This window comes from Amycolatopsis sp. CA-211722, from assembly GCF_056828465.1.
In genome coordinates this window covers 3,650,829-3,766,171 of sequence record NZ_CP184752.1, presented here as the reverse complement: position 1 = coordinate 3,766,171, position 115,343 = coordinate 3,650,829, and the positions used below count along the sequence as shown (strand labels likewise).

Annotated in this window: 97 protein-coding genes (2 of these 97 cut by a window edge); 40 read left to right on the top strand and 57 right to left on the bottom strand. The window is 68.7% G+C overall.

From position 1 onward, the window contains the following. From ACOCEP_RS18460 to ACOCEP_RS18450, 3 genes are all read right to left on the bottom strand, one after another. On the bottom strand, window positions 1–129 hold the 5' end (the start) of the coding sequence (locus ACOCEP_RS18460) for a VMAP-C domain-containing protein (protein WP_482338722.1). It extends 1,686 nt beyond the left edge of the window; only the first 129 of its 1,815 coding nucleotides appear in the window; its start codon is at window positions 127–129; its stop codon lies off the left edge, out of view. A gap of 169 nt (window positions 130–298) precedes the next feature. Then, window positions 299–1,015: a S1 family peptidase gene (locus ACOCEP_RS18455; RefSeq protein WP_482338720.1), complete on the bottom strand. Its 717-nt coding sequence runs from the start codon at window positions 1,013–1,015 to the stop codon at window positions 299–301. Between the two features lie 172 nt (window positions 1,016–1,187). After that, complete coding sequence (locus ACOCEP_RS18450) at window positions 1,188–2,222, bottom strand: PucR family transcriptional regulator (RefSeq protein ID WP_482338718.1); 1,035 nt, start codon at window positions 2,220–2,222, stop codon at window positions 1,188–1,190. A 96-nt stretch (window positions 2,223–2,318) separates the two neighbouring features. Between ACOCEP_RS18450 and ACOCEP_RS18445 the strand changes: the two genes are divergently transcribed. The 5 genes from ACOCEP_RS18445 (at window position 2,319) to ACOCEP_RS18425 (ending at window position 9,254) form a co-directional block, all read left to right on the top strand. Next, on the top strand, window positions 2,319–3,221 hold the full coding sequence (locus tag ACOCEP_RS18445; RefSeq protein WP_482338717.1) for an alpha/beta hydrolase: 903 nt from the start codon (window positions 2,319–2,321) through the stop codon (window positions 3,219–3,221). Further along, a complete protein-coding gene (locus tag ACOCEP_RS18440; RefSeq protein WP_482338715.1) occupies window positions 3,218–4,960 on the top strand; it encodes an ABC transporter ATP-binding protein in 1,743 nt (580 codons plus the stop codon). Before ACOCEP_RS18445 ends, ACOCEP_RS18440 begins: the two co-directional genes overlap by 4 nt. After that, window positions 4,957–6,657 (top strand): ABC transporter ATP-binding protein, encoded by a 1,701-nt coding sequence (locus tag ACOCEP_RS18435; RefSeq protein WP_482338713.1) that lies wholly within the window; start codon window positions 4,957–4,959, stop codon window positions 6,655–6,657. The genes ACOCEP_RS18440 and ACOCEP_RS18435 overlap by 4 nt, the downstream gene beginning before the upstream one ends. Window positions 6,658–6,688: 31 nt before the next feature. Then, window positions 6,689–7,873 (top strand): GNAT family N-acetyltransferase, encoded by a 1,185-nt coding sequence (locus ACOCEP_RS18430; RefSeq protein WP_482338711.1) that lies wholly within the window; start codon window positions 6,689–6,691, stop codon window positions 7,871–7,873. Window positions 7,874–8,048: 175 nt separating this feature from the next. Continuing rightward, window positions 8,049–9,254, top strand: a complete 1,206-nt coding sequence (locus ACOCEP_RS18425) for an acyl-CoA dehydrogenase family protein (protein WP_482338709.1) — start codon at window positions 8,049–8,051, stop codon at window positions 9,252–9,254. An 11-nt stretch (window positions 9,255–9,265) separates the two neighbouring features. On the opposite strand, the gene ACOCEP_RS18420 is transcribed toward ACOCEP_RS18425, so the two are convergent. Beyond that, window positions 9,266–9,802: a dihydrofolate reductase family protein gene (locus ACOCEP_RS18420; protein ID WP_482338707.1), complete on the bottom strand. Its 537-nt coding sequence runs from the start codon at window positions 9,800–9,802 to the stop codon at window positions 9,266–9,268. 90 nt (window positions 9,803–9,892) lie between these two features. Between ACOCEP_RS18420 and ACOCEP_RS18415 the strand changes: the two genes are divergently transcribed. Next, window positions 9,893–10,480: a TetR/AcrR family transcriptional regulator gene (locus ACOCEP_RS18415; RefSeq protein WP_482338706.1), complete on the top strand. Its 588-nt coding sequence runs from the start codon at window positions 9,893–9,895 to the stop codon at window positions 10,478–10,480. A gap of 39 nt (window positions 10,481–10,519) precedes the next feature. Here ACOCEP_RS18415 and ACOCEP_RS18410 read toward each other — a convergent pair whose 3' ends face one another. From ACOCEP_RS18410 to ACOCEP_RS18395, 4 genes are all read right to left on the bottom strand, one after another. Then, complete coding sequence (locus ACOCEP_RS18410) at window positions 10,520–11,494, bottom strand: sporulation protein (RefSeq protein ID WP_482338704.1); 975 nt, start codon at window positions 11,492–11,494, stop codon at window positions 10,520–10,522. A 121-nt stretch (window positions 11,495–11,615) separates the two neighbouring features. Beyond that, window positions 11,616–12,959 carry an erythromycin esterase family protein gene (locus ACOCEP_RS18405; RefSeq protein ID WP_482338702.1) on the bottom strand — a complete coding sequence of 448 codons (1,344 nt, stop codon included), beginning with the start codon at window positions 12,957–12,959 and terminating at the stop codon, window positions 11,616–11,618. Between the two features lie 193 nt (window positions 12,960–13,152). Further along, the gene (locus ACOCEP_RS18400; RefSeq protein ID WP_482338701.1) at window positions 13,153–13,995 is read right to left on the bottom strand and encodes a dioxygenase family protein; all 843 of its coding nucleotides are present in this window, start codon (window positions 13,993–13,995) and stop codon (window positions 13,153–13,155) included. Window positions 13,996–14,073: 78 nt separating this feature from the next. Next, window positions 14,074–14,979, bottom strand: a complete 906-nt coding sequence (locus ACOCEP_RS18395) for a helix-turn-helix transcriptional regulator (RefSeq protein WP_482338699.1) — start codon at window positions 14,977–14,979, stop codon at window positions 14,074–14,076. Between the two features lie 135 nt (window positions 14,980–15,114). Between ACOCEP_RS18395 and ACOCEP_RS18390 the strand changes: the two genes are divergently transcribed. The 3 genes from ACOCEP_RS18390 to ACOCEP_RS18380 all read left to right on the top strand — a co-directional run bounded on the left by ACOCEP_RS18390 (window position 15,115) and on the right by ACOCEP_RS18380 (window position 18,574). Further along, a complete protein-coding gene (locus ACOCEP_RS18390; protein ID WP_482338697.1) occupies window positions 15,115–16,305 on the top strand; it encodes a glycosyltransferase 87 family protein in 1,191 nt (396 codons plus the stop codon). Then, window positions 16,293–17,042: an SDR family NAD(P)-dependent oxidoreductase gene (locus ACOCEP_RS18385; protein WP_482338695.1), complete on the top strand. Its 750-nt coding sequence runs from the start codon at window positions 16,293–16,295 to the stop codon at window positions 17,040–17,042. The genes ACOCEP_RS18390 and ACOCEP_RS18385 overlap by 13 nt, the downstream gene beginning before the upstream one ends. Window positions 17,043–17,317: 275 nt before the next feature. Next, window positions 17,318–18,574 (top strand): HNH endonuclease signature motif containing protein, encoded by a 1,257-nt coding sequence (locus ACOCEP_RS18380; RefSeq protein ID WP_482338694.1) that lies wholly within the window; start codon window positions 17,318–17,320, stop codon window positions 18,572–18,574. A gap of 43 nt (window positions 18,575–18,617) precedes the next feature. Here the strand turns inward: ACOCEP_RS18380 and ACOCEP_RS18375 are convergent, their stop codons facing one another. Together ACOCEP_RS18375 and ACOCEP_RS18370 are read right to left on the bottom strand one after the other, a co-directional pair. Continuing rightward, window positions 18,618–19,814, bottom strand: coding sequence for an FAD-dependent monooxygenase (locus ACOCEP_RS18375; RefSeq protein WP_482338693.1), 1,197 nt, complete (start codon window positions 19,812–19,814; stop codon window positions 18,618–18,620). Between the two features lie 19 nt (window positions 19,815–19,833). Beyond that, window positions 19,834–20,394: a TetR/AcrR family transcriptional regulator gene (locus tag ACOCEP_RS18370; protein ID WP_482338692.1), complete on the bottom strand. Its 561-nt coding sequence runs from the start codon at window positions 20,392–20,394 to the stop codon at window positions 19,834–19,836. 205 nt (window positions 20,395–20,599) lie between these two features. Between ACOCEP_RS18370 and ACOCEP_RS18365 the strand changes: the two genes are divergently transcribed. Both ACOCEP_RS18365 and ACOCEP_RS18360 read left to right on the top strand, forming a co-directional pair. Continuing rightward, window positions 20,600–20,758, top strand: a complete 159-nt coding sequence (locus tag ACOCEP_RS18365) for a hypothetical protein (RefSeq protein WP_482338690.1) — start codon at window positions 20,600–20,602, stop codon at window positions 20,756–20,758. A 62-nt stretch (window positions 20,759–20,820) separates the two neighbouring features. Then, a complete protein-coding gene (locus tag ACOCEP_RS18360; protein ID WP_482338688.1) occupies window positions 20,821–21,009 on the top strand; it encodes a hypothetical protein in 189 nt (62 codons plus the stop codon). On the opposite strand, the gene ACOCEP_RS18355 is transcribed toward ACOCEP_RS18360, so the two are convergent. After that, window positions 21,006–21,425 carry a hypothetical protein gene (locus ACOCEP_RS18355; protein ID WP_482338687.1) on the bottom strand — a complete coding sequence of 140 codons (420 nt, stop codon included), beginning with the start codon at window positions 21,423–21,425 and terminating at the stop codon, window positions 21,006–21,008. The genes ACOCEP_RS18360 and ACOCEP_RS18355 overlap by 4 nt on opposite strands. 95 nt (window positions 21,426–21,520) lie before the next feature. Beyond that, on the bottom strand, window positions 21,521–22,477 hold the full coding sequence (locus ACOCEP_RS18350) for a GlxA family transcriptional regulator (protein WP_482338685.1): 957 nt from the start codon (window positions 22,475–22,477) through the stop codon (window positions 21,521–21,523). A gap of 87 nt (window positions 22,478–22,564) precedes the next feature. Between ACOCEP_RS18350 and ACOCEP_RS18345 the strand changes: the two genes are divergently transcribed. Beyond that, a complete protein-coding gene (locus tag ACOCEP_RS18345) occupies window positions 22,565–22,708 on the top strand; it encodes a hypothetical protein (RefSeq protein WP_482338683.1) in 144 nt (47 codons plus the stop codon). 218 nt (window positions 22,709–22,926) lie between these two features. After that, entirely contained in the window at window positions 22,927–24,672 is a 1,746-nt protein-coding gene (locus tag ACOCEP_RS18340) for a BCCT family transporter (RefSeq protein ID WP_482338682.1), read from the top strand. Window positions 24,673–24,738: 66 nt separating this feature from the next. On the opposite strand, the gene ACOCEP_RS18335 is transcribed toward ACOCEP_RS18340, so the two are convergent. The 22 genes from ACOCEP_RS18335 to ACOCEP_RS18230 form a co-directional block, all read right to left on the bottom strand. After that, window positions 24,739–25,104, bottom strand: coding sequence for a DoxX family protein (locus ACOCEP_RS18335; RefSeq protein WP_016331796.1), 366 nt, complete (start codon window positions 25,102–25,104; stop codon window positions 24,739–24,741). Next, entirely contained in the window at window positions 25,104–25,580 is a 477-nt protein-coding gene (locus tag ACOCEP_RS18330) for a carboxymuconolactone decarboxylase family protein (protein WP_482338681.1), read from the bottom strand. The genes ACOCEP_RS18335 and ACOCEP_RS18330 overlap by 1 nt, the downstream gene beginning before the upstream one ends. A gap of 28 nt (window positions 25,581–25,608) precedes the next feature. Next, on the bottom strand, window positions 25,609–26,472 hold the full coding sequence (locus ACOCEP_RS18325) for a sigma-70 family RNA polymerase sigma factor (protein ID WP_482338679.1): 864 nt from the start codon (window positions 26,470–26,472) through the stop codon (window positions 25,609–25,611). A 301-nt stretch (window positions 26,473–26,773) separates the two neighbouring features. Then, entirely contained in the window at window positions 26,774–28,666 is a 1,893-nt protein-coding gene (locus ACOCEP_RS18320) for an OmpL47-type beta-barrel domain-containing protein (RefSeq protein WP_482338678.1), read from the bottom strand. A gap of 70 nt (window positions 28,667–28,736) precedes the next feature. After that, window positions 28,737–32,702, bottom strand: coding sequence for a ThuA domain-containing protein (locus ACOCEP_RS18315; protein WP_482338676.1), 3,966 nt, complete (start codon window positions 32,700–32,702; stop codon window positions 28,737–28,739). 19 nt (window positions 32,703–32,721) lie between these two features. Then, window positions 32,722–33,735, bottom strand: coding sequence for a multicopper oxidase domain-containing protein (locus ACOCEP_RS18310; RefSeq protein ID WP_482338674.1), 1,014 nt, complete (start codon window positions 33,733–33,735; stop codon window positions 32,722–32,724). A gap of 14 nt (window positions 33,736–33,749) precedes the next feature. Beyond that, the gene (locus ACOCEP_RS18305) at window positions 33,750–34,637 is read right to left on the bottom strand and encodes a sugar phosphate isomerase/epimerase family protein (RefSeq protein WP_482338673.1); all 888 of its coding nucleotides are present in this window, start codon (window positions 34,635–34,637) and stop codon (window positions 33,750–33,752) included. A gap of 10 nt (window positions 34,638–34,647) precedes the next feature. After that, window positions 34,648–35,652, bottom strand: a complete 1,005-nt coding sequence (locus tag ACOCEP_RS18300; RefSeq protein ID WP_038518461.1) for a sugar phosphate isomerase/epimerase family protein — start codon at window positions 35,650–35,652, stop codon at window positions 34,648–34,650. Continuing rightward, window positions 35,649–38,741 carry a ThuA domain-containing protein gene (locus ACOCEP_RS18295; RefSeq protein ID WP_482338671.1) on the bottom strand — a complete coding sequence of 1,031 codons (3,093 nt, stop codon included), beginning with the start codon at window positions 38,739–38,741 and terminating at the stop codon, window positions 35,649–35,651. The genes ACOCEP_RS18300 and ACOCEP_RS18295 overlap by 4 nt, the downstream gene beginning before the upstream one ends. Before the next feature lie 312 nt (window positions 38,742–39,053). Further along, complete coding sequence (locus ACOCEP_RS18290; protein ID WP_482338670.1) at window positions 39,054–40,427, bottom strand: alkaline phosphatase family protein; 1,374 nt, start codon at window positions 40,425–40,427, stop codon at window positions 39,054–39,056. After that, a complete protein-coding gene (eboE, locus tag ACOCEP_RS18285) occupies window positions 40,424–41,494 on the bottom strand; it encodes a metabolite traffic protein EboE (RefSeq protein ID WP_482338668.1) in 1,071 nt (356 codons plus the stop codon). The genes ACOCEP_RS18290 and eboE overlap by 4 nt, the downstream gene beginning before the upstream one ends. After that, a complete protein-coding gene (locus tag ACOCEP_RS18280) occupies window positions 41,491–42,354 on the bottom strand; it encodes a TatD family hydrolase (protein ID WP_482338667.1) in 864 nt (287 codons plus the stop codon). The genes eboE and ACOCEP_RS18280 overlap by 4 nt, the downstream gene beginning before the upstream one ends. A gap of 4 nt (window positions 42,355–42,358) precedes the next feature. Then, window positions 42,359–43,771 carry an EboA domain-containing protein gene (locus tag ACOCEP_RS18275; RefSeq protein WP_482338666.1) on the bottom strand — a complete coding sequence of 471 codons (1,413 nt, stop codon included), beginning with the start codon at window positions 43,769–43,771 and terminating at the stop codon, window positions 42,359–42,361. Next, window positions 43,768–44,616 (bottom strand): SCO3242 family prenyltransferase, encoded by an 849-nt coding sequence (locus tag ACOCEP_RS18270; RefSeq protein WP_482338665.1) that lies wholly within the window; start codon window positions 44,614–44,616, stop codon window positions 43,768–43,770. Before ACOCEP_RS18270 ends, ACOCEP_RS18275 begins: the two co-directional genes overlap by 4 nt. Further along, window positions 44,613–45,770 carry an inositol-3-phosphate synthase gene (locus ACOCEP_RS18265; protein ID WP_482338663.1) on the bottom strand — a complete coding sequence of 386 codons (1,158 nt, stop codon included), beginning with the start codon at window positions 45,768–45,770 and terminating at the stop codon, window positions 44,613–44,615. Before ACOCEP_RS18265 ends, ACOCEP_RS18270 begins: the two co-directional genes overlap by 4 nt. Window positions 45,771–45,879: 109 nt before the next feature. Next, complete coding sequence (locus tag ACOCEP_RS18260) at window positions 45,880–47,049, bottom strand: Gfo/Idh/MocA family protein (RefSeq protein ID WP_482338661.1); 1,170 nt, start codon at window positions 47,047–47,049, stop codon at window positions 45,880–45,882. Between the two features lie 42 nt (window positions 47,050–47,091). Then, window positions 47,092–48,144, bottom strand: a complete 1,053-nt coding sequence (locus ACOCEP_RS18255) for a substrate-binding domain-containing protein (protein ID WP_482338659.1) — start codon at window positions 48,142–48,144, stop codon at window positions 47,092–47,094. Between the two features lie 22 nt (window positions 48,145–48,166). Continuing rightward, on the bottom strand, window positions 48,167–49,141 hold the full coding sequence (locus tag ACOCEP_RS18250; RefSeq protein ID WP_482339760.1) for an ABC transporter permease: 975 nt from the start codon (window positions 49,139–49,141) through the stop codon (window positions 48,167–48,169). 35 nt (window positions 49,142–49,176) lie between these two features. Next, complete coding sequence (locus tag ACOCEP_RS18245; RefSeq protein WP_482338657.1) at window positions 49,177–50,679, bottom strand: sugar ABC transporter ATP-binding protein; 1,503 nt, start codon at window positions 50,677–50,679, stop codon at window positions 49,177–49,179. Then, window positions 50,676–51,938, bottom strand: a complete 1,263-nt coding sequence (locus tag ACOCEP_RS18240) for an ROK family protein (RefSeq protein ID WP_482338656.1) — start codon at window positions 51,936–51,938, stop codon at window positions 50,676–50,678. Before ACOCEP_RS18240 ends, ACOCEP_RS18245 begins: the two co-directional genes overlap by 4 nt. Window positions 51,939–52,285: 347 nt before the next feature. Then, entirely contained in the window at window positions 52,286–53,488 is a 1,203-nt protein-coding gene (locus ACOCEP_RS18235) for an ROK family transcriptional regulator (RefSeq protein WP_007034224.1), read from the bottom strand. Between the two features lie 92 nt (window positions 53,489–53,580). Further along, on the bottom strand, window positions 53,581–54,948 hold the full coding sequence (locus ACOCEP_RS18230; RefSeq protein ID WP_482338654.1) for a DHA2 family efflux MFS transporter permease subunit: 1,368 nt from the start codon (window positions 54,946–54,948) through the stop codon (window positions 53,581–53,583). Window positions 54,949–55,040: 92 nt separating this feature from the next. On the opposite strand from ACOCEP_RS18230, the gene ACOCEP_RS18225 reads away from it, so the two are divergent. Then, window positions 55,041–55,607, top strand: a complete 567-nt coding sequence (locus ACOCEP_RS18225; protein ID WP_482338653.1) for a TetR/AcrR family transcriptional regulator C-terminal domain-containing protein — start codon at window positions 55,041–55,043, stop codon at window positions 55,605–55,607. A gap of 16 nt (window positions 55,608–55,623) precedes the next feature. Then, on the top strand, window positions 55,624–56,409 hold the full coding sequence (locus tag ACOCEP_RS18220) for an isocitrate lyase/PEP mutase family protein (RefSeq protein WP_482338651.1): 786 nt from the start codon (window positions 55,624–55,626) through the stop codon (window positions 56,407–56,409). Between the two features lie 151 nt (window positions 56,410–56,560). On the opposite strand, the gene ACOCEP_RS18215 is transcribed toward ACOCEP_RS18220, so the two are convergent. Continuing rightward, on the bottom strand, window positions 56,561–57,223 hold the full coding sequence (locus ACOCEP_RS18215; RefSeq protein ID WP_482338650.1) for a response regulator: 663 nt from the start codon (window positions 57,221–57,223) through the stop codon (window positions 56,561–56,563). After that, complete coding sequence (locus tag ACOCEP_RS18210) at window positions 57,220–58,752, bottom strand: sensor histidine kinase (RefSeq protein WP_482338649.1); 1,533 nt, start codon at window positions 58,750–58,752, stop codon at window positions 57,220–57,222. Before ACOCEP_RS18210 ends, ACOCEP_RS18215 begins: the two co-directional genes overlap by 4 nt. A gap of 132 nt (window positions 58,753–58,884) precedes the next feature. Between ACOCEP_RS18210 and ACOCEP_RS18205 the strand changes: the two genes are divergently transcribed. The 5 genes from ACOCEP_RS18205 to ACOCEP_RS18185 all read left to right on the top strand — a co-directional run bounded on the left by ACOCEP_RS18205 (window position 58,885) and on the right by ACOCEP_RS18185 (window position 64,142). Further along, entirely contained in the window at window positions 58,885–59,853 is a 969-nt protein-coding gene (locus ACOCEP_RS18205; protein ID WP_482339759.1) for a Bug family tripartite tricarboxylate transporter substrate binding protein, read from the top strand. Beyond that, window positions 59,850–60,347: a tripartite tricarboxylate transporter TctB family protein gene (locus ACOCEP_RS18200; RefSeq protein ID WP_125680643.1), complete on the top strand. Its 498-nt coding sequence runs from the start codon at window positions 59,850–59,852 to the stop codon at window positions 60,345–60,347. The genes ACOCEP_RS18205 and ACOCEP_RS18200 overlap by 4 nt, the downstream gene beginning before the upstream one ends. Continuing rightward, window positions 60,347–61,864, top strand: coding sequence for a tripartite tricarboxylate transporter permease (locus ACOCEP_RS18195; RefSeq protein WP_482338647.1), 1,518 nt, complete (start codon window positions 60,347–60,349; stop codon window positions 61,862–61,864). Before ACOCEP_RS18200 ends, ACOCEP_RS18195 begins: the two co-directional genes overlap by 1 nt. Before the next feature lie 69 nt (window positions 61,865–61,933). Then, on the top strand, window positions 61,934–62,527 hold the full coding sequence (locus ACOCEP_RS18190) for a hypothetical protein (protein ID WP_482338645.1): 594 nt from the start codon (window positions 61,934–61,936) through the stop codon (window positions 62,525–62,527). 178 nt (window positions 62,528–62,705) lie between these two features. After that, window positions 62,706–64,142 carry a DUF1996 domain-containing protein gene (locus tag ACOCEP_RS18185; protein ID WP_482339758.1) on the top strand — a complete coding sequence of 479 codons (1,437 nt, stop codon included), beginning with the start codon at window positions 62,706–62,708 and terminating at the stop codon, window positions 64,140–64,142. A 201-nt stretch (window positions 64,143–64,343) separates the two neighbouring features. Here ACOCEP_RS18185 and ACOCEP_RS18180 read toward each other — a convergent pair whose 3' ends face one another. The 6 genes from ACOCEP_RS18180 to ACOCEP_RS18155 all read right to left on the bottom strand — a co-directional run bounded on the left by ACOCEP_RS18180 (window position 64,344) and on the right by ACOCEP_RS18155 (window position 71,225). Continuing rightward, on the bottom strand, window positions 64,344–65,033 hold the full coding sequence (locus ACOCEP_RS18180; RefSeq protein WP_034317906.1) for a hypothetical protein: 690 nt from the start codon (window positions 65,031–65,033) through the stop codon (window positions 64,344–64,346). Between the two features lie 121 nt (window positions 65,034–65,154). After that, window positions 65,155–65,856 (bottom strand): Crp/Fnr family transcriptional regulator, encoded by a 702-nt coding sequence (locus ACOCEP_RS18175; protein ID WP_482338643.1) that lies wholly within the window; start codon window positions 65,854–65,856, stop codon window positions 65,155–65,157. Window positions 65,857–65,885: 29 nt separating this feature from the next. Beyond that, window positions 65,886–66,251: a hypothetical protein gene (locus ACOCEP_RS18170; RefSeq protein WP_007034234.1), complete on the bottom strand. Its 366-nt coding sequence runs from the start codon at window positions 66,249–66,251 to the stop codon at window positions 65,886–65,888. A gap of 50 nt (window positions 66,252–66,301) precedes the next feature. After that, the gene (locus tag ACOCEP_RS18165; protein WP_482338641.1) at window positions 66,302–66,811 is read right to left on the bottom strand and encodes a hypothetical protein; all 510 of its coding nucleotides are present in this window, start codon (window positions 66,809–66,811) and stop codon (window positions 66,302–66,304) included. Between the two features lies 1 nt (window position 66,812). Beyond that, window positions 66,813–68,567: a substrate-binding domain-containing protein gene (locus tag ACOCEP_RS18160; RefSeq protein ID WP_482338639.1), complete on the bottom strand. Its 1,755-nt coding sequence runs from the start codon at window positions 68,565–68,567 to the stop codon at window positions 66,813–66,815. Between the two features lie 36 nt (window positions 68,568–68,603). Then, entirely contained in the window at window positions 68,604–71,225 is a 2,622-nt protein-coding gene (locus ACOCEP_RS18155) for a P-loop NTPase fold protein (protein WP_482338638.1), read from the bottom strand. A gap of 136 nt (window positions 71,226–71,361) precedes the next feature. Between ACOCEP_RS18155 and ACOCEP_RS18150 the strand changes: the two genes are divergently transcribed. Beyond that, window positions 71,362–71,913: a snapalysin family zinc-dependent metalloprotease gene (locus tag ACOCEP_RS18150; RefSeq protein ID WP_482338636.1), complete on the top strand. Its 552-nt coding sequence runs from the start codon at window positions 71,362–71,364 to the stop codon at window positions 71,911–71,913. Between the two features lie 46 nt (window positions 71,914–71,959). On the opposite strand, the gene ACOCEP_RS18145 is transcribed toward ACOCEP_RS18150, so the two are convergent. Continuing rightward, on the bottom strand, window positions 71,960–72,154 hold the full coding sequence (locus ACOCEP_RS18145; RefSeq protein WP_482338634.1) for a ferredoxin: 195 nt from the start codon (window positions 72,152–72,154) through the stop codon (window positions 71,960–71,962). Next, entirely contained in the window at window positions 72,145–73,347 is a 1,203-nt protein-coding gene (locus ACOCEP_RS18140; protein ID WP_482338632.1) for a cytochrome P450, read from the bottom strand. Before ACOCEP_RS18140 ends, ACOCEP_RS18145 begins: the two co-directional genes overlap by 10 nt. Window positions 73,348–73,529: 182 nt before the next feature. Here ACOCEP_RS18140 and ACOCEP_RS18135 point away from each other — a divergent pair, with 182 nt between their 5' ends. Next, window positions 73,530–74,450 carry a GbsR/MarR family transcriptional regulator gene (locus ACOCEP_RS18135; RefSeq protein ID WP_482338631.1) on the top strand — a complete coding sequence of 307 codons (921 nt, stop codon included), beginning with the start codon at window positions 73,530–73,532 and terminating at the stop codon, window positions 74,448–74,450. A gap of 352 nt (window positions 74,451–74,802) precedes the next feature. Here the strand turns inward: ACOCEP_RS18135 and ACOCEP_RS18130 are convergent, their stop codons facing one another. The 4 genes from ACOCEP_RS18130 to ACOCEP_RS18115 form a co-directional block, all read right to left on the bottom strand. Beyond that, window positions 74,803–76,035 carry an HNH endonuclease signature motif containing protein gene (locus ACOCEP_RS18130; protein WP_482339757.1) on the bottom strand — a complete coding sequence of 411 codons (1,233 nt, stop codon included), beginning with the start codon at window positions 76,033–76,035 and terminating at the stop codon, window positions 74,803–74,805. A 442-nt stretch (window positions 76,036–76,477) separates the two neighbouring features. Continuing rightward, window positions 76,478–81,361, bottom strand: a complete 4,884-nt coding sequence (locus ACOCEP_RS18125) for a DNA repair ATPase (protein WP_482338629.1) — start codon at window positions 81,359–81,361, stop codon at window positions 76,478–76,480. Further along, complete coding sequence (locus ACOCEP_RS18120) at window positions 81,358–83,367, bottom strand: flotillin family protein (RefSeq protein ID WP_482338628.1); 2,010 nt, start codon at window positions 83,365–83,367, stop codon at window positions 81,358–81,360. The genes ACOCEP_RS18125 and ACOCEP_RS18120 overlap by 4 nt, the downstream gene beginning before the upstream one ends. 17 nt (window positions 83,368–83,384) lie before the next feature. Then, window positions 83,385–83,969 (bottom strand): hypothetical protein, encoded by a 585-nt coding sequence (locus tag ACOCEP_RS18115; protein WP_482338627.1) that lies wholly within the window; start codon window positions 83,967–83,969, stop codon window positions 83,385–83,387. Window positions 83,970–84,362: 393 nt separating this feature from the next. Between ACOCEP_RS18115 and ACOCEP_RS18110 the strand changes: the two genes are divergently transcribed. From ACOCEP_RS18110 to ACOCEP_RS18075, 8 genes are all read left to right on the top strand, one after another. Beyond that, the gene (locus tag ACOCEP_RS18110) at window positions 84,363–84,800 is read left to right on the top strand and encodes a hypothetical protein (RefSeq protein ID WP_482338625.1); all 438 of its coding nucleotides are present in this window, start codon (window positions 84,363–84,365) and stop codon (window positions 84,798–84,800) included. A 23-nt stretch (window positions 84,801–84,823) separates the two neighbouring features. Beyond that, window positions 84,824–86,917, top strand: coding sequence for a (Fe-S)-binding protein (locus tag ACOCEP_RS18105; RefSeq protein ID WP_482338624.1), 2,094 nt, complete (start codon window positions 84,824–84,826; stop codon window positions 86,915–86,917). A 48-nt stretch (window positions 86,918–86,965) separates the two neighbouring features. Further along, entirely contained in the window at window positions 86,966–87,880 is a 915-nt protein-coding gene (locus ACOCEP_RS18100) for a metal ABC transporter substrate-binding protein (RefSeq protein ID WP_482338622.1), read from the top strand. Further along, window positions 87,877–88,620: a metal ABC transporter ATP-binding protein gene (locus ACOCEP_RS18095; RefSeq protein ID WP_482338620.1), complete on the top strand. Its 744-nt coding sequence runs from the start codon at window positions 87,877–87,879 to the stop codon at window positions 88,618–88,620. Before ACOCEP_RS18100 ends, ACOCEP_RS18095 begins: the two co-directional genes overlap by 4 nt. Beyond that, entirely contained in the window at window positions 88,617–89,483 is an 867-nt protein-coding gene (locus ACOCEP_RS18090; RefSeq protein WP_482338619.1) for a metal ABC transporter permease, read from the top strand. The genes ACOCEP_RS18095 and ACOCEP_RS18090 overlap by 4 nt, the downstream gene beginning before the upstream one ends. A gap of 154 nt (window positions 89,484–89,637) precedes the next feature. Beyond that, window positions 89,638–90,453, top strand: coding sequence for an ABC transporter ATP-binding protein (locus tag ACOCEP_RS18085; RefSeq protein WP_482338617.1), 816 nt, complete (start codon window positions 89,638–89,640; stop codon window positions 90,451–90,453). Between the two features lie 17 nt (window positions 90,454–90,470). Beyond that, entirely contained in the window at window positions 90,471–91,448 is a 978-nt protein-coding gene (locus ACOCEP_RS18080; protein ID WP_482338615.1) for an ABC transporter substrate-binding protein, read from the top strand. Further along, window positions 91,448–93,463 carry an iron ABC transporter permease gene (locus tag ACOCEP_RS18075; RefSeq protein ID WP_482338614.1) on the top strand — a complete coding sequence of 672 codons (2,016 nt, stop codon included), beginning with the start codon at window positions 91,448–91,450 and terminating at the stop codon, window positions 93,461–93,463. Before ACOCEP_RS18080 ends, ACOCEP_RS18075 begins: the two co-directional genes overlap by 1 nt. Before the next feature lie 64 nt (window positions 93,464–93,527). Here ACOCEP_RS18075 and htpG read toward each other — a convergent pair whose 3' ends face one another. Genes htpG through ACOCEP_RS18055 form a run of 4 tightly spaced genes read right to left on the bottom strand, consistent with a single transcriptional unit; the run spans window position 93,528 to window position 98,893 of the window. Next, window positions 93,528–95,393 carry a molecular chaperone HtpG gene (gene htpG, locus ACOCEP_RS18070; RefSeq protein ID WP_482338613.1) on the bottom strand — a complete coding sequence of 622 codons (1,866 nt, stop codon included), beginning with the start codon at window positions 95,391–95,393 and terminating at the stop codon, window positions 93,528–93,530. Between the two features lie 29 nt (window positions 95,394–95,422). Beyond that, window positions 95,423–97,009, bottom strand: coding sequence for an alkaline phosphatase D family protein (locus ACOCEP_RS18065; RefSeq protein ID WP_482338611.1), 1,587 nt, complete (start codon window positions 97,007–97,009; stop codon window positions 95,423–95,425). A gap of 49 nt (window positions 97,010–97,058) precedes the next feature. Further along, window positions 97,059–97,673 carry a hypothetical protein gene (locus tag ACOCEP_RS18060; protein ID WP_482338610.1) on the bottom strand — a complete coding sequence of 205 codons (615 nt, stop codon included), beginning with the start codon at window positions 97,671–97,673 and terminating at the stop codon, window positions 97,059–97,061. After that, window positions 97,670–98,893, bottom strand: coding sequence for a YncE family protein (locus tag ACOCEP_RS18055; RefSeq protein WP_482338608.1), 1,224 nt, complete (start codon window positions 98,891–98,893; stop codon window positions 97,670–97,672). Before ACOCEP_RS18055 ends, ACOCEP_RS18060 begins: the two co-directional genes overlap by 4 nt. 144 nt (window positions 98,894–99,037) lie before the next feature. On the opposite strand from ACOCEP_RS18055, the gene ACOCEP_RS18050 reads away from it, so the two are divergent. Continuing rightward, complete coding sequence (locus ACOCEP_RS18050) at window positions 99,038–100,159, top strand: PucR family transcriptional regulator (RefSeq protein ID WP_482338607.1); 1,122 nt, start codon at window positions 99,038–99,040, stop codon at window positions 100,157–100,159. A 62-nt stretch (window positions 100,160–100,221) separates the two neighbouring features. Further along, window positions 100,222–101,880, top strand: a complete 1,659-nt coding sequence (locus ACOCEP_RS18045; protein WP_482338605.1) for a sulfatase-like hydrolase/transferase — start codon at window positions 100,222–100,224, stop codon at window positions 101,878–101,880. Window positions 101,881–101,930: 50 nt separating this feature from the next. On the opposite strand, the gene ACOCEP_RS18040 is transcribed toward ACOCEP_RS18045, so the two are convergent. After that, a complete protein-coding gene (locus ACOCEP_RS18040) occupies window positions 101,931–102,890 on the bottom strand; it encodes a helix-turn-helix transcriptional regulator (protein ID WP_482338603.1) in 960 nt (319 codons plus the stop codon). Window positions 102,891–102,951: 61 nt separating this feature from the next. On the opposite strand from ACOCEP_RS18040, the gene ACOCEP_RS18035 reads away from it, so the two are divergent. Beyond that, window positions 102,952–104,109, top strand: a complete 1,158-nt coding sequence (locus ACOCEP_RS18035; RefSeq protein ID WP_482338602.1) for an epoxide hydrolase family protein — start codon at window positions 102,952–102,954, stop codon at window positions 104,107–104,109. 475 nt (window positions 104,110–104,584) lie between these two features. On the opposite strand, the gene ACOCEP_RS18030 is transcribed toward ACOCEP_RS18035, so the two are convergent. Further along, entirely contained in the window at window positions 104,585–105,127 is a 543-nt protein-coding gene (locus tag ACOCEP_RS18030; RefSeq protein WP_482338601.1) for an ArsR/SmtB family transcription factor, read from the bottom strand. A gap of 75 nt (window positions 105,128–105,202) precedes the next feature. Between ACOCEP_RS18030 and ACOCEP_RS18025 the strand changes: the two genes are divergently transcribed. Next, window positions 105,203–106,438 (top strand): MFS transporter, encoded by a 1,236-nt coding sequence (locus ACOCEP_RS18025; RefSeq protein ID WP_482338599.1) that lies wholly within the window; start codon window positions 105,203–105,205, stop codon window positions 106,436–106,438. Here ACOCEP_RS18025 and ACOCEP_RS18020 read toward each other — a convergent pair. Then, complete coding sequence (locus ACOCEP_RS18020; RefSeq protein ID WP_482338597.1) at window positions 106,365–106,727, bottom strand: arsenate reductase family protein; 363 nt, start codon at window positions 106,725–106,727, stop codon at window positions 106,365–106,367. The genes ACOCEP_RS18025 and ACOCEP_RS18020 overlap by 74 nt on opposite strands. A 90-nt stretch (window positions 106,728–106,817) precedes the next feature. Between ACOCEP_RS18020 and ACOCEP_RS18015 the strand changes: the two genes are divergently transcribed. Continuing rightward, complete coding sequence (locus ACOCEP_RS18015) at window positions 106,818–107,387, top strand: YdeI/OmpD-associated family protein (protein WP_482338595.1); 570 nt, start codon at window positions 106,818–106,820, stop codon at window positions 107,385–107,387. 1 nt (window position 107,388) lies between these two features. Here ACOCEP_RS18015 and ACOCEP_RS18010 read toward each other — a convergent pair whose 3' ends face one another. Continuing rightward, window positions 107,389–108,594 (bottom strand): PP2C family protein-serine/threonine phosphatase, encoded by a 1,206-nt coding sequence (locus tag ACOCEP_RS18010; protein ID WP_482338593.1) that lies wholly within the window; start codon window positions 108,592–108,594, stop codon window positions 107,389–107,391. A gap of 9 nt (window positions 108,595–108,603) precedes the next feature. Continuing rightward, a complete protein-coding gene (locus tag ACOCEP_RS18005) occupies window positions 108,604–109,299 on the bottom strand; it encodes a TetR/AcrR family transcriptional regulator (protein ID WP_482338591.1) in 696 nt (231 codons plus the stop codon). 59 nt (window positions 109,300–109,358) lie between these two features. Here ACOCEP_RS18005 and ACOCEP_RS18000 point away from each other — a divergent pair, with 59 nt between their 5' ends. The 5 genes from ACOCEP_RS18000 to ACOCEP_RS17980 all read left to right on the top strand — a co-directional run. Next, window positions 109,359–110,156 carry a thioesterase family protein gene (locus ACOCEP_RS18000; RefSeq protein WP_482338590.1) on the top strand — a complete coding sequence of 266 codons (798 nt, stop codon included), beginning with the start codon at window positions 109,359–109,361 and terminating at the stop codon, window positions 110,154–110,156. A gap of 78 nt (window positions 110,157–110,234) precedes the next feature. After that, window positions 110,235–112,286, top strand: coding sequence for a hypothetical protein (locus ACOCEP_RS17995; RefSeq protein ID WP_482338588.1), 2,052 nt, complete (start codon window positions 110,235–110,237; stop codon window positions 112,284–112,286). A gap of 91 nt (window positions 112,287–112,377) precedes the next feature. Beyond that, window positions 112,378–112,800 carry a DoxX family protein gene (locus ACOCEP_RS17990; protein WP_482338587.1) on the top strand — a complete coding sequence of 141 codons (423 nt, stop codon included), beginning with the start codon at window positions 112,378–112,380 and terminating at the stop codon, window positions 112,798–112,800. A 350-nt stretch (window positions 112,801–113,150) separates the two neighbouring features. Beyond that, on the top strand, window positions 113,151–114,443 hold the full coding sequence (locus ACOCEP_RS17985) for an extracellular solute-binding protein (RefSeq protein WP_482338585.1): 1,293 nt from the start codon (window positions 113,151–113,153) through the stop codon (window positions 114,441–114,443). Further along, window positions 114,440–115,343: the 5' portion of a carbohydrate ABC transporter permease gene (locus ACOCEP_RS17980; RefSeq protein WP_482338583.1), read on the top strand. 83 nt of this gene lie beyond the right edge of the window; only the first 904 of its 987 coding nucleotides appear in the window; the start codon lies at window positions 114,440–114,442; its stop codon lies off the right edge, out of view. Before ACOCEP_RS17985 ends, ACOCEP_RS17980 begins: the two co-directional genes overlap by 4 nt.

The following is a 115,343-nucleotide window of genomic DNA, read 5'->3' as shown; positions in this document are numbered from 1 at the left end:
CGTCTTCAGCACTTCGTACATGCCTTGATGGACGGCGAGCCTGTCGAGCGGGTTGCGATCCGGCGCGGTGAACCCCACGACGTCCACCACGACGATCGTGCGGTCGAGAGCCCGCGTCGGTCGCGCCACTGGCCCCCTCCCAAGGTCCATGGCGCCGACCAACCGGCGCCGACCGCCACATTATCGCGTCGATCGGCCTAGAGGGTGATTGTCATTTGACAAATAGGGGGCGGCGGGAGCGTGCTAGGTCTCGTGAGTGGTAAGGACGGTTAGAACCGTCCTTACCACTCACGAGCGGTCAGACGCCGGCGATCTGCTGGATCCAGCTGCGGTAACGGGTGATGTTGGTGTAGGCGGTGTTGTTCGACCGGTCACTGGTCGAAGCGACGCCGACCTGGCGGCCGCCGGAGAACATCGGGCCGCCCGAGTCACCGCCCGCGGTGATACCGTCGACACGGTTCGCACAGACCGCGACACCGCCGTTGTAGTCACTGCAGTTGACCGAGTTGACCCGGACGGTGGCGACCTTCAGGTAACGGGACTGGCAGTTGATCTCCGAACCGCACTGGCTGGTCGCGCCCCAGCCGTAGACCTGGACGTTCTGGCCGACCGCGACGTTGCTCGTGGTGCCGAGCGGCGCATAGGTGGCGTTGACCGAGCTGGTCAGCCGGACGATGGCGAGGTCCGCGCCCGAGTGGCGGGTGATGCTCGCCGCGGTGGCCATGGTGCCGCCGCTCTGCTGGTCGAGGCTGCCGATCCGGAACGTGTAGCTGCCGCTGCCGGCGACACAGTGCTTGGCGGTCAGGATGTACTGCGGCGCGATGATCGTCGCGCTGCAGTTCTGCTGGCCGTTCACGAACAGCCGGGCCGCCCACGGACCGCTCTGCGCGTACTGGCCACCGATGATCATCGGCTGCGCGCCCGAGGGCTCGGCGGCGGTCGCGGCGGGGGCGGTCGAGCCGAGCAACGCCATGAAGGCGGTGCCGGCGAGCAGGACAAGAGAGCGCAGTCGCATGTTCCGACTCATTTCTGCGGCGGGGATCCGGCCGCTTCAGTGGGGACGAACGCGCTGATTCTGTGTCGTGCCAAGGGAACCCGGAAACCGACGAAAGTTCGCGCGGGCTACCTATTTATTTCCGTGACGGACGGCGGCGATCTTTGAGTACCCGGCGAAGATCATTAGGTAGTCACTCGCCGAGCAGCCGCCACGCGGTGAGGGCGAGCCTCGCCCTGGTCAGCCCGAGCGGATCGGTGAGATCGACGGCCAGGCTCTTGCCGATCTGGGTCAGCCGTCGCGCGACGCTGCTGTGGTGCAGGTGCAGGGAATCGGCGGCCTGGCGCACCGAACCCGTGGCGCAGTAGGCGTCCAGCGTCCGCAGGTCCTCGGGATCCGCCGCCAGCTTCGAGATCGCGACGACGTCGGCGTTGGCCCGCGTGTCCTCCTCCGGGATCCGGGCGAGCAACGCCAGCGCCCCGAGTTCGCCGTAGTGGATCACCGGGCGGCGCGCGGTCGTGAACCGCAAGGCCGTCCTGGCGTCCTGCCAGGACCTGTGCGGGCATTCGGTCTCACCGATCCCCGCCCGGACGTCCTCGGGAAAGCGGTCCGCGTCCACCGCGGTGGCGAGGATGATGCCGACGTCGGTGAGGGACGCGGCCTTCACCGGGCGGCCGGGGCAGATCCGGCTCCCGATCTTCTCGAGCGGGAGCTCCGACCGGACGGCGACCACCCTGATCGGCGCGTCGGCGGGGAAACCCAGCAGCCGCAACGCCCTGCTCCTCGCGGCGTCGTCGCCGGCGGAGCTGATCACGAGTTCCACCAGCGCCGGATCGGCCATGGTGGTCCGCGCGGGCCCGTATCGTTCGACGACCGTCGCCACGGCGATCGCGAGCCGGTCCAGCACCGCTTCGTCGAGGTCGACGGGTGCTCCCTCGCGTTCCAGCCACACCGTGCCGATCTCCTCGTCGTCGAGGGTGATCGCCATCGTGATGGACGCCGGTGCGGAAGCGGGAGCGGCTTCGCGGCCGTCGGGAGCCATGCGGAGGGTGCGTCCCGTGCTGTGGAGCCGGATCCCCGCCACGCATGCCGCCAGCCCCGCGGTGGCGCGCGCGAGGGCGGGGAGGTCGACCCGCCGCCGCATCAGGGTGTCGTAGAACATCACGACCCGGATCGCGCCCTCGACGTCGGGATCGAGATGCGACAACCGTGCGGCCAGTGCCTCCATACCCGCGAGCGTACGCGGCGATCGTCGCGCGAAGGGCCGGTTACCCGCGACGGATGGCGGCCGCCCTCCGGCCAAGGAGCCGGAAGGATCGTGGTCATGGATCCCGAACTCGAAGCCTTCATCGCCCTCTTCCCGAAGGCGAAACTCGACGACCCGGTCGCGGACCGCGAGAGCTTCGCGAAGCTGGCCACGTCCGTGCCGCAGCCCGACACGTCGGAGATGGAGGTCGAAGACCGGACGGTGCCCGGTGATCCCGGCGTCCCGATCCGGATCTACCGGCCGCGTGAGGCACAGGGCGCCATCATCTGGCTGCACGGCGGCGGCTGGGTCATGGGCAATCTGGCGACCGAACATCCTTGGGCGGCACGGCTCGCCGAGGCCTCCGAAGCGACGGTGATCTCCGTCGAGTACCGGCTGGCACCGGAAAACCCGTTCCCCGCCGCGTTCGACGACGTCTACGCCGTGCTGAACTGGACGGCCGAGCACGCGGCCGAACTCGGCGTCGACCCCGGCCGGATCGCGGTCGGCGGGCACAGCGCGGGCGGCGGCCTCGCGGCGGCGACGGCACTGCGGGCCCGCGACGAAGGCGGCCCGCGGATCTGCTTCCAGCTGCTCAACCAGCCGGGGCTCGACGACCGGCAGGAGTCGTGGTCGGCGCGGAACTTCACCGACACACCGTGGATGAACCGCGCCAAGATCACCGCCGCGTGGGGGCATTACCTGGACGGAAAGCCCGCGCCTTCACCGTATGCCGCCCCGTCGCGGGCCACCGACCTCTCCGGGCTGCCGCCCGCGTACGTGGCCTCCGCCGAGTTCTGTCCCAATCGCGACGAGAACATCGAGTACGCCCTCCGGCTGCTGCGGGCGGGGGTTTCGGTCGAGCTGCACCAGTGGGCGGGCACGTTCCACGGGTCGCAGGCCATCCTGTCCGCCGAGGTCTCCCGCCGTCAGATCGACGAACTCGGCTGCGTCCTGCGGCGCGCGCTGGCCTCGTCATGACGGCCCCCACGGCGGTCCGGTTGCTGCGCCCGTTCGCCGGGAGTTTCACCGCGGTGGTCGTCCTTCAGGTCATCGGCGCCATCTCGGGGTTGGCGCCGCTGCTCGCGGTCGTCGAACTGGGCAGGGCGCTGCTGACGCCCGGACCCGTCGACGAAAGCCGGGTCTGGACCGCGGTCTTCCTGGGCGCGGCCGGGATGTTCGTCCGGCTGGTGCTCACGGCCGCGTCGTCCGGGATCGGGCATCTGCTCGACGGCCGGGTCCAGCTCACCTTCCGCCGCCTGCTGGCCGAACGCCTGGGCCGAGTGCCGATCGGCTGGTTCTCGAGCCGCCGCACCGGTGAACTGGCCAAGGTCGTCGGCGAGGACGTCGGGGCCGTCCACCCGTTCATCGCCCACACCCCCGGCGAGCTCGTGTCGGCCTTCGTCGCCCCGCTGGTGTCGCTGGTCTACCTGCTCACCATCGACTGGCGGCTCACCCTGATCACGCTGATCCCGGTGGTGCTGGCGGTGGCCATGGTCCCGCTGATGATGACGCCCTCCCGGCTGCGCGAGCAGGAGGAGTTCGACCGGGGCATGGCGGGGATCTCGGATTCGGTCGTCGAATTCGTCCAGGGCATCGCCGTGGTCAAGGCGTTCGGCGGCACGGGCCGCGCCCATCGCAGGTTCCGCACCGCGGCGGACGCCTTCGTCGCCACGTTCACCCGGTGGGTGCACGGCATGGCCGGGCCGGCCGCGGGGATGCAGCTGGCCCTGTCACCGCCGTTCGTCCTGCTGGTGGTCCTGGTCGGCGGCACGCTCCTGATCACCGGCGGCGGCCTCGCCCCCGTCGATCTCCTGCCGTTCCTGGTGCTCGGCCTTGGCTTGACCGCACCCGTCGCCGCGCTCGGCCACGGCTTCGACGAACTCCAGGCCGCCCGTCGCGCGACCGGCCGGATCCGTGAAGTGCTCGGGGTGCCGTCACTGCCGGAGCCGTCGGATCCCGTTTCGCCGCGAGGCCATCGGGTGGAGCTGCGCGGCGTCCGGTTCGGCTACGAGGCCGGCCGCGAGGTCCTGCGCGGGATCGATCTGGTGCTCGAACCCGGCACGGTCACCGCGCTCGTCGGACCGTCCGGCGGCGGGAAGTCCACTTTGGTCACTCTGCTGCCGCGGTTCTTCGACCCGACGGACGGTTCGGTGCTGCTGGGCGGCGTCGATCTGCGTGAGATCGGCAGCCGGGAGCTGTACCGCAAGGTCTCCTTCGTGTTCCAGGACGTCCGCCTGCTGCGCGCGTCGGTCGCGGACAACATCGCGCTCGCCGTGCCGCACGCCGATCGCGAAGACGTCGTACGTGCCGCCCGGCTCGCGCAGATCCACGACCGCATCATGGAGCTGCCGCGAGGCTACGAAACGGTGCTGCACGAGGAAACCGGGCTGTCGGGTGGCGAAGCGCAGCGGATCTCGCTGGCCCGTGCGTTGCTCGCCGACACTCCGGTGCTGGTGCTCGACGAGGCCACCGCGTTCGCCGATCCGCGGACCGAGCTGGCCGTGCGGCGGGCACTGACCACGGCGCGCGCCGACCGGACGGTCCTGGTCATCGCCCATCGCTTGGAGACGGTCGTCGACGCCGACACCGTCGTACTGCTGGAGAACGGCGTCGTCACCGAACGCGGGAAACCCGCGGATCTGCTGGCGCGGAACGGGAGGTTCGCCGCCTTCTGGCGTTCCCACCGTTCCGCCGAACCACTGGGGGAACCTCGATGATCCGGATGTTGCTGAGCGTCCTCGGCCCCGACCACGCTCCGCCGGTGCGGCGCACCGTGACACTGATGACGGCGACCGCGATCGTCGAAGGCCTGTCCTACGCGTTGCTGGTCCCGTTGCTGCGCGCGCTGCTCGGGAGCACGCCGGGTGACGCCGTCCCATGGCTGATCGCGTTCGGCGCGGCCTTCGCGGTGTTCGCGATCCTGCGGTACCGCGCCGATCTTGCCGGCTTCCGCGCCGGGACGACGTTGCTGCGCGGCATGTACCACCGGCTCGGCGATCATCTCGCCCGGCTGCCGATGGGCTGGTACGGCGGGAAACGGGTCGGAGAGGTGTCGTCGCTGGCCGGACCGGGTGTGCTGCAGGCGATGGGGGTGATCGCGCATCTGCTGGCGCCGTTCGTCGCCGCGTGTGTCACCCCGCTGACGATCGTGTTCGTGATCCTCCTCTTCGACTGGCGGCTGGGGCTGGCCGCGCTGATCGCGGTTCCGGTCGTGGCTGCCATCCAGGTCCGGACCGGCCGTTCGATGGCCGCGGCCGACGAGGAGGCCGCGGAACGCGGGAACGAGGCCACCGGGCGGGTCATCGAGTATCTGCAAGCGCAGCCGGTGCTGCGCGCGGGTGGGCGGACCGCGGAGCGATTCCGGTCGCTCGACGACTCCCTGCGGGACCTTCAGCGGGCGAACCGCCGGTCCACGCTGTCGGCGCTGCCCGGTGTCGTGGGGCTGACGTTCACGGTGCAGGCGATGTTCACCGGCTTGCTGGTGCTGGCCGCGTTCCTCGCGCTCGGCGGGGGCATCGGGGCGCCCGAGGTGGTGGCGATCCTCGTCCTGGCCGCGCGCTGCGCGGATCCGCTGCTCTCCCTGACCGACATCGGCGGCAAGCTCCGCGGCGCGCGTTCGGTGCTGGCGAGGCTGGACGCGCTGCTGCGGACCGAACCGCTGCCGGAACCGCCGGAGCCCGTCCGGCCGGACCGGCACGACCTCGAGTTCGAGTCCGTCGTCTTCGCCCGCGGCGGCCGAACGGTGCTCGACGGTCTCTCGCTGACCGTCCACGAAGGACAGACGCTCGCCGTCGTCGGCCCTTCGGGAGCCGGGAAGAGCACGGTGCTGCAACTGCTCGCCCGGTTCCACGACGTCGATTCGGGAGCGGTGCGCGTCGGCGGGGTCGACGTCCGCGCGATGGGCACCGAGGACCTGATGTCGCGGATCGCCATCGTCTTCCAGGACGTCCACCTCTTCGACGGCACGATCGAGGAGAACATCCGGCTCGGCCGTCCGGACGCCGGCGACGCCGAGGTGCGCACCGCCGCGACGGCGGCCCGGCTGGACGAGGTGATCGAACGGCTGCCCGGCGGCTGGTCCGCGAACGTCGGCGAGGGCGGGGCGCTGTTGTCCGGCGGGGAACGCCAGCGGGTCTCGATCGCGCGTGCGCTGCTGAAGGACACGCCGATCGTGGTACTCGACGAGGTGACGTCGGCGCTGGATCCGGTCAACGAAACGGCTGTCCACGAAGGGATAGAACGGCTCATGGCCGGCCGGACCGTGGTGATGGTGGCGCATCGGCTGCGGACCGTCGAGCGAGCCGATCACGTGGTGTTCCTGGACGACGGCCGGGTCGTGGAGGAGGGTGGCCACGACGAACTGGTCCGGCTCGGTGGCCGGTACGCCGGCTTCCTCGACCTGCAAATCGCTTGACGCGACGCGGGAACGGCAATGCACTGTGGCGATGAAGATCCGTTCCACGACCGCCGACGACCGCGACGTCTTCGTCGATACCATGTTCACCGCGTTCGCCCGCTTCCCGGACAGCGCGGGCGAGACCTGGTCCGCGCTCGAACTGGACCGCGGCCTGCTCGCGCTGACCGAGGACGGGCGGCCCGTCGGCACGGCCGCCGCGTACTCCTTCGAGCTCACGCTGCCCGGTGACGTGGTCGTCCCGGTCGCCGGGGTGACCGCCGTCGGTGTGCTGCCCTCGCACCGGCGGCGAGGTGTGCTCAGCGCGATGATGCGGCATCAGCTCGCCGAGTTCCGCGAGCGGGGCGAGTTCCTCTCCGTCCTGCTGGCGTCGGAGGCGCTGATCTACCGGCGGTTCGGCTACGGCCCGGCGACCTACACCCGGCGTCTGACGGTGCCGCGCCATCGGGCCGCGTTCGCCGGTGGAACGGCCGGTGGCTCGATCGAGGTGCTGCGCCGGGCCGAGTGCGGCGAACTCCTGGAGGAGATCTACGACCGGTATCGCCGCGCCCGGCCCGGCGCGCTGTCGCGTCCGCGCCGCTGGTGGTCTCTGGGCGCCGGGCAGCCGCCCATCTCCCGGGCCTCGCGCCACATCGCCGTGCACCGCGATGCCGACGGCGTCCCGGACGGCTACGCCTCGTACTCACTCACCGAGCCCAGCACCTTGACGGTCGACGAGACCATCGCCGTCGAGGACGAGGTGTCCACGGCGTTGGCCCGTTTCCTGCTCGAACACGACCTGATCACCGAAGTCGTGTTCAAGCACTGCCCGCCCGACCACCCGCTTCGGTGGCAGCTCGAAGACTTCCGAGCCGGCGAGGTCGGCGGCGACACGGACTGGCTCTGGGTGCGGCTCCTGGACGTGCCCCGCGCGCTCACCGCACGCGGCTGGTCCACCGACGGCGAGCTCGTCCTCGACGTCGACGACCCGGCGCTCGGCGAGCGCGGCCGGTACCTGCTCACCATCCGGGGCGGCGAGGCGGACTGCGTCCCGACGGAGCGGGAACCCGACCTGTCCCTGGACGTGAGCGACCTGGGCTCGATCTATCTCGGCGGTACCACACCAGGCCTGCTCGTGCGGGCCGGGCGCGTCCGGGCCCATCACCCTGGTGCGGCCCCGCTCGCGGACGCTCTGTTCCGTACCGAACGTTCACCGCACTGCCTGCACTGGTTCTGAGCGCGCGAGGGCCCGGTCCCAGAGCGCGGACGTTCGTTGACACCCCGTAGTGCCACTGCTCTACTCGGACGCATGCTCTGTACGGCCTGAATCCTTTCGGAAACCACCCGGGAATTCCGGGCGCCGCGCCCTGCCCGGAAAACCCGTTCACCCTCGCACAGAACGGAATTCACGGATGACCACGACCGAGCACCGGGTCCGCTCCACCGCCGAATGGCTCGCCACCGCGAAAGAGGTCGCCACCGAACTCGCGGCGGACGCCGCCGAACGCGACCGGAAGAACGAAACGCCCTACGCGGAAGTACGACTGCTCAAGGATTCCGGCCTGGTGACCCTGCTCGGCCCGGCCGGGCACGGGGGCGGCGGCCAGAGCTGGGAGACCGCCTACCGCGTGATCCGCGAGGTCGCGCGCGGCGACGGCTCGATCGGACAGCTGCTCGGCTACCACTACCTCTGGGCATGGGCCGCGCGCCTGGTGGCGACCGACGACCAGATCGCCGCGGTCGAAGAACTGTACACGCGGAACAACCTCCTGTTCGGCGGCGCGGTCAACCCCCGCGACTCCGATCTGACCATCACCGAAGACGGCGACGAGATCGTCTACAACGGACACAAGTCGTTCTCCACCGGCAGCAAGGTCTCCGACCTGACCGTGCTCGAAGGAATCCTCGAAGGCACGGACGAGCACGTTTTCGCCATCGTTCCGTCCGAACAGGACGGTATCGTCTTCCACGACGACTGGGACAACATCGGCCAGCGGCTCACCGAATCGGGCAGTGTGACCATCACCGACGTGCGCGTCCCGTGGGCGAGCGCGGCGGGCTACGTCGACAAGAAGTTCCGCCCCTTGACCTACAACACGCTGAACGTCCCGGCGATCCAGCTGGTGTTCACCAATTTCTACCTCGGAATCGCGCAAGGAGCGCTGGAAACCGCGCTGGAGTACACACGTGAGCACACCCGCGCGTGGCCGTACGGCGGCGACGACAAGTCGTCCGCCGTCGAAGAGTGGTACATCCTCGACGGGTACGGCGATCTCCAGTCGAAGCTGTGGGCGGCGGAGGCGCTGGCGGACAAGGCCGGAGCCGCGATTTCGGCCGTGCTGCACGCGCCGCGCGAGGAACTGACGCCCGAGGCCCGCGGAGAGGTCGCGGTCCTCGTCGCGGCCGCCAAACAGCGCGCGATCGATACCGGCCTCGAAATCGGCTCGAAGATCTTCGAGCTGACCGGCGCCCGCGCGAGCGCCACGAAATACGGCCTGGACCGTTTCTGGCGGAACCTGCGCACGCATTCACTGCACGATCCGGTGGCCTACAAGCGCCGCGAAGTCGGTGCGTACGCGCTGCTGAACGAACTCCCGGAGCCGACCTGGTACACCTGATCCCGCCTGTCTCAGCGCGCGACGGCATAGGTGAGCACTAGCGCTCCCGAAGCGAACTTTCGGTCGTCGACGAGCGTGAGGGCGGTCTTCGCGTACTCGCCATCGAACAGCCGCGTCCCGCCGCCGAGGAGCACCGGGTTCACCACGAGCCGCACCTCGTCGAGCAGCCCGAGCCTGGCGGCGGACGTCGCGGCCCCTCCCCCGGCGAAGAGCGCGATGTCGCCTTCGAGATCGACGAGCGACGAGGCCTCCTCGACGACGTGGGTGTTGTGCCAGCTCGTGGCTCGGAGCGTGCGAGAGAGGACGTACTTCGGCAGCTCGTGCATCCGGCGCCGCTGCGTGGCCGAGACCTCGTCCCCCGCGGTCGGCCAATAGCCGGCGAGTTCCTCGTAGGCCTTGCGGCCGAAGACCATGCCGTCGATCGATTCCAGCAGTTGGTCGATATGCCCTTGGAACTCGTCGTCGGCGAACTGCCAGTCGATGTCGCCCGCGGCGTCGGCGATGTAGCCGTCGAGCGAAACGTTGATGTGCAGGAACATCCGTCCCATGTGAACTCCTCGTACGACTTCTTGAATGCCTGAACAAGAAGTCACCGTACACTTCTTGAATGCACTGTCAAGAAGTCGTACGATGGTGCCATGCCACGCACGGGAAGGCCGCGGTCCTTCGACGAGGATCAGGTGATCAGCGGAGCGCTCGACGTCTTCTGGCGGCGGGGTTACGCGGCCACGTCGATGCGCGACCTGAAGGAGGAACTCGGCGTTCTGCCGGGAAGCCTGTACGCCGCGTATGGGGACAAGCACGCACTTTTCCTGCTTGCGCTGGAACGCTACGCGGGCGGCGCCGCGGGCCAGGCGGACACTCTCGCCGAAGGACCGGTCCTCGCGCATCTGCGCGAGCTTCTGCTCAGCGTCCTGGAGGCGGCGCGGGAGGCCCCGGGGCGCGGATGCCTGCTGGGCAACACCGCCGCCGAACTGCTGCCCACCGACGAAGCCGCCGGGAAGTTCGTCCACAGTGGATTCGAAGCGCTGGAAACCGGTATCGCGCGGGGGCTCGAAGCCGCGCAGCGGTCCGGCGAGGTCCGCGCGGACGTCGACTGCGAGGCGCAGGCGCGGCTTCTGCTCGTCGTCATGCAGGGCCTGCACGTGGTGGCCAGGGCGGAGACGGATCCGCACCGGCTCACCGACGCGGTCGACGCCGCTTTGGCACCCTTGACCGCGAAGTGACCCCTGGGCACACCGTCGCCGGCGTGCCCAGGAGCCGGATCACTCCTCGAAGCCTTCATCACCACCGTCGAAGGCGTCCTCCATGACCTCGCCGAGGATCATGCCGCCGACCACACCCGCCGCGGCACCGGCGACCACGCCGCCCATCCCCGGACCACGCCTGCCGTGGTGACCGTGGTGACCGTGGTGGTCGTAGTCGTGGCCGTAGTGCTCCTGGTGCCCGCCGAACATGGCGTGCCCGCCGCCGGACTCGGCGACCTTGGCCAGCCAGCCGTCGATGGCCGCCGCCCAGTCGGTGCGCAGGGCCTCTTCATGCGAAACGTGGAAGCGGCCGAAGGAGTCCCCGCCGGAGCGGAACATGCCGCCGCGCCTGTCCGCCTCCAGCACCACCACGAGGTCGTCCGGGCTCGCGACGAAGGTCAGCTCCACCTGGCTGACGCGGCCCGCGTAGCGCGAGGGCGGGAAGAACTCGATCTCCTGGAAGAACCCGAGCTCCTGCCGGACGCCGTGCAGGCGCCCGGCTTCGACGTCGGCGCTGCGGAACGAGAAGCCCAGCTCGCCGAACGCCTCCAGCACCCGGTCCTGCGATTCCAGCGGCCCCACCAGCACCGGGTCGAGGTCACCCTTGTCCGGCGCGCCGGCGATGACGAGTTCGGTCCGCACACCGACGACCATTCCCGGCAGTTCACGTCCGCCGACCGCGCTGATCGGCGTCTCCCACGGCAGGGCGATCTGAAACGGCACCGTGGTCAGCTGCCCCGCCGTCACCTTCACCTTGCGGCCCGCGCTGACCCGCAGGAACTCCGCGGTCCCGGCGCGCTCGTGATCGCCACGCTCGACCTCGACCCGGGTGACCAGCGAAAGCAGGATCTCCTCGATCTGGGCGTCGCTCGAACCGCCCTGGATGCGTACCTGGCCGGTGATCACCTCGCCGGGAACGGCGTGCGGCGAGTCGAGCACGGTGTCGACGGACGGACCGCCGACCCCGAAGGCGCTGAGCATCCGTTTGAACATCAGGGATTTCCTCCGCTGGGTACTGGGACAAGGGGGTATCGGAACACTTCGACTACTACCGAGATCCGTCGCGGCACGCCAGGAAAACCGGGTTAAAAACCCCTAAACGGGCGCGACGTCACTACCTTCTCAGATCGGCCTGCCGGACGTCGTGCAGGTGGATGACGACGTCGTAGGAGCGTCCGAGCGAGATGGCGGCGGGGTCGACGGGGAACAGCGTGCCGATGGTTCGGGTGGGCCGGGCCGTGTCCAGCCAGGCGCGGGCGGCGGGCGGCGCGGTGCGGAGGTCCAGGTAGAAGTCGTCGAACCGGACCTGGTCGAGGGTGTCCTCGTTCGTCCCGGACGGCGCGGCCGGGACGGAGAACCGCTTCCACTCCCCGCCCACCGCGGTGTCCTTGGACAGGAAGGAGCCTTCGTCGAAGCTGAACCCGATCGGCAGATACCCGCGGCCCAGCGTCTCGCGCAGGAAGGCGCCTTGGGTCTTCGGGTAGATCGACGGCATGTCGGGGATGTACGCGACGTGGGCGTTGTGCGCGGAGAGCAGGATCTTGTGCCCGGTCCGCCGCTGCCACCAGGCGACGTTCTGCGCCATCGCCTGGTCGCGCAGGATCTGGGCCGCGGGCAGGCTCTTGGGATCCGTGAGGTCGACGGCGAGGAAGCGGGCGGTCTGCGCGACGAACCGGGCGTGCTGCTCGGTCCAGCCGTAGGCGTCCGCGCCGGTCAGGCCCTTGACCAGCTCAAAGGCCTGCTCCGCCTGCGTGGCGAGCCGCTGTCGCTCGTCGACGGGTTTGCGCAAGTACGCGAACGCGTCGTCGATCGGGCGCAGCCCGGTGTACAGCTCGTTGAGCCGGGGCAGCGCCTCCGGGTGATGCCGGCCGAGGTAGTCGGTGATCCGCGCGAAGAACCCGTCGTTCACCGATGGCGCGCCGAGATCGTCACCGACGAAGTGCACCGTGCGATCGGGATGCGCGCGGTTGTGATCGCGCATCCACCGGATCAGGCTGACGAATTCCTCGCGGTCCCACGGGGAGCCTGCCAGCGTGCGCTTCGCGATCTCACGGGCGTCTCCGCGCCCGGTCTGGACGTACTCGTCGATCTCCAGGCCGGCCGACCAGCTGAGCTCCAGCGCGAAGGCACGGAACCCCTTTTCCTCGACGAGATAGCGGAACACCCGCTCCTTCATGGTGAAGAACTCGTGTGAGCCGTGCGTCGCCTCGCCGAGGCCCACCACCTTCGCGCCGCCGATCATCCCGCCCAGCGCCCGTAGATCGGCGGTGTTCCGGCCGGGCTCGGTCGAACGCAACGGATGTGCCGCCCGGTCCAGCGACCGCACCGGATCCCGCCAGGCGGAGGCCGTCTCCGCCGCGAGAGCCGGACTCGCCACGGGAGCGAGCACCGCCCCCGTCATCACCACCGCCGCGGCCACCAGTCCGCGTCTTCCCCACCGTTTCCGGCTGTCCTTCATTCCGTCCACCCCTTCGCTCCGATGTCGAAGACGATCATCGTCCGCGGACCGGGGGCGGCGCAGTGAAGCAAAGCTCCTACTTGGGGTGAGGAAAACCCCACCCCACGAGGAAGCGGGTGGACCCCGCCGCCGGGGTGTGGGACCCGGCGACGGGAGTCCACCCGCGTTTATCTCCCTCCGCAGCGGCTGTCCGTCACTCCGCGCGCCACAACGCGGGTGTGGACGGCGGCTCCCAGCCGGGCTGGGCGGTGTGCGCCTGCAAGCACACGTAACCGCGACCGCTGTAGGTGACCCGGGCGCCCGCGGAATAGCCGGTTCCCGCCGCCCAGGTCGTCCCGCCGGGCGGGTTGGAGGTCGAAGTCGACGTCGTCGGCGTCGTACTGGTCGGCCGCGAGGTCGACGTCGGCGTCTGCGGCACGTTCAGCACGAAGTCGAACGCGGCCTGTTTGCCGGGAGGCTGATCGCGGACGGTCATCAGCAGCCGCGGGTCGAAGATCGAGTCGGTGTTGTTGCGCGGCTCGTTGGGGAAGTAGAGCTGCGTGGTCAGCACCGGCCTGCCGGGCGCCTGGACCTTCACGTGGATGTGCCGCGTGCGGCCGGGGTACAGACCCGGCACGATCGTGCTCAGCGAGAACGCGCCCTGGTCGTTGGTGAACTGGTGACCGCGGAAGGTGTACCCCACGTTGTCGTAGGCGCCGTTGACGTCCGCCTGCCAGAAGTCCAGCAGCACGCGGGCGATCGGAAGACATCCGAGGCCGAAGACGTAGCCGGACACGGTGAGCCTCGTGCCCTGCGTGCTCGGCGTGACGAGCGACGTCCGCTGCGGCGAATTCGGCTTGAAGTAAGGACCTTCGGTCTGCGGCGGAGTCGGGTCGTCACCGTCGTCACAGGCGGGGGTCAGCTCGGGTGCCTGGCCGTTCGCGACGGTGGTGCGCGCGAGGGCGGGGCCTCCGATCAACGCGACCGGAGCCGCCACACCCGCCGCGATCGCGGCCTTCAGCACGGTCTTCCGGCTGAGTTTGCTTTCTTCGTCCATACCTGCTCCTCGTGGGGGCTTCGGGAATCACCCTCGACGGTATGGAGAAGATCAGCTGCGGACGATGGACTGGGGTGGTCAGTCGTGGTGAATCTCCGGGGGCGCGTCACCGGTCCGGCGGTAATCGCCGGGGCTCAACCCCGTTTCCCGCCGGAAGAACCGGCAGAAATAGGCGGGATCCGCGAATCCGACCCGGCTGGCGACCTGACGCACGGTCAGATCCGTACCGCGCAGGAATCGTTTCGCCTCCCTTGTCCGCGCCTCACGCATCAGTTGCGCCGCCGTCCGGCCGGTCGCCGTTTTCACCGCGTCGGTGAGATATCCCGGCGTGACCCCGATCCGTTCCGCGAGCGCGCCGACCGACCAGAGCCCCAGATCGGGCCTGCCGAGCAGCCGGGCGAATTCGGTGCCCACCGCCTGCGCCCTGGCAGGCGGGCGCGGGTCCGCCAAGCCCGGAAGGCGTCCCGCCCGCACGATCAGCACGTGCATCAGGGCCCGGAGCACCGAATCGGTACCCTGGCCGCCACAACGGAATTCCTCGTCCAGTTCGGCGACCATCCGGGAGGTCTCCTCGGCGGCGCGTTCGTCGAGCCGCCAAGGCTGCTGACTGAGCCTTCGCAGGGTTTCGCGATCCGACGGATGTTCGAGCAGGAAATCGTCGGTGAACAACACGACGAATCCGCTGAGCTCGCGGGCATCCCAATGATGCACCTGCCCCGGTGTTATGACCGCGAGTTGCGGCGGCGCCAATTCCCAGCGGGTGAAATCGATGACGTGGTCACCGGTACCGCCGGTGACATGGACGATTTCGTAGAACGTGTGCCGATGCGGGAACGCCGCCCGCGACATCGGCCCGATCGTGTCGAATGTGCCGACCGTGAACGGCAGGGCGTCCGGCGCGCGGACCTCCAGCCGATGCAGTGGCAATTCCCCCGCCTTCGGTTCGAGGCAGGGCGTCCTCGGCAACACCGTCGTTCCGCGCATGGACCGGTCCCTTTCACCACACTGGGAATAAAAAGTCTAGACCAATGCCGGGTGCGCTGACTGCCGACGGAAGTCGCTTGTCGCCGCCGGGGTACAGTCGAGATCATCGACGCACGTCCGAAGGGTCACCACGCGATGTCTCCCACCAAGTCGCGCGGTCGGACCTGGTGGCCGGTCGGTGCGTTCGCCGCGCTGGCGCTGGCGTGCGCCGTGGCCTGGGCGACGACGGGCGCTTCCCACAGCGACCTCGAGATCTACCGCTTCGGCGTCGACACCCTGTGGAACGGCGGCGACCTCTACGGCGCGTTGCCGCTCTCCGACGCGGGAATCCCCCTGCTGTTCATCTACCCACCGTTCGCCGCACTGGTGCTCACCCCGCTGGCGCTGGTGCCGTGGACCGGCGCGGTGCTGCTGTTGTTCGCGCTCAGCCTGGCCGCGCTGGGGATCACCTTCTACGGGATCGCCCGCACGCTGTGGCCCTCCGGCGACCGGCGAAAGGCGCTGCTCGTCGCGTCGCTGGCGATCACGCCGGCGCTCTTCCTCGAACCGGTGCGCCAGACACTCGGTTTCGGCCAGATCAACCTGGTGCTGATGGGCCTCGTCGCGGCCGACTGCCTGCTGGCGAGGGGCCGCTATCGGGGTATCGGTGTCGGTCTCGCGGCCGCGATCAAGCTGACCCCCATGGCATTCCTGCTGTTCTTCCTGGTACGCAAGGATTTTCGTGGCGCGCTGACCGCGATGGGCACGTTCTTGGCCGCCTCCGCCGTCGCGTTCGCGGTCGCGCCGGAGGCTTCGGCGCGGTATTGGTTCGGCGGGTTCGCCGGGGCGTCCGGGATCAGCGGCACCTCGTTCCACACCAACCAGACCTTGCAGGCCGTACTGGCCCGGTTCGGCGTCGAGGGTGTCGCGAAGCCGCTCTGGATCGTCCTCACCGGCGTTCTGCTGATCCTGGTGGCACTGACCATGTACCGGTCGGCCGCGGTGCCGGCGCTGCTGCTGAACGCGACGTTCGCGCTGCTCGTCTCGCCGACGTCGTGGTCACACCATTGGGTGTGGGTCGCCCCGGCTCTGTTCACCGCCGCCGCCTGCGTGGTGCTCCATCGCCGAGATCGCCGCCGAGCCGTCGTCTGGCTCGCTGTCTCCGGGGTCGTCGCCACGATCTTCGTCGCGGCACCTTTCCGGTACTTCCCCGCCTTCGACCGGCCAGGCCAGACGTGGACGACCGCCCAGCAGTGGCTCGGGAACTGCTACGTCGTCGCAGGTCTGGTCTTCCTCGTCGTCGCGGCCGTTGTCACGCTACGGAAAGGACCTCGATGCTCGACCTGAGCGGCACCACGACCCTCGTCACCGGGGCCAGCGGCGGTATCGGCCACGGAATCGCCCTCCGCTTCGCCGAAGCGGGCAGCGCCGTCGCCGTGCACTACCACCGCGATGAAGCCTCCGCGCTCGCCGTCGTCAAGCGGATCCAGGAGGCGGGCGGCTCGGCCAAGACGTTCTCCGCCGACCTCACCGACGACGGCGAATGCCGACGACTCGTGGCCGCCGCCGCGGACTGGACCGGGCGGCTGGACACGCTGGTCAACAACGCCGGCGTACAGCCGCTGGAACCCTTGCCGGAGATGTCGGCGGAAAGCTGGCGCGCCGTCCTCGACGCGAACCTCACCAGCGCGTTCTCGTGCACCCAGGCCGCCGCCGAGGTGATGGACGGCGGCAGCGTCGTCCACGTCGCCTCGATCGAAGCGGCCAACCCCGCGCCGGGGCACGCGCACTACAGCAGCGCAAAGGCCGCTCTGGTCATGCACGCCCGCGCCGCCGCGCTCGAATACGGACCGCGGGGCCTGCGCGTCAACGCCGTCTCTCCCGGCCTGATCGGCCGCCCCGGCCTCGGCGACAGCTGGCCGGAGGGCGTACGCCGCTGGGAACAGGCCGCACCCCTCGGCAGGCTCGGCACCCCTGGAGACGTCGCGAACGCCTGCCTCTTCCTCGCCTCGCCGCTCGCGGCGTGGATCACCGGGCACAACCTGACCGTGGACGGCGGCGTCTCGGCGCGTCCGACCTGGTGATCACGGGTTCGGGCTCTTTGGCGGTTATCGGAGTGGCAGTGGCCCAACGATGGGCTCCACTTCAGGACTGCTGCGTGGGGGCGCTCGCCTTCAACGCATTCTCGCGCTTTATAGCTCCTTCGCGCACTTAAGCGCTTCGCGTTGTTAAGCTGCTTCGCGCCTTAAGAAGGCTTCGCGCCCTTAAGACTCCTTTCGCTGTTGCCATTTTTCGGCAATTTCTCGTATTGGGCCGTTTGGGCTAGCGCAGGTGTTCGATACGGAGTAGCTTCGGTGTCGTGGCCAGCAACAACGCACCCCCAGAGACGACCGCCGAGTGGTGGCGCGTCGACACCGCGACGCTGCATGCCCGCAAACAGGAACTCGAAGTCTTGAAACGCCGGGCAGATGCGGAACAGAACGCGATCCTCGCGGAAATCAATGCCCGCGGCATCCGCGGGTGTTCGGGTCATTCGACGTTGTCGGCGTTGATCTTCGAGGACTTCCTGGTCACCGACAAGGAAGCCGAGGCCCGCGCCGACCGCGTCCTCGCCCTGCATCCCGGCCCCGCTATCGGCGGCGACCCCGAACCGCCCCTGGCGCCGTTGACCGCTGTAGCGGCCGCCGAAGGCGCGATCGGGGGCGCGCAGATCGACGCGATCATCCGCACCCTGGCCCGTATCCCGTCTTCTGTTCCTGAGGAGGACGTGCGGACCGGAGAGAAGATCCTGGTGGAGCTGGCTCGCCGGGCGGGGCCGCGGCAGATCGCCCGTGCCGGGCGCCGCCTGCTGGACACACTCGACCCCGACGGCAAAGAACCTCGCAGCGAAGACCCGAAAGACACCCGCCCGGAGCTACGGTTCGTCAAACACCGCGACGGCACCCTCGGCTTGAAGGCCCGGCTTGATCTGGAAACCTACGCCCGCCTGAAATCCGACCTGGATCCGATGGCAAAGCCTCATAAAGCGGTGGACGGGGTGCGGGACTCCCGCAGCCAGGACGAACGCTACGGGGATGCTTTCACCGACTACGTCCGACTCAAGACCACCAGCCGGAACCTTCCCGGCCAAGCAGGCGAAGCCACCCACATCCTGGTCACCATGTCGTATGAAGACCTGATCAACGACCTCGGTGAAGCACATCTGGACCTGGTCGGACCGATCAGCGCCACCGACGCGAGGATTCTCGCCTGCGACGCCCGCATCCGCCCGGGTGTCCTCGGCACCGCAGGGGAACCCCTCGACATCGGCCGGTCGAAACGGACCGTCTCCCTCGCCCAAAAGTATGCGTTGACGATCCGGGACGGTGGCTGCGCCTTCCCCGGCTGTGACATGCCCGTGCCCCGCTGCACCGCCCACCACATCGTCTTCTGGCGCCATCACGGCGAAACAAAGATCGACAACCTCGTGCTCCTGTGCACCAAGCATCACCGGTTGATCCACCACAGCGAATGGAAAGTCCAGATCGCCCAAGACGGACTCCCCGAATTCACCCCGCCCGCCTACCTCGACCCCACCGGAACCCCGAGACGGAACACCATGCACCTCAGAACATAGGCCGAACCCCGAAATATCCGATGAACCCGGCGACGCCGCACCATCACCGGCTCCGAATCTCGGCCCCACGCTTCAAATTCGTCACGAGCGCCGTCGATTTTCCGGTGACCGCGGCCGCGAGTGGCCGTTCCAGGCCGGGAAGACGTGCCACGTGAAGGAAGAACCGGCGCGCCCGGAGCAGGAATCGGTTGGCGGGCAAGAACCATCGCGCGCCGCGGCGGGCGACGTGCTGTTTCTCGGTCACCACCGGGCGGACCAGTTTTTCGTACTCCGCGAACGCGGCCTCGATCGAGGATGCCCGGATGAGCTGCTCGGCCAGCACGAACGCGCCCGCGATCCCCAGCGAAGCGCCCTGCCCGGCGAGAAGGGAGACGGCATAACAGGAATCGCCGACGAGCACGACCCGGCCGCGGCTCCATGACGGCATCTCGATCTGCGCGACCTGGTCGTAATACACCTCACCGGCAGGCGGGCACAGAGTGAGCGCTCGGGGCACCGCCCAGCCCAGCGAACCGTAGATCGCGCGCAAGGCCGCTCGCGCGTCGTCCGGCAGGGTCGGATCCGTGGCGCGGTGCACGGCGAACGCCGCGAGCTTGCCGTCGCGGAGACCGTAGAAACCCATCTGCATCCCGATCGTGTCGGTCAGGCAGAACCGCTCCCCCACCCGCGCACGAATCTCCTCGTCCTCGAAAACGAAGGCAGCGGTATGAAATCCGAGATGACGCAAGAACCGGCTCTCCTCACCGAAGACCAGCCGGCGCACGGTCGAATGAATCCCGTCGGCCCCGACCAGCAGATCGGCTTCGAACGTCTCGCCGTCCGCCGACGTGACCCGCACCCGGTCACCGAGGTCCTCGACTCCGGTGACACCGGCACCGAATCGGACGTCCACTGTGGACGGGAGCGCGGTACGCAGGACGCGTTCCAGGTCGGGCCGCATGATGCTGCAGAGCCTGCCGCCCACCGATCTGGCGAACTGGACGTAATCGATGGAGGCACGGCGGCGGCCGCGCCCGTCCAGCAAACTCGCCTCGTCCACCTGGTACGCCACGTCTTCGACCTGAGGCAGCAGGCCCATCTCCTCGACGGCGTCGAAGCCGGGGCCGAAGAAGTCGATCATGTAGCCCTGCTCCCGCGGCCCCGCGGCCCGCTCCAGCACCACGACCTCGACGTCCAGCGCCGCGAGCCGGTGCGCCAGCGCCAGCCCGGTGATCCCGGCACCGCAGATCGCCACCTTCATGGGGTCCCTCCTTTTCGGTTCAGTCGACCAGCCTGCGCAGGACGGCCGGAGAGACCTCGCCCGATTCCGGCCCGAGCGCCCGATGCAGCAGAAGCCCGTCCACCGCCGCGAAAAGAACCGCGGCCGTGCTCTCGGCGTCGGACACTCCACGCTGTGCCAGCCAGCCGCCGAACCGAGCGCGGAGGTCGTCGAGCAGCTCGCGGAGGCCTTGGCGCAGGGTGTCGTCGCGGGTCGCGGCGAGGTAGGACTCGGCGAACAGCAACGACATCGGGTCGGTTCCGGAGTAGCCGCCGACCGACGCCAGCAGCGCGTCCACCGCGGCCGCGGGCGTATCGACGGTTTCCAGCGCCGGTTCGAAGGCGAGGGCGACCTCGCGCATGGCCCCCAGTACGGCTTCGATCAACAACGCCTGCAGCGAAGGGAAGTGATAGTGCACAACGCTCGGTGTGACACCCGCGCGTTCGGCCAGGATCCGGGTGCTGACCGCGGACCAGCCGAGCTCCGGCACCAGGGCGACGGCCGCTTCGAGCAACCGCCGCCGAACGAGCTGGCCGCGCGCCGCGGCCGGGGATCCTGCCACCGTGCATCTCCTAGGGCGTTCGTCCTGTACGACTGCCCTGATCGTATGCCCGGATCCGACCACGGCGCAAACCCGGTGGTCAGACCGCCTTGAGAAGGTCCACCAAGCGCGCCGCGGTCACGATGGCCGTTCCCGACCTGCGCGCGATCCTGGCCGTCGTCGCGGGCGCCGGGGTGAGCGTGCTGCCGCGCTCGAAGCGGACTCGGTGTCGATCGTGCACACGCCGGTGGTGCCGCCACTGAACACGATCTATCTCGCGCACCGGTCCGGGACGGCGCGGCCTGTGGTGACCCTCATCCGCGACAGGCTGCTGGAACGCGCCCGCGTCTGGGTTCACTCTGAATCCCCGGTGCGGCAAAAATGACCTCATTCCGCGGCGGGATCGTCGCGAGGCTTGCTCCTCCGAACCCGTTTCCTGGAGGACACATGGTCTCGAAACCCCGGCTCGCACTGGGAATGCTCGTTCTGGCCGTCTTGGCGGCCGGGCTGCTCGCGTTGCTCATCTCGCTCGACGTCGGTGCCTTCTGGGCCAAGACGCTGCCGCTCGTCCTCCTGGCCGGCGGGGCCACGTTCGCTCATTCCCTCGGCCTGTTCACCAAGGCACCGAAGGACTAGGGACCGGCGCCGCCAGCGTCCCGCCCGTGACCGAACTGGGTGCTTACGTCGAACGCTTCGAGACGGAATTGCCGCAGGCGTGCGCTCCGGGGTATGGCCGCGATCGTGATCGGCACGCCGATCGTGGTCCTCGGTGTCGTCGTGTTCGTGCTGGGGCGGGAGGCCGGGGTCTCCGGCGCCGAGCTCGTCATCGGCTGCGGGCTGGGGCTGACGCTGATGGGTGCTTGGGGCTGCTGGCACGCCATCGGCAAGCGGGGCGAGCTCTTCACCTTGTACGAGCGAGGATTCGTGCACACCTGGCGGGAATCGACCACCGTCGTGCCGTGGAGCAAGGTCGAGGTGGCTGTCGACCAGGCGAAGAAGAACGCTCTCGCCAAGACGTTCGGCGGCGATGTCGGCTGCCTCGTCAAGCTCACCGACGGCCGGAAGATCCTCATCAACGGGTTCACCGAAGGCGGCCGCTTTGCCGGCTCACAACATCTGGCCGTCGGTCGGCTGAGCCGCCGCCGGATCAGACGCGCTGCGGCGCGAAAGTCCGCCGATAGTCCTGCGGGGACACACCGACGACCTTGTGGAAATGGTGCCGCAGCAAGGCTCCCGAGCCGAAGCCGCAGCGGCGCGCGACCTCGTCGATGCTCATCGTCGTCTCCTCCAGCAGTGACCGCGCGTGCAGGACACGTTGCGTCGAAAGCCATCGGTGCGGCGTGGTGCCCGTCTCCGCGACGAACTTGCGCGCGAAGGTGCGCTCGGACATGCGGGCCCGGCGGGCGAGATCGGCGACCGGATGTTCGTGGGCGATGGTGTCGAGCATCCAGGTGAGCACCGGCTGGAGGCTGTCCCCGGTGCACTCCGGAATCGGCACCTCGACGAACTGGCGCTGCCCGCCTTCCCGTTGCGGCGGCACCACCATGCGCCGGGCGATCGCGGTGGCCGCGGCGGATCCGAGCTCGCGCCGGACCAGATGCAGGCACGCGTCGATGCCGGCGGCCGTGCCCGCGCTGGTGATGATGTCGCCGTCGTCGATGAAAAGGACGTCGGGATCCAGCCGGGCCTCCGGGAACCGCTCCCGGAACCGCGCACTCTGGCGCCAGTGGTTGGTGCATCGCCGTCCGTCGAGCAGGCCGGCGGCGCCCAGCACGAAAGCGCCCGTGCAGACCGAAAGCAGCGTGGCGCCGCGCTCCGAAGCCTTTCGGAGCGCGTCGAGTACCGCGGCCGGATATTCGTCGCGCACGTCGCATGCGGGGACCACGACGAGATCCGCGTCCTCCGTCGCTTCGAGACCGTATTGCGGCGTCACTTTGACGCCGTGGCCGAGGCTGAGCGGTTCTCCCGCCCGCTCCCCGCACACACGGAAGTCGAGCAGTGGCACTCCGTCATCGGTGCGGTCGTAGCCGAACACCTCGCAGACGACGCCGAACTCGAAGGCGGCGAAATCGTCCAGCAGCACCACGGCGACGCTCTTCAGCATGCCCCGAAGCATAGCTGGCAGGATTTTGTCGCACAACGACAGAACTGCCACTTCTGGCAGGATGTCGAGTGGCGCAAACTTACTGCCATGACCGCAATCCTCGTCACCCTCGCCCTGATCGCCCTCGTCGCCTACCTCCTGGAGCGCAACCACGCGCGCCAAGGCCGCCCGGACGCCGCCGGCGGAGACCCGCTCGGCAGCCCCTTCTGGAGAGGCGGTGCCACGATCTGAGTTCACCGGGCCGCGAGGCCCGGTGTCACGAGCGCCACGTTCCCGCCCGAAATCCGCTCCCGGCCCGGCATCTGCCGAGGTCAAGCCCGTAATCACAGCTTTAAACCACTTCGCCCGTATTTTCTGCCGGTTACCAGTTTTCTGGTTAGGGTGCAGTGGTGCAAACGGGTTGACATCGGGCGGAAGGAGAGCGCGCCACAGGCGGCGCGTCACTGAACATGAGTTCGCAGGACGGTAAACAAGCGGAAGAAGAGGTCGTCGCGGAGACCGCGACCGACCTCGCCCACGCACCGGACACGACGGGTCCGGGCCACCCGCCCGATGAGCACGTCCCCCTCGACCTCGCCGCCGAACGACCCGCCGAGACCGACCGGACCGTTTTCGGTGTGGCGGCGGTACTCGCGCTCGCGATCATCGTCTGGGGCGTGCTGGCCCCGGAAAATCTCGCGAGCGTCGCGTCGACCCTGTTGAACGACGCCGTGATCCCTTACGGCGGTTGGGCTTTCGTGCTGACCGCGAGCGGTTTCGTACTCTTCGCGGTCTGTCTGGCCATAAGCCGCTACGGCCGGATCCCGCTCGGCGGGGACAAGGAACTGCCCGAATTCCGGACGTCGTCGTGGATCGCGATGATGTTCAGCGCCGGGATGGGCATCGGCCTGATGTTCTTCGGGGTGTACGAACCGGTCTCCCACCTCGCGAGCCCGCCCCCGGGCACCGCGGCCCCGAACTCCGACGAAGCCGTCCACACCGCGATGGCGACGACGTTGTTCCACTGGACCGTGCACCCGTGGGCGATCTACGCCGTCGTCGGTCTCGCGATCGCCTACAGCACCTTCCGCAAGGGCCGCAGCCAGCTGATCAGTTCGGTGTTCGCGCCGCTGCTCGGCAAGCGGCGCACCGAAGGCCCGCTGGGCAAGGCGATCGACATCATGGCGATCTTCGCCACGCTGTTCGGTTCCGCCGCTTCCCTCGGCCTCGGAGCGCTCCAGGTCGGCGGTGGCATGGGCGCCGTCGGCTGGATCGACGATCCCGGCAAGGGGCTGCTGGTCGCGATCATCGCGATCCTCACCATCGCGTTCATCGCTTCGGCGGTTTCCGGGGTGGCCAAGGGCATCCAGTGGCTGTCCAACATCAACATGGTGCTCGCCGCAGTACTCGCGGTGTTCGTGCTGGTGGTCGGGCCGACCGTGCTGATCCTCAACATCGTGCCGGGCGCCATCGGCGACTACTTCCGCGAGCTGGCCGAGATGTCCGGCCGCACCGGGATGACCGGCGGCGAGGAGATGCAGACCTGGCTCGGCGGCTGGACGGTCTTCTACTGGGCGTGGTGGATCTCGTGGACGCCCTTCGTCGGCATGTTCATCGCGCGGATCTCCCGCGGCCGCACCATCCGGCAGTTCATCTTCGGTGTCATCGCGATCCCGAGCGTCGTGAGCCTGATCTGGTTCGCGATCTTCGGCGGCGCGGCGATCAGCAGGCAACGGGCCGGGACGGACATCGCGGGCGCGGGCAGCGCCCAGTCGGCGACGTTCGAACTGCTCGAGACGCTGCCGTGGTTCATCCCGATCGCGATCCTGGTGATGATCCTGGTGTCCATCTTCTTCGTCTCCGGTGCGGACGCGGCGTCGGTGGTCATGGGCACCCTGTCCCAGCGCGGAAGCGTGCATCCGAAGAAGAGCGTCGTGATCTTCTGGGGTGTGCTGATGGGCGCCGTCGCGGCGGTGATGCTGCTCGTCGGCGGGGACAAGGCGCTGACCGGGTTGCAGAACCTCACCATCCTGATCGCGGTGCCGTTCGTGTTCGTGATGGTCGGGTTGTGCGTGTCGGTCTGGAAGGACCTGCGCAACGACCCGCTGATGAAGCAGGAAGACGCGATGATGTTGTCGCTGAAGGAACTCCACGAGGAACGCACGAACGGCCACGGCCGCCGTCGCCTCCTCGGGCGGTCGAAGCAGCGCACCTGAGGCGGTAAAAGTACGTGAAGGCCCCCTTCATTGCGTCTAGCGCAGTGAAGGGGGCCTTCACGTACTTCAGGCGCGTCCGATGGCGACGAAAGCGCACAACGCGAGATAACCCAGGTCCAGCAACGCGATCAGGGGCTCGCGGCGACGCAGCCGCACGACCAGCGCGCCCGCCATGACCAGCGCCAGTCCGAGGGCCGCCAGTGGCACCAGCACCGGGGCGATGTCGAGCAGCGCGGGAACGACCAGGCCGACCGCGCCCAGGATCTCGACCACCCCGATGAACTTCACCGTGCCGGGGCTGAAATCCAGCACCCAGCCCGCCCCCGACGCCACCCCGGCGATCGTTTCCCTGCGCAGGAACAGTTTCCCGACGCCGGAGACGAGATACATCACGGCCAGCAGACCGGCGACGATCCACAGCGCGGTCTCCATCAGTGCGCCGCGAACTGGCCGGGCGTGTAGTCCCCGGCGGGCTGCCGGGTGATGACGTTCAGCCGGTTGAAGGCGTTGATGAGCGCGATCTGGGCCACCAGCGCCACGAGCTGGTCGTCGCCGTAGTGCTTGGCGGCGGCCTCCCACGCCTCGTCGGTGACACCGCTGCCGTCGGCGAGACGGCAGCCCTGCTCGGTGAGTTCCAGCGCGGCGCGTTCGGCCTCGCTGAAGACCGTGGCCTCACGCCAGCAGGCGACCAGGTTCAGCCGGGTCGTGGTCTCCCCCGCGTGTGCCGCGTCCTTGGTGTGCATGTCGAGGCAGCCCGAGCAGCCGTTGATCTGGCTGGCCCGGATGTTCACCAGTTCCCTTGTCGCCAAAGGAAGTTCACTGCCGTCGAGGACCTTCGCGGCGGAGACGAAATGCTTCACCAGCTTCGGCGCGAGAGCGGTCTTGAGGTAGTCGAGCCTTGCCTGCATGGGATTTCTCCTTCTCGTCGGTGTTCACTTACTTCGACGAGGAGGACTCCCGAGAGGTAACACCCATGGCCGCGAGGCGACGCGGGTCACTCACGGAATCGATTTCGACGATGCGGCCGTCGACGATGGTGCAGGACATCACGCCCAGCAGCTTGCCGGTCCGGCTCCACGACACGATTCCCGGTTTGCCGTCGACCAACGCGGGACGGGTCATTCCGGCGGCGCGCGCCCCGCGCTGGACCCGCGTGGCCACCTCGGCCGCGCCGAGCCGCACGACCTCGCCGTGCCGGCCCCGCGAACGCCACGTCACGTCGGGGTCGAGCATCTCCAGCAACCCCTCGAAGTCCCCTTCGCGCGCGGCCGCGAGAAACGCTTCGACGACGGCGCGTTGCCGCGGCTCGTCGGCCGGACGCTGTCCCCGCACCTTCCGGCGGGCCCGGCTGGCGAGCATCTTGGCCGCGTCCGCGGATTTGCCGAGGATCTCACCGATCTCGGCGAACGAGACCGCGAACAGGTCGTGCAGCACGAACGCGAGCCGCTCGGCCGGGCCGAGGGTGTCGAGCACCACGACCAGGGCCACCCCGACCGATTCGGCGAGGAGCGTGTCCTCCTCCGGGGAATCCTCCAGCACCAGCAGCTCGGGCGGCTCGTCGTAGGAATCCTCGGGACGGGTCTTGCGGGAACGCAGGACGTCGATGCAGACGCGGCCGACGACGGTGGTCAGCCAGCCGGAGAGGTTGCCGATCGTCTCGGCGTCCTGGCGGGCCAGGCGCAGCCAGGCCTCCTGGACGGCGTCCTCGGCGTCCGCGCGCGAGCCGAGCATCCGCTGCGCCACGGCCACCAGACGGCCACGCTGCTCCTCGAACGCGCTGGCCAGGGCTTCGCCGGTCATGTCGATACCTTTCTCGCGCCGAACCCGTCATGGACATGACGAGCGCGACGCGAGAAAGGTAACCGACTCCGTGACTCGTGTGCTTGAGGACGTGACTCACGTGTTTGGGGGCGGAACTCACGTGTTTGGGGGCGGAACTCACGTGATTGGGGGCGGAACTCACGTGTCTGGACGCCGCACTCGGGTGTTCGGTCTCCCGTCACCCAGGCCGACGCGAAGGGGCCTTTCCCCGCTTCGTATGCGAGGAAAGGCCCCTTCACCACATTCGGCGCAGCCCCTGCGGCGCAGAGCCGGGTACCGCTCAGACGTCCCGGATCGGCGTCTTCACGGTCTTCTTCATGCCGGGGTTCTTCGTCTCCGGCTTCTTCTTTCCGGGCTCCGGTTCCGGCTCGGTGGCCGAGCCACCGATACCGGAATCGATCGCCGCCGTGACGATCAGGTTCCGCTCGTCGGACGAGATGACCTCGCCATCGAGGAGTTCCTGCGTCACGGCCCGCACGTAGGTCACGAACTGCTCGTTCGACGAGTACTCCGACTCGTCGTCGATCACGTCGTTGATCGTGCAGCCGTTCCCGGTGTCGCGGTTCTCGACCTGGCTGTCCGCCGTGCCGAGGATCACCGTGTCCCGGACGTCGGAGTCCGGGCAGGCGTCCGGGCCCGGCGGCGCGGCGACGATGGTGAACGCGCCGCCCTGTTCCGCCGAGACGTTGCCCGCCTTGTCCGACGCGCGGTAGACCAGCGTGTGCGTGCCGAGCGCGGTCACCTTCACCGGCGCGGTGTAGACCGTCCAGGCCCCACCGTCCAATTTGTACTCGATCTTGTCCACACCGGACCCGGTGTCCGTCGCGGTCAGGTTGATGGTCGCGTCTTCGATGTAGGACCAGCTTCCGTCCAGGTCACCGCTCACCACCACCGAAACCGAGGGCGCGGTGCTGTCGTCGCCCTCGACGATGGTGAACGTCGCCGTGCCTTCCGCCGACACGTTGCCCGCCTTGTCGGTCGCCTTGTACTTCACCGTGTGGGCGCCGACGACGGTGAGCGCGAGCGGCGCCGAGTACGTCAGCCACGGGCCGCCGTCCAGCTGGTACTCGACCTTGCCGACCCCCGAGCCGGCGTCGGTGGCCGTGAGGGTCACAGTCGCCTTGCCGACGTAGTTCCCGGCGGTGTCCTTGGTCCCGGTCACCTCGGAGGTCACCGTCGGCGCGGTGGTGTCACCGCTGACGATCGTGAAGTGCGCCATGCCTTCCGGTGAGACGTTGCCCGCCTTGTCCGAAGCACGGTAGGAGACCATGTGCATCCCGGGCGCGGTGACCGCGACCGGAGCGGTGTACGCGGTCCACGCGCCTTCGTCCACTTTGTACTCGACCTTGTCGACGCCGGAGCCGGCGTCGGTCGCGGTGAGCTTCACCGTGGCGGAGTCGAGGTAGTTGCCCGCGGTGTCCTTGGTGCCCGTCACCTCCGCCGTCACCGTCGGCGGCGTTTTGTCGCCCGGGTCGCCCGTGACGACGGTGAACGACGACATCCCTTCCGGCGAAACGTTGCCCGCCTTGTCGGTAGCGCGGTAGTGGACCATGTGCGCACCGGCGGCGGAGACCGCCACGGGTGCGGTGTACGCGGTCCACGCGCCGCCGTCGAGCTGGTACTCGACCTTGTCCACACCGGACTGACTGTCCGACGCGGACAGGTTCACCGTCGCGGAACCGACGTAGTTCCCGGCGGTGTCCTTGGTGCCGGTCACGTTCGCGGTCACCGTCGGCGGCGTGGTGTCCGGGGTCGGCTCGCCGGTGACGACGAACTCGCCCATCATCTTGGTGTGGCCCTGGATCGTGCAGTAGTACCGGTACTTTCCCGGGGTCAGCGTGACCGTGGCTTCGTGCACACCGTTCTTGTCGTCGTAGGGGTTGGCGAGGATGTTGAGGTTGACGTCGTGGTTGTAGCCCGGCGTCGACGTGTCGAACGTCAGCGTGTGCGACATCGTCGAACCGAGCTCTTCGGTGTTCTTGAAGACGATCGTGGTCTCACCGGCCACCGCGGTCGACGGCGCGCTGAGGTAGTGGTCGGTGCTGTCGCCCGCGGTCCATTCCAGGGTCTGGACGGGGGCGGCGGAGGCGGGAGCGGACGAGCCGGGTAACACCAGGCCGGCCAGCGCGAGCGTCGCGGCCACCAGGGCCACGACGAGGGTTCTTGGGGACATCGCAGGGAAACCTTCCGTACAAGGGAGCCCGGCCGGGCACGCGGATCCGCGCGCCCGGCCGGTTTTCGCGCTACAGCTGCCGCACCCGGATGTTGCGGAACTCCATCAGGTCGTTGTCACCGTGGTTCTGCAGACCGATGAACCCGCTGACGAACTGCCGGAAGTCGGTGGACGGGTCGCCCGCCCTCGACGACTGGATCCCCGGCGCGTTCTCGAACTCGTTGATCACGACGCCGTTGCGGATGATCGTGTACTTCTGCCCGACGACCTTGATCTCGTACTCGTTCCAGGTCCCCTTCGGCTTCACGCCCGCCTGGTCCAGCGTCCGCGGGTCGAAGTTGTAGATCGACCCGGTCTTCTGCGGCTCACCGGTGGCCCCGTCGTACAGCTGGACCTCGTGACCGCAGTAGATCGCGACCCAGGCCTGCGACGTCCGAGCCGAACCGACCGTGCCGCAGCTGCCCGGCGGACGCTGCTCCAGCGGGGTGCGCGGATCCGGGAACCGGACGAACACACCGCTGTTGGCACTGCCGGTCGGCGCGATGTCCTTGAACTGCAGCTTCACCGAGAAGTTGCCGAACTGCCGTGCCGAGTACCACAGCATGCCCAGCCCGCCCGACGGGCGCAGTGACCCGTCCGGCTGGATGGCGAACTGCCCGGACGGCGCCTGCGACCAGTTGCGGAACGACTCCGGCGTGCCGTCGTAGATCGCGTCGTAGCCGGTGACGCCCTTGTTGCCGATGGGCGACGCGGCGGCCGCGGCGTTGATCTTGTCCGACTCGGCCGCGTTCAGCACGCCGAGGTCACCGAGCCGGTCCACGGCCTGGGTGACGTGGTTGACGAAACCGGCGTGGGAGGTCCACGTGGAGTCGTCGTCGATCATGTCGTCGACCGTGCAGCCGCCACCGGCGTTGCGGTTGGTCACCCCGGTGTCGGTGTCGCCGATGGTCACCGTGGCGCTGGGATCCGCCACGAGACACCCGACGTTCACCGAGTTCCGCGTGGTCACCGTCTCGCCGTTCGCGTAGGTCACGGTCAGCTTGGCGGTGTACAGCCCGGTGCGCGGGTAGGCGTGCCGCGGGTCGGGCTGCGTCGAGATCGTGCCGTCGCCGAACTCCCACTTGTAGGAGACGCCGCCGGACTTCGACCCGGTGAAGGCCGCGGTCAGCGGCTTGTTCTGCACCATCGTCGAAGACGCCGCCGCGGACGGGGTGGCCTCGCCACCGATGTAGCTGATCTTCAGCAGCTTCTGGTTGTTGGTCAGGGTGAAGAAACCGCCGCCGTAGTCGAGCGCGTACAGCGCGCCGTCCGGCCCGAACTTGGCGTCCATCCACTGGTTCAGCTTGGTGTCGCCACCACCGGTCGGGATGATCTGCCGCACGGTCTCGGCGAACACCGGCGGATCCTGCTTCGCGACGCCGTTCGGGTCGAGGGTGACCGCGATCCGGTTCTGCCCGTTGCTCTGGTCACCGATGAACCACTTGTCGTTCCAGTAGGCCGGCCACGCGACGCCGCTGTTGGTGTTGACCAGTTCGCGGTGGTACGTCGGCCCGGTCATGACCGCCTGGCCGCCGCCCTTGAGGTAGGGCTGCGTGTAGGTGGCCTCGGCCGCGTTGTACGTCGGGACGGAGCTGTTGGGACGGTTGGGGAACACCGGCCCGCCGCCGTCCGGCGCGTACCAGATCATGTTCTTCTTGATCGGCGGCAGGTTCACCAGGCCGGTGTTGCGCGGCGAGGTGTTGACCGGGTTGTCGCAGTCGTACCAGCCGGTGAGGACCGCGGCGTCGGTGCTGCTGCGGTCGCGGTACGGCTGCTTGTTGCCCATGCAGTACGGCCAGCCGTGGTTGCCCGCCTCGGTGATCACCGTGGCGGTCTCGTACTTGGCCGGGCCGAGTTCCGGGCTCGGCGAGGACGCGTCCGGCCCGACCCACGCGGCGGTCAGCCAGTTGGTCTTCTTGTCGACTTGCAGACGCGAGATGTTCCGCACGCCCATCACGTAGATCTCGGGCCTGGTCTTGTTCCCGGGGTCGTTGGCCTCGGGGAACAGGTTGCCCGCCGGGTTGGTGTAGGTACCGTCCGGCTCCGGGTGGATCCGCAGGATCTTGCCGTTGAGGTCGTTGGTGTTACCGGCGGTGCGGCGCGCGTCCTGGAACGAGACGCCCTTGTAGTCCTGGGTCCAGTTGTTGCCGGAGTACCCGTTGGAGCCCTGCGACGAGTTGCTGTCACCGGAACCGATGTAGAGGTTCCCGTCCTTGTCGAAGTCCATGCCGCCGCCGGCGTGGCAGCAGCTGTGGACCTGGACGTCCCACGACAGCAGGTCCTTGCGGGTCGCCTGGTCCAGCGTCTGGTTCTTCAGGTCGTAGGTGAACCGCGAGACCGTGCGCTTGCCGATCCGCTTGTCGATGTCGACCGACTCGTGCGGCATCCAGTAGGCGTACAGGAAGCCGTTCTCGCTGAACTTCGGGTCCAGCACGAGCCCGAGGAGGCCTTCCTCGTTCTTGACCAGTTCGTCGCCGCTGCCGCGGTTGCCCATCACCTTCAGCGTGGTGAGCAGCTTCGGCTTCTTGGTGACCGGGTCCCACTGGTGGATCGTGCCGCAGCCGGCGCCGATCTGGGGGTTGGTCCAGTCGTTCGGCGCGGGCACCGTGTTGCCGGCGCAGGCGGCGCGGCCGATGTAGAAGACCCGGCCGTTCGGCGCGATGGTGAGCCCGTGCGGCTCGCCCATCTGGTCGAGCTGGCCGGGCTGGTTGATCCCGGTCAGCCGTTCGACCTTGTAGTTGGCCGCGATCCCCGCCTTGCAGTCACCGCGCACCATGCCGGTGGTCCACTTCAGCGCGCCCAGGATGTGGCTGCGGAACTGGGCTTCGCCGTAGCTCGCCTCGGTCCGGCCCATGCCGGTGTAGAAGGAGCGGCCGCCGTCGTAGTCGCGGCACCACGAGATCGGGTGGAAGGCGCCGTTCGCGCCGACACCCGGCTTGTAGGTCGACTCCTCGACCTGCGCGACCGTGTGCACGGTGCCGACCGGGTTGACCTCCCAGTTGAGCCACCGGTCGGTGCGGACCCACTTCTGCGGCAGACCGGCGGTGGCCGGGTTCGCCTTGTCGAGGACGTCGACCGTGGCCTCGGCCGGCGGGGCCTCCGGCGGCGGCGGGGTGGTCGAGTTGTCCTTGTACAGCTTCCAGTCGGCAAGCTGGATGAGCGGTTCACCGGCGTTGGCGGTGATGTTCAGCCGGTAGTTCGCGTACGCCGTGGTGTTGGTGAAGGTGAACTTGCGGCTCACGAACCGGTCGGCGAACGTCTCGTTGGTGCGAGTGTCCAGGTCGGTCCACGTGGTCCCGTCGTTGGAGCCCTGCAGGGTCCAGCTCTTGGGGTCACGGCCGGGGAAGTCGTTCGCCGAGACGAGGTCGTAGCTGCTGACCGCGACCGGGGCCGCCATCTTGTAGGCGACCCAGCCGGTCGGCTGGAAGGCCAGCCACTTGGTGTTCTCGTTGTTGTCGGCGAGCTTTTCCTTGCTCTCGTTGGGCGCGTTCTCCGCGCTCGCGGTGACCGACGCGACCGCCTCCGGCGTGGGACGCGCCCCCACCGGACGGGCACCGATCAGCCCCGAGAACCACTGCGAACCGTCCTGCGCCCGCGCGGCGTCGGACAGGCCGAGGAAGCCGCCACCCGCCTTCATGTAGTTCTGCAGCGAGGTTTCCTGGTCGCGGTTGAGCGTGATTCCCTGCGCGGACAGGAAGACGACGCCGCGGTACTTCGCGAGATTGGCCTGCGTGAACACCGCGGGGTCCGAAGAGGACGAAACGGAGATCCCGTTCGCCTGGCCCAGGCTCGCGATCGCGTCCGTGGCGCGCAAGACGGGGTCCTTCTGGTCCGCGGCGGTGCCGTGGAAGACCAGGACGTTGATCGGGACGTTCGTCGCGGCTTCGGCGGTCACCGGTGCGATGGCCAGCGGAAGCCCGGAGGTGACGACGGCCCCGACCGCGAGCGCGGCCAGCGACCGTCTGCGGAGCCGGCGTTGCGAAAATACTCGTCTCAAGTTCTCGCTCCTTTCAGGACTAGTGGTGGTGGGCCGAGGCGCCGGTGGCGTTCGGCGTGGCCGTGGTGTGCTGGTGCCCCTTGAAGCGGTCGATCGCCTCCTGGGCGCCCGCGGGCATCCCGCCGTCGGCGTTGCGGACCAGGAACACCCCGGACATGCCGTCGTCGGAGTGCTGCTGGACGTGGCAGTGGTACATCCACGCGCCCGGCCCGACACCGTCACCGGCGATCACCTGGAAGCCGAAGGAGTTGCCGGGGTCCAGGGTCTTGTTGTCGACGATCGGGGCGTTGTCGGTCGCGCTGGTGAGCATGCCGGTGCGGGTGTCCGCCCAGCGGTGCGCGTGCAGGTGGAAGGTGTGCATCAGGTTGCCGTGCCCGATGCAGATGAACTCGACGCGTTCGCCGAGGTTCGCCTCGAAGATCGGCGTGTTCGGGGCGACCTGGTGGTTGACCCACATTTCGGTGAACACCACGGTGAACTGCTTGCTGGGCAGCAGATCCCCGCGTTTGCGCACGATCAGGCCGCCGTAGAGGCCCTTCATCAGGCCCGCGGTGCCGTGGTCGCCGCCGAACGCGTGGTCGTGGTAGTGCCAGTACCCCGCGCTGCCGGGCATCCAGAAACCGTTGGCCGTCTGGTAGGCCGTCCGGGTCTTCCAGGTGTAGGTCTTGGTCTCGTACGGTTTGTTGAAGGAGTCGTTGAACGGCGAGCCGTCCGACTTGGTGTCGTAGTTGACGCCGTGCGGGTGGATCGACAGCCGCTGGTCGGTGTTGTTGACCAGCTCGATCACCAGCGTGTCACCCTCGTAGCATTCCAGGAGCGGCCCGGGGATCGTCGGTTTCCCGGGCTCCAGCCCGTAACCGACCCGGGTCGAACCGGGAACGTAGTCGGCGTAGACGGTGATGTTGCGGGTCATCCCGGCCGCGGCGGCCGGTGCCGATCCCGCGCTGGCCGACACCACGACCGGGGCGATGACCCCGGCCGCGGTGCCCGCCAGCATCGATCTGCGGGACAGCCCGCGTTTCATCTTGTCCATTGTGGATTCCCCAGCTAGAAGCGGACGTTGCGGAGATAGGTGAATCCGGTCTGGGCGGTGCTCAGGGGATCCGTGGGGTTGTCGTGCTCGACGATGTATTCGGCGAGGTGGGGACGGGTGTGGCGGAAGATGCGGGGGAAATCGATGACGCCCTTGCCGGGGTCGACCATCTCGCCCGCCGCGGTCCGGTCCTTGACGTGGTACTGCACCACGCGCGGACAGTGCTGCCGGTACAGGGAAACCGGGTCCATCCCGCCTTCCACCGCCCAGAACAGGTCGATCTCCAGGTGCACGTACCGCGGGTTCGTGTTCCTGGTGAGCACGTCGTACGGGCGCACGCCGCCGATGGGCGCGAACTCGTGCGCGTGGTTGTGGTAACCGAGCGGGATACCGGCCTGACGGAACTTCCGTGCCGCCGTGTCCATCCGGCCGGCGAACTGCTTCCAGCCGTCGATGGTGTCGAAGTTCGCCCACGGCACGTTGGCGCGGGTGTTCCCGAGGATCTTCGCGTCCGCGATGGTCTTGTCGAGGTCGCCGTCGATGCCGACGTGGGTGGACGTCGCCTTGATGTGGTTCTTGTCCAGCAGCCCGCGGAACTCCTGCGCCGTTCGGCCGTAGGTGCCCGCCAGTTCGACCTTCCGGTAGCCGATGTCCGCCAGCGCGGACAGGGTTCCCGGCAGGTCGGCCTGCAGCGCGGTGCGCAGGGAGTAGAGCTGGATGCTGATCTTCTCCACCGGGACCCGGCCCCGTCCGTGGTGGCCGGCTCCCTGGGTCTCCGCCTCGGTGGCGGCACCGGCCACGCTCGGCAGGGCTACCGCCGCGCCGACCGCGACCGCCGCCGTCGCCGCGCCGCGCAGGAGCGCCCGCCGGGAGTGGAACTGCTCAGCTTCTTCACCGCACATGAAACCGCCCTCACTTCTGGTTGCTGAAAGCCGCGTCGAAGGCCGCCGACGGCTTGTCGAACAGGAGCCCCCGCAGAAAGGTCACGGCCTCCGCCGCGCCCCGGAGCCGGTCCATGCCGGCGTCCTCCCACTCCACCGAGATCGGACCGGCGTAGCCGATCGAATTCAGTGCGCGGAAACAGTCCTCCCAGGGCACGTCACCGTGCCCGGTCGAAACGAAGTCCCAGCCGCGTCGGGGATCTCCCCAGGGGAGATGCGAGCCGAGCCGTCCGTTCCGTCCGTCGAACCGCTTCCTGGTGTCCTTGCAGTCCACGTGGTAGATCCGGTCGGCGAAGTCGAGGATGAAGCCGACCGGGTCGAGGTCCTGCCAGATGAAATGCGAAGGATCCCAATTCAGCCCGAATGCCGGACGGTCGCCGACAGCTTCGAGCGCACGTTTCGTGGTCCAGTAGTCGTAAGCGATCTCCGACGGGTGGACCTCGTGGGCGAACCGCACGCCCACCTCGTCGAAGACGTCGAGGATCGGGTTCCACCGGTCCGCGAAGTCCTGGTAGCCGTCGTCGATGACCGCCTGCGAGACCGGCGGGAACATCGCGACGTACTTCCAGGTCTTGGAGCCGGTGAAGCCGATCACCGTGTCCACGCCGAGTTTCGCCGCCGCACGGGCGGTGTCGGCCATCTCCTTCGCCGCCCGCTGCCGGACGCCTTCGGGCTCACCATCGCCCCATACCCGGGCGGGGATGATGGCCTGATGGCGTTCGTCGATCGGGTCGTCACAGATGGCCTGGCCGACGAGGTGGTTGGAGATCGCCCACACCTTGAGACCGTGCTCGGCGAGCAGCTTGAGCCGTCCGGGCACGTAGTCCTCTTCGGACAGTGCGCGGTCGACCTCGAAGTGGTCGCCGGAACACGCGATCTCGAGGCCGTCGTAGCCCCATTCACTGGCCAGCCTGCACACCTCGGTGAACGGGAGATCCGCCCACTGGCCGGTGAACAGGGTGATCGGACGGCTCATGCTTGCTCCTCGAAGGTGATCGCGTCGACGTCGAACAAGCCGCCGGAACCGCCCTTGAACACGAGGAACAACGGGCCGGTGCCGCCGGGGTCGGTGATGGCGGAAGCCGGGATGTCGGCGTAGGTGTCCCAGCCGCCGGTGTTGGCGACGGTGACCGTCTGGACCAGCGGTCCGTCCACCGCGCCCGAGTGGACCTCGATCGTGCCGCCCGCGCCGCCGGACGAGACCCGGTAGCCGATACCGCTGACACCCACGAGGTTCACCGGGTCGAATTTGATCCAGTCACCGGATTCGATGTGGCCGACGCGTTTGCCGCCACTGGCTCCGGCGTGCGCGACGACCTCGATGCCGCTGGACTGGGTGTAGAACTCGGCCTGCTTGAGCTTGGGCTGAAGGATGGACTCCGCCTCGCCGGTGAGCGCGGGCACGCCGTTTCCACCGTTGTCGGTGTAGCTGGCGTTGATGACGCCGAAGACGTTGGCGTCCGCGCCGTGTCCTTCGTCGGCGGGCGTGGCGATGGTGCCTTCACAACCGGTCGCGCGGCTCAGCGGATGCCCGTGGCCCTCGTGGCCGAGGATGTATTCGACGGTCACCTTGGAGCAGTCGATCGGGTTGTCCTCGGCGTCGGTCACCTCGACCTTGAACGGGACCATGTCGCCGAAACTGAACACGCTGCCGTCGACCGGTGTCTTGAGCGTGACCACCGGCGCGGTGTTGCCGACGGTGACCACCACGCTCGCCGAACCGGTCAGCCCGGTCGAGTCGGTGACCGACAGCTTCGCGGTGTACTGACCGTTCGCGGCGTAGGTGTGGGAAACCGGGGTGGCCTCGGTGGAATCGGTCGTGCCGTTCCCGTCGAAGTCCCAGGCGTAGGTGAGCGCGCCGCCGTCGGGGTCGTTCGTCCCGGCCGGGTCGAACTTGACGGTCAGCGGGGCTTGGCCGGACGTCTTGTCCGCGGCCACCTGGGCGACCGGGGTGCGGCGGCCCTTGGTGTAGTCGATGCGATAGACGGCGGATTCCTTGGAACCGCCGAAGTAGCCGGTGCCGTAGTCGAGGACGTAGAGCGCGCCGTCCGGGCCGAACTCGAGGTTCATCGGGCGGACGAGGTCCATCGAGTCGAAGAACGGCTTGATGGCGCCGCGTTCACCGTTCGGGCCGACGGTGATCTCCTTGATCCAGCCGCGTTCCCATTCGTAGGCGAAGGTCTTGCCGTTGAAGTACTCGGGGAACTTCGTCTGCGACGGGTTCTTCGCGTCGAACTGGTAGACCGGGCCGCCCATCGGCGACTCGGGGCCGGTGCCGAACTCGGGCACCGAACCACCGTCGTAGGGGATCCACGCCTTTTCGACCGGCGGCAGCTCGGTCAGTCCGGTGTTGCGCGGGCTGGTGTTCTTCGGCTTGGCGCAGTCGAAGGCCGCGCCGGACTCCTTGGTGGCGAAGTCGTAGTCGATGAACGGCTGGTTGTCGCCGACGCAGTACGGCCAGCCGAAGTTGCCGGGCTTCTTGATCAAGTTGAACTCGACCGTGCCGCCGGGACCGCGCTTCGGATCCGCAGCGCCGGCGTCAGGACCGTAGTCGGCGAGGTGGATCCAGCCGGTCTTGCGGTCGACGGCGAACCGGAACGGGTTGCGGAAGCCCATCGCGTAGATCTCGGGCTTGGTCTTGGCCTTGCCCTTGGGGAACAGGTTGCCCTTGGGGATCGTGTACTTGCCTCCCGCGCCGACCTTGATCCGCAGCACCTTGCCGCGCAGATCGTTGGTGTTGGCCGAGGTGCGCTGCGCGTCGTACACCGGGTTGCGGTCGGCGCGCTCGTCGATCGGGGTGAAACCGTCGGAGGCGAACGGGTTGGAATCGTCCCCTGTGGACAGATAGAGGTTGCCCTTGGCGTCGAAGTCGATCTCGCCACCGGCGTGGCAGCAGATGCCGCGTTCGGCCGGGACCTGGAGGATCTTCTGCTCGCTCGCGAGGTCGAGCTTGTTGTCGGTGCCCAGCTTGAACCGCGAGAGCTGGTTGTAACCCTTGAACGGCTCGAAGTCGGCGGGGGTACCGTTCTCCGGCGCGTCACCGGCCGGGGTGTTCAGCTTGGGCGCGTAGTACAGGTAGACCCAGCGGTTCTTGGCGAAATCCGGATCGATGGCGACGCCCTGGAGGCCGTCCTCGTCGTGGTTGTAGACGGGGATCTGCCCGGCCAGCGACGTCGTCGCCGAGGAGCTGGTGTACCAGACGCGGCCATCGCGCGAGGTGTGGAGGACGTCGCGATTGGGCAGCACCGAAAGCGCGATCGGCTCGCCGGTCTTCTCCTCGCCCTTGGCCAGGGTGATCTGGTCGAAGTCCGCGTCGACCGGGTCTTCCTGGGTCTTGGCGCAGCCCGCCTCGCTCAGCTTGGTGGCGTACTTGATGCCACCCGCCAGATGCTTGAGGAAGGCAGGCTCGGCGTAGGAGGCCTTGGTGTGCCCGCCGCCGGTGTACCAGGAGCGGCCACCGGAATTCTCGTGGCACCAGGCGATCGGGTGATCGCCCATCGCGCCGTCCCCGGGCTGGTAGCTCTTCTCGTCCAGGCTCGCGAGCACGTGGACGTTGCTTCGCGGGTTCTCGCGGTAGTTGTACCACTCGTCGGTGCGCGGCCAGGTCCCCGGAAGATCCACAGTGGACACATGGTCGTGGTCTTCGACCTTGACGTTCGCCTGCTGGATCTGCGGGTGGGACTTGAAGTACGCCCCGACCAGCTCGCCGTACCAGGGCCAGTCGTACTCGGTGTCGGAGGCGGCGTGCACGCCGACGTACCCGCCGCCTCCCTTCACGTACCGCTCGAACGCGGCCTGCTGGTCCGCGTTCAGCACGTCACCGGTGGTGGAAAGCCAGACCACCGCGTTGAAACGCTTGAGGTTCGCGTCGGTGAAGGCGGCCGCGTCCTCGGTGTCCTCCACCGCGAAGTGGTTCTGTGCCCCCAAATCCTTGATCGCCTTGATCCCGTCGGGGATCGAATCGTGCCGGAAGCCCGCGGTCTTGGAGAACACGAGCACCGTGGCCGCTTCGTGCGCCGATGCGGTCTGCATCGGTAGCGCGACGCCTGTCAGAGCCGTGACCATGGATGTGACGAGCACACCCAGTCGTCGTTTCAAAGACATAGCTGTGGCGATCCTTTCGATGAGCGGCGGCGATCAAGGAAGGACTTGCGGGTGGGGCTTTCCTTTCTGGCGGTGGTTCAGCTCGCCGGCCCGGAGCCGAGTCGAGGTGTTGCGAAAGCCACTTTCGCAACGTTGAAGGTTGCGAAAGTGGCTTTCGCAACGTCGGTGGCGGCGGGAGCGGGCGACCATGTCCCGAAAGCCACTTTCGGGACATCAGACGTCGCGAAAGTGGCTTTCGCGACACGCACCGACCACACCACCCCGCCACCTCCTCTACTTCAGGCCTTGCAGCGACAACAACAGCGGATGTACGTCGGTCGCCCCCACACGGCCGGACGGTTCGAACGCCGGATCCGAGCAGAGCAGCACGGGACCGTCCTCGCCTGCATCCGGCAGCCGCCCGTGCGAGCCGCGCACCCAGCGCGGATCGGTCGGGACGACGTCCATCGCGTACCGGAGCCCGGCGAACTTCTTCGCCAGGTTGAGCCCGGCCCGCGCCTTGGCGAACTTGTCCTCCGGGTCGAAGAACAGCTCGGCCGGGTCGTAGCCCGGTTTGCGGTGGATCTCGACGCCGCGCGCGAAGTCGGGCTTCCGCGCGTCGTCGAGCCAGTAGTAGTAGGTGAACCAGGAGTCCGGCTCGGCGACCGCGACGAGTTCGCCCGCGCGTTCGTGGTCGATCCCGTAGCGAGCCTGCGCCTCGCGGTCGAGCACCTCGTCGACGCCGGCCAGCTCACCGACGATCGAACGCACCCGCTCCAGATCAGCGGAGTCGCGGACGTAGACGTGCGCGACCTGGTGGTCGGCGACGGCGAACGCACGCGATGCCCACGGGTCGAGGTACTCCATGCCCGCCTGGGTGTAGACCTCCAGCAGACCCTCGCGCCGCAGTGCCCGGTTGATGTCGACCGGCCGGTGCACGTTGGTGATCCCGTACTCGCTGAGCGCCACCACGGTCGCCCCGGCGTTGCGGGCGTCGTCGAGCAACGGCGCCAGCGCGTTGTCCAGTTCCCGCGCGGCCTGCCGTGCCTGCGGCGCGTCGGGTCCGAAGCGCTGCAGGTCGTAATCCAAGTGGGGCACGTAGGTCAGCAGCAGATCCGGCCGCTTCTCCCGCAGGATCTGCCGCGACGCCCCGATCACCCACTTGCTCGACTTGAGCGATGCCGTCGGGCCCCAGTACTGGAAGAGCGGGAACTCCCCCAGCGCGCCGGTCAGCTGATCGTGCAGTTCCGGCGGGCGCACGTAGGCGTCCGGCGACTTGCGGCCGTCGGCGTGGTAGATCGGCCGCGGGGTCACCGTGACGTCGGTGCTCATCCCCATCGCGTACCACCAGCAGACGTTCGCCGACGTGTAGCCGGGGTGTGCCGCCCTCGCGGTCTCCCACAGCTTCTCGCCGCCGACGAGCCGGTTGTGCTGGCGCCACAGGAAGATCTCGCCGAGCTCGCGGAAGTACCAGCCGTTGCCGACGATCCCGTGCTGCGCGGGCATGAGCCCGGTGAGGAACGTCGACTGCGCGCTGCAGGTGACCGCGGGCAGCACGGTGCCCAGTTCGGCCTGCCAGCCGTCGCGGGCGACGGCGGACAGTTTCGGCATGTCCCGCAACGCCTTCGGGGTCAGCCCGACGACGTCGATGACGACCAAGGGTTTCACGCGGACGCCCCTTCCTTGACGAGGTTCGCCTGTGCCCACTCGAGTTCCGCGGCGATCCCGCCGACGAGGTCGTCCGCGCCCGGGAGCACGCTCCAGGTGTAGGTCTCGACCTCGATATGCGGTTCGCCGGGCAGCCCGGCGGCGACGGCGCGCAGGACGTCGGTCGTGGTGGACAGCGGCGCGGCCGGCGCCTGGTGCAGCGGCATGTGGAAATGCACGCGCCACGGCCCCTCCCCCGGCAGGTCGGTCCACGCCTCGGGAAGGTCGTCGGCCTTGCGCACGACACCGCCCGAAAACTCGCGGACCTGGTGCAGGTACCGCGGTTCGGTGAAGGCCGCGAGCGCATCATGGGCTTCGGCGGGATCTTCGACGTGCAACGCGGCGGAAGCCTGCACCTTCACGATGTCCACATCGGACTCGGCGATCGCCTTGAGCGTCTCCGCCGGGTCGGCGAACGACACCGCGAGGTGGCAGGTGTCCAGGCACAGCCCGACGTACTCCGGGTCGACGCGGCCGGAAAGCCAGCCCAGCGCGTCGGCCACGGTGTCGAGCACGCAGCCGGGTTCGGGTTCGACGGCCAGTTTGATCGGCCGGTCACCGATCGCCCGCACGACTTCACCGAAGGCTTCGGCCGCGCGGCGGTCGTCCGATTCGGTCCACGGTTCACGCCAAGCCAACGGCAGCGTCGATATGCTGCCGTAAGAAGCATCCTCGGCGAGGAGATCGGAGAGCACGTTCACACAGTCGATCGTGTACGCGACCCGGTCCGGATGTGTCCACTCAGGACGGTAAACCGCGTGCTTGACGACGTCGTCGTGGAAGCCGCCGTACGGGAAGGCGTTGAGCGTGTACACCGACAGCCCGCGGGCGTCGAGTTCGGCACGGAAACGCTTGCGCGCCTCGGCGTCTTCGGCGAGCCCGCGCGCGACCGGCGCGGAAAGCCACAGCCCGACGCCGAGCCGATCGGCGCCCAGTCGCTCACGCACGGGGAGCGCGTACCGCTCCAGCTGCGTGACGATGCCGTCGACGTCTTCGGCCGGGTGGACGTTCGTACAGTAGGAGATCATTTGCGGGCACCTCGCAGCACCGAGTTGCCCTCGAACGTCACGGCCTCGCCGGTGAACCCGGGCAACGGGTCGAGCGTGAGCCTGCCGCTGAGCCCGTAGAAGTCGACCGGGTTCTGCCACAGCACCTTGTCGACGTCGGCCTCGGTGAACCCGCCGTCGAGCATCGCCTGCCCGGTCTTGGCGGTCTTCAGCGGATCGGACCGGCCCCAGTCGGCGGCCGAGTTGACGATCATCTGGTCCAGCCCGTATTGGCGCAGGATCTCGACCATCCGGTGCTCGTCCATCTTGGTGTCCGGGTAGATGGAGAAACCCATCCAGGCACCGGAATCCTTGACCAGTTTGACGGTGACCTCGTTGAGGTGGTCGACGACCACGCGTTCCGGGGCGACGCCGGCCTCGCGCACGACGTCGAGTGTGCGCTTGGTGCCTTCCAGCTTGTCGCGGTGCGGGGTGTGCACCAGGACGGGGAGGTCGTGTTCCAGCGCCATCGCCAACTGCCGGGAGAAGACCTCGTCCTCCTCCTTGGTCATCGAGTCGTAGCCGACCTCGCCGACCGCGACCACACCGTCCTTCGCCAGGTACCGCGGGAGCACGTCGAGCACCTCGCGGCAGCGGGGGTCGTTGGCCTCCTTGGGGTTCAGCGCGATCGTGCAGTGGTGCCGGATGCCGAACTGCGCGGCACGGAACCGTTCCCAGCCGATGAGCGCGTCGAAGTAGTCGGTGTAGGAGCCGACGCTGGTACGCGGCTGCCCCAGCCAGAACGCGGGTTCGACCAGCGCGCGGACACCGGCCGCGTACATGGCTTCGTAGTCGTCGGTGGTCCGGGAGGACATGTGGATGTGGGGATCGAAGATACGCATTGGCTCAGTTCTCCTTGAGCAATGAGAGGGCGTCGGCGGGTACGTCACGTCCGGCCGCCCTGCGTTCGTCGGCGAAATCGGCGAGCATTCTTCGTAGCTCGTCGTCCGCGCGGGAAGTGAGGTCCGCGACGGCGGCCAGCGGCACCCCGACGAAGACGCATTTGAGGACGCCGTGGCGCCACGTGTGGTCGTCCAGGAACCGGGCGAAGGCGCCCATGGCGGCGGCGACCAGCCTGATGTCGTTGGCGCGCAAGGCGTCCTCGACCAGTTTGATCCCGGCATCGGTGACTTCGGCCCCCGGCGACTCCAGGCCGTTGAGTGCCCGCAGGACCCCGCGCCGCTCGGCGTCGTCGCCGTAGCGGTAGAGATCGCGCAGTTCCGCGGCCAGCGCCGCGTCGTCGAGGACGTCGGCCAGCACCGACACGAGCCGGATCCGCGCCCGGTCGTCGACCGTGCCGTGGACCAGCCCGCGCGGATCGGTGTCCGGGCGCAACGCCTCACGCCCGACCTCGCGGCCGACGGCCGGGAAGATCGAGCCGATCACCGACGGCTTCTCCCGGATCCGGCGTTCCGCCTTGGCCTGCCACGTCTGCGGCATCGCCGCGGTGAGCGCCTCGAAGGCCCGGCGCGCGGTGTCCGGCGCGGCATGGCTGTGCCGGGGCAGTTCGACCGCGGCCAGCCCGGTGTAGCCGATCTCCGCCAGCGCGGCGAGCGTCCCCGGCAGATCCAGATGCCCGTCCCCGAACTCCAGATGCTCGTGGACCCGCGGCAGCATGTCGTCCAGCTGCACGTTCCACAGCAGCGGACCGGCGAGGCGGACGCATTCGGCCGCGTTCACCGGCTCGACGGCGACACAGTGCCCGACGTCGAGCGTGACCCCGAAGAGGTCCGGCTCGCCGAGTTCCTTGCGCAGGTCCAGGACCTGGCCCAGATGCTGCACGAGGTGGCCGGGCTCGGGTTCCATCGCCAGCCGCACGTTCAGCCGCGCGGCGTGCTCCAGGACCGCCGCGACCCCTTCACGCAACCGCGACCAAGCCAGGTCGTTGTCCACAGTGGACACGCCGGACCAGAACGACACACAGTCCGCGCCGAGGTCCCCGGCGATTTGCAAAGCCCGTGCCAAGAAGTCGATCCGCAACGCGGGATCGTCCGAAAGCAGCGTCGGCGAGTGCTTGCGCCACGGGTCGAGCAGGTACCGCGCGCCGGTCTCGATGACGACCCGGTTCAGGCCGAGCGACGAAAGCCGGGAGGCCACGTGGTCGACCTGCCGCGCCAGATCGTCGGCGAACGGGTCGAGGTGATCGTGGTCCAGAGTCAGCGCCACCCCGGTGTAGCCGAGGTCGGCGATGATCGCGAGCGCGTCGTCGAGGCGGTGGTTGGAGAAGCCGTTGGTGCCGTATCCCAGAGAAAACGTCATGTGGGGCTCACCTTCCTCGACAGCTTGCGGGCGATCGGCAGCGCGGCCGCGACCAGCGCCGCCCCCAGTACCGAGCCCTTCGCCGTGACCGCCGCCTGCAGCGGGACCATGCCGTGGATGCCGGATTTCGTCGCCGAGCGAACGGACTTCGCCGACGGGTCGCGGACGGCGTCCGCCTGCGCCCGGCCGACCAGGCCCGCGTAGCCCGAACCGGCCGCCATCGAGGCCGCGCGATGCCACCCGCCCCTCGCTGGTCCGGTCAATGCCAACGTTGTCGCCGCGCAGCTGGTGGCCAGCGCCGCCCGGGCGGTCGCCGGGTTCGCGCCGTGCACTTCCCCGGTGGACAACGCCGTGACACCGAGCGTGTGCACACCCACCGCCGCCGCGGCCGTGGCCGCCTTCTCCGGCGAATCACCGGCACCCAGCAGGACGTCGAGCGTGCGGCAGGCCGCCATCGCCACCGGTCCGGCCGGGGTCGGCTTGAGCACGGTGTCGTAGGCCCACACCGCGCCCGCGAGCGGGACCGCGACGCGCATCGCCCGGCGGCCGCCGCCGAGCGCCGCCAGGCCGAGTCCGGCGGCGGTCAGCGCGGCCCCGGTGGTGAGCGCCGCGCCCGCGCTCACCCGCCCGGACGGGATCGGGCGCTCGGGCCGCTCCACGGCGTCGAGCTTCCGGTCCGCCCAGTCGTTGAGGGCCATACCGGCCCAGTAGAAGGCGACCGACGACAGCGGCAACAGCAGCCGTCGGCCGGTCATCTTGAGCCCCGCGGCGGCGGATCCGGCGACCGTGTCGCCGAGCACCGTCAGCGCCGCGGGCGCCCGGACTAGTTCCACATAGGCCTTCACAGGTCGGCCGCCCAGGTGACGAGGCGGGCGGTCTGCTCGGCGAAGCGGTGTTCGTCGCTGCCCAGCGGATCCTTGAAGAAGAACCCGAGTTCGGTCAGCGCACCACTCTGGCCGTCGGCGTGCGCCGCGGTCACCAGGCGAGCGAGGTCGAGGATCAGCGGTGCCGCGAGCGCGGAGTCGTAGCCGGTCCAGGTGAACTGCAGGCTCATGCGCGCGCCGAGGAAACCCTCGAACGACACGTGGTCCCACGCGGTCTTGATCTCACCGAGGTCGGGCACGTTGTCGATGTGCAGCGGCGCGGTGACGTCCTCGCCGAGCAGCGCCGCGAGCCCGCGCGCCTTGGATTCCAGCTTGCTGTTCGCGGTCACCGGGTCGGCGAGGGTCTCGCCGTCGCCGCCGCCCAGCAGGTTGGTGCCCGCCCAGGAGCGGACCTTCAACGCCCGCGCGCTGAACATCGGCGCGAGGACCGTGCGCAGCAGCGTCTCGCCGGTCTTGCCGTCGCAACCCGCGTACGGCAGGCCTTCCCGCTCGGCGAGCTCACGCAACGCGGGCAGGGTGATCCCCGCGGACGGCGTGAACTCGACGTACGGGCTTCCTGCCTTCAGCGCCGCGTAAGCCGACAGGGAACTCGACGGCAACACCGCCCGCGCCGGGTCGGCGAGCGCCGCTTCCAGTGCGTCGAGGTCGTCGTGTTCGGGCAGGTGGGGACACGGGGCCTCGGTGGAGGAAACGTTGACCACGACGACCCGCGCCAGGTCGTGCCGGTCGGCGAAAGCTCGGATGTCCGCCGTCAGCCGCGCGGCCGCGTCCGCCTGGGCGCCGGTATGTGCCGCCGGGTGGTATCCGTCGCGGATCTCGGCGTCCACCTCGGCCAGCCCGGACCGGACCGCGGCGAACACCGCGTGCCCGAACACGCCGGCGTGCGCCAGCTGCTCGGCCCGCTTCTCCAGCGGCGTATGCGCGATGTCGTGCCCGCCGAGGACCAGATCGTCCCAGCCCGGCAACGGAACCCCGGCGAACGCGGGCAGCTCGGTGACGCAGCCGCCACCGCCCGTCACCCCCGCGCGCAGCGCGAGGAGCCCTACCGCGGCGGTAGTGGCGACAGACCCCCTCGCCCCGATCAACCAGATGCCCGTACGCTCGTGAGCAGGCATTTCCTCCACCTTTCCCAGCCCGAGAACACCAACCTCCGATGGTCGGATGTTTCGGATCGAACCAAGTCGCAGTGACAGTCGTCATGCGACTTTCGGCTGGATCTCTCGCTCAGTTACGCCCTTTCGTGGTGACGCGGGGCACAGCGGTCCAGCGCGCTTCGTCGGACGCGCTGTGCTCGACCGCGGCCAGGACCTGCTGAACCCGCAACCCGTCCTCGAAGGACGGTTCGGGATCCGTGCCGTCGCCGATCGCGGTGAGCAGATCGGCGACCTCGTTGGTGAAGGTGTGCTCGTAGCCGAGAAGATGCCCCGGCGGCCACCAGACCCCGACGTACGGATGCTCGGGTTCGGTGACCAGGATCCGGCGGAACCCCGCCTCGGTGGCGGGCTGGCCGCCGTCGAAAAAGGACAGTTCGTTCATCGACTCGAAGTCGAACGCGAGGCTCGCCTTCGACCCGTTGATCTCCAGCCGCATCGCGTTCTTGCGGCCCAGTGCGAACCGGGTCGCCTCGAAACTCGCCACCGCGCCACCGGTGAACCGGCCGAGGAACAGCGCGGTGTCGTCGACCGTGACCTGCCCGGTACCGCCGTCACCGTCCGGCCGCTCCTTGACGAAGGTGTTGGTCAGCGCGGAAACCCCGGTGATCGTGTCGCCGGTGACGAACTGGGCGGCGTCGACGATGTGCGCGCCGAGGTCACCCAGCGCGCCGGAGCCCGCCTTGTCCTTGTGCAGCCGCCAGGTCATCGGCGCCCGCGCGTCGGACAGCCAGTCCTGCAGGTAGACCGACCGCACGTGGCGGATCTCGCCGAGTGCCCCGCTCGCGACCAGTTTCCTGGCGTGCGCGAGCGCGGGCACCCGGCGGTAGTTGAACGCCACCATCGACCGGACGCCGTTGGCCCGCGCCTTCGCCGCCGCCTCGGCCATCGCTTCGGCCTCGGCGAGGGTGTTGGCCAGCGGCTTCTCGCACAGCACGTGCTTGCCCGCTTCGAGCGCGGCGATCGCGATCTCGGCGTGGCTGTCGCCCGGCGTGCAGATGTCGACCAGGTCGACGTCGTCGCGGGCGATCAGCGCGCGCCAGTCCGTCTCGACGTCTTCCCAGCCGAACCGTTCCGCCGCGGCCTTCGTCCGCACCTCGTCACGGCCGCCGAGCACGGCGAGTCGCGGGATCAGCGGTGGCGTAAAGAACCGGTGCACGCTGCGCCACGCGTGCGAATGCACCGCACCCATGAACGCGTGGCCCACCATGCCGATCCCGATCGTTTCCTTTGCCGTGCTCATGCCCCTCCTATGTCTCCGCTTGCGTGTGTCGGGTACGCGGGTTTACGAGTCGAAGCCGACGTCCATGTACTTGTCGACGTTCTCCTTGGTGACCACCGCGGAGTACGTGGTGATCTCGGCGGGGATCTCGTGCTCGGCGAAGTCGCCGGCTCCCTTGCCCTGGCCGAGAAGCCGTGCGAGCGAGATCGCCGAAGACGCCATCGACGGGCTGTAGAGCACGGTCGCCTTCAGCGGCTCGGCGTCGGACTTGATCAGGTTCATCGCGTTCTTCGATCCCGCGCCGCCGACCATCAGGAAGTCCTTGCGGTTGGCGTTGTTGATCGCCGCGATGACGCCGACGCCCTGGTCGTCGTCGTGGTTCCACAGAGCGTCCAATTTGGACGCCGACTGCAGCAGGTTCGACGTCTGCTGCTCGCCCGACTCCGGGGTGAACTGCGCCGACACGCGCGGACCGACCGTGAAACCCTGACGGGTCAAGGCGTCCTTGAAACCCTTGCTGCGTTCCTGGGTCAGCGGCAGCGAGTCGATCCCCGCGACCTCGCCGATGACCGGGCTGGCGATGTTCTTCGCCTTCATCTGCTGGGCGATGTAGTTACCGGCGTTGACACCCATGCGGTAGTTGTCGCCGCCGATCCAGGTGCGGTACGCCAGCGGGGTGTCGAAGACGCGGTCCAGGTTGATCACCTGGATACCGGCGTCCATCGCCTGCTGGCCGACCGCGGTCAGCGCCTTGCCGTCGAACGGCAGGATCACCAGGACGTTGACCTTGGCGTTGATCAAGGTCTCCACCTGGGAGATCTGCTGGTTGACGTCGTTGGTGCCCTCGGTCGCGTTGAGCGTGACCTCACTGAACTTCTGCGCCTGCGCGCGGGCGTTCTTGGTGATGGCCGCCATCCAGCCGTGGTCCGCGGCGGGCGCTGAAAACCCGATTGTCACTGGACTTCCGGGCTGCGAGTTCGCCCCGGCGTTGGCCACGTTGGCCGCGTTGTTCTGCGCCGGTGCCTCGTTCGAGGTGCACGCGGTCAGCAGCGCGCCCGCTCCGACGGCCGCGCCTCCCAGCAGGAAACGGCGGCGGTGCAGGGATTGTTCGGTCATGACGATTCTCCATCCACGATGATCAAGTGCTCGTCTTCGTCTTTTTCACGGAGCGGAACTGCAGTAGCGCGGCCAGGACGATGATCACGCCCTTGGCGATGTTCTGGATGTCGGTGTCCAGGTTGTTGAGCGTGAAGATGTTGGACAGCACGGTGAAGATCAGCACGCCGATCAGGGTGCCGATGAGCGAACCGCGGCCACCGGTGAGCAGCGTGCCGCCGATGACGACCGCCGCGATGGCGTCGAGCTCGTAGAGCATGCCGTTGGTCGAAGCGCCCGCGGTCGTGCGGGCGACGACCATCAGCGCCGCGATACCGCAGCACAGACCCGCGACGCCGTAGACGAGCGCGGTGTGCCGCTTGACGTTGATCCCCGCCAGCCGCGAAGCCTCGGCGTTGCCGCCGACGGCGAAGGTGCGGCGGCCGAACGTGGTGCGGTTCAGCACCACCCAGCCGATCGCGAACACCAGCGCGAACATCCAGATCAGCACCGGGATGCCGAGCAGGTCACCGCGGAAGAAGTCGAGGAACCCCGCTTCCGACACCACCTGCGTGCGGCGGCCACTGATGCGTTCCGCGAGACCGCGGGCGGAGACGTACATCGCCAGTGTCGCGATGAACGGCACGATCTTCCCGTAGGAGACCAGGATCCCGTTGATCAGCCCGCAACCGAGGCCGACCAGAAGTCCGCAAAGGACCATCACGAACGGTCCGTAGGCCTGGGTGGCCAGTGTGGTCAGCCAGACACTGGAGAGCGCCACGATCGACCCGACCGAAAGGTCGATACCGCCGGCGATGATCACGAACGTCATCCCGACGCTGACCACCCCGATCGCCGCGGCGAGCCGCAGGATCGTGGAGATGTTGCCGTCGGTGAAGAACTGGTCGGGCCGGGTCACCTGGCCGACGATGCACAGGATCACCAGCACCCCGGTCAGCCCCAGCAGCCGGGGGTCGGCCGTGAACTTTCGCTTTTCCTTGGGTCGTACAGGTTCCACGGCGGGTCCCGTACGCACCGATTCGGCTTGGTCGGTCACGCCGCACTCCCCTCGAGAATCACGTCGAGCACATCCGCCTCTGTCAGCTCCGCAGACGGCTTTTCAGCCAGGACACGTCCTTCACGCAGCACCAGCACCCGGTCGGACAGTCCGAGTACCTCGGGGATCTCGCTGCTGACGAGCACGATCGCGACCCCGGTCGCGGCCAGCTCCTCGATCAGCCGGTACAGCTCCGCCCGCGCGCCGACGTCGACCCCGCGCGTCGGTTCGTCCAGCAGCAGGACCCGGCAGCCGCGGACCAGCCAGCGGGCCAGCACCGCCTTCTGCTGGTTGCCGCCGGACAGCGTGCGGATGACGCGGTGCGGGTCGGCGGGCCGGAGATCGAGGCGCCGCAGGCTTTCCCCGGCGTCGTCGAGTTCCCTGCCCCGCTCGGTGAACCCGAACGTCGCGTACTTGCTCAAGCTCGCCAGGGTCACGTTGTGCACGACCGGCAGGTCCAGCAGCAGCCCCTGGCTCTTGCGTTCCTCGGGCGCCAGGCCGATCCCGGCCTTGACCGCCGCGGACACGCTGCCCGGCCGGACCGGTTCGCCGTCGACCGACACCGTGCCGGTGTCCTGCTTGCGCGCGCCGAAGATCGTCTCCAGCAGTTCGCTGCGTCCCGAGCCGACGAGTCCCGCGATCCCGACGACCTCCCCGGCGTGCACGGTGAAGTTCACGTTCTCGAACTCGCCGACGGTGGTCAGGTTCTCCACCTTGAGGACCTCGTTGTCCGGGTCCACGTGCTCCTGGTGGCGCGGGCCGAACACGGTTTCGACCTTGCGGCCGGCCATCAGCGCGACGAGGTCGGAGGTCGGCGTCTCCTTGGCGTCAAGGCCGGTGGAGACGGTCTTGCCGTCCTTGAGCACTGTGACGCGGTGGCCGATCCGGCGCAGTTCTTCGAGCCGGTGGGAGATGTAGACGATCGCGACACCTTCGGCGGTCAGCTCGCCGACGATGCGGAACAGGTTGTCGACCTCTTCGCCCGCCAGCGCGGCGGTGGGCTCGTCCATCACCAGCAGCTTCGCGTCGTAGGCGAGCGCCCGCGCCATCGAGACGAGTTGCTGGCCAGCGGCCGAGAGCTTGCCGACCTCGGTCGACGGCGCGATCTCGGGGTGACCGAGCCGCGCCATCAATTTCGCGGCCTTGTTCCGGGACTCGCTGATCCGCGTGAACCCGAACGTCGCGCGCTCGCGGCCGAGGAAGATGTTGTCCGCCACGGAAAGCCCGGGCACCAGATCGAGTTCCTGGTACATGGTCGCGATACCGATCTTCAGCGCGGCGACCGGCGAGGGCAGCGTGACCGGCTGGCCCTGCCAGAAGATCTCGCCGCCGTCGGGGCGGTGCGCGCCGGCGAGCGTCTTGATCAGCGTGGACTTGCCCGCGCCGTTCTGGCCGAGGAGACAGTGCACCTCGCCGGGTTCGACCTCGAAGTCGACGCCGTCGAGCGCACGCACCCCCGGGAAGGTCTTCACGATCCCCCGGACGGAGAGCAGGGTCATGCCGGAGCCTCCTCGGTCTCGAAAGGAACTAATGTCGGGTCGGCGAAAAGCCGTTCGGTGGCGAGATGCGCGGCACCGCGCAGCGGGGCGGTGGTCCCCAGCGGGGACGGCTCGACGCGACAGGTGGGCTCGTGACCGAGCGGACGCGCGGACAGTTCGCGGCGCACCGGCTCGACCAGCCACTCGCCCAGTTCGGCGAAATAGCCACCGAGCACGACGACGTCCGGGTCGAGCACGTCGACCACAGTGGACACCGCGATGCCGAGCGCGACCCCGAGCTCCGAGACCGCCGCGACCGCGCGCTGGTCACCGCGCTGGACGCGGTGCTTGAGCAGCCCGACGCGGCCGTCGACGCCCAGGGCGGGATCGTGCAGCGGGTCGCCGGGTGAAGCCGCGCCACGCAGGACCGCGTTGAGCCCGGCCTTGGTCTCCAGGCAACCGACCCGGCCGCACTGGCACTGTTCGCCGGACGGATCGACGGCGATGTGCCCGACCTCGCCCGCGAAACCCCTGGCGCCACGCAGGATCGCGCCGCCGGACACGAGCCCGCCACCGACGCCCGTGCCACCGCTGAGGTAGAAGAGCTCCCGTACGCCCTGGCCTGCTCCGGCGACGGCCTCGCCGATCGCGCCGAGGTTGGCCTCGTTGTCGACCGCGATGGCGTCGGCCGGCAGACCGAGCCGGGCGGCGAGGAGGTCGGCGATCTCGGCGTCACGCCAGCGCAAGGTCGGCGCGAACCGCAGCACGGCGGCGGCCGAATCGACCAGACCGGGCACCGAGACGGTGACCCCGACCGGCTGGTCGTCGAGCAGCACGGTCCGGGCGAGGAAGGCGAGTTCGTCCATGCTCCGGTGCAGGCCGAGCGCGGCGACGTCGGCGGTCTCGGCGCGTTCGGCGACCACGCGGCCGTCGAGGTTGGTGACCACGGCGGCGAAGCGATCGGCCTCGACACTGAGCGCGAGCCCGCGGGCGCTCGCGCCGTTCAGCTCGACCAGCTGGCTGGGCCTGCCGTTGCCGCCACCCTGGAGACCGGCGGAGCGGACGAGACCGCGTTCGGCCAGCTCGGTGATCAACCCGGAGACGGCCGCCTTGGTGAGTCCGCAGCGCGCCGCGAGCTGGGTGCGCGAGAGCGGCCCCGCGCGCAGCGCCCGCAGGAGCGCGGCGAGGTTCGAGGTGCGCTTCCCCGCCGAGAACCCATCGGCACCGTTCGCGGTGCGTGGGCTGACCGGGTCGAGCTGCCCGGGTTCAGTCGCGGCCACACTGCCTCATCAGACGACGCCTCACTTACGAATCGGCCGTAACAAACTTTGTTACTTAGCCAGCGAAAGTAGAGTGGCGCCTGTCACCCGTCAAGGTGACAACAGGACAGAAATGTCGACTAAAGCCCTCCGTCACCCGATTAGCCGTCTCGATTCGCGCAGACTTTCGTACGTTTCGAGCGAAAGTATGTACGATCTTGACGTTACTAATCGGAATCAGGTGGATGCCCAACGTGCCGCCGGATGCTCCCTCAGCGCTCCCCCACACCCGCTCCCGCGCGCTATGAACGGTCCGTTCCTTGCAAATTTCGCAAGGAACGGACCGTTCATAGCGCGATGGGCTTCGGTCAGCTACTCAGCGTGAAGGCCCGGTCCGTGGCGGACCAAGCGGCCCCGATGACACCCGCGGTGTCCCCCAGCTCGGACAGCACGATCGGCAGGTTCCCGGTCGCGAGCGGCAGCGACCGCCGGTACACCGAGCTGCGGATCTCGGCGAGCAGCTGATGCCCGAGCTGCGCCACGCCGCCGCCGATCACGACCATGCCCGGGTTCACGAAACTCACCAGTGAGGCGACCACCTGCCCGAGCCGTCGCCCGCCGTCGCGGATCAGGTTGACCGCGCCGAAGTCGCCCGACGCCGCCGCGCGGCCGACGTCCTGCGCGGTGATCGCGCCACGGGCCGCGACGACGTCGGCGAGATAGGTCGAGCGGCCGCTGCGCGCGAGCGTCAGTCCGTCGCGGGCCAGCGCGGCGCCGCCGAAGTACGCTTCGAGACAGCCTGTCTCCCCGCAGGCGCAGGTCGGGCCGTAGTCGTCGAGTCGGATGTGCCCGATGTCGCCCGCGGTGCCGGCGACGCCGCGGTACACCTTGCCGCCGAGCACGATCCCGCAGCCGATCCCGGTACCGATCTTGACGAACACCAGGTCGTCGATGGAGCGCGCGACCCCGGCGTGCCGTTCCCCCAGCGCCATCGAGTTCACGTCGTTGTCGACGGTGACCGGGCAGCGCAGCAGCCCGCCGAGATGGTCGCGCACGGAGAACCGGTCCCAGCCGGGCATTATCGGCGGCGCGACCGCCATGCCCTCGGCGAAACTCACCGGCCCCGGGAGGCCGATCCCGGCGGCGATCAGCTTGCCCGGCGCTTCTTCGCGGATCTTCTCCGCCAGCGCGACGACGCGTTTGAGCACGGCGTGCGGCCCCTGCCGGACGTCGCAGTCTTCGACGGTGTGCACCAGCACCTCACACGAAGCGTCGGTGAGCGCGACCCCGACCGACGTCGCGCCCACATCGACCGACAGCACCCGCAGGTCTCCCGCGAGCCGCACCAGCGTGGACCGCCTGCCGCCGCGGCTCGCCGAAGGACCCGCGGTCTCGACGAGGCCGACCTCGGCCAGCCGCGCGACCTCGGCCCCCACCCGGGCACGCGGCAGCTCCAGCCGCTCGCCCAGTTCGACCCGGGACATCGGTCCCTCGTCCCGCAACAGGGTCAGCAGCTGGGTCTGGTGCCGGGTTTCGACCATCGGATGCTCCGAGGTGGATGCCGTGCTCATTCACCTGAGCCTACGGCGTTGTCCACCCGCTGTCCCGGATGACACTGGAAACCTTCACGCCCTCCGGACGGGAACAAACCCACCGGCCCTGATCAGTCCTTTGTGGACATTTCGGCGCGGACGAGGAACCACGACGGGATCAGCACGATCGCCGTGATCCCGGCGATCCACCCGTGCGCGCCCGCGACGGCCGCCGCGGACCCGGGAGCGGCGGCGAGCCGCGCGGCGACGACCGCGGTCAGGACCGACGTGCCGAAGGATCCGCCGATCCGTTGCAGCATGGCGAAGAGCGGCATGGCGTGGGAAATTCGCTCTTTGGGCACCGACACCAGGCCGGTGGCGAGCGCCGGCGTCGTGGTCAATCCGATCCCGCAGCCGCGGACGACCTGCACGGCCGAAAGCCACCAGTAGCTCTCCGATCCGGTGAGCAGCGCCAACGGCACCGTCCCGGTGATCGTGACGATCAGCCCGGCGAAGATCACCCGCGCGCCGCCGATCCGGTCGGTCAGCCTGCCCGCGAGCGGAAGGGCCAGCACCGTGCCGAGTGCCAGCGGCGCCGTCAGGAACCCGGTGGCGACGAGGCTTTCGTGCCGGACGTCGAGGTAGTACAGCGGCAGGACGATCATCGCGCCGAACAGGGCGATCCCCATCCCGAAGATGACGGCGGCGGCCGAGGAGAACGTCCGGTCACGGAACAGCCGCAGGTCGAGCAGCGGCGCGGGCGACCTCAGCGCGGTGACCACGAAGACGGCGAGCAGGGTCGCACCGGCACCCGACGCGATCGGGGCCGCTTCGGCGAAGCCGTAGACGAGCAACGGCAACCCGGTCACGGTGAGCGCCAAGCCACGCCAATCCAGCGGACGGGTGTCGACGGGCCCTTCCCTCGGCAACCGTTTCCGGCCCAGCAGCAGGCAGAGCAGCGCGAGCGGCACGTTCACGAGGAACAGCCACGGCACGCCGAACCGCTCGGCGAGCACACTCCCGGCCAGGGTGCCGAGCACGGGAGCGAGGTAGATCGGGATGCTCAGCACGGCCATCATCCGGCCGAGCCGTTTCGGCCCCACCATCGTCGCGAACAGGATCTGCCCCGCCGGGACCAGCAGCCCGCCCGCGGCGCCTTGCAGGACACGGAAGGCGATCAGCGCCTCGACCGAGGGCGCCGCCGCGCAGAGTGCGGAAAAGAGCGCGAACAGACCGACGCACACCAGCCACACCCGCGTCGTCCCGAAGCGACGGCAGGCCCAGCCGCTCACCGGCACCATCGCGGCGAGCGCGAGCAGATAACCGGTCGCGATCCACTGGGCGGTACCGAGCGATGCACGGAATCCGGCCGCGATCGTGCCGAGCGCGACGGTGACGACGGTCGACGTGAACATCGACAGGAATCCGCCGGCGGTCAGGATCGCGGCCGTCCTCCACAACGCCGGGGTCAACCGGTCCTCATCGGGACTTCCGATCATCCTACCTGCCTTTCTTATCACTGTTAAGTTCTTAACAGTGATAAGATACCGTCGAGTTGTCAACTTCGATACGGACCGGCGAAGGTGTGCGCATGGTCGTGAGACGGGATGGCTACGTTCGAGCCGCGCTGGAACTCCTCGACGAGGTCGGGCTCGACGGACTGAGCCTGCGCAAGCTCGGGGAGAAGCTCGGCGTGCGCGGTCCCGCGCTCTACACGCATTTCAAGAGCAAGCAGGCGTTGCTCGACCAGATGGCCGAAACGATGCTGGACGACCGGCTCGCCCCGCTCGACGATCCCGCGGCGATGAACGACTGGGCCGAGTGGCTGGCGCGGCGCGCTCGCACCATCCGCTGCACGCTGCTGTCCTACCGGGACGGCGCCCGCCTGCACGCCGGCTCCCGCCCGACCGGCCGGTCGGCGATGACACCGCTGATCAAACCGTTGCTGCGGGCCGGTTTCACCGAAGAGGACGCGACGCACGCGATCCTCGCGATCAGCCGGTACACCCTCGGCTGCGCGATCGACGAACAGCAGCACGTCGAGGGCAACCACGACGAGGATCCAGCCGCTTCCTTCGAATACGGGCTCGCGCGGCTGATCGCCGGGCTCCGCGCCGACGTCGATGTCGCGAATCCGCCAGACCAGGATGTCGCATAGCTGCTGGACTGACGCCATGACAAGCGCGACCGCCCGGCTGTTCCGTTCCCTGCACGTCCCGTCGAATCCGCTGGTGCTGGCCAACGCGTGGGACGTCGCGAGCGCGCGGATCGTCGAAGACGCGGGCGCGGCCGCGATCGCCACCACCAGCGCCGGGGTGGCGTGGAGCCTCGGCGCACCCGACGGCGATCTGCTCGGCCGCGAGCTCGCGGTGGCCCTGATCGCCAGGATCGCCCGTGTGACAACGGTTCCGGTGACCGCGGACATCGAAGGCGGCTACGCGGATTCACCCGGCGGCGTCACCGAAACCGTCGCCGCGGTGGTCGCGGCGGGCGCGGTCGGCATCAACATCGAGGACGGCCCGCGACCGCCCGAAGAGGTCGTCCCGCGGATCGCGGCGGCCCGCGCGGCGAGCGACGAGGTCTTCGTCAACGCCCGGATCGACACCTTCCTCCGCGGCCTCGGCGGGATCCCGGAGACGCTGGACCGCGCGGCCGCGTACCTGGCGGCGGGCGCGGACGGGATCTTCGTCCCCGGCGCCACCGACCCCGCCGTGATCGCCGCGCTCGTCGAAGGTATCGACGCGCCGGTGAACGTGATGGCCCACCCCGGCGCGCCCAGCGTAAAGGAACTGGCCGGGCTCGGGGTCGCACGGGTGAGCGTCGGCTCCGGCATCAGCCAGGCCGCGTACGCCATCGTGCGGGAAAGCGCCCGGGAGCTCTTCTCGGCGGGCACGTACTCCCGCCTGGAGGATTCCGTCGACTACGGCACCCTGAACGACCTCCTCATCTCCCGCATTTAGAGGACGAAACGCGAGTGGGGCGGTGCGGTGAGTCGTGACCGGCGCACAGACGAGCCCGCCGCCCGGGGGAAGCGTCGCGAAAGCCACTTTCGCGACGTCTGATGTCCCGAAAGTGGCTTTCGGGACACATCAGCGCCGGGCGAGGCTGGGGTCACGACCAGAGATAGCGGCGTTCGGGCCGACCGGTCCCGCCGTACTTCAGGGTGACCTCCGCCTTCCCGGTCGCCACGAAATGCTCCAGGTACCGGCGCGCGCTCACCCGCGCGACGCCGGTCGCCTCGGCGCATTCGCTCGCCGACAGCCCGCCGGACGCGCCCCGCAGCGCGGTCTCCACCAACCGCGCGGTCTGGACGGTGAGTCCCTTGGGCAGCGCCGGTTTCGCGCTCGGCCGCGCGCCGAAGACCTGGTCGACGTCCGCTTGACCGGCCTCGTCCAGCCGGTCCAGCCGACGGTGCAGCGACGCGAAATGGGTGAGCTGATCGCGCAGGGACGCGTACTCGAACGGCTTGATCAGATAATGCAGGACACCGCCCCGCATCGCCTGCCGCACGGTTTCCACGTCGGTCGCGGCGGTGATGAGGATGACGTCGACGTCCTCGGTCGCGCGCAGTTCCCGCAGCACCGAAAGCCCGTCGAGATCGGGCAGGTAGACGTCCAGCAGCACCAGGTCCGGTTTCAGTTCCCGCGCCAGGCGGAGCGCGTCGGCGCCGGTGTGCGCGACCCCGACCACGGCGAACCCCTCCGTGCGCGTGACGTATCCACTGTGGACCTTCGCGACCATGAAATCGTCGTCGACGACGAGCACCTTGATCATCGCGGCAACCTCGCCGTGAACACCGCGCCGCCGGAGTTGTGCACCTCGACCGAACCGCCCCGCCGCACGCACGCCTGCCGGATCAGCGCGAGCCCGAGACCGCGCTGGCCGTGCGCGGCGGCCTTCGTGGTGAAACCGTGCTCGAACACTTCCTCCGCGATTTCCGGGGCGACTCCCGGCCCGGAGTCACGGACCTCCACCCGCACTTCGTCCTCCTCCTGCCACACGCCGACCTCGATCCAGCCCCGCTCGCCGCCCAGCGCGTCCAAGGCGTTGTCGACGAGATTTCCCAGTACTGTCACCAAATCCGTGGAAAGGGCGTCGTCGACGCGGTCCAGTTCGCTGTCCGGGGCCATGCGCAACCCGACTCCGCGCTCGGCGGCGAGCGACGCCTTCGCGATCAGCAGCGCCGCCACCGCCGGATCGCCGACGCGTGAGCCGACCTCCGCGCGCCACTCCCCCTGCGCCGAGCTGATCCGGCTGACGTAGCCGCGAACCTCTTCGTATTCCCCGAGTTCCAGCAGCCCGGAGATGGTGTGCAGCCGGTTGCTGAACTCGTGCGCCTGCGCCCGCAACGTGTCGGTCGCGTGCCTGCTGGCGTCGAGTTCGTCCCGCAGGGTCATCAGATCGGTGCGGTCCCGCAGGGTGACCACGGCTCCCCGCACGTCGATCGGCATCCGGTTCAGTGTCAGCACCTTCCCTTGCCGCAACACGATCTGGTCGGCGCCGGTCGCGCGGCCGGTGAGCAGGTCGCGGATCCGCTCGTTGAGGTCGAGGTCTTCGACCGACCGGCCGACGGCGTCCTCCGGGAGCGCCAGCAGTTCGCGGGCCTGATCGTTCACCAGGGTGATGCGGTGCGCCGGATCCAGGCCGACGACGCCCTCCTTGATGCCGTGCAGGAGCGCCTCCCGGTTCTCGACCAGCGCGGTGATCTCGTGCGGTTCCAGGCCGAGCGTCTGGTTCTTCACCCGCCGCGCGAGCAGCAGCGAACCGCTCACCCCGATCACCAGGGCGACTCCCAGCACCCGCAGCGCGTTGTCCGGCGAGTCGAGCACGCCGGCGAAGAACCCCGGCGACTTCGAGCCCGCCGCGACCATGCGGACCACCTTGCCGCCCTTCTCGTCGAGGACCGGGACGTGCGCGACCGTCGATCCGTCGAGTTCGCCGACCCACGACCGTCCAGAGAGGACGGTGCTGTCGCCGAGGTCGAGCAGCGTGCGCACCTGCCCCGGATCAGGTGAAGCGAGCACGTAACGGTCCGCTCCCGCGATCACGACGAAATCGACCCCGGAGAGGCTTCGCGCGGTCTCCGCGGGCGCGTTCAGCTCCCACGGACCGTTGTCGAGGTCGCCCACGATGCCCTGAGCGGCGACACTCTCCGCGACCGAAAGCGCCCGGCGTCCCTCGGTCGTGCGGAAGTTGTTCCCCGCCTGGACGACGGCCAGCACGCCCACCGCGCACAGTAGGCAGATGACGACTACCAGTTGCCACACGAGGAGCTGGCGGGCCAGTGAACCCCGAGCACCCATCGCCACCTCCGCGTGACCACAAAGAACAAAAGAAACCTTAGGCGTCTAAGCGAGACATCCCTGTTTACACGAGTGCAACATGTCCAACCACGCGGCAGAGAGGCGGGGATCACAGTGAAGCCCAGTAGCTGGTTGGCCATCGCGGCGGCGCTCGTCGCCGTTTTGCTGGTGCCACCGTTGCTCACCCCGGGCGGCGAGGCCGACGAGGGCTCGCAGATCCGGTCGTTGCGGGTACTCGTGCCCAACGCGCCCGGCGGCGGTTACGACATCACGGCGCGGACCGCGACCAAGGCCATGGAGGACGCCGACCTGCTCGGCAACGCGGAGGTGTTCAACCTCCCCGGCGCCGGCGGCACGGTCGGCCTCGGCCGCACCGTGGCCGAACGCGGCAACGGCAAGCTCGTCATGTCGATGGGTCTGGGCGTCGTCGGCAGCGTGTTCACGAACAAGTCGCCGTCTTCGCTGCTCGACACCACACCAGTGGCGAAGCTGATCGAAGAGTCGGACATCGTCGTGGTCGGCAAGGACTCGCCGTTCCAGAACATCGGCCAGCTGATCGAGGCCTGGAAGAAGGATCCCGGCGCGGTGCAGGTCGGCGGCGGTTCGTCACCCGGCGGGCCGGACCATCTGGCGCCGATGCTGATGGCGAAGGCCGTCGGGCTCGCGCCGAAGTCGGTCAACTACGTCCAGTTCGACGGCGGCGGTGAACTGCTCGCCTCGGTCCTCGGCGGCAAGGTCGCGTTCGGCGTCTCGGGGGTCGGTGAGTACCGCGACCAGATCGCCGCGGGCACGCTCCGGGTGCTGGCGGTGACCAGCGCGAACCGGATCCCCGGGATCGACGCGCCGACGCTTTCGGAGTCCGGTGTGGACGTCAAGTTCACCAACTGGCGCGGCATCGTCGCGCCGCCCGGGATCGCCGAATCCGACCGCGCGAAGCTGGTGAGCCTGTTCGAGCGGTTGCAGAAGACGCCGCAGTGGCAGGAAGCCTTGCAGCGCAACGGATGGACCGGCGCTTTCGCGCCAGGTGAGCAGTTCGGTTCGTTTCTCGAAGAGGAGAACACGCGAGTGGCAACGGTGCTGAAAGAGCTGGGTCTGGCATGACGACCACGTGGCTTAAGGAGCGCTCCGAGCTCGGGGTGAGCGTCGGGCTCGTGGTGCTCGGTGTCCTGGTGCTCACCGACGCGCTGAGCATTCCCACCGACTTCGCCCAGCGCGGGCCGGTGGGGCCGAAGGCGGTACCGATCCTGGTCGGCTCGCTGCTGCTGCTCGTCGCCGTGCTGCTGGCGCGCGACGTGCTGCGCGGAGGCAAGGGCGAGGCCGAAGGCGGCGAGGACGTCGACCTGACCGCGCCCGCCGATCTGCGCACGGTGCTGTTGCTGTGCGGCGCCTTCCTCGCCAACGCGGCACTGATCGGCCTGGTCGGGTTCCCGATCTCGGGCGCGATCCTGTTCTGGGGCGCGGCGTACGCGCTCGGCAGCCGCAACCTGGTGCGTGACCCGCTGATCGCGGCGGGCATGTCCGTCGTGACCTTCCTGGTCTTCAACAACCTGCTCGGAGTCCCGCTCCCCGGTGGCCCGTTGATGGAGGTGTTCTGATGTTCCAGCAACTCATCGACGGCTTCGGCACCGCGCTGACCCCGACCCATATCGCGATGGCGGCGATCGGGGTTCTGCTGGGCACCGCGATCGGGGTGCTGCCGGGGATCGGCCCGGCCATGGCGGTGGCGCTGCTGCTCCCGGTGACCTACGGGCTGGAGCCCACCGGCGCGTTCATCATGTTCGCCGGCATCTACTACGGCGGGATGTTCGGTGGTTCGACGACGTCGATCCTGCTGAACACGCCGGGCGAGAGCGCGGCGGTGGTCGCGGCCATCGACGGCAACCCGATGGCCCGCAAGGGCCGGGGCGCGCAAGCGCTTGCGGCGGCCGCGATCGGGCATTTCGTCGGCGGCATCCTCGGCACGATCGCGCTGGTCGTGCTGGCCCCGGTGATCGCCAAGCACGCCGTCGACATCGGCGCGCCGGATCTGTTCGCGATCATGGTGCTGGCGTTCATCGCGGTCACCTCGGTGCTCGGCAGTTCCCGGATCCGCGGCGTGGCGTCGCTGCTGATCGGGCTCACCCTCGGGCTGGTCGGCCTGGACGAGATGACCGGGCAGTCGCGGCTGACCTTCGGTTCGCTGCATCTGGCCGACGGGATCGACGTCGTGATCGTGGCGGTCGCGCTGTTCGCGGTCGGCGAGTCGCTCTGGGTCGCGGCGCATCTGCGACGCAACGCGTTCAAACCGATCCCCGTCGGCAGGCCGTGGCTCTCCCGCGCCGATCTGAAGCGGACGTGGAAGCCGTGGCTGCGCGGTCCGGTCATCGGGTTCCCGTTCGGCGCGGTGCCGGCCGGTGGCGCCGAGATCCCGACGTTCCTCTCCTACGTCACGGAAAAGCGGCTCTCGAAGCACAAGGACGAGTTCGGCAAGGGCGCCATCGAAGGGGTCGCGGGCCCGGAGGCGACGGCGTCGGCCTCCGCCGCCGGAACGCTGGTCTCGATGCTGACGCTCGGCCTGCCGACCACCGCGGTCGCGGCCGTGATGCTGGCGGCGTTCCAGCAGTACGGCATCCAGCCGGGGCCGCTGCTGTTCGAGCGGGAGTCTTCGCTGGTGTGGGGCCTGATCGCTTCGCTGTTCGTCGGGCTGACGCTGCTGCTGGTGCTGAACCTGCCGCTGGCGCCGCTGTGGGCGAAGCTGCTGCGGATCCCGCGGCCGTACCTCTACGCGGGCATCCTGTTCTTCGCCAGTGTCGGCGCGTACGCGGTCAACGCGGACATCTTCGACCTGCTGGTGATGTTCGTGATCGGCCTGATCGGCTTCGCGATGCGCCGGTACGGGCTGCCGGTGCTGCCGGCGATCATCGGCGTCATCCTCGGCCCGGCCGCCGAACAGCAGATGCGGCGCGCGCTGCAACTGAGCGACGGCAGCCTGACCGGGTTGGTCAACACGCCGTTCGCGATCGTGGTCTACGTGATCATCCTGGTGATCCTGTTCTTCCCGTTGATCAAGCGTTTCCTGCCTGCCCGTCCCACCGCCACCGAGGCGGAGCCCAAGGACAAGGTGGACGTCTGATCGGTGGGAAAACGGCCCGGCCTCGACTGCCCCGAGGCCGGGCCTTCTCCCTCTCCGGAAGGAGGACGCTTGTCCGCGCGAGTGATCTTTCCGGCGCCGCACGGCGACAGGATCGACTTCATGAAGATCCTCCACCGCGCCCCGGCCGTCAGCGACACGGAACGCCCTGTTCCCCGCTGGGCGACGCGCTTGGCCTACGCGCTCCCCTGGCTCCTGCTGCCTTCCTGCCTGTGGCGGCTGCCCTTCGCCGTGCATTTCGAAATGGGGCAGATCCACGATCGCGAGATGCCGGAACTCTGGTTGAGCGTCCCGTACGTCCTCACGCTCAGCGTGCTTTCCGAACTGATCGCGCTCCTGGCCATCGGGCTGGTCCGAGGCTGGGGCGAAGTGGTGCCCCGCTGGATCCCGTTCCTCGGCGGCAAAGCCGTCCGGCCTCTCGCGGCGGTCGTTCCCGCTGTCGCCGGTGGCCTGGTCCTCACCGCGCTGTTCAGCTCGATCCCGCTCGGTGACGGCCGCCAGTTGACCCTGTTCGGCATCGCCGAAAACGTCGCCTACGTCAACGCGGGCTGGGAAACGCTGGCCGCGATCTGTATCGCGCCGCTCTCCCTGTGGGGGCCGATCATCATCGTTCTGGGCGTCGCCTACCACCTCCGACGCAGATAACGAAACGATAACGGCGAGATCGCTTTTTGAACCGGTTCTCGTTCGGCGCCGTTTCAGCCAACACGGAGTCAGTGACGCCGGCACTCCCGGCGCCGCATCCCCCGGGCTCCGGGCAACGACACCGAACGAGGTGAACAAGTTCATGCCCCGTAACCAAAGATCCGCCGGCCGCCATCGCATGGCGCGCCGCACCAAGGTCGCCACGGGCGCCCTCGCCCTCGCCCTCGCCGTCGGCGGGATCGTCGTGGTCACCACGACCGGAACCCCCGACGCCGCCAGGGCCGACGGCGCGGACAAGTCCTTCTTCATCGACATCACGAAGGTCCCCCGCGGTAACAACGTCAACCTCGACCTCGCGAAACGAGGCGCACGAGGGACGTTCACCGTGGACTGCGGCCGCAACGAGAACGGCCACTTCAACGGCGACAACTTCATCGCGCAGCCCGGTGTCCGCAATGGCGCCGAGCACCTCCACGACTACGTCGGGAACCTGTCGACCAACGCGGATTCGAACAACAAGAGCCTGCTGCGCGCGGGTACCACGTGCAAGAACGGGGACAAGTCGGCCTACTTCTGGCCGGTCATCCGGATCAACACCGAAGAAGAGGAAGAAAACGAAGCGGCGAACGAGGAGAAGCTCGCCGCGGACCGCGCGAACGCGGCCAAGGACGAAGCAGGTGCCCAGGTCGACTGCCCCGACGTCGCCAGTGAACTGGAAGAGGTCCCCGACCAGGCCATGCCTGCGGTCGACGAGAATCTCGACGCACTCGACCGGGAGTCCGAGAACGCGAACAACCAGCTGGCGCAAGGGAAACAGGCCGGCCAGGTGCTCGACGAGCTGAAGAACAAGCGGAAACCGTCGATCAAGCGGATCAGCGACACCATGCGGCAGGCGGGCCGGCCGGTCGAGAAGAACGAAGAGCAGCTCGCGGGCTGTGCGGTGAAGCAGAACGGCAAGGGCGGCCTCGACAACGGCGGCGACAACAGCAATGTCAACGCCGCGGGTGACGCCGAGAAGAAGAAAGCCGACGGCAACGCCGCCGACCTGCCCGGCGTGAACGACAACAACGAGATCGGCGACAACGAAGGCGAGATCCAGCGCGCCGAAAAGGTCGACCTGACCTTCACCAGCGGCGGCGCCCGCCGGGTCGTCGCGATGCCGAAGTTCCTGCGCGTGCTCTACGGCGACGCCAAGCAGAGCACCAACGGCCCGGCCAACGCGCGGCCGAGCTGGACCTGCACCGGTTTCGAAGACCGGCTCACCGAGCTGTACCCGATCTGCCCGCGGGGCAGCAAGGTCACGCGGATCCACTCGTTCCCGAACTGCTGGGACGGGAAGAACACCGACAGCGCGAACCACCGCACGCATATCGTGTTCTCCGACCGCAACGGGAAATGCCCGCGCGGCTTCAAGAACGTGCCGCAGCTGCGGATCACGCTGGTCTACAACATCCCGCCGGAGATCCAGGCCGCCGGTCAGTACGCGGTGGACGCTTTCGCGCAGGAGAAGCACAACCCGCGCTCCGACCACGACGACTTCGCGAACGTCATGTCGCAGCGGCTGATGAACCAGCTGGTGAAATGCGTCAACAGCGGTAAGCGCTGCCGCCAGTAGACCCAAGCTCGTGAGTGGTAAGGACGGTTAGAACCGTCCTTACCACTCACGAGGTCTCTGCGAGAGGGCGCGGCGGGGATGACCCGCGCCCCCACCCCCCGCGCCGGGGGTCCGGTTCCCGGCCCGGCGTAGGGGTACCGGGCCGGGAACCGGCGAGCGATACGGTTTTCCCTCCCTGGAAACCGGACCGCCCGGTCTGGGTCAGGCCGTCGTGGACAACCGGCTCACCCGGTCGAACACGAGCGGCACCGCGACAGCCGGGTTCAGTTCGGCGAGGACCGCTTCCGCGTCCAGGCCCGGCAGGTGAATCCACGCGCTGTCGGCGAAATCCGGGGTCGTGACGCTGATCCGGGCGCAGCGGGCGGGCGGGACCAGCGCGACCCCGAACGGTTCGACCACGTTGCGCCACACGGATTGCGAGACGATCATCCCGGCGCCGAACTTGTCGCCCGTCGGATCCGAACGGCACCAGTAGCCCACGGCGTCGTTGAACGTGGAGGCGCACAGCAACCGGGTCAGCGTGATGTACGTGCGGTGGTAGCGGTGGTTGTCCGCCATCGGTCCCATGTGGACCGCCACGCGCGCCCGCATCGGGACCCGGGCGTAGCGGTTGCGGGTCCGGAGGAGATGGTCCAGGTGGAACACGACCTCGCAGAGCTGGCCGACGGCGTGGTCCGGATACGCGACCATCAGCCCGTCCCCGGTCTCCCGGAAGTGACGCGCTTCCCCCGGCGCGAGCCCGACCGCGGTGAACGAGCGGGAAACCAGCGTTTCCATCTCGGTCTTCATCGGGTCCAGCAGGTCGTCACTGGCCTTCGACGAACCGACGATGTCGACGGACAGGACGGCGTGGGTGTGCGCGTTGTATCGGCCTGAGGTCAGCACCTGCATCTCTGCGACCCCTCCCCTGATCGGTGAAAACTGGCGGCAGGAAGCAGTGTTCCCACTCCTCACCGGAAGTTCTGTTCGGAACCGAACAAAACGTGACCTCGCGATGGTCAACGCCAGTGAGCTAAGTCACACCTTTTTCCGTGACCACCTTCAATGCCTCGCGGTCGATGACGGTGATCGCCCGGCGCGAACTGGCCACCACTCCCGCCTTCCGGAGTTTGTCCAGTGCCTGCGCGACCATGGTCCGGCCCATCGGGATGAACTGCGCGAGTTCGTCCTGGCTCAACGGGATCCCGATCCGCCAGCCGGCGGGTGTCCGGATGCCACAGACGTCGACGAGATAGTCCAGTCTGGTCGCGACCCTGGCCACCGCCTGCGGTTTCCAGGACTGGGTCCGCTGCCGCTGGGCGAGCACGAACCGGCGGGCGACGCTGACGAGCACCTCCCGCATCGCGGCCGGATGCTCCAGCAGGAACCGGTTGAACTCGCTCGCCGCGATGCGCCGGACGTGCACCTCTTCGATGGCGACGACGTCGGCCATCCGGATACCGCCCGCGATCACCGCGATCTCGCCGTGCAGATCGCCGGGGACCCCGACGTCGAGGATGACCGTCGCCCCCATCCGGTCGGCACTGGTCACCTTCACGTAGCCGTGCCGCAGCAGCATGACGAAGTCGCCGGGTTCGCCCGCCCGCATGAGCGCCTGCCGTCCCTCGTAGGTCTGCGGGGTGCCCATCTCCAGCAACCGGGCGCGGACGGGTTCGTCCAGTCGCTCCAGGAACGGACGTTCTCTTTCTTCGGCGGCCTCCTGGCCCAAACCCACGAAACACCCTCCCAGGCAGTCGTGAACACCTATCGCGGAGAGTAACCGAATCGGCCACCCGATCCGGCGGCGGAACCGTCGTGGGTGGTGAAGATGCCCAGCCGGACCAGTTCCGATCTGATCCACTCGGCCAACCGGTGCAACGGTCCGTCTTCGGCCTCGACGAAGTAGCTGTCCACGATCTGGTGTCGTCTGTCGGCGTGCTTCGCCGCGTAAAGCAGCGCTGACCGTACCTCCGACACCTTCAGCGGAGCGACCTTGATTCCCGGAGCGGGCCGCACGGTGCTCTTGGCGGCCATCACCGCCAGCACGGCCTCCTCCAGGCTGAACCGGTGCTCCACCGGTACGACCACATGTTCCACGCCCTCGACAACCCGGCGCCCGATCAACGGCATGCTGTCAGATCAGCACGACGCACGGCCGTAGTCTGTTCGCCACCGAACACTCAACTCGGTTCGACCGCCTCGATGGCGTCTTCGAGCACGTCTTGGAACACGTTCATCCGCTGGGGGAGCATCAGCTGGTCCGGATTCCCCTCCCGCACCGACCGCTCCAGCTTCGTGGCCAGCTGCCGGACGGTCATCCGCAGTTCGAGGACTCCTGGCGACTTGTCGCCCTTCCGCCGTTCGAGCGTCGCCACCGCGCGCCGGAAGGCTCCGGCCAGCTCCGTCTCGCCCGGACGCAACGTCTCGATCGCCGTCAACGCCCGCCCGAGCAGGCTGTAGTGGTCGTCCGCGACCGGTTCCGGCGCGCGCTTCTCCCGCACCGGCCTCCGTCGCCTGCCGTTCAGCACGAAGAACGCGGTCTCGGCCGGAACCAGCACGGCCAGCGCGGCGACGGCGCCGAACAGCCAGGCCTGCGGATGCGGATAGGTCACCGCGCGCCCGATCATCCCGGCGATCAGGCCGAGCACCACCGCGACGACGTGGAACGGACGGTTGTCGTACTCGGCCATGTCAGAAGTTGCTGAAGACGTTGACGAACATCTTGTCGATGCCGTGCGGGTCGACGGCCTGGTAGCTGCGGGCCTTGGACTTCTGCGCGATCTCGTCGAGGACGCGGCCGTCGGCCTGCGCGCCGTAGGCCATGGTGAAGACGCGGACGGAGTTGTCCAGCCGCTCGGCGTCGACGTTCTGCAGCACCTGCTCCTTCGTCCCGGCCTCGGTGTTCTCGCCGTCGGTCAGGAAGACGACGGCGTTGATCAGGTTCGGGTCGAACTCCCGCCGCATCTTGTCGTTGGCGGCCATCACGGTCTCGTACAGCGCCGTATCGCCCTTCGGGGTCAGGTTCTCGACCAGGTCGAGCATCGGGCCGCGGACGTTCTTCACCTTGCCGATCGGCATCTTCTCCTCATACCGGTCGGAGAACGTCCACAGCCCGACCTCGTCTTCGGGATGCAGGTACTCGAGCTGCTTCCTGATCGCGGGTTTCAGCAGGCTGATCCGGCTGTCGGAGTACGGCTTGTCCTTGCGGTTCTTGTCGAACGGTTCGTTCATCGAGCCGGACAGGTCCAGTACCAGCAGGATCCGGCCGCGCCGCTGCGTGTACTCCCAGCCGTCCAGCATCTTCTGGATCTGTTCACCGGTGGGGACGCCGATCTTCGGCGGCTCCTGGGCTCCCTGAGTGCCCACGACGCCGGCGAGCTCCGGGGTCTCGTTACCGCCGGGGTCGCGGAACCCGAGCTCACGGAACCGGTCCTGCTGGGCGGCCTCCAGGAGGAAGTCGTAGAAGTCCTTGGCCGCCGCCTGCTGCTCCGGGGACGCGTTCGCGGTGACCAGGAAGGGATGGTCGATCAGCATCGTCCCTTCCCGGGGGTGGACGGCGACCAGCGGGCGCAGGGGCGCGACGGGGTTTCCCTTCAGCTGCGCCGGATCCCCGGTCGGCACGCCGCGGTTGTAGAGGTAGACCATCTGCTCCTGCATCGCCATCGCGCTGATGTAGGGCGTCGGCTTCTTGCGGTCCTCGTCGTACAGCGTCTTCAGGAAGGCCACCGAATCGTCGCTGTAGTAGGCGACCGACGCCTCGATCCCCCGGACGAACTGCACGGCCTCCGCGGTGTCGATCTTCCCGTAGTCGCCGCCCGTCGCGGCGAAGTAGGTCGCGATGGTCGCGGCGAGCCCGGACGTCGACCGTCGCGGGTTGTCCTTGCCGAGCGTGAAGTTCCCCCACTGGGCGTACGCCGCGCCTTTCGACGCCCAGCCGCCGTTCCGGTTCACGTCCAGTACGTCACTCCAGCCGAGGGTCTTGCCCGGCCAGCCCATCGCCTTGGCCATCGGCTCCGGCATCGCGATCACCATCGGGCTGGTCGCGAGCGAGGTCTTCGGCCCGGCCTTGATCCGCTCGCCCTTTCCGCGCTGGCGCAGCAGATCGAGCCAGAGCGACGAACTGGGCAGCCAGACCTGGGGCTCGGGCTGGCGCTGGTCGATGTCGTTCCAGCCGTCGGCGATGAGGTCGAGCGTGGCACCCGAGGTCTTCTTGTGCGCCTCGACCTTCGCGCACCTGCCGCCGTCGAACGTCCGGCCGGTGTTGTTGTACCGCTCGGCCAGTTCGGCGATCAGATCGCCCTTCTCCGTGGAAGAACTGGTGATCAGGCGGACACAGTCGGCCCTGGTCGCGTTCGAGGGCGGGGTGACCGCGGTGGCGAGCAGGACGATCACGAGCGTCCCGACGAGCGCGCCGAAGACGAGCGAAAGCCAGCCTGATCTCCGCATGCGCCGCCCCCTAGCCGTCGTAGCGGGCAAGTGTAGCTACAACGTGGTTCCCGTTTCCGCGTCCTCGGTCACCAGATCGTAGGTTTCGAAACTGAAGCGAGCGAGGGTGCCCACCCAATTCCGATAGACCTGTAGATCATCGAAGGATTCCGCGTCTAGCCGCCATTCAGGTGGAAAGGCCTCCCGGAGCGATTCCCCGGCGGAAAGGGCGATGAACGTCCTGCGCGCGGCGTCCGGATCGGCGACCAGCAGGGTCAGCAGGACCAGAACCGCGCGGTAGGGGCCGCCGACGAATCGCGCCAGGTCCGCGTCCGGGATGCCGATGCGCACGAGCCGGTAGAGATTGACCAGCTTCCGGATCTCGCGCGGTGTGTGCAGCCTTTTCCTGAGTACGTGGACGAAAGCGCGTTCGACCTCGGTGAGCCGCAACCGGTCCGGCCGCATGTTGTAGAACGTCGGCGGGGCCGTTTCCTGGACGACGACCTCACTGGTTTCGCCGCCTTCGGGGACGCTCTCGTCCTCCGGCCATTCCTCGGGCTCCGGCGGCTCCGGTTCGCGTTCCTCGATCGGCATCAGGGCGTCGATCAGCTCGTCCGCCGCGGTTCCCATGGGACGCAGGGCGAACACGATCTGGAAGATCTTGTCGAGGTACTCCGCCCGCCGCGCCTCCCCCGCGCCGAACAGTTCCTCGTGGTGCTGGTCGAGGCAGCGCCGCAGCCACCGCGGGTCGACCGCGACCACCACGACGAACGCGGGCAGCGCCAGCAGCAGATGCACCGCGGCCAGCACTTCGATCACCTTCGACGGCGGGCAGCGGTCGAGATCGTCGACGTAGAGGACGATCCGCTCCAGCGGCGGCTTGCCCTTGCCGCCCGCCCGCAGCCACTCCTCCCTCGCGTCCACCAGATCGGCGCTCAGGTTCGCGAGGTCTTCCCGGACCCGGGCGAAAACCCCTTGGTAGTCCCCGTATCTCCCGGTCTTCGCCTCTTCGATCAGCTCGCCGAGCCTGCTGGCCGCGTCCAGCCGCCGCAGCCGTTCCTCGGTCTCCCGCACCTCGGCCTCGAATCGCTCGGCGCGTTTGTCGACGTCGTCGCGCAGCTTGTCCAATGTGGACTTCACCGGCGCGAGCGCGGATCTCGCAGTGGTGAGCGCCGGGGTCACCACCGCGCCGAGCGCGACGACGGCCCCCGCCGCGGCGAGGATCGCGTTGTGCCACAAGGACCAGCCGGTGATCGCCGCGGCGATGCCGAGCACGCCCAGCACCGCGTAGCCCGCGACGGCGAGCCTCCTTCGTCGACGCTCGGCCCTGTCCACCCCGGACACCAGCAGCCGCCAGCGCCAGGTGAGTGGCGAGTCCGCCTTGACGGCCTTCAGCCCGGCGAGCCGGGTCCGCAATTCCTCGCGTTCGGCACGGACCTCGCCGGCGTCCGCGTGCGTCTCGGGCGCGCCGAGGTTGCGGAACAGATGGTCCACCAAGCCGACCCACAGATGATCGTCGTGGTACTGCCAGGCGTTGAACCGGATCTGCCGGATCTCACCGGTGAACACGCTGTTGGCGGCGTCGCCGCGGGACCGGCGCGCCAGTTCGGCCACCCGGTCGGTCACCTGGCGGACGAAACTCGACTTGCCGGAACCCCACGGGCCCAGCAGCGCGACACACAGCGGTGGGCTGGTCTCGCGGTCGGCGATGACCGCGGCGAGGGTGCGCACGTCGTCGTGGAAGCCGATCAGGTCGACCGGGCTTTCGACGTCGGGCGTGATCCGCGGCCGCGCCCGGCCCGGTTTGGGCTCGACGAAGCCCGTGCCGTCGATCTGGTTGCCGAAGCGGTCCCACACGCGGATCGTGCGGTCGTCCCCGACCGTGACGATCTTCTCGTTGCCCGCGGTGCAGACGATCGCGCGGACGTTTCCCTGATGGCCCTTGAGGAGTGTGTAGTTCCGCGGGTCGTCGATCTCGCGGACGCGGACCTCGCCGTCGGAACCGCCGGAGAGCACCAATCCGCCGTCCGCGCCGAAGGCCAGCGCTCGCACCACGCCGGTGTGCCCGGGGAACACGAGGGCCGGATCGCCCTTGCGCCCCCACAACCGGACCATCTCGCCTTCGGCGGACAGCACCTGCTCGCCGTCGGCCGAGATCGCGACCACATGGACCGCGCCCGCGCCGCCGAACCGGTAGTGGGAAACGATTTCCCGGTCCCACAGCCGTACGCCACCGGCGTCGTCCCCGGCGACGACGACGCGGCCGTCCGGGGTCACCGCGACCGACTCGACCTCCGGGCCTCCGGTGCGCAGAGCCCGTACCGTCGCGCCGTCCAGCCGCCGGACCTCGACGGTGCTTCCCGCCCCGGACACGGCGAAGTCCTTCGCCGTCGCGACCGCCACCGTCCGTTTGGTGGTCTGGACCTCCGGGGGATGCGCGCCGGCGGCGGTGATCCGCCAGCGCCGGACCGTCGCCCCATCGCAACCGACCACGTACTGACCCGAGATACCCACCGCCAGGACCGGCCGATCATGGCCGCTCAGCGCGAATCGCTGCTCTCCGGTCTCCAGGTCCCAGACCCGCACCGTCCGGTCCGCACCCCCGGTGACCAGCCGGTTTCCCTTCACCGCGACCGCGAGGATCGGTTCTTCGTGTCCGGTGAAACGCGCCGTCGTCATAACGGCACAGTCTTCCGGGCGCGTCAAGATCATGGTTAACGACAGGCGACTATCGGCGGGTACCCCGAGCGCCTCGAAAGGGTCAGGGTCGACATTGCTCCGAAATTCCAGCACGCCTTAACGCGAGGAGTTCAACGTGCTTCGACGTACCTTCGCCGCGGTGCTCACCGGCGCCGCGCTCTCCATCTCGGTGCTCTCGGCACCCTCCGCCGGCGCCGCCGAGATCATGGCGACCACCTTGACCTACGACGACAGCCAGGCCGCGGAGTTCAAGGACGCGGTGGCCGCCGGCGTCAACGTCTGGAACACCAACGTCACCAACGTCCGTATCGTGAAGGCGACGCCGGGGCAGCGGGTCAACATCCGGGTCGTCGCCGACAACGGCTGGCCGCGTGCCACGCTCGGCCCGGTCCGCCCCGGCGGCACGGTCACCGTGTGGATGGGCAGGCAGGCCGTCCAGCAGGGTTACTACACGCCGCGGATCGCTTCCCACGAACTCGGGCACAGCCTCGGCCTGCCCGACGTGAAGCCCGGCCCGTGCTCGTCGCTGATGTCCGGCTCGACCGGCGGGGTCAGCTGCCAGAGCGTGAACCCCAACGCCCAGGAGAAGGCCCGGGTCCAGCAGCTCTACGCCGGCACCGCGGTGCAGAGCGCCGACGCCGGCAAGGTCGTCGCGGACATCGGCTGATCCCGTGCCAGGGGGTGCCCGCCCGGCACCCCCTGGCCTGGGTTTTTCAGGCGTTCGCCGTGATCGCCGCCGCCGGGCACAGCTGCACGGCGTCGCCGATCTCGGCCGGTTCCGGGTCCAGCAACCGGACCCGGCCGTCTTCCTCGTCCTGTTCGAACACCCCGGGCGCGGTCAGGACGCACATTCCGGCGCCCACACAGCGTTCCCGGTCCACTTCGAGTTTCATCGCGATCAGGCCCATGCCACCGGGAGCGCGTAGACCCCGTAGATGTCGGAATCCGTCCGCATCGGGATCTCTTCGGCAGGCACGGCGAGGCGCAGATTCGGGAACCTGGCGAGCAGCCCGGTGAAGGCGACCTTCATCTGGACCCGCGCGAGCTGCTGGCCCAGGCACTGGTGGACCCCGTGCCCGAAGGAGGCGTGCCCGGCGGCGTTCCGGCGGACGTCGAGCCGGTCGGGATCCGGGAATTTCAGCGGATCGCGGTTGGCCGCCATGCCCGACAGCGCGACCGCCTCCCCGGCCTTGACGAGCCGGCCGCCGATCTCGACGTCTTCGAGCGCCGTGCGTGCGCCGGTGTGCGCGATGGTCAGGTAGCGCAGCAGTTCCTCGACCGCGCCTTCGACGCGCTCCGGGTCTTCACGCAGGACCGCGAGCTGGTCCGGATGCTGCAGCAAGGCGAAAGTGCCCAGCGCGAGCATGTTGGCCGTCGTGTCCAAACCGGCGCCCAGCAAGAGGAACGCGATACTGGTCAGCTCCTCGTCGGTGAGTTCCGTGGTCATCAGCTCGCCGAGGATGTCATCGGTCGGCGCGGCCCGTTTCGCCACGATGAGTTCGTAGAGGTACTCCCCCAGCGCGTTGATGGCGGCCTCCTGCTCCTCGGCCGGAGCGTCGGGCTGGTTCAGCGGCAGGACGTTGCGGCGGAAGAACTCGTGGTCTTCGTAGGGGACGCCGAGCAGCTCGCAGATCATCAGCGCCGGAATGGGCTGGGCGAACGCCGTCACCAGGTCGGCCGACGTTCCCTGCCGTTCCATCGCGTCAAGGCATTCGGTGGTCACCTGCTCCACCCGTTCGGAGAGCAGCCGCATCCGGCGGACGGTGAACTTGCCGGTGAGCAGCTTGCGGTACCGCGCGTGCTCCGCGCCGTCCATCCTGATGAACATCCCCGGGGCGGCCGGCGGCATCTCCATCATCGCTGCCGGGCCCGGCAGCGGCGAGTGCATCAGCTCCTGCCGGGCACTGAACCGCGGATCCGCGAGGACGGCCCGGGCGATCGCGTGCCCCGTCGCGAGCCAGCCTTCGTGGCCGTCGGGGAACGTCAGCCGGACGAGCGGATGCTCGTCGCGCAACGCGCCGAGCTCGGCGGGCGGGTCGAAGGGACAGCCCTTCGGTCGTTCGAGGGGCAGTTCGGTGAGGTGAGGCACCGAGGTGGTCATAGCTGTTCCTCCCAGTTTTTACCGATACCCAAAGGCTACGTTGCATTTACAGATCCCTCAAAGGTTCGTCCTGGCCTTTTGGGTGTTATAGCTGGTAGATTTCCGGAAATCGTTGCAACGGTCATGGCAATGAATGCAACGTCTCGTTGCAATGATCTGCGCGTGAACGCACAGGAGGTGCCATGCCGGGCGGCAGGCTGACGCAGGAGGATCGACGGCTGATCGCGACCTGGCTCAAGGACGGCCTCGGTTACGCCGAGATCGCCCGGCGGCTCGGGCGGCCGACGTCGACGATCAGCCGCGAGGTCGCGCGCAACAGCGGCCGTTCCGGCTACCGCGCCGAAGAAGCGACCCGCGTCACCGGCGAACGCGCGCGGCGCCGCAACCCGCAACCCCGCGCCGTCCCGCTCGTCGAGAACGGCTACGGACGCGACCCGGAAGCTGTCCGCGCCTTCGAAACCGGCTTCGCCGAGATGATCGTGGCGACCGGACTACCCCGGATGACCGCGCGGGTCCTCGCGTGCCTGGCCGTCAGCGACGACGGCGTGCTCACCGCCGCCCAGCTGGCCCAGCGGCTCCAGGTCAGCCCGGCCTCGATCTCGAACGCCGTCGCCTACCTGGAAGCGCAGGCGATGCTCAAGCGGGAACGGGACGGCCGGCGGGAGCAGTACGTCATCGACGAGGAAATGCCGCAGCGAGTGTGGGCCGAAAGCGTCCGCTCGAACCAGGAATGGGTCAAGGTCTCCCGTCAGGGCGCCGAAGTCCTCGGCATCGCGACCCCCGCGGGCGCCCGCATGGACGACCTCTCCCGATTCCACGCGCGCATCGACGAAATCATGCACGACGACCGCGTCGCGGTCTTCGCCGGTGACGCGCTGACCGCGCTCGCCGCCCTCCTGCACGCCGGCCGGGGGCTTTCCCTCATGGCGCTCGCTTCGGCCCTCGACTGGCCTGTCGAGCGGACCGCTGCCGCCTTGCGGGTGGCCGAAGAGCATCCGCACATCGCGGGCCCGGTTCGGGTGGATTGTCGTGGTGAGGAGTATCGGGCGATTCCGTTGGTGGAACGGCTCACCAGTGGGCAGTTGGCTGCTTTGCGGTCTTGAGCGGCTTGTCGGCGGCTTGTCGGCGGCTTCAAAAGCCAAAGCCGAGCCGTCCGCAGCACCCGTCGCCACTTTCCGACGACACGGGTCCGATGACGAGTCTTTCAGCGGCGGCCCATGATGAGCCAACACGAAGCTCCTGTACACGGCGCCCGTCGTCGTTTTCCGGCAACACAGACCTAGGGGCGCTACTTGTCAGCGCCCGGAAGGCCAAAGCTGAGCTTTCACAACGCGCCGCCCGTTGCCAATTTCCGGCAACGTGGTTCCCAGAGCAAGGCTTGCCAGTGTGCGTCCTGCGGAGGCGAAGTCGAGCCTCCGCGCAGAAGCCGGCCGTCGCCACTTTCCGGCAATGGACTCAGAACGGTGGCGGTTCGTCGGCGAGCGGTGGCCGTGGGCGGGGTAGGTGCAGCGGCGGGGGTGAGCTGTCGTAGCTCTGCCCGGTGGGGGTGGTGATGGTGAGGGTGCCGTCGGAGGCGAGGTGGTAGGTCCAGCCGGGTTCGTCCTTGAGGCGGTGATCTCTTCGGCAGAGGTCGATCAGTTCGTCGACGTTGGTATGACCGCCGTGCTGCCAGGGCACTGAATGATCGATGTCGCACGCCTGGGCGGGTCGATGGCAGCCGGGTCTTCGGCATTCACGGTCCCGGACCCGCACGAACTCGCCCAGGCCCGCGGTGGGCCGGTACCGGTCTCGCCCGAGGTCGAGGACCTGGCCGGAAAGTGGGTCCGTGATGATACGGCGCAGCACGGTGTTCGGGCCGGTGGCGATGTGCCGGGCCAGTGCGGCGGGGACAGTGCCGTGTCCGGCGAGATCCGCGGGATCGTCGTTGAGGCCAAGATAGGTGAACAAGTCCATGTACAGGAACACTTCGGTGCGTTCAGTGGTACCACCTTGGCCGTCGAGCAGGAGGTCGAGCGCGACGTCGGCGCGTAGTTGCTCCAGGGTGCGCGTCTCCTTCCCGGTCTTGAGCGCGCGAGCTTCCCGATCAATACGCCGGTAGGCGGCGGCGACTTTCTCGACCGGCCCGTCTTCGACCTCGATCGACGCCACTCCCGTTTCGCCTTGCCGCAAGGTCAGACGACGGCCTTCGCGATGCCTTTCGGCTCGTGCTTCGGCACCCTCACGGTCGACGGTGGTCGCCGCATGACTCGCTGCTTTCCTGATCTGGTCAGGGTTCCTGCCCGGTAACCGCTTCTCCAGGAGCGCATCGACGGTGCGGGCGTCCTCGTCCGACAGCCATGCGGTGGCCGCGGCGACCTTCATCGCGCCGAAGCCGCTCACCTCCCCTTGGTCCATCAGGGACAGAGTGCGAGGCAGGCGAGTGGTCAACGCGTCGGCCGCAGCGACCATCGCACCGGCATGATTGTCCACAAGGGACAAATCCAAGGCGACCTCCTGCGTGACGCTCCGCGCTCCCTCACGATGCCGGTTCAGCTGCGCCAGCGCCCGGAACCGGATCGCTTCCAGCCGTGCGATCCCGGCCGAGGCCGCTTGCGCGACAGCGACGGAATCCTTGTCGTCCAAGGAAATGACGGAAGCGTTCACCGCTTCCAGCACCTCGGGGTCGGTGAGTCTTTCCAGTAGCGCCACAGGCGCGGAATGTGTGTCCACCCGACGACCATACGACCGGCCACCGACAGTTTCTGGCCTCGCGCGGGGCAGGGAGTTGCCGATTTTCGGCAATGACAAGAGACCGTCCAAGCGGTATCACCGACTCCCGGCAACGAGCGCACGAAGCGGGATTCCTGTGCGGCACCACCGATATCCGGCCACAAGATCGCAACGGAGGTCTACTGTCAGCAGCCACCGGCAGCATCGCCGATTGTCGGCAATAAGGTCTCAGCAGAGACCACCGGCGCCGTCGCCGAATTCCGACAACAAGCTCTCACCGCAGGCCCGGCAACTTCGACATCGCCGAATTCCGGCAACGAAGCATCGGCGCACGAGCATGGCGGAGTCACATCGCCGAACTCCGGCAACGAAGGGGCAGCCACCAACCAGCATCACCGATTCCCACCGCCGGAACAAACCCCTACATCACATCCCGCACGACCATCCGCTCCGAAGCCCGTTCGATCGCCGCCTCCACCGCTCCCACCCGATCCGCCAGCAGGCCCATCGCGCCGACCGCGCGGCTCATCGGGTCCTCGTCGTCCCCGCCGAGGGCTTGCGCGCGCAGGTAGGCGGCCTTCACATCAGCCCACCGCTGCGCCTCGGCGGGGCTCAGCCGTCCGCGTAGTTCGGCCAGTTTCAACAGGTTCGCTTCGGCGCCCGAGGTGAGTGTCTGCGCTTCGCCCGCGTAGTGATCGTCGATCAGCGCTTCCAGCTCCGCGTCATTCATCGCGGGCACGATACGGCCGGCGAGTTTGTTCATGTTGCGGTACGAGCCCTGGAGCTGGAAGGGCGGTTCGACCCGGGAAGCGTCCGCCTGCGCCGCGGAAGCGATGTACGCCTGGTTGTTCGTCAGGACGATCCGCTGCACCTTGATCAGTTTCCGCAGTACGGCGAGGATCTGCTCCAGTTCGGTCGCCGAGTACGGGTGCTTCAGCTGATCCGCCCGCACCGAACCGTCGCCGCGGGCCAGCCGCACGAGAACGTCCACATCGGACCGTTCGCGCGAGACGAGCGGGGCCAGCACGGTGTTCGCGGTGAGCGAGTTCTCGATGTAGCTCAGCGCGAACAGTTCTTCCTTGCCCGACAGTACATCGCCGAGGTTCCACACGTCGGCACGGTTGGCGAGCATGTCCGGGATCCGGAACCGCTTGCCCTGCTCGGTGTACGGGTTTCCGGCCATGCAGACCGCGAACCGCTTGCCCCGCAGGTCATACGTCCGCGTCCGGCCCTCCCACACGCCTTCCATCCGCCGTTGCGCGTCGCACAGCGAGATGAACTTCTGCAGCAGCTCCGGCGACGTGTGCTGGATGTCGTCCAGATACAGCAGCACGTTGTTGCCCTGTTCCAGCGCGAACGAGATCTTTTCGACCTCTTGCCGCGCCGTCGCGTTGGGCGCGTCCGCCGGATCCACCGACGTGACGTCATGTCCGAGCGCCGGCCCGTTCACCTTGACGAACACCAGCCCGAGACGGCTCGCGACGTACTCCATCAGCGTCGTCTTGCCATAGCCGGGCGGCGAGATGAGCAGCAGCAGACCGGACTGGTCGGTCCGCCGCGCGTCGCCGGTCGCGCCGAGCTGCTTGGCGAGGTTGTCGCCGATCAGCGGCAGGTAGACCTCGTCGAGCAACCTGTTGCGCACGAAGGCGCTCATCACCTTCGGTTTGTACTCGGTCAGCCGCAGCCTGTCCCGTTCGGCCGCCACCAGGTCGTTGCGCAGTCGTTGGTACGCCCGGAAACCCGGCACCCGGTCACGCCGGAACCGCAGTGTCCTGGCCAGTGTCTCGTCGAGACGCAAGGTCAGAGACCGGTTCACGATCCGCGGATGCGAGCCGAGCAGACCGTCCACAGTGGCCGAAAGTTCCGCCGAGGAGTCGTACCGCGGCAGGTCTGCCAGTTCGATCGCGACAGCCTCCGCCAGCTCGTCGTCGGGCAGGCCAGTGGAGTCCACAAAGGACCGAAGCCAGGCTTCGGCGAGCTGATACCGATCCGCGAGGTCTTCGAGGGCACGCAGGTCTTCGGCGAAGCTCCGGCGGTCGAGCCGGAACTTGTCGAGCAGTGTCCGCGCACCACCACTGGTGACGAACCCGGGCGAAGCGTCGGCCAGCTCCTCGAACAGGTACTCGCCGGCGAGTTCGAGATCCAGCGTCAGCCCCGAGGACGCCGCGAACGCGGCCATGGCCTCGGTGATTTCCCGGGCCAGCGCGTCGATCGCCGTCGTGTGCCCGAACGCCTCCCGCACCCGCGCGAGCGACGCGGCGCGCGTCGTCCAGGCGGACTTCGCCGCTTCTTCGGCTCCGAAAGCCCAGAACAGCTGAGCGGCGGCGCGAGCGGCGGGCGGATACCGCAGCAACCCGGCGGCGGACCGCAAGCGCACCAGCACTGCCAGGATCGCGGCGGCGTCGTGGTCGTGCACGCCGCGCGCGTAGCCCTCGTCGTAGCGGTCGCCCGCGGCTCGCCGGACGACCTCCAGGAGATCGGACTCGGCCAGATCCGGCTGTTCGGCCAGGATCGACGTCGCCAGGTACTCGGCGCGATAGACCTCGGGCGATTCCGAGACCAGCAGCTGTTCCCAGTACGGCCGCGTCTCCTCGAACGCGGAATCCCGTACCGGCGAGCGGTAGTCGGTGCCGGTGATGGCGAACTTCATCCCGCCGTCGTGCGGCACCAGGGTGAGGTCGATGTCCTGGGTGTTGACCGCGAAGGTGTTGCGGCCCAGGCGGATCGTCTCGCCGCCCTCGCCGTAGAGGTCCAGCCTGTCGCGCAGCGCGCGCCCGGCTTCCTGACGAGCGGCCTTGACGCGGCCTTCCAGCTCCTCGGCACGTACCTGGTCGCCGAGATCCCGCAGTTCGGCGACGACGCTGCGCAGCTTCGCGACCATCGGGTCGGAGGCGAAGTAGGTGTTGATCTCGTCGACCGACCCGAGCGTGCCGACCCGGCGGGTCACACTGGCGAGGATCCGCTCGGCCGAATCGACCAGCCGGTCCGCGCGACGGGCCCGCTCGTCGAGCAACGCCTGCTTGCGCGAGGAGAACGCCTCGTAGACGTCGGTCCGCTTCTCCCCGAGCGACACCAGGAAGTCGTCGAACTCGCCGAACCGCGATTCGAGGTTTTCCAGCTGCAGCAGCAATCTGCCGAGCTGCTCGTCGCAGCGGTCGGGTGTGTCCGCGACCGCGAGCCCGCCGGTGATCGCCTGCGCGAGCAGCGCGAACTCGGCGGCGAACTCCGCCCGCCCCTCGGTCTCCAGCAGCTCCTTGCGGCGCGCTTCGAGAGTCGCGCGAGCCCGGTTGACCGCGCCGATGACCTCGCCGACGCGTTCGAGGATCTTCGTCCGCACCACGGCGTCCGCGATGTCCAGACCGCCGACGACGTCGGTGAGGACTTCGAGCCCGCCGGACTGCTCGTCCAACTGTTCGGCGACCGGGACCGCTTCGGCGACGGTGGAGATCGCGCCCGCGGCTTCGATCAACCCGTCGACCTCGGCGTGGTAGCTCGTGAACGCGTCTTCGCCCTGCAGGAACCGGACGGCGCGCTGCGCCGCCTCGCCGAATTCCGTGTCGAGATCGGCGATCAGCTTGTCGACCCGGTCGGTGTCGACGTACCGCAGCTCCCGAACGGTGACAAGATGACCTCGCGCGCGGTGCATTTCGGCGAGCCGACGCACCCACGCGTCGGCCGCGTTCAGGGCTTCACCGCGGACCTTCCGCACGAGCGACGCGGTCTCCGCGGCCGCCTCTTCGACGGCTTCGGCCGCCTGCGCGGTGAGCGAAGTGACGGTCTCGAACTCGTCGAGCACCTGCTCCGCGGTGACCCGGACGTCCGACAGCGGCGACCGCAGATCACCGAGTTCGGCCTCGCCGAGCCAGTGGTAGTGGTCGAAGACCCGCGCGCACGCGGCGATCAGCGCTTCGAACACCGCCGCCGACGGCGCCATCTCTTCGACCATCCGGCCGATGGAGAGGCAGTCGGAGATCCCGCGGACCAGATCGGCGTTGCCGACCCGCTCCAGCGGCCCGGTACCGGCCGGCTGCGACGCGGCGAACGTGTCCGATTGGAACGGCGTCCGCCACACCTGCATCGGGTGCACGCGGCTCGGCTCGTCGGACAATGCGCGGAACAGCACCATCGTGCCGTCGTCGAACAGCGAGTACCCGTGGCACGGGATCGGGTTCGACACCTCTTTGCGGATCACGTTGTACGGCAGGAGCAGCGAACGCCCCTCCGCCCGCGCGTGGAAGACGTAGAGCACGTCCTCCCCGTTGGGCGAGCGGATCACGCGCTCGAATTCGAGCTCGTCCACGGTGGTGTCGAACGTCTTGCTGACACCGGTGTCGAGGTAGTAGCCGCCGGGGAAGATGATCCCGTGGTCCTCGGGCAGCCGCTGGCACGCCTGCCCGATCCCGTCGAGGCGCACCACGTCCCGCGTGCGCGTGTTGAACACCAGGTACCGGTACGCGGTCTCCTTGTAGGGCAGGATCCGCAGCAGGATCAGCGGACCGATCCTGGCGTAGGAGACCTCGGCGTCGGCGAGGCTCTGCAGCGGCTCGTCGACCGGCTCGGCGTAGACACCTTCACCGGTCTCGGTGTTGTTCTCGACCTTGATCGTCAGGTTTCCGCCGACGGTCTCGACGAACACGTCGTCCTCGATCGAGATGTGCGGATGCCGTCCGAGGACGTGCTGCTCGCGGCTGGTCTCGATCCATTCGAAATCGTGCGACGGCGGGAAGACGTGGTCGCGTTCACCACGGCTGTCCACATAGGACACCGTGCCGTCAGCGGCCACGCCCCAGCGCAGCACGCGGATGTCCTCGGTGCGCGGACCGATCTGGAACACCGCGAGCAGTTTGCCCTCCACCCGCCGCAACTGCAGCAGCTTCGCCTGCCGGTAATACCGGTACAGCTCGGCGAAATCGCGGACGAACTGCTCGTCGCGCAGCAGCCCCGGCAGTTCTTCGGCAGGCACGTCGTCGAAGCGGAAAGCCTCTTCGTCATGACTGAAGCCATGCAGCGAGAAGACGTCGTCGACCGTCGTCTCCGGTTTGAGACCGATGAAGACGTTGTAGCCGAACAACATCCGCCCGCCGACCGACACGACGTCCCGCGGCACGCAGTTGTTCGCGGTGCGGATCCGCTCCGTGCCGATCAGCGCGAGCTGCGCGCTGCCGAAGACCCCGAGCCGCGCCGCGTTGAGCTCGTCCGCGCGCTTCGCCAGCTCGGCGGCCTGTGCGGCGAGCCGGGCGCGGAGCACCTCATAGGTGCCCGCGTCCAGCTGTTCCGTTCCCGCCGCCGGTTCGGTCGTCGTCACTGCTTCGCGGGGGCGAGGGCGGCGACGGACTTGTCAGCGAGGCCGAGCCGCTGAGCCATGGCCAGCAGCTCCTGCACCTTGCCGCTGTCCGGACCGCCCGCCTGCAACTGCTTGGCCAGGAAGGCCGACAGCGTCAGGTTCTTCACGTCCTCCGTGCTCACCGAGCCGACCAGTTTCGTCAGGTCGTCGGTGAAGCTGCCCGAACCATCGAGCCAGGCCTTCCCGAGGGTCTGGACGACGTCCGAGTGCTCGACGAAACCGTCGACGCTCTTGCCCGCCCCGATCGAGCCGATGACCTTCTCGAAGAACATCGTCTCGCCGCCGACGATGTCGATGTCGGCCTTCTCCAGCCCGATACCCAGCACCGTGGCCTGCGCCTCGGCGACCTCGCGCTGCACGTTGAGCGCGGCGAGCCGGATCTCCTTCTCGGCCTCCAGGCGCAGGCGGTACTCCTCGTGCTGGCGGCTGGCGGAGTCGAGCGCGGCCATCGCGGCGGCCTTCTCGGTGAGACCTTCGGCCTCGCCCTTCAGCTTGTCGCGCATCGCGTCGGCGAGGACGATCGCCTTCTCGCGTTCGACGATGGCCTCGGCGCGGCCGACCTTCTCCAGCGCGTCGGCGTCGCGTTCCTTGACCTGCGCCGCGGCCAGCCCGGCCGCGGCCTCCTCGGCCTGGATGCCCTCGGCCAGGCGGATCTTCGCCCTGGTGTCCAGCTCGGCGGCCTGCTGGCGCGCCTCGGCCAGCGTCAGCTCCTCGCGGGCCTTGTGCTTGGCGGCCGCCTCGGCGGCTTCCGCGGCCTTGATGTCCTTGACGAGGTTCTCCTGCGCCTCGCCTTCGGCCCGGATGATGACGGCCTCGCGCTGACGCTGCGCCTCTTCGACGACGCGGAGCTTCTTGATGTTCTCTTCCTGCTCCGCCACGGTCTTCTCGACCGCGATCCGTTCGCGGATCACCTCGGCGATGGACCGCTTCTCGGTCTCGACCTCCTTGTCCTTGGCGATCCGGGACAGTTCGGTCTCGCGTTCGCGGCCGATGACCTCGAGCAGCCGGTCCTTCTCGATGCGCTCGGTCTCGATGGCGATCACACGCTCACGGTTCTTGCCCGCGACCTCGATCTCACGCTGCTGGTTCTGGTGCTGGATGCCGAGCTGCTCGTCCGTGCGCAGGCCCGCGGCCTGCGACTTGAGCCGCTCCTCCGCCTGCACCTTGGCGATCTCGGCCTCTTCGCGCGCCCGCATGGTCTCGACCTCGCGGCGCTGCTTGATCTCGGCGTCGGCCTGCCGCCGCTCCAGTTCGAGGATCGCCTCCTTGGCGTCCACGTTCTGGCGGGTGATCTCTTTTTCCTCGCTGCGGCGGAACTCGTTGGTGCGCACGTGCTCGATCGCGGTCAGCTCGGTGATCTTCCGGATACCCTGCGCGTCGAGGATGTTCGCGGAGTCGAGCTGCGCCATCGGCGTCTGCTCGAGGTAGTCGATCGCCGCGTCCTCCAGGCTGTACCCGTTGAGGTCGGTGCCGATGACACGGATGATCTGGTCGCGGAATTCGTGGCGTTTGGTGTAGAGATCCACGAAGTCCAGCTGCTTGCCGACGGTTTTCAACGCCTCGGAGAACTTGGCGTTGAACAGCTCCTGCAGGGTCGCCTCGTCGCTGGCGCGTTCGGTGCCGATGGCCTGCGCGACCTTGATCACGTCCTCGACGGTCTTGTTGACCCGCACGAAGAACGAGATCCGGATGTCGGCGCGGATGTTGTCCCGGCAGATCAGGCCCTCGCGGCCGGTCCGGGTGATCTCCATGGCCTTGACCGAGGTGTCCATGATCTCGGCCTTGTGCAGCACCGGCAGCACGATCGCGCCGGTGAACGTCACGTCGACGCGGCGCACCTTCGAGATGATCAGTGCCTTACCCTGCGGCACCTTCTTGAACAACCTGGTGATCGTGAAGAGCAAGACCAGGAGGATGACAACTATCACGGCGATCAGTACGCCGGCCCCCACGCTGATGGCACCCATAGTGTTCCTTTTCTGCTTCAGATGTCCAAGGACTCGACCCAGAAGAACTCGCGTTCGGAGTCGTAGTCGTAGAGAACTACGCGGCTGCCCGCCGTCAGGTTGCCTTCGCCCGCCTGACGAACGTCCACAATGGCCGTCGACCCGTCGGCGGCGGCGACTTCGGCCTGCCCGAAGTCATGGGTGACCGACGAGGTGCGGATGACCGCGGCCCTGCCGACGAAGTCCTTCCTGCTCGGTTCCTTCGCGGGACCGAAGACGCGACGTAGCGGCACCACGATCACCCTCGTCCCGAGTGTGCCGAGCACGAGCGCGACGACGAGCACGCCGGCCCCGAGCCCGATCCTCGATGGTGTCGAAAGCTCAAGGTCATCGAGAAGAACCGTCCCTGCCAGGCTGGCGAACCAGGTGAATGCGATCAGCAAAGAGAGCGAAATGGACAGTGGGACGCCGCCGAAGCCCGCCAGGAGCCCGTCGCCGCCGTCGAAGTCGTCGACCTCGAAGGCACCGAGCAGTGCCAGCAGCCAGTAGCCGATCACCACGATCAGCAGGAAGCTGAAGAGCACGGCCGGAAACCCCAGAGCCGCGGTGACGAACCCGCCCATCCCGTCGTTCCCTCCCCCGTTACCCCGGGTCAGGACTATAACCAGCGCGTGAGGGCCGGCGGGCCGTTTTCGGCTACGACTGGGTCACGGTGTGCGGGAGCGTGCGGGGACCACCCACCGCGTTTAGTCCTCTAGATGCGACGACCCGGCCGGGGCGGGGAACCGCCGCGGCCGGCCCGAAGGCGTAACTCGCGTGATCGGGCGCGTAACTCGCGTGCTTGAAGACGTAACTCGCGTTTCGTCCTCTAAATGCGAGAAGAGGGGCCGGACGCGGAGGGTTACGCCGACCGGCCGCCCGGAAGCCATCCGGTTGGACCTGTCGCGCCCTCGGAGCGGGCCCTACTCTCCAGTATTGAGAGTGACACAGGACACACCACGGTCTTGGGAGGCTCCATGGGGTGGCACGTTCGCGAAACGATCGACGGGGATCGGCGCGAACGGCGGATCCGCCATGTCACCCGATGTCTGAGCTGCACGCTCACCTGCGTCCACTGTGGACTTCCCGCGAGATTCTCCGTCGCCCCAGGGCATCCCGGCCTCGGCGTCGTCGAGCACCTGTCCGGCGTGACCTCCCCCGGTCTCCCTGATCTCGCGCTGCTGCACCGATTCTGCCGGGACAATCTCGCCGCCGAGCCGGGTATCGCGCTCAGGCGCGCCTATCTCGGCCTGGCGACCGAACTCTTCGAATCGGGACGGCGGATCCGCCGTCACCGCAGGCTCGGCGTGCATCCGCCACGGCCGGGCCATCTGGAGGCCTACCGAAAACGGTGGCGAGTGGCCAAAATGCGGTACGCCTGCAAGGCGTGCCGGTACTACACCGGCTCTCACTGAGCCGATTCTCCCCCGGAGGACTCGTGCTCGTTCGTCTCATCCTCGGTCTGCTCATCACCGTCGCCGGTCTCGCCTTCGCCGCCCGTCGCGCCGCCTGGCTCTACAACCTGATCCGCTCCGGCCAGCCGGACGAGAAACGCTCGGACGTCATGGCCGTCCGCGCGAAAACGCATCTGGCCGAGGTCTTCGGGCAGCGCAAACTCCTGAAGTGGTCCGTCCCCGGGCTCGCGCATCTGTTCACGTTCTGGGGTTTCGTAATCCTCGGCTCGGTCTACGTCGAGGCGTACGGCGCCCTGTTCGACCACGACTTCCACATCCCGCTCATCGGGCACTGGGCGGTGCTGGGCTTCCTCCAGGACTTCATCGCGGTCGCCGTGCTGATCTCGCTCGCGGTCTTCGCGGTGATCCGGATCCGCCAGGCACCCGAACGGAAAGACCGCGCGTCACGGTTCTTCGGGTCGCACACCGGCGGCGCCTGGCTGATCCTGTTCATGATCTTCAACGTGATCTGGACGATGTTCCTCTTCCGCGGCGCGTCGGCGGCGGTCGGCGTCTTCCCGTACGAGTCGGGCGCGTGGGTTTCCCTCGGCGTGGGCGAACTCCTGGAGCCGCTGGGCGCTTCGGTCACCGAGCCACTGGAGACCGTCGGGCTGCTGCTGCACATCGGCGTGATGCTGGCGTTCCTGTCGATCGTGCTCTACTCCAAGCACCTGCACATCTTCCTGGCGCCGGTCAACGTCACCGCGAAGCGGCTCCCGGACGCGCTCGGCCCGCTGCTGCCGATGGAGTCCGGCGGCAAGCCGATCGACTTCGAGGATCCGGGCGAGGACGACACGTTCGGCCGCGGCAAGATCGAGGACTTCACCTGGAAGGGCATGCTCGACTTCGCCACCTGCACCGAATGCGGCCGCTGCCAGTCGCAGTGCCCGGCGTGGAACACCGGGAAACCCTTGTCCCCCAAGCTGTTGATCATGGACCTGCGCGACCACCTCTTCGAGAAGGCGCCGTACATCCTGGACGGCAAGGAAGCCCCCGAAGAGCGTCCGCTGGTCGGTACCAAGGAGGACTTCGGGGTCATCGATCCGGACGTCCTCTGGTCGTGCACCACCTGCGGCGCCTGCGTCGAGCAGTGCCCGGTCGACATCGAGCACGTGGACCACGTCGTGGACATGCGCCGCTACCAGGTGATGATCGAGTCGGCCTTCCCGAGTGAGCTCGGCGTGCTGTTCAAGAACCTCGAAACCAAGGGAAACCCCTGGGGCCAGAACAATTCCGACCGTCTCGCGTGGACGAAGGACCTCGGTTTCGAGGTGCCGGTCTTCGACGGTGAGCTCGCCGACGACGTCGAGTACGTCTACTGGGTCGGCTGCGCGGGTGCCTTCGACGACAACGCCCGCAAGACCGTCCGCGCCACCGCCGAACTGCTGCATCTCGCCGGGGTGAAGTACACGATCCTCGGCACCGACGAGTCCTGCACCGGCGACCCGGCGCGCCGCTCCGGCAACGAGTTCCTCTTCCAGATGCTCGCGCAGCAGACCGTCGAGACACTGAACGCGGTGTTCGAGGGCCGCGAACCGGGGACCCGCAAGATCGTCACCACCTGTCCGCACTGCCTCAACACACTCGGCCGCGAGTATCCGCAGCTGGACGGGCACTACGAGGTCCTGCACCACACGCAGCTGCTGAACCGGCTCGTCCGCGCGGGCAAGCTGACGCCGGTCAAACCGGTGGACGCCGGGCCGGTGACCTACCACGACCCGTGTTACCTCGGCCGCCACAACAAGGTCTACGAACCGCCGCGCGAACTCGTCGGCGCGACCGGCGCCACGCTCAGCGAGATGCCCCGGCACGCGGACCGGTCGCTCTGCTGCGGCGCCGGCGGCGCGCGAATGTGGATGGAGGAGCAGATCGGCAAGCGCATCAACCTCGAACGCGTCGACGAGGCGCTCGGCACGGACGCCGAAACCATCGTCACCGGCTGCCCGTTCTGCCGGGTGATGCTGAACGACGGTCTCGTGCAGCGGCAGAGCGAACAGCGTGGCGAGAACGTCACCGTGCGCGACGTCTCCCAGCTCCTGCTGGAAACAGTGAAGGAACGCGACCGGACGGAGATTTAAGGCACACGGGAGTTGGAAGTTCGGCGCACCGAACTCTAAACTCGCGGTATGGCGAATCTGCGCAAGACCGTGTGCGCGCTGGCGGCGTCCGCACTCGTCCTGTCCGCTTGCGGCGGTCCCGCCGGAGGGACGGACGACAAGCGGCCGGTCGTGCTGACCACGTTCACGGTCCTGGCGGACATCGCCTCGAACGTCGCGGGCGACAAGCTCCGCGTCGAGTCGATCACCAAGCCCGGCGCCGAAATCCACGGCTACGAGCCCACCCCGGACGACATCAAGAAGGCCGCGAAGGCCGATCTGATCCTCGACAACGGGTTGAACCTGGAAGCGTGGTTCGCCCGGTTCGTCAAGGAGAGCGACGCGCCGCACAAGGTGGTCAGCGAGGGTGTCCAGCCCATCGCCATCGGTGAGGACGCCTATCAGGGAAAGCCGAACCCGCACGCGTGGATGTCTCCGACGAATGTGGGTATCTACGTGGACAACATGGTGAAGGCGTTCAGCGAGCTCTCCTCCGGCGACGCCGCCGTGTTCAAGGCCAACGGAGACGCCTACAAGGCGAAACTGAAGGAGGTGCGGGACGAGATGACAGGTGCGCTGAGCGGCCTGCCGCAGAACGAGCGGGCGCTGGTCACCTGCGAAGGAGCCTTCTCCTATCTCGCGCGCGACACCGGCCTCACCGAGCGGTACATCTGGGCGGTCAACGCGGAACAGCAGGCCACCCCGCAGCAGATCACCCGCGCCATCGAATTCGTCAAGCAGAACAAGGTCCCCGCGGTGTTCTGCGAGTCGACCGTCTCCGACGCCCCGATGCGGCAGGTCGTCTCCGCGACCGGTGCCGCGTTCGGCGGCGTCCTGTACGTGGATTCCCTCTCCGGTCCCGAAGGCCCGGTGCCGACCTATCTCGACCTCATCCGCCACGACTCGAAGACGATCGTCGCCGCGCTCACCGGAGCGAAGCCGTGACGGCCGCGATCCGCGTCGAAGGCCTCACGGTCCACTATGGCGACGTCCTCGCGCTCGACGGTGTCGACCTCACGCTCGACCACGGTCACGTCTGCGGGCTGGTCGGGATGAACGGCTCCGGAAAATCGACCCTGTTCAAGACGATCATGGGCATGGTCCGGCCGGACGCCGGCACGGTGTCGATCGACGGCGGCGCTCCCGCCCGCGCCCGCAAGACCGGCGTGCTCGGGTACGTGCCGCAGAGCGAGGACGTCGACTGGTCGTTCCCGCTGTCGGTGCGGGACGTCGTGATGACCGGCCGCTACGGACGGCTCGGCTTCACCCGTCGTCCACGGCGCGCCGACCACGAGGCCGTCGACCACGCGTTGGAGCGGGTGGAGTTGACCGAACTCGCCGGACGGCAGATCGGCCAGTTGTCCGGCGGCCAGCGCAAGCGCGCGTTCGTCGCACGCGGCATCGCGCAAGGCGCCCGTGTCCTGCTGCTGGACGAGCCGTTCGCCGGCGTGGACAAGCGATCCGAAGCCACGATCACCCGCCTGCTCAAGGAACTCGCGGCCGACGGCGCCGCGGTCCTGATCTCCACGCACGACCTGCACGCGCTTCCCGGCCTGGCCGACGAGGCGATCCTGCTGATGCGCAAGGTGCTCGCGCACGGCTCCCCCGGCGAGGTGCTCCGGCCCGAGAATCTCGCGCTGGCGTTCGGGCTCGATGTCCTGCAACGGGAAGAAGAACCCGCGTGAGTCTCTACGACCTGTTCCTCGAACCGCTCAGCTACGACTTCATGGTGCGGGCGCTGGCGTCCACGGTGATCGCGTCCGCGGTCTGCGCGGTGCTGTCCTGCTGGCTGGTGCTGATCGGCTGGTCGCTGATGGGCGACGCGGTCTCGCACGCCGTGCTGCCCGGTGTCGTGCTGGCGTACGTCCTCGGCGCACCCTTCGCGCTGGGTGCCGTGGTGTTCGGTTTCCTTGCCGTGGCGCTGATCGGCGTCGTCCGCGACACCAGCCGGGTCAAGGAGGACGCCGCGATCGGCATCGTGTTCACCACGTTGTTCGCGCTCGGGCTCGTGCTGATCTCGGTGACGCCGAGCCAGACCGATCTGAACCACATCATCTTCGGCAACCTGCTGGGCGTCGACACGTCGGATCTGATCCAGATCGGCGTCCTCGGCGCGATCACGCTCACCCTGCTGGTGCTCAAACGGCGCGATTTCACCTTGTACGCCTTCGATCCCACGCACGCGCACGCCATCGGGCTGAACCCACGGGTGCTCGGCGCCGCGCTGCTCGGCCTGCTCGCGCTGACCGCGGTGGTGGCGTTGCAGGTGGTCGGCGTGATCCTGGTGGTGGCGATGCTGATCATCCCCGGCGCGACGGCGTACCTGCTGACCGACCGGTTCGGCCGGATGCTGGTGATCGCGCCGTCGTTCTCGGTGCTCGCGGCGGTGGCCGGGCTGTACCTGAGCTACCACCTCGACACCGCGTCCGGCGGGATGATCGTGCTGGTGCAGGGCGCCGGGTTCACGCTGGTGTACCTGTTCGGGCCGCGGCACGGGATCGTCGGGAAGCGGCTGGCCAGGCGCCGCCGGGAGCTCGCGAGGGGCTGAAGGGGACTTTCCCCGCATGCGATGAGACGAAAGCTCCCTTCACCGCGTGTAATGCGGTGAAGGCGTCCTTCAGCTCCCGTAACCGGACAATCACCCCGCGCGCTGTGTCTCTCGTGACATGGGTCCGAACCGCCGCTTAGGTTAGGCTCCCCTCATGTCAACGGAAGACGCGCTGCTCACCGGCCATGACCTGGTGCTCGCGCACCATGAGCGGGCCGTGGTGGACGGGGTGTCTCTGTCGCTGCGCGCCGGCCTGGTGACCGCGCTGGTCGGGCCGAACGGCTCCGGCAAGTCGACGCTCCTGCGTTCGCTGGCGCGGCTGCACAAACCCCGCGAGGGCGGCGTCCGCCTCGGGGAACGCGCCGTCTGGGGCGGCAACGCGTTGTCCGGCAAGGAGTTCGCCCGGCAGGTCACGTTGCTGACCCAGCACCGGCCCACCCCGAGCGGGGTCTCCGTGCGTGACGTCGTCTCCTACGGCCGGTATCCGTATCGCTCCGGCTGGCGCGGGGTCGACGTCGACGGCGCCGCCGCGATCCGCCGCGCGATGGAGCTCACCGGCGTGACGGCGATGGCCGAACGCGGCGTCGACGAACTCTCCGGCGGCGAACTCCAGCGAGTCTGGCTCGCGTCCTGTCTCGCCCAGCAGACCTCGGTACTGCTGCTCGACGAGCCCACCAACCATCTCGACCTGCGCTATCAGGTCGAGATCCTCGACGTCGTCCGCGATCTGGCCAACGAAGGCGTCGCGGTCGGCGTGGTGCTGCACGACCTCGACCACGCGGCGATCATCGCCGACGAGGTCGTCCTGCTGAGCGAGGGAACCATCGTGGCCACGGGTGACATCGGGCAGGTGCTCACCACCGAGCATCTCTCCCAGGCCTACGGCGTCACCGTCCACGTCGCGAACGACCCGGTGACGGGCGCGATCCACTGCAGGCCACTCGGGCGGCATTCGCCCAGGCCCGCCTGAGAAATCCAGGAAGAACCATGCGTTTGCTGACCCCTGCCGCCCTTGTGGCGGCGACGGCCCTGCTGCTGTCCGCCTGCGGCACCACCGAGAACACCGCGACCGCGCCGAGCGACACCGCGGCCGCGAGCGGACCGGTCACGGTGACCGACGCGCGCGGAAAGGCCGTCACCCTCAAGGCCCCGGCCAAGCGCGTCGTCGCGCTCGAATGGGGCGAGGCCGAGATGGTCGCGTCGCTCGGCGTCATGCCGGTCGGCGCCGCGGACGTCGCGGGCTACAACGTCTGGGACAAGGCCGCCCCGCTGACCGCCGAGGTCAAGGACGTCGGCAAGCGCAACGAGCCCAGTGTCGACGCGATCGTCGGGCTGAGCCCCGACGTCGTCATCATGGCCGAGGAGCGCGACTCGACGCTGGTGCCCCAGATCGAGAAGTACGTGCCGGTCGTGGTCACCAAGTCCAGCGACGCGAGCCGCAACTTCGACCGCCTGCGTGAGGACTTCAAGCTGATCGCGAAGACGGTCGGCAAGGAGGCCGAGGCGGGCCGGCAACTGTCCGAAATGGACGCCAAACTCGCCGAGGGCAAGAAGGCCGTGGAGGCCAAGGGCGCCGCGGGCACCCCGTTCCTCATGGCCGACGGCTACCTCGAAGGCAGCACCGTCAGCATCCGTCCGTTCGGCAAGGGCTCGCTGGTCTCCGACACCGCCGAGGCCGTCGGTCTCAAGAACGCCTGGACCGGCAAGGTCGATCCGCAGTGGGGTCTCGGCCAGACCGACGTCGAAGGCCTGACCGCGCTCACCGACCCGAAGACCGTGCTGTTCTACAGCGCGTCCGAAGAGGACGTCTTCACTACCGGGCTCGCGCAGAACGCCGTCTACCAGCGCCTGCCGTTCGTGGTCTCGAAGAAGATCCACAAGCTCCAGGCCGGGACGTGGACCTTCGGCGGACCGAAGTCGATCATCATGACCGCCGACCAGATCGTGAAGGCAGTCACGACCTGATGCGTGCCCGCACCATCGCGGTGTCGGCGGGGCTGGTGCTGCTCATCGCCGTCCTCGCCGGCATCCACCTGACCCAGGGCACGTCGACGTCCGGCCCGCTGGACGTGGTGAAGGCGATCTTCGGCCAGGGCGACGCGCAGACCCTCGCGGTACTGGAGGGTTCGCGCGTCCCCCGGCTGCTCGCCGCGTTGCTGCTCGGGGTCGCGCTCGGCGTCGCGGGCGCGGGAATGCAGTCCGTGGCACGGAACCCGCTCGCCTCCCCCGACACGCTCGCGGTCAACGCGGGCGCGCATTTCGCCGTGGTGGCCATCTCCGCGTTCGGGCTTTCGCTGCCGCTCGTGCCGGTGGGCGGGGCGGCGTTCGTGGGCGGGCTGGCCGCGGCCGTCGTCGTGCTGGGGCTGGCGGGCGGCGGTTCGGCCAGCCCGCGGCTGGTGCTCGTGGGCTCGGCGGTCCTCCTGGCGCTCAACTCGGTGACCATTCTGCTGCTGCTCCTGTTCGAGCAGGAGACGAACGGGCTGTTCGCCTGGGGCAGCGGCTCGCTCACCGTCTCCGATCTGCGGGCGACCGCCCAGATGACGCCGATCGTGGTGATCGCCGTCGTGGCGCTCATCGCGATGGGCCGCAAACTCGACGTCCTCGCCCTCGGTGACGACAACGCGACCCTGCTCGGCCTCCGCGTCCGCCGGACCAGGGTCGGCGCGGTCGTGCTGACCGTCGCGCTGACCGCGGCGGCGGTGACCGTCGCCGGACCGGTCGGGTTCGTCGGGCTGAGCGCGCCGGTGATCACGCGGCTGCTGCTGCCGATCGCCAAACACCGCGCGCTGCTGCCGGTTTCCGGGCTGGTCGGCGTGGTGACGGTGCTCGGCGCCGACGTCGTCCTGCGCGCGATCATGGGTTCCGCCGAAGCCGTGCGGGTGCCGACCGGTGTGGTGACCACGATCGTCGGCGCCGTCGTGATGGTGTGGCTGGCGCGGCGCGGCCGGGGAAGCGGCTCGCGCCGCCCGGCTCCGGCCGGGCGGGTCGGGGTCGCCGGATCGACCCGGCGGCTCGTGGCCATCTCCGTCGTCCTGGTCGCGTTGCTCGCCGCCGTCCCGCTCGTGGGCCTGATGCTGGGCGACCGCATGGTGCTGCTCGGCGACCTCGCGAACTGGGTCAGCGGCAACACCGGTACGGCGCTGACCTTCGTGCTGGACCAACGGCTTCCACGGGTGCTGGCCGCGCTGCTCGCCGGTGCCGCGCTGGCGGTTTCGGGCTGCGGGATCCAGTCGGTCAGCCGCAACCCGCTCGCCGAACCCGGGCTGCTCGGGATCACCGCGGGCGCCGGGCTCGGCGCGATCACGCTGATCACGATCGTCCCCGCCGTCGGCGCCTGGTCGATCGCCGGTGCCGCCGGCCTCGGCGCGGCCGTGGTGTTCCTGCTGGTCTACGGGCTGGCCTGGCGTTCCGGGCTGGATTCGGACCGGCTGGTGATCATCGGCATCGCGGTCTGGTCGGCCGGGATGGCGCTGATCAACCTGCTGATCGTGGTCTCCGACCCGTGGAACTCGGCCAAGGCGCTGACCTGGCTTTCGGGGTCGACCTACGGCCGCACGCTGGAGCAGGTCGCGCCCGTGGCGCTGGCGCTCCTCGCGCTGACACCGTTGCTGTGGGCCAAGCATCGCGAGCTCGATCTGCACGCCCTCGACGAGGACACCCCGCGCGTGCTGGGGATGCGGATCGAACGGTCCCGGCTGCTCGTGCTGGGCGCCTCCGGGATCCTGGCGGCCACCGCGGTGTCCGCGATCGGTGTGGTCGTGTTCGTCGGGCTGGTCGCGCCGCATCTGGCGCGTTCCCTGGTCGGCGGGCGGCACGGCCGGGTGCTCCCGGTGGCCGCGGCGCTCGGGGCGCTGCTGGTGAGCGTCGCGGACACCCTCGGGAGGACGGTCATCGCGCCCGCTCAGATCCCGGCGGGCCTGGTCATCGCGATGGTCGGGACGCCGTACTTCGTGCTGGTGCTCTGGCGGACCCGGCCGTAGATAGCGCGTGAAGGCCCCCTTCCCTCGGCTGAGCCGAGGGAAGGGGGCCTTCACGCGCTTCGGACTACAGGGTCTTCTGGAGGTGCGTGGCCAGCAGCTTGGTGAAGCGGGCGGGGTCGCCCAGTTCGCCGCCTTCGGCCAGCAGAGCCATGCCGTACAGCAGTTCCGCGGTCTCCGCGAGACCTTCGGACTCGCCCTTCTCGGCGAACGAGGACCGCAGCCCGGACACCAGCGGGTGCCCCGGGTTCAGTTCCAGGATCCGCTTGATCTGCGGCAGTTCCTGGCCCATCGCGCGGTACATCTTCTCCAGCGTCGGGGTGACGTCGTTCGTGTCGCCGACGATGCAGGCGGGCGACGTCGTCAGCCGCGACGAGAGCCGGACCTCCTTGACCTGCTCGGACAGGGTCGTCGTGAGCCAGGTCAGCAGCCCGGAGAACTCCTCCTTCTGCTCGTCGGTGGTGTCGGAGTCGAGTTCGACCTCGCCCTTCGCGACCGACTGGAACTGCTTCTCCTCGTACCCGGAGACGGCGTCGACCCACATCTCGTCGATCGGGTCGGTGAGCACGAGCACCTCGTACCCCTTGGCCTGGAAGGCTTCCAGATGCGGGGAGTTCTCGATGCTCTGCCGCGATTCGCCGGTCAGGTAGTAGATGTGCTCCTGGCCGTCCTTCATCCGCTCGACGTACTCACGCAGCGACGTGAGCTTCTCCGGATCATTCGTCGAGGCGAACGAGCAGATGTCGAGGATGGCGGTGCGGTTCTCGTGGTCGTCCAGCAGGCCTTCCTTGACGGCGCGGCCGAACTCCTTCCAGAACGTCTCGTACTTGTAGGGGTTCTCGTCGGCCATCAGGGTCTTGACCGTCGAGAGGACCTTCTTCACCAGGCGACGGCGGATCAGCTGGATCTGCCGGTCCTGCTGCAGGATCTCGCGCGAGACGTTGAGCGAGAGGTCCTGCGCGTCGACGACGCCCTTCACGAAGCGCAGGTACTCCGGCATCAGCGCTTCGCAGTCGTCCATGATGAAGACGCGCTTCACGTACAGCTGGACACCGCGTTTGCGCTCCCGCATGAACAGGTCGAGCGGCGCGTGGCCGGGCAGGAACAGCAGCGCCTGGTACTCGAAGGTGCCCTCGGCCTGGAGCCGGATCGTCTCCAGCGGGTCGTTCCAGTCGTGCGCGACGTGCTTGTAGAACTCGTTGTACTCGTCTTCGGTGACGTCGCTCGACGGGCGGGCCCACAGCGCCTTCATCGAGTTGACCGTGACGACCTCGTCGCCTTCGGTCATCCGGATGGGCCAGGTGATGAAGTCCGAGTACTTCTTGACGATCTGCTTGATCTTCGTGGCCGAGGTGTAGTCGAAGAGCTGGTCTTCGGCGTCCTCCGGCTTGAGGTGCAGGACGACCGACGTGCCCTGCGGCAGGTCCGGGACGGTCTCGATGGTGTACGTGCCCTCACCCTCGGACTCCCAGCGGACGCCCTCGTCCGATCCGGCGCGGCGGGTCAGCAGCGTGACCTTGTCGGCGACCATGAAGCTGGCGTAGAAGCCGATGCCGAATTGGCCGATGAGATCCTGCGAAGCCGCGGAATCCTTGGTCTCTTTCAGTTTCTTCAGGAATTCGGCGGTGCCGGATTTCGCGATCGTGCCGATCAGCGCCACGACGTCGTCCCGGCTCATCCCGATTCCGTTGTCGCGCACGGTGAGGGTGCGGTTTTCGGGGTCGGTCGCGATCTCGATGTGGAGATCGTCGGTGTCCGCCTGGAGGTCCTTGTCACGGAACGCTTCGAGGCGGAGTTTGTCCAGTGCGTCGGAGGCGTTGGACACCAGTTCCCGCAGGAAGGTGTCCTTGTTCGAGTAGATCGAGTGGATCATCAGCTGAAGCAGCTGACGTGCCTCCGACTGGAACTCGAGTGTTTCGGCAGAGGTTGTCACGCGCCGATATTACCCAGCGTCGAACGGGCTCAGGCCAGCCTCTGCCGGGCCACCTCGACCAGCCCCTCACCGGTGGCCTGTTCGATCGTCGTGACGGCTGATCGGCCGTCGGTCTCGACGGTCGCGACGACATTGCCGAAATGCGGTCCCGACGTCTTCCGCCAGTCGAGTGGAAGGGGTTCGACGCCGCCGCGTTCCGCCCAGCGGCGCGCCAGGGACGCGAGCCGGGCCGACCAGGTGGCGCCGAAAGCCAGCCGGAGGGGCCGCGGCATCGCGTTGTGCACCGGCGAGCACGTGAGCTGGTACACCGCCGAGGTCACCGGATCCGGGTACCGCGCCTCGGCGATGTAGGCGTGGTGGACGTCGCCGGAGAGCACCGCGATGGTGGCGGGCGGATCGTCGCGGCGTCCCTCGCGCGCGATCATCGCCGCGAGCCGGTCGAACGACGCGCGGAACGACGCCCAGTGTTCGAGGTCGCCCGCCTGCCGGATCTTCTCCGCGAGCCGTCCGCGCCACCCGGGGCGGTCACAGGCACGCTCGTTCAGTGATTGCAGGTGGGAGACGACCGGCGGCAGCAGCCACGGGAGCGAGGATCCGATGAGCAGGTGGTCGCACGGCGCGGCGGCGTTGTGCTCGATCCAGTCGAACTCGTCGTCGTCCACCATGCACCGGGCGCCGCCCACCAGGATCCGCCCGGCCCGGCTGTCGATGACCAGCAGCCGCACGGAGCCGAAGTCGCGGCGGTAACTCCATCGCGCGCCCTTGGTGCCGTCGCGGTCGTCGTCGGCTTCGTCGGCGAACTCGATGAGCAGGCCGGCGTTGTCCCCGCCGGAGGCGATGGCCTTCTGGAAGGTCGGGTCCTCGGCGAGTTCGGCGGGGCCGAGGTTCCCGAGGTGCTGGTAGACCCAGTACGACATGATCGCCCCGCGCAGGCGCTCCCGCCACCACGGCTGCGCGCGCATCTGCTGCCGCCAGGCATGGGAGGTGTTCCAGTCGTCGCGGACGTCGTGGTCGTCGAAGATCATCGACGTCGGCACGGTGGACAGCAGCCAGCGGATCACCGGCTCGCCCCAGGCTTCGAGGTAGAGGTGGGTGTACTCCTCGAAATCCGTCACCTCGGTGCCCGGCGGTTTCGAGGTGTCACGGCGCTGCTTCAGCCACTCCTGCGTCTCGTCGGTGGTCTCGTCGGCGTAGACCTGGTCGCCCAGCATCAGCAACGCCTGCGGCCACTCGGTTTCCTCGCCGTCGGCCATCCGGCGGGCGTACGCGGCCAGCGCGTCCGGGCCGAAGGTGTCGCCGTCGTGCGGTTTGCGGCAGGAGCCGAAAACGAGCCGGACCCGGGACTCGTCCGAAGGCAACGTCCGGATCCGGCTGGGCGGGAACCCGGAATCCTCCGGGGGCCAGACCTTTTCGCCATCCACGCGCACGTCGTACTCGTGGGACGAGCCGGGTTCGAGGTCCGTCAGCACCAGCAGGGCGTAGTGGTGGCCTCGGATCTCGAACGTCCTCGCGGTCGTGCCGAGCACCTCGACCTCACTCGCGGTGGCGGTCTCGACCCACACCGTCGCCGACACGTCGTCGACGTGCCGCAGCAACGGACCCAGGCGCAGGCTCATTCCTGAAACGGTGCCACAGCGACGCCAAGATCGTGCGCTGAGCGGAGCCTCAGCCGAGCCGCGCGAAGATCTCGCGGATCCCGGCCAGCGACTTCTCCCGGTCGGCGTCGTCCTCGTACCAGCCGTCGGCGGCCCGGTCTCCGACGATCAGCTCGGGGGTGAACTCCTCGCCGAACCGGTAGTCGCCGAGACAGTAGGTGAACCCCGACTCGCACAGCGGGTCCAGCTCCTCGCGGCGGCAGTGCTCCAGGAAGCCTTCGGCCTGCGCCCACCTCGTGCCGTCGAACCAGAACACGCCACCGGCGTAGAGGATCGTCTCTCCCGAATCCGAGACGAGGTTCAACGACTCGTAGTTCTCCGGCCGGTTCCGCACCAGCGCGACGAGGTCCTCGGGGACGCCGCCGTAAAGCGCCTCCTGCACCGAGTAGTCCTCTTCGGCGTACAGGTTCAGCGCCGATTCGTGGTCGAAGGTCAGCAGCAGCGCGCGGCCGTCCGGGGTGAAGTACCAGACCGCCGACTGGCCGCCGCCGTCGTTCCAGGCGTAGCGCACCGCGCCGTCCACCTCGACCGGCTCGATCTCGGTGATCGCGTCGATCACCGCGGCACGCCGCCGCACCTCGTCGAGGGATGTCGCACCGAGGGCCGCCCAGATCTCTTCGCTCACCCGTGCAGGCTACCGGTGCGCACGTGGCCGATCCGGATCCGCTGCGGGTGGTCGCCGACCGGGACGGACTTCACCTTCGCGCCGGTCGCGAAGTCGATCGCGGTCACTTGGTCCGATCCGCTTTCCGAGATGACGCAATGCCTTCCGTCGCCGCTCACGGTCGCCCAGTACGGCTTCGCGGCGGTCACGAGCGGCCCTTCCCGCAGGCTCGCGCGGTCCACGATGGTCGCGTAGTCGTCCATCGTCCCGGCGACGCAGAGCTTGTCCCCCGCGGGACTCATCGAAAGCCCGTGGTGGCGGGAGTCGTTGACCCAGGTCGTGCGGTCCTCGCTGGTGTCCGGGTTCTTCGGCAGCGTCTTCGACCGCGTGATCCGGTCGGCGGCGACGTCGTATTCGAGGAGACCGTTGAAGAAGGACACCTGGAAGTACAGCTTCGACTCGTCCGGGGTGAACGCCACCGGCCGGACCGCGTCGGAGAGATCCTTGCGCCCGAAGGCGTCCAGACGCTCACGCATGTCGATCACCTTGACCTGCTGGAAGGTCTTCGCGTCGACCACGGTGAGCTTCCGGTCGCCCTTGGTGATGTCCTGCCACGGCGCGTCGAGCGCGGTGTTCACCTCGCCGATCGAGCTGTTCCACAGGTACCGGCCGCCGTCGGTGTAGGTGTTCTCGTGCGGTTTGTCGCCGGTCTTGAACGAGCCGAGCTGCCGTCCGGTCTCGATGTCGAGCACGTGGACGGTGTTGGACGTCGAAGCGGAGACCGCGATGCCGCGGCCGTCCGGCGACACCGCCATGTGGTCGGAGCGGAACCCCGACACCGGGAACCGCCAGTTGACCCGGCCGGTGGCGAGGTCGATCGACACGACGTCGGCGAAGCTCGGGCGGGACGCGACGACCGCGCTCCCGTCCGGGGTCGTGTAGAGGTCGTCGACGAGCTGGTCGTGGCCCTCGCCGACGCCATTGCGGATACCGAGGAAGAACGCGAGCTTGATCGGGTTCAGGTAGATCTCGGTGAGCCGTTCTTCCTTGTCCGGCACCATGTTCACGCGCGCGATCTTCGCGTAGTCGCCGGAGGGCGCGATGACGTCCGCGGTCCCCTCCCAGTTGTTGCCGACGAACAGGACCTGGCGCAGTTCGTCGGCCGCGGCGGCGGGCGCCGAGCCCAGTGCCGCGGCCAGGCAGGTCACGAGGACGGTGGTCAGCAACCGGCGTTTCCGCATCGGGCGCACCTTTCGGCGAGGGCCTGTTACCTTTCGGTAGCTCACAGGAAACCAACCGGCCGGACACCCTCGGTAGGGGACGGTCGCCAACGACCGCCGGCTTCGTTGTGCACCGGGCACAATCCGCGCGGGAAGGCGGTGGCGATGGCGCACCGGTCGCTCCACGACCTGCTGGCCGAGATAGCGGCCGACGCCGAGGTCGTCGACGAGGTGGTCCGGGCCGCCCGCACCGAATCACCCGAAGTGGCGCGGTTGCCGGTGGACGAGAACCGGAGGCACGTCGCGATCGTGCTCGCGGCCGGGCTCGCCTCGTTCGACCGGCCGGGTGGTGCCGGCGAGCAGGACTACGCGGCGGCCGCCGACCTCGGCGCGGACCGGGCCGCGCAGGGTGTGCCGCTCGCCGCGCTGCTGCGCGGGGTGCAGGCGGGCCGCAGCCGCGCGGTGGAGATCGCCGTCGGACGCGGCAAGGCGGCCGGGGTGCCGGACGACGTCATGCTGGCGGCGCTGGTCGACTTCGACCGGAACACCCGCGCTCTCGAACGCCAGGTCATCGCCGGGTACCAGGAAGCCGAACTCGAACTCTCCCGCACGGCGCACGACAACCGCGCCCGGGTGCTGCGGCGGTTGCTGGGCGGCGACGCGACGGCGCCTTCGGCCGGGGAGGTCGCGAACGCCGGGCTGAACCCGGGCGGGCGCTACCACTGCCTGCTGAGCGACGTCGGCGATCCGTACCAGGCACTGGTCGTCGAGCGACGGCTCGGCGCGACAGGTGGCGTCTTCGGCCTGGTCGAAGGGCGGCTGGCCGGGCTGGCGCCGCGGCTGCCCGCCCCGCCCGCGCTCGGGGACGACGTGCTCATGGTGGCCTCGCCCGCTGTCCCGCTCGCCGAGGTCCGGAGCACCCACGCGCTGTGCGTGATGGCCCTGCCGGTCGCCGCGGGATCACGCGGCCTGCACGCGGTGGCGGATCTGGCCGTGGAGACCGCGCTCGCCGCCCAGCCGGGCCTCGCCGCGCTGCTCGAAGGCACCCTGCTGGCCGCGCTGACGCCAGGCGATCCCTTCCACGAACAACTCGTCTCGACCGCGCTGGCCTACCTCGATCACGGGCGGCGGCTCGACCAGACGGCCGCCGCGCTGCACGTCCACGCGAACACCGTCCGGTATCGGCTTTCCCGGCTCGGCGAGATCACCGGAACGTCGCTCGACCCGCCGGACGTGCGGCACACGGTCAACTGGTGGTGGGCGCTGCGGACGTGGCGATCGCGCTGAACCGCCGGGGCCCGTCGTCCGTGTAACCCGATGAAGGCAGTCCACCCCGGAAGGAACCCGCCTTGTCGGTTTTCCCGCGTCCCGCACTCACCGGTCTGCCCGGCGACCGGACGGCAGCCCGCGAAATCGCGTCCAGCGCGGCGACGACCGCGTCCGCGGTGCTCGTCCTGTTCGCTCTGCTCGCGCCTGCCGACCTCGACGGGCTGACGGCGGAGGCGTTCGTGCGGCTGCCGGTGGAGGCGCTGCTCGGGGTGGCGGTCGTGCTCATGCTGCGTGACGGCGCGCGACGCGTCGTCGCGGTGTCGGCCGGCGCGCTCCTCGGGCTCCTGACCGTGCTCAAGGCCATCGACATCGGTTTCGGGCTCACACTGAACCGGCGGTTCAACCCGGTGTTCGACTGGGGTGTGCTCGGCAACGGTGTCGATCTGCTCGGCACGTCCATCGGGCGGACCGGCGCGCTCGCGTCGTTCGCCGGGCTGACGCTGCTGGCCGTGGTCGTGATCGTCCTGATGGCGCTGGCCGTCCTGCGGTTGAGCCGGGTGGTGGCCGGACGGCGCACGGCGTCGACCAGGGTGACGGCCGTGCTCAGCGTGGTCTGGATGGTGTGCGCGGTCTCCGGCGCGCAGCTCGCTCCGGGACAGCCGTTCGCGTCACGCAGCGCGGCCGCCTTCGCCTACGAAGACCTCCGCCAGGTACGAGCCGGTATCCGGGACAGGGAGGCCTTCGCCGCGGAGGTCGCCGTCGACGCTTTCCGTGACACTCCGGCCTCCGGGCTGCTGAACGCGTTGCGCGGCAAGGACGTGCTGTTCACCTTCGTCGAGAGCTACGGGCGGGTGGCCGTCCAGGACTCGGACATCGCGCCGAAGATCGACGCGGTGCTCGACGCCGGGACGGCGCGGCTGAAGAACGCCGGATACGGCTCGCGCAGCGCGTTCCTGACCTCGCCGACGACCAGCGCGGGCAGCTGGCTGGCGCACTCGACGTTCCAGTCCGGGGTCTGGGTCGACAGCCAGCACCGGTACGACGACTTCGTGAAGACCGACCGGTTCACCCTCGGGGGTGCGTTCGAACGCGCGGGCTGGGAGACGGTCGGCGTCGTCCCGGCACATACCGAGGATTGGCCGGAAGGCAAGGTCTACGGCTACGACCGCTATTACGACTCCCGCACCATCGGGTATCGCGGACCGCCGTTCTCCTACGCCACGATGCCGGACCAGTTCACGCTTTCGGCTTTCCAGCGCGCCGAACGCGCTCGGGATCGCCCGCCGCTGATGGCGGAGATCGACCTCGTCACCAGCCACTGGCCGTGGACGCCACTCCCCCGTCTGGTCGACTGGACCGCCGTCGGCGACGGGTCGATCTACGATCCCATGCCCTCGCAAGGGAAAACACCCGAAGAGGTGTTCACCGACCCCGCCAAGGTGCGCGGCGCGTACGGCGACTCGATCGCCTATTCGCTGAACTCGCTGATCTCGTACGTGGAGACGTACGGGGACGACGATCTCGTGCTCGTGTTCCTGGGCGATCACCAGCCGAACCCGATCGTCGCCGGCGCGGGCGCGGATCACGACGTCCCGATCACGGTGGTCACGCGGGACAAGGCGGTACTCGACAAGGTCGCCGGCTGGAACTGGCAGGACGGCCTGAACCCGGACCGGAACGCGCCGGTGTGGCGAATGGACACGTTCCGGGACCGGTTCCTGACCACCTTCGCGCGCTAACCCCCGCCGCAACTAGTCGACTACTTGCTCCCTCTCCCGCATCTAGAGGACTAAACGCGGGTCGCGTCGCGATACCGGTCGGCCAGCTCACGCAAGTAGTCGACTAGTTGCGGGGGTTCGGTGACGCGGAACGGGACGTTGAGGAGTCCTAAGTGGACGGCCATCGTCTCGATGCTGTCCGCGCCGGTGTGCAGGACGCACGTGTTCGCGTCGACGGCCTCCACCGTCCCGACGGCGGGGTTGATCCGCGCGGTCACCTCTTCGGCGGACGCGTGCACGGTGACGTCGGCCCGGTAGCGCCAAGCGGCGGACGACACCCCGCGCCGCACGCGGTCGGTGACGTCCTCGGGCAACTCACGCGCGGTGAACCGCGGACCCGTGGGAACTCGCGGCGTCAGCCTGTCGACGCGGAACGTGCGCCAGTCGCCGCGGTCGAGGTCCCAGGCGACGAGGTACCAGCGGCGTCCCCAGTTCACCAGGCGATACGGCTCGACCTTGCGGACGCTTTCCGAACCGTCGTGGGTCCGGTAGCCGAACCGCAGCACCTCACGATCCCGGCAGCACGCCGTCAGCACGGTGAGCGTCTCGGCGGCGACACGCGGGCCGGGTTCGTCCCTCGGCACCGGGACCGTGTACGCCTGCAGGGCGTTCACGCGGCGGCGCAACCGGGACGGGAGCACCCGCTCCAGCTTGGCGAGCGCGCGCAACGACGTCTCCTCCACGCCCGCGATGGTGCCGCCCGCCGCGGTGCGCAGGCCGATCGCGACGGCGACGGCCTCCTCGTCGTCGAGCAGCAACGGCGGCAGATCGGCCCCCGCGCCGAGGCGGTAGCCGCCGACCGAACCACGGGTGGCGTTCACCGGGTAGCCGAGCGCGCGCAGCCGCTCGACGTCGTTACGGATCGTCCGGGCGCTGACCTCCAGGCGTTCCGCCAGTTCGGTGCCGGTCCAGTCACGGGGAGTCTGCAGCAGGGAGAGCAAACGGAGCAATCGTGCCGAAGTTTCCAACATTTCTTCAGGCTGCCCCTCCATTAGGAACGGGATGTTCCTAATGGAACTCTACCTTGGTCTCATGAGCGAAAACACCGAGATCAAGCCCTTCCGCGTCGAGGTCCCGCAGGCCGAGCTGGACGACCTGGCCGACCGCCTGGCCCGCGTCCGCTGGGCGAACGAACTGCCGGCCGACGAGGTGACCGACGGGGTGCAGCGCGGACCGGTCACGCCGGGCTGGGAGTACGGCGTGCCCCTGGAGTACGTGCGGCGGCTCGTGGCGTATTGGCGCGAGGGCTACGACTGGCGCAAGTGGGAGGCGAAGCTCAACGAGTACCCGCAGTTCACCACGGAGATCGACGGGCAGAACATCCATTTCCTGCACGTCCGCTCGCCCGAGCCGGACGCGAAGCCGCTCATCCTCACCCACGGCTGGCCGAACTCGGTCTTCGAATACCTCGACCTGATCGACCAGTTGACGGACCCGCGTTCTCACGGCGCGGACCCGGCGGACGCGTTCCACGTGGTCATCCCTTCGCTGCCCGGCTTCGGCTTCTCCGGCCCGACGCGCGAGAAGGGCTGGAACCGGTACCGCACGGCTCAGGCTTGGGCCGAGCTGATGCGCCGCCTGGGCTACGAGCGCTATGGCACGCACGGGAACGACGCCGGTTCGTTCGTCGCCCCCGAGGTCGGCCGCGCCGACGCGGAACACGTGATCGGCGTGCACGTCACGCAGCTGTTCTCGTTCCCCAGCGGCGACCCGGCGGAGTTCGAGGGCATGACCGAGAAGGAACTGGAGTACATGCAGTTCCTTCAGTCCTTCAACGACGACATGTCCGGCTACGCCAAACTTCAGGAGAGCGCGCCCCAGAACCTCGCGCACGCGCTGGCCGACTCGCCGACCGGGCAGCTGGCGTGGAGCGCGCAACTGCTGTCGGCGACGAGCGACGACCATGTGCTCACCAACGCCACGCTGTACTGGCTCACCAACACCGCGGCCTCGGCGGCGCGGTTCTACTACGAGGACAAGCACACCGAGCACCCGGCCGAGCCGACGACCGCGCCGACCGGGCTGGCGAGTTTCGCCTACGACTTCCGGCCGTTGCGCCGCTTCGCCGAGCGGGACCACGCGAACATCGTTTCGTGGCAGGAGTTCGACCGCGGCAGCCACTGGGCGACCCAGGACGCGCCGGATCTGCTGCTGGGCGACATCCGGGCTTTCTTCCGCGAACTGTCCTGACGCCTCGGCGGCCTGCCCCAGTGTCAGGAAAGGGTCGTTCGGGACGAAAGATGTCCTGAACGACCCTTTCCTGACATCTCCGGGCGGATCGACGCCGGATTCTCCTGGGGCGCAGGGTGTCGATTGCGGAAGCCCGTGAAGGGGCTCCAGAGTGCTCATGCCGGTTAGAGCCGACCGTGTCCTTGATACCTACTGGCGGTCTTGCGTGACTGGATGGACGACACACGTGATCCGACGGACGACACACGTGCCGTCCGATCAATCACGCGAAGCCGCCGTTCGGCACAGGTAGTCGTGAGTGGTGATGACGGTTAGAACCCGAATCACCACTCACGAGACCAGACCCACTCGGTACCGCCGGGTGCCGGGCTTGGCCCGGGGGTTGCGAAAGCCACTTTCGAGACGTCTGGTGTCCCGAAAGTGGCTTTCGCGACACCGGCGCCAGCCCCCAGACCCCACAGACCGAGCCCGCGAGTCACTCGGCCATGCGGTGCAGCAGGAAGATCCCGTTCAGCAGCGGCCGGTCGAGCCGCTCCTGATCGGTGGCGACATACTCGTCGAGGATGTCGAGGATGCGGTTGTCGAGTTCGGTGGCCTCCTCCGGCGACAGGTGCAGCGCGAACCGTTCGACCACCCGCACCGAACCCGGGCCCGCCTCGCGGAGTTCGTCCTGGAAGGCCTCGATCGGCCCGAACCGGGTGTCTTCGTCCTCGCCGTTCAGCGGCCCGTCCAGCCACCAGGACTTGCCGGCGCTGCGGTAGGGCTTCTCCAGCGCACCGCTCGTCCCGGTGCGTACCGGAGCCTGCTCCAGCAGACCTGCCTCGGTGAGCTGCCGCACGTGGTAGAGCACGGTGCCGGGGTCCTTGTCCAGCCGGTCGGCGAGCTCCTTGTTGGTCAGCTCCCGCTCGCCGCAGAGCCGGAGAATGCGCAGCCGCAACGGATGCCCGAGCGCCTTGGCCTCACGCGCCGTCGCCTCGCGCCGCCGGTCCGCGACCCTCGCGGCGACCTGATCGTCCATGACCGCAGCGTAGCCGACCGATGGAGAAGACAACCATCGATGGAGTTTTCTCAATCGATGTGCGATCCTCGATCGGTGACCGCACTGGGGACCGCCTACTGGCGGCTGTGGAGTTCGTCGGGGCTGTCGAACCTGGCCGACGGGATCGTCAAGATCGCGCTCGGCCTGGTGGCCGTCCAGTTCACCCGGTCACCCGCGCTCATCGCGGGGCTGGCGTTCGTGTCGTCCTTGCCGTGGCTGCTGTTCGCCCTGCACGCCGGGGTGCTCGCCGACCGTGTCGACCGGCGCCGCGCGATGCTCGTGGCCAACGTGGTCCGGGCGAGCCTGCTCGCCGCGCTCGCGGCGGCGAGCGCGCTGGGATTCGGGTCGATCTGGCTGCTCTACGTGGTCGCGCTGGGGATCGGGGTCGCCGAAACGGTCCACGACACGGCCGCGCAGGCGATCCTCCCGCAGATCGTCGGCCGCGAACGGCTGACACGGGCCAACAGCCGCCTCTACGCCGCCGAACTCACCGCCAACGAATTCGCCGGCCCGCCGCTGGGCGGTTTCCTTGTCGCGGCGGGCGCTTTCGTCGCGTTCGCGGCGCCATCGGCGCTCTGGATCGTCGCGGTGGCCGCGCTTTTCTTCGTCCGGGGTGAGTTCCGTGCCGACCGGACTCGCGACACGAGCGTGCGCGAAGATCTGGTCGAAGGACTACGTTTCCTTTGGGAGAACCGGATTCTCCGGATTCTGGCGATCATGGTCGGCGGGTTCAATTTCGCCACGAGCGCCGTGGTCACGATCTTCGTGCTCTACGCGGTCGGCCCGTCGTCGGCGATGGGACTGTCCGAACAGGCCTACGGATTCCTGCTCGCCACCGTCGCCCTCGGCGGTTTCGCGGGGTCGTTCGCGGCCGAGCGCGTCGAACTCGCGCTCGGCCGCTCCCGCACCCTGGCGCTCACCCTGTGCACCGGCGCCGCGTTCGCCGGGATCCCGGCGGTGACCACGAATCCGTACGTCGTCGGAGCGGTCTTCTTCCTCGGCGGGGCCGGGGTCATGGTGTGGAACGTCGTCGTCGTTTCGCTGCGGCAGCGGATCATCCCGGATCATCTGCTGGGCCGGGCCACCAGCGGCCACCGGCTGGTCGCGTGGGGCACCAAACCGCTGGGCGCCGTGGCGGCCGGGCTGCTCGCGGAGATCTTCGGGCTGCGGCCGGTGTTCGCGGGCGCGGCCGCCGTGATCCTGTCGCTGGTGTTCCTCACCCCTCGGGCAGCACCGACCGCACGGCCTCCGGGGTCCGCGCGACCACGGTGGTCCCGTCGTCGGCCGTGATGATCGGACGCTGAATCAGCTTCGGATGGGCGGCCAGCGCGTCGACCCACCGATCGCGGTCGGCGGCCGTGCGCCCCCACGTCTTCAGCTCGAGTTCCTTCGCGATCGGCTCGGCGGTGCGCGTGATGTCCCACGGTTCGAGCCCGAGCCGCTCGAGGACGGCCTTCAGTTCCTTCGCCGTCGGTGGCTCTTCGAGGTACTTCCGCACGGTGTACTCGGCTCCCGCCTCGTCCAGCAGCGACACCGCGGACCGGCATTTGGAGCACGCCGGATTCACCCAGATCTCCATCCGGGCCACCTCCCTCTCTCAAAGCGCTCACTCGGTGAGCACTTTGGTTCCGATGATGGTTGCAGACGTTACGACGAAAGGAACCCGGTCATGGACGAGACCACCTTCAGCGCCGCCTCCCCCGCCGAGTGGCGGGCTTGGCTCGCCGAGAACGCCGGGACCGCGAAGGAGGTCTGGCTGGTCATCCGGCACAAGGGCAGCGGCGTCCCCAGCATCCGGATCGAGGAGGCGATGGAGCAGGCCCTGTGCTTCGGCTGGATCGACGGGCTGCACCGCAAACACGACGCCACGAGTTCCCGCCTGCGGTTCACCCCGCGCGGCCCCCGCAGTTCTTGGAGCCGCGTCAACCGCGAACGGGCCGCCCGCCTGATCGCCGAGGGCCTGATGACCGAACGCGGGCAGGCGATGATCGACCTCGCCAAGGAGAAGGGCCGCTGGCAGATCGTGCCGGACGGCGAGGCCGTCCCCGAGGACCTGCGTGTCCGGCTCGACGCCGACGAGGCGGCCCGCACGCATTTCGAGAAGTTCCCGCCGTCGTCGAAAAGGCTGATCCTGGAATGGATCCTGACGGCGAAGAAGCCGGAAACCCGGGAGCGGCGGATCGCCAGGACCGTCGAGCTCGCGGCCGTGAACCGCCGCGCCAATCACCCGGTCCGGTGACTCAGTTCAGTTCGCATCGGGCCACGAGAAGGGCGATGTCGTCCTGTGCCGGCGTGTTGCCGACGAGCGCGGCCATCACCCGCGCGCACACCAGCGACGGCGGGTCCGCGGTGATCGCGCCGGCGAGCCGTTGCAGGCCGACGTCGATCAGCTGGTCCCGGCGCTCCACGAGACCGTCGGTGTAGAAGGCGAGCACCGCGCCGGGCGGCAGCTCGACCTCGACTCTTCGGCGCCCCGGCCCGGTGACACCGATCGGCGGATCGACGGGAGCGTCGACGAACCTCGACGGCATACCCGGCGCCGCGAGCACCGGCGGCAGATGTCCGGCCAGCGAGACCACGATGCTGCCCCGCGAAACCGAAACCGACCCGTACACGACGGTGGCCAGCGCTCCCGGCTCGAAATGCTGGACCTTCCGGTCCAATTTGGACAGCACCTCCGCCGGGTCGTCCGATTCGAGCGCGTAGGCGCGGAGGGCGCTCCGCAGCCGCCCCATGATCACCGCGGCGTTCAGACCGTGCCCGGCGACGTCACCCATCACGATGCCGAGGCGGCCGTCCGGCAGCGGGAACAGGTCGTACCAGTCACCGCCGACGCCGGGCTCGGTTCCCGGCACGTACCGGGCGGCGAACTTCATCCCGGAGACGGCGGGCAGCCGGGCGGGCAGCAGGCTCCGCTGGAGCGCCGCGGCGGCCGCGCGATCGCTGGCGGCGACGTCGATCTGCACCTCCAGCGCGAGCCGGCCGGCCACCAGCCGGAGCAGTTCGACGTCGGTCTCGGAGAATTCCCGCGGCGTCACCGACCCGACGTGGAGGACGCCGACCAGTTCGTCTTCGGCCAGCATCGGCACCCCCAGCAGGGTGCGCAGCCCTCGCTCCCACAGAAGCGCGTTCACCACCGTGGTCTCGTCGACGTGGTCGATGATCACCGGTCGCCGCTGCTCGGCGATCCGCCCCGCGAAACCGGCTCCGACGGGGATCCGGACGTCCTGGTAGACCTCCTCCTCGATCCCGGAGGCGGCGATGGCCTGCAGCTGCTGCGCCGTCGGATCGAGCCGGAGCACCGTGGCCGTGTCGACCCCGAGCACTTCGCGGACACGCGTGAGGAGCGTCGCCATCACCTCGTCCTGGCCGAGTTTCCCCAGGGACGTATCGGTGATGGCTTCGAGCACCTGGAGCCGGTCCGCGGCGGTCGGGGTCTCGGGCATGCGCAGAGCCTATCCAGTCCGTTCGGCCCGCACCGCCCAGCCCGCCGCCAGTTCGCCGAGGTCCTCAGCCAGTACGGCACTCGGCGGAATGGCGTCCCGGGGCACGCGGGAGGCGAGCGCCGTGCCGAGACCCGCCATCCGGATGACGGTGTCGATCAGCGCCTCCGGCTCCTCCGGCCAGCCGAAGCCCGGCTGGGCGATCAGCAGGCTCACGCAGCCGTGCATCGCCGACCAGAGCCCCATCGCGAGGACTTCCGCCTCCCCGTGCAGGATCCCGGCCCGCACGCAGGTGGCCGTCGCGTCGGCTAGATACCGGAAGCAGGCGACCGCGCCGGGCGACGAACCGCCGGAGGGACGCATCAGGAGCACCCGGTACTGCACCGGATGGTCGAGCGCGAACCGCGCGTACACCCGCGCGCACCGGCTGAGCGCGCGCATCGGATCGGCGACCCCGACGGCGTGTTCACGCATCCGGTGCGCGAGTTCGTCCCACACCCGCAGGCAGACCGCCTCCAGAAGCGCGTCGCGGCTCGGGAAGTGCGCGTAGACCGACGGCGTGGAGACGCCGGTCCGGCGCGCGACGGCACGCAGCGTCAGCGCCTCGTCGGTCCCCGCCTCGCCGAGCAGGGCGTCTGCGGCGCTCAGGATCTCGCCCCGCAGCTTCTCCCCTTCGCCCGGTCGCGCCTTCGTCCGCTTCGCGCCCATGCCGTGATGCTGCCAGCATTGACTTGACACCGTCAAGTTGACGATGTCAGCTTGAACCCATGGCGCCTTTCCAGACCGCGACCGCCCTCGTCCGCCGCGGCGACGGCCCGGTGTTCGACACCGAACTCGATCCACAGTGGACGATCGGGACGAAGCTGCACGGCGGCTACCTGCTCGCCGTGCTCGCCAGGGCCGCCGCCGAGGTCTCCACGCATCCGCATCTGACCGCGATCAGCGGCTCGTTCTCCGTGGCCCCGGAACCCGGCCCGGCGGTCGTCGAGGTCGAGACGCTGCGCGAAGGCCGCGGCCTCACCCAGTTGCGCGCGCGGCTGAGCCAGCACGGCAAGCCCTGCACCGAGGCCCTGATCACCCAAGGCGTCCTGGCCGACGGCGACGCGTGGTGGTCCGGAGTGGACCCGGTCGAGATCCCCCCGGAGCAGGACTGCCTGCCCGTACCGGCCGACGGCGGGGGCGGATTCCGGATCGGCCTGATGGACGTCGTCGAGCAGCGGATCGATCCGGCCTCGGCGGGCTTCGCGGTGGGACAGCCGTCCCGGAAGGGTGTCATCTCGTCCTGGCTGCGGCTCGCCGACGGCTCCGACTGGGATCCGGTGAGCCTGCTCGTGGCGCTCGACCCGGTGCCGCCGATCTCCTACGACCTCGGCATCGCGGGCTGGGCGCCGACCGTCCAGTTCACCGCGTACCTGCGCGGCATTCCGGCGCCGGGCCCGGTGCGGGTGCGGATGCGCGCGGGCGAGATCGGCGGCGACCGGATGGACGAGGTCGCCGAACTCTGGGACGAGAAGAACAGGTTGATCGGGCAAGCGACGCAAATCGCCGCCGTCCGCGTCCCCTGAACCACCCGAAAGAAGGGTCATGACGCGGCGCCGGGAGTTAAGATCCGGCGTCGACGTCATTGTTCTGGGGGCAGGACCATGGAAGTGGAACCACGCCGCGCGGACCCGGCCGGATCCGAGATCACCCGGCTCTGCCGGACACTGGTGCCGCTGGCGGCCGCCGGCAAATACGCCGAGGCCGCGTCGACCTACCGATGGGTGACCAGGGCGTCGGCCGGGGATCCGCTCCACTACGGCGATCACGCGCTGCGCCTGGAGTTCTGCGCCCTCACCGGCAACGAGCACACCGGTGTCGATCTTCTGTCGCTTTTGGACGGTGTGGGCGACCACGGGGACGCCGTGGCCAGGCTGGAGTTCTTCGCCTCGGCCGCGCTGCTCACCCGTCGTTTGACGGAAACCGGATACGGCGGGATCCCGTTCGTTCTCGACGGCCCGTACGACGGTGTTCCCCTGAGCAGGCTCCACCGGCGAATGCGGGCGGCGGCGCTCGTCGAAGCCGAAGAACTCGACGAACGTGATGACGCCGGCTATTTCACCGCTTACGCCGAACGGAAAATGGCCGCTGATCCAGTCGCGGAATTCGTTCCCCTCCTGCCTTCCGCGCTCCCCCGGGCGCCGATCGCGCCCCCGCCGGGGCTGTCCGCGGAGGAACTGGTCATCCGCGCGGAGATCCACAACCACCGGTGCGAGCCGGAGGAGGCGCGGGCCTGTCTCGCGGCGATCGAAACCGTCCCGGACGAAATCGCCCCGCGGCTGACCGAACTGCGCGCGATCTTCTTCCAGGGCGACGACACCGAGGAACGGCTGCGCCACGCCGCCGCCGGATTCCGGCGTCGGAACGACGAAATCCGGTTCCTGCTCAACCAGTGTTGGCTCGGGCTGTGGCTCGTCTTCGACGATCAGGCCGAGACAGGGGTCGCGCTGACGACGGTGGCCGCGGCGCGGTTGCGTGCCGGGACGGACGATCGCGCCGCCTGCTGGGGCGAATACTGGCTGGCGCACGTGCTTTCCGGGCAGGGCCGCACCGCCGAGGCGTACGAGGTGTTGCGACGGGGTGCCGAGCGGGCTCGCGAAGCCGGGGATCCCTTGCTCCACGGCACACTTCTGTGCCTGGAGGCGTCGCTGCGGAACGGCGACGGCGAGGATCCGGTGACCGCGCTGGAACTCGCGCGGGCGGCGACGGACGCCTTCGTCGTAGGAAACGTCGGCGAGAAGGCCGTCGAGGCCGTCGAACAGGTGCGGATCGCCTACGAGCGCACCGGATCGCTCGACGAACTGGACGTCTTCGTCGAGCACCTGCTGTCGACGCTGCCCGTGGGTGGCCCGGAACGCTTGCGCGGACATCTCCGTCATCTCCGGGCGCTGTCGCTGATCGGCACCGGCCGGTTCGCCGAAGCCGTCGACGACGCCTACGCCGCGCTCGGTGTCGCCGCGTCGAAAGGCAAGGACACCGCGGAACATTGGTACGTCCTCGTCACCGCGCTGCACGGCGCGGGCCGCTACGACGACGTGCTCGACGTCGCTCCCCGCACCATCGCCCTGCTCACCGCGTCACCGGACTGGGCGCACCGATGCCGGTGGATGTACGCCGACAGCTACCGCGCGCTCGGCGAATCCTCACGCGCCTTCGACGAATACGCCGTCCTCGCCGAAATACTCCAGGATTCGGGCGACACGGGACATTCCTACATCTCCGTGAGCATGGCCGCCGCCGAGCAACTCGACCTGCTCGGCTACGGCGCGAACGCCGCCGACTTCTACGCGCGGGCCGCCGACGCGGCCTCGGCGATCGGTGGCGGTTACGTGGCGGCCACCTGCCGCAACGCCGCGACGCTGGCGCGGCTGCGGTCCGGCGACCTCGACGCGGCACTGACCGCGCTCGACGCCGCGGAAACCGCCGTGCACGCGGTGAAAACCGAAACCGCGCCCGTCAGGGACCATCTCGTCGCCCAGCTCGACCACGTCGCCGCCCACGTCCTCAGCGCCGCGGGCCGGGTGCGGGAGGCCGCCCGTCGCGCGCTCAGCGCCGCCGAGACGTTCCACCGGATAGGCGAAGACGAGTCCGCCCGGGACGTGAACCTGTTGCTCGAACAGATACTCCTGGGCGAAGGGGACCTTCCCCGCATGTGACGAAGCGAAGGGCGCTTTCCCCCCATGACATGCGGGGAAAGCGTCCTTCAGCGGCTTGCCAGCCTCGCCCACCGGGAGAAAGATGCCCGGCATGTCCGACGGAGCCAGCGGTACCCGAAGCCTGTCGATCGGCTCGATCGCGCTGTGGGTCGTGCGCGTCGCACTTGCCGCCGAGTTCCTCTACAGCGGCTATCTGCTGTTCGCGGGCGGCCACACCGAACAGACCTTCGCCGAGATCGGGCTCGGGCAGTGGCTCCGGTACGTCACCGGCGTACTCGAGGTCGGCGGCGCGATCGGGCTGCTCGTCCCCCGTCTCGGCGGGCCGTCGGCGCTCCTGCTGGCCGGGGTCATGGTCGGCGCGAGCGCCACGGAGCTGTTCATCCTCGCCAACGGCGGCCCGGTCCTGCCGCTCGTCCTGCTGATCGCCTGCGCGACGCTGGCGTGGTTCCTCCAGGATCAGACGCGCGCGCTGCTCGGCATCAAGCCGCCCGCCGACGACGAGGACCCGCGCTAGCCCGCGAGCGACGTCGGCATCGACCTTGATCACCGGGCCGCGGCCCGGTTCGGCGAACGCGAGCCGACCTTCGTCCGAACGGCGCAGTGGCCTCCCGCCGAATGCCCCGCTCACCGGTACAGACAAAGAAAAACCGCATGTCAGCGTGCCTCGCGAGACCCTGACGAGGACGCCGAAATCCGATCATCAGCGTGATCATGCGCTCACTCAAGGTGAAAGATTGCGGCTCGTTTACAACGAACCGGCCACCTGCTTGACAGTCGGAGTGGTACGTACCACGCTGCCCGCATTGGTCTACACCATTTTGTGGGAGCCCGGCATGGTGGCCGGGCATCGAAAGGACGGCACGAGTGAAGCGCTGGCTCAAGATGGCTGCGGGCGCCGCCGCCATCACCCTCGCGACGGCGGGCTGCGCCGGTTCCGGTAGTGGCGACAGCACGAATTCGAGCGCTCCGGCCTCGAACGGCACGCTCACGGTCTGGCTCATGACCGGAACCGCCCCGGAAACCCTGACGAACTCGCTCCACAAGGAATTCGAAGACGCGCACCCCGGCGTCAAGGTCAAGTACGAGATCCAGCAGTGGAACGGCATCCAGCAGAAGCTGACCACCGCGCTGGCCAGCGACAACCCGCCGGACGTGATCGAGCTGGGCAACACCCAGACCCCCGCGTTCGCGAACCAGGGCGTGCTCGCCGACCTCACCTCGAGCGTCGGCGACTTCAACGGCGCCCAGTGGCTCCAGGGCCTCAAGGCCTCGGGCGAATTCGACGGCAAGACCTACGGCATCCCGTTCTACGCGGCCAACCGTGAGGTCATCTACCGCAAGGACATGTTCGAGCAGGCCGGTGTCACCGCGACGCCGAAGACCCGCACGGAGTGGCTCGACGCGATCACCAAGCTCAAGGCCAAGTTCGGCAGCGACCCCGAGTTCCAGGCCCTGTACCACCCCGGCCAGAACTGGTACGAGCTGCTGTCCTACATCTGGGACGAGGGCGGCGACATCGCCCAGGCCAACGGCAAGTCCTTCAAGTCGACGCTGGACACCCCGCAGGCGAAGGCCGGGCTCGAGTTCTACAAGCAGCTCACCGAGGCTTCGGGCACCAAGGCGCCGAAGGACGCAGACGAGGCCACCCCGCAGCAGGCCGGCATCTACGGCGCGGGCAAGGTCGCGATGATGATCGGTGTGCCGGGTGAGGTCGACACCGCGGCGAAGACCGACCCGTCGATCAAGGAGAAGTCGGCCGCCTTCCCGATCCCGGGCAAGACCGCCGGCAAGTCGGCCCCGGTCTTCCTCGGCGGCTCGAACCTGGTCATCCCGGCCAACAGCAAGAACGCGGCCGCGGCCAAGGACTACGTCAAGCTGTTCTCCACCCCGAAGTACCAGACCGAGCTGGCCAAGGCCGGTTACGTCCCCGGTACCTCGACCGACGTGTCCGCGCTCGACGCGAACCCGCTCACCAAGGTCATGGCCGAGGCGTCCAAGAACGGCCGCGCCGTGCCGACCAGCCCCAAGTGGGGTGACGTCGAGTCCGGTCAGAACCCGATCAAGGACATGCTGACCGCCTACCTGACCGGAACGAAGACGCTCGACCAGGCGACCGCCGACGCCAACGCAGCGCTCGACAAGCTCATCGGCGGATGACCACGACCAAAGATGTGACGATGCCGGCGGGGGCCACCCCGCCGGCATCGCCGCGCATCAAACCCCCGAAGTCCAACCGGCGCCTCCGCCTCGGCGAGCGGACGGCGCCGTACCTGCTGATCCTTCCGGCGCTGGTCGCCATCCTGGTCCTGCTGGGCTGGCCGACGCTGCAGCTGATCGGGATCAGTCTCCGCAAGCTCGACCTCCGTGAGCTGGTCTCCGGAGAGATGGTCTGGGTCGGGTTCGAGAACTTCACCGAGATCCTGTCCGACTCCGAATTCTGGGAGATCACGGTCCGCACGCTGGTGTTCACCGCCGCGGTCGTGATCGCCACCCTGCTGCTCGCGCTGTTCATGGCGCTCCTGATGCGGCATCTGAACCCGGTGGTCCGGGTGATCCTGCAGGTCGCGCTGATCCTCGCGTGGGCGACCCCGGTGCTCGCGACGACCACGGTCTTCCAGTGGATCTTCGACCAGCAGTACGGGATCCTGAACAAGACGCTCGCGAAGCTCGGTTTCGAAGGCTTCATCGGACATTCCTGGTTCTCCACCGGCCCGAGCACGCTGACCGTGATCGGCTTGCTGGTCGTCTGGCAGGCCGTGCCGTTCGTGGCGTTCACGCTCTACGCCGGGCTCCTCGGCGTCCCGAAGGAACAGTACGAGGCCGCGGGCATCGACGGCGCGAACGCCTGGCAGGCGTTCTGGGCGGTCAGCTGGCCGGCGATCCGGCCGATCCTGACCATGGTCACGTTCCTGTCGGTGCTGTGGGACTTCAAGCTGTTCGCCCAGGTGTGGGCGATCCGCCAGGGCGGGCCGGACGGCGCCAGCACGACACTGCCGGTCTACATGTACCTCAAGGGCCTCGCGGGCAACCACTTCGGCCTGGCGGCGACCGCCGCCC

Excerpts from the sequence above, each read along its gene's own strand:
- ACOCEP_RS18295 (WP_482338671.1), bottom strand. The coding sequence starts at position 38,741 with ATGGTCACGGCTCTGACAGGCGTCGCGCTACCGATGCAGACCGCATCG.
- ACOCEP_RS18085 (WP_482338617.1), top strand. The coding sequence starts at position 89,638 with ATGTCAACGGAAGACGCGCTGCTCACCGGCCATGACCTGGTGCTCGCG.
- ACOCEP_RS18200 (WP_125680643.1), top strand. The coding sequence starts at position 59,850 with ATGACGACCACGTGGCTTAAGGAGCGCTCCGAGCTCGGGGTGAGCGTC.
- ACOCEP_RS18445 (WP_482338717.1), top strand. The coding sequence starts at position 2,319 with ATGGATCCCGAACTCGAAGCCTTCATCGCCCTCTTCCCGAAGGCGAAA.
- ACOCEP_RS18440 (WP_482338715.1), top strand. The coding sequence starts at position 3,218 with ATGACGGCCCCCACGGCGGTCCGGTTGCTGCGCCCGTTCGCCGGGAGT.
- ACOCEP_RS18230 (WP_482338654.1), bottom strand. The coding sequence starts at position 54,948 with ATGATCGGAAGTCCCGATGAGGACCGGTTGACCCCGGCGTTGTGGAGG.
- ACOCEP_RS18145 (WP_482338634.1), bottom strand. The coding sequence starts at position 72,154 with ATGGGCCTGATCGCGATGAAACTCGAAGTGGACCGGGAACGCTGTGTG.
- ACOCEP_RS18410 (WP_482338704.1), bottom strand. The coding sequence starts at position 11,494 with ATGTTCAAACGGATGCTCAGCGCCTTCGGGGTCGGCGGTCCGTCCGTC.
- ACOCEP_RS18075 (WP_482338614.1), top strand. The coding sequence starts at position 91,448 with ATGCGTGCCCGCACCATCGCGGTGTCGGCGGGGCTGGTGCTGCTCATC.
- ACOCEP_RS18305 (WP_482338673.1), bottom strand. The coding sequence starts at position 34,637 with ATGTGCGGTGAAGAAGCTGAGCAGTTCCACTCCCGGCGGGCGCTCCTG.
- ACOCEP_RS18210 (WP_482338649.1), bottom strand. The coding sequence starts at position 58,752 with ATGGGTGCTCGGGGTTCACTGGCCCGCCAGCTCCTCGTGTGGCAACTG.
- ACOCEP_RS18280 (WP_482338667.1), bottom strand. The coding sequence starts at position 42,354 with ATGCGTATCTTCGATCCCCACATCCACATGTCCTCCCGGACCACCGAC.
- ACOCEP_RS18000 (WP_482338590.1), top strand. The coding sequence starts at position 109,359 with ATGGCGCCTTTCCAGACCGCGACCGCCCTCGTCCGCCGCGGCGACGGC.
- ACOCEP_RS18135 (WP_482338631.1), top strand. The coding sequence starts at position 73,530 with ATGCCGGGCGGCAGGCTGACGCAGGAGGATCGACGGCTGATCGCGACC.
- ACOCEP_RS18430 (WP_482338711.1), top strand. The coding sequence starts at position 6,689 with ATGAAGATCCGTTCCACGACCGCCGACGACCGCGACGTCTTCGTCGAT.
- ACOCEP_RS18030 (WP_482338601.1), bottom strand. The coding sequence starts at position 105,127 with ATGGACGATCAGGTCGCCGCGAGGGTCGCGGACCGGCGGCGCGAGGCG.
- ACOCEP_RS18185 (WP_482339758.1), top strand. The coding sequence starts at position 62,706 with ATGGCGCGCCGCACCAAGGTCGCCACGGGCGCCCTCGCCCTCGCCCTC.
- ACOCEP_RS18400 (WP_482338701.1), bottom strand. The coding sequence starts at position 13,995 with ATGGACGAAGAAAGCAAACTCAGCCGGAAGACCGTGCTGAAGGCCGCG.
- ACOCEP_RS18435 (WP_482338713.1), top strand. The coding sequence starts at position 4,957 with ATGATCCGGATGTTGCTGAGCGTCCTCGGCCCCGACCACGCTCCGCCG.
- ACOCEP_RS18055 (WP_482338608.1), bottom strand. The coding sequence starts at position 98,893 with ATGCGGAAACGCCGGTTGCTGACCACCGTCCTCGTGACCTGCCTGGCC.
- ACOCEP_RS18245 (WP_482338657.1), bottom strand. The coding sequence starts at position 50,679 with ATGACCCTGCTCTCCGTCCGGGGGATCGTGAAGACCTTCCCGGGGGTG.
- ACOCEP_RS18160 (WP_482338639.1), bottom strand. The coding sequence starts at position 68,567 with ATGCGGAGATCAGGCTGGCTTTCGCTCGTCTTCGGCGCGCTCGTCGGG.
- ACOCEP_RS18225 (WP_482338653.1), top strand. The coding sequence starts at position 55,041 with ATGGTCGTGAGACGGGATGGCTACGTTCGAGCCGCGCTGGAACTCCTC.
- ACOCEP_RS18215 (WP_482338650.1), bottom strand. The coding sequence starts at position 57,223 with ATGATCAAGGTGCTCGTCGTCGACGACGATTTCATGGTCGCGAAGGTC.
- ACOCEP_RS18420 (WP_482338707.1), bottom strand. The coding sequence starts at position 9,802 with ATGGGACGGATGTTCCTGCACATCAACGTTTCGCTCGACGGCTACATC.
- ACOCEP_RS18035 (WP_482338602.1), top strand. The coding sequence starts at position 102,952 with ATGAGCGAAAACACCGAGATCAAGCCCTTCCGCGTCGAGGTCCCGCAG.
- ACOCEP_RS18340 (WP_482338682.1), top strand. The coding sequence starts at position 22,927 with ATGAGTTCGCAGGACGGTAAACAAGCGGAAGAAGAGGTCGTCGCGGAG.
- ACOCEP_RS18180 (WP_034317906.1), bottom strand. The coding sequence starts at position 65,033 with ATGCAGGTGCTGACCTCAGGCCGATACAACGCGCACACCCACGCCGTC.
- ACOCEP_RS18120 (WP_482338628.1), bottom strand. The coding sequence starts at position 83,367 with ATGGGTGCCATCAGCGTGGGGGCCGGCGTACTGATCGCCGTGATAGTT.
- ACOCEP_RS18325 (WP_482338679.1), bottom strand. The coding sequence starts at position 26,472 with ATGACCGGCGAAGCCCTGGCCAGCGCGTTCGAGGAGCAGCGTGGCCGT.
- ACOCEP_RS18405 (WP_482338702.1), bottom strand. The coding sequence starts at position 12,959 with ATGAAGGACAGCCGGAAACGGTGGGGAAGACGCGGACTGGTGGCCGCG.
- ACOCEP_RS18005 (WP_482338591.1), bottom strand. The coding sequence starts at position 109,299 with ATGGGCGCGAAGCGGACGAAGGCGCGACCGGGCGAAGGGGAGAAGCTG.
- ACOCEP_RS18115 (WP_482338627.1), bottom strand. The coding sequence starts at position 83,969 with ATGGGCGGGTTCGTCACCGCGGCTCTGGGGTTTCCGGCCGTGCTCTTC.
- ACOCEP_RS18165 (WP_482338641.1), bottom strand. The coding sequence starts at position 66,811 with ATGGCCGAGTACGACAACCGTCCGTTCCACGTCGTCGCGGTGGTGCTC.
- ACOCEP_RS18260 (WP_482338661.1), bottom strand. The coding sequence starts at position 47,049 with ATGAGCACGGCAAAGGAAACGATCGGGATCGGCATGGTGGGCCACGCG.
- ACOCEP_RS18040 (WP_482338603.1), bottom strand. The coding sequence starts at position 102,890 with ATGTTGGAAACTTCGGCACGATTGCTCCGTTTGCTCTCCCTGCTGCAG.
- ACOCEP_RS17995 (WP_482338588.1), top strand. The coding sequence starts at position 110,235 with ATGGAAGTGGAACCACGCCGCGCGGACCCGGCCGGATCCGAGATCACC.
- ACOCEP_RS18065 (WP_482338611.1), bottom strand. The coding sequence starts at position 97,009 with ATGAGCCTGCGCCTGGGTCCGTTGCTGCGGCACGTCGACGACGTGTCG.
- ACOCEP_RS18300 (WP_038518461.1), bottom strand. The coding sequence starts at position 35,652 with ATGAGCCGTCCGATCACCCTGTTCACCGGCCAGTGGGCGGATCTCCCG.
- ACOCEP_RS18450 (WP_482338718.1), bottom strand. The coding sequence starts at position 2,222 with ATGGAGGCACTGGCCGCACGGTTGTCGCATCTCGATCCCGACGTCGAG.
- ACOCEP_RS18050 (WP_482338607.1), top strand. The coding sequence starts at position 99,038 with ATGGCGCACCGGTCGCTCCACGACCTGCTGGCCGAGATAGCGGCCGAC.
- ACOCEP_RS18010 (WP_482338593.1), bottom strand. The coding sequence starts at position 108,594 with ATGCCCGAGACCCCGACCGCCGCGGACCGGCTCCAGGTGCTCGAAGCC.
- ACOCEP_RS18345 (WP_482338683.1), top strand. The coding sequence starts at position 22,565 with ATGACCGCAATCCTCGTCACCCTCGCCCTGATCGCCCTCGTCGCCTAC.
- ACOCEP_RS18455 (WP_482338720.1), bottom strand. The coding sequence starts at position 1,015 with ATGCGACTGCGCTCTCTTGTCCTGCTCGCCGGCACCGCCTTCATGGCG.
- ACOCEP_RS18100 (WP_482338622.1), top strand. The coding sequence starts at position 86,966 with ATGGCGAATCTGCGCAAGACCGTGTGCGCGCTGGCGGCGTCCGCACTC.
- ACOCEP_RS18275 (WP_482338666.1), bottom strand. The coding sequence starts at position 43,771 with ATGACGTTTTCTCTGGGATACGGCACCAACGGCTTCTCCAACCACCGC.
- ACOCEP_RS18375 (WP_482338693.1), bottom strand. The coding sequence starts at position 19,814 with ATGAAGGTGGCGATCTGCGGTGCCGGGATCACCGGGCTGGCGCTGGCG.
- ACOCEP_RS18330 (WP_482338681.1), bottom strand. The coding sequence starts at position 25,580 with ATGCAGGCAAGGCTCGACTACCTCAAGACCGCTCTCGCGCCGAAGCTG.
- ACOCEP_RS18015 (WP_482338595.1), top strand. The coding sequence starts at position 106,818 with ATGGACGAGACCACCTTCAGCGCCGCCTCCCCCGCCGAGTGGCGGGCT.
- eboE (WP_482338668.1), bottom strand. The coding sequence starts at position 41,494 with ATGATCTCCTACTGTACGAACGTCCACCCGGCCGAAGACGTCGACGGC.
- ACOCEP_RS18335 (WP_016331796.1), bottom strand. The coding sequence starts at position 25,104 with ATGGAGACCGCGCTGTGGATCGTCGCCGGTCTGCTGGCCGTGATGTAT.
- ACOCEP_RS18415 (WP_482338706.1), top strand. The coding sequence starts at position 9,893 with ATGCCACGCACGGGAAGGCCGCGGTCCTTCGACGAGGATCAGGTGATC.
- ACOCEP_RS18140 (WP_482338632.1), bottom strand. The coding sequence starts at position 73,347 with ATGACCACCTCGGTGCCTCACCTCACCGAACTGCCCCTCGAACGACCG.
- ACOCEP_RS18020 (WP_482338597.1), bottom strand. The coding sequence starts at position 106,727 with ATGGAGATCTGGGTGAATCCGGCGTGCTCCAAATGCCGGTCCGCGGTG.
- ACOCEP_RS18265 (WP_482338663.1), bottom strand. The coding sequence starts at position 45,770 with ATGCCTGCTCACGAGCGTACGGGCATCTGGTTGATCGGGGCGAGGGGG.
- ACOCEP_RS18385 (WP_482338695.1), top strand. The coding sequence starts at position 16,293 with ATGCTCGACCTGAGCGGCACCACGACCCTCGTCACCGGGGCCAGCGGC.
- ACOCEP_RS18350 (WP_482338685.1), bottom strand. The coding sequence starts at position 22,477 with ATGCTGAAGAGCGTCGCCGTGGTGCTGCTGGACGATTTCGCCGCCTTC.
- ACOCEP_RS18390 (WP_482338697.1), top strand. The coding sequence starts at position 15,115 with ATGTCTCCCACCAAGTCGCGCGGTCGGACCTGGTGGCCGGTCGGTGCG.
- ACOCEP_RS18360 (WP_482338688.1), top strand. The coding sequence starts at position 20,821 with ATGGTCTCGAAACCCCGGCTCGCACTGGGAATGCTCGTTCTGGCCGTC.
- ACOCEP_RS18170 (WP_007034234.1), bottom strand. The coding sequence starts at position 66,251 with ATGCCGTTGATCGGGCGCCGGGTTGTCGAGGGCGTGGAACATGTGGTC.
- ACOCEP_RS18195 (WP_482338647.1), top strand. The coding sequence starts at position 60,347 with ATGTTCCAGCAACTCATCGACGGCTTCGGCACCGCGCTGACCCCGACC.
- ACOCEP_RS18310 (WP_482338674.1), bottom strand. The coding sequence starts at position 33,735 with ATGGACAAGATGAAACGCGGGCTGTCCCGCAGATCGATGCTGGCGGGC.
- ACOCEP_RS18320 (WP_482338678.1), bottom strand. The coding sequence starts at position 28,666 with ATGTCCCCAAGAACCCTCGTCGTGGCCCTGGTGGCCGCGACGCTCGCG.
- ACOCEP_RS18080 (WP_482338615.1), top strand. The coding sequence starts at position 90,471 with ATGCGTTTGCTGACCCCTGCCGCCCTTGTGGCGGCGACGGCCCTGCTG.
- ACOCEP_RS18235 (WP_007034224.1), bottom strand. The coding sequence starts at position 53,488 with ATGAGCACGGCATCCACCTCGGAGCATCCGATGGTCGAAACCCGGCAC.
- ACOCEP_RS18425 (WP_482338709.1), top strand. The coding sequence starts at position 8,049 with ATGACCACGACCGAGCACCGGGTCCGCTCCACCGCCGAATGGCTCGCC.
- ACOCEP_RS18255 (WP_482338659.1), bottom strand. The coding sequence starts at position 48,144 with ATGACCGAACAATCCCTGCACCGCCGCCGTTTCCTGCTGGGAGGCGCG.
- ACOCEP_RS18155 (WP_482338638.1), bottom strand. The coding sequence starts at position 71,225 with ATGACGACGGCGCGTTTCACCGGACACGAAGAACCGATCCTCGCGGTC.
- ACOCEP_RS18395 (WP_482338699.1), bottom strand. The coding sequence starts at position 14,979 with ATGCGCGGAACGACGGTGTTGCCGAGGACGCCCTGCCTCGAACCGAAG.
- ACOCEP_RS18220 (WP_482338651.1), top strand. The coding sequence starts at position 55,624 with ATGACAAGCGCGACCGCCCGGCTGTTCCGTTCCCTGCACGTCCCGTCG.
- ACOCEP_RS17990 (WP_482338587.1), top strand. The coding sequence starts at position 112,378 with ATGTCCGACGGAGCCAGCGGTACCCGAAGCCTGTCGATCGGCTCGATC.
- ACOCEP_RS18110 (WP_482338625.1), top strand. The coding sequence starts at position 84,363 with ATGGGGTGGCACGTTCGCGAAACGATCGACGGGGATCGGCGCGAACGG.